The sequence below is a fragment of the Mesorhizobium sp. BHscii genome, from assembly GCF_053848065.1.
Genome location: NZ_JBSPKW010000010.1, coordinates 1 through 113367, shown reverse-complemented (window position 1 = coordinate 113367; position 113367 = coordinate 1). Strand labels below are relative to the sequence as shown.

The following is a 113367-nucleotide window of genomic DNA, read 5'->3' as shown; positions in this document are numbered from 1 at the left end:
CGTCGCAGGGCCGGCGATCTCGGCCTCAGGCTGGTGATTGGCGGCCAGGAGATCATTTCGCGCGGATAGCTACACCAGCGGCTTCAACGCCACCCACAGCGCGCCGCCGATCAGGCCAAGGAAGATCAGCCAGCCGACCTGGTTGTTCGATCTGAACAAGAGCATGCACTGGTCCGGATCGTCGATGTCCAGCACTGCGATTTGCCGCGCCATATGCGCTCCGGCGGCGATCAGTCCGGCCAGCGCCGGCACGGGCGCCTGCGCCGACGCGAAGGCGATGGCGAAGCAGACCAGCGCCCCGCCATAAAGCCCGACGAGCCAGGTCTTGGTGTTGTCGCCGAACAGGCGTGCGGTCGAGCGCACGCCGACGATGGCGTCGTCCTCCTTGTCCTGATGCGCATAGATCGTATCATAGCCGATCACCCACAGGATCGAGCCGATATAGAGCATGACGGGCGGGCCGTCGAGATCGCCGAACTCGACCGCCCATCCCATCAGCGCACCCCAGGAAAAAGCAAGGCCGAGAACCAGTTGCGGCCAGTTGGTGTACCGCTTCATGAATGGGTAGATGGCGACTACGGCGAGCGAGCAGATGCCGAGCAGGATGGCAAAGCCGTTGAACTGCAGAAGCACAGCGAGTCCAATCAGTGCCTGGATAACGAGAAACGCCCAGGCCTGCCGGCGCGTGACCTTTCCCGCCGGCAGCGGCCGTGAGCGCGTACGTTCCACCTGGTTGTCGATGTCCTGGTCGACCAGATCGTTATAGGTGCAGCCGGCGCCGCGCATGGCGATGGAGCCAATCAGGAACAGCAGCAGGTACAAAGGTGTCGGCAGCAGCGAGAGCAGCGTATCGGTAGGGCGTGAATAGGCACTCGCGGCAAGGGCTGCCGACCACCAGCACGGCCACAGCAGCAACTGCCAGCCGATCGGCCGGTCCCACCGGGCAAGCTGCGCATAGGGCCACAGCCAGCGCGGCAGAATGCGGTAGACCCAGTGGCCGCTCGGCGCATCGGCGACGCGGCCCTGGGCAGCTTTCGATTGGATGGGTTCCATAGTGTTGGAGTGGCAGCAGTGGCGAACGCCGTCAAGCATCAAGCAGGCCTCGTTCCCGTGTGGAATTGCTTCAAACTCTCCCAAATGTCTTGACCCATCGTCCGGGGCGCAATAGCGCAGGTCCTGAGTCGTGGAATGGCAAGGGATCTGGGCATGCGTGTTTTGTTGATCGGCTCCGGCGGCCGCGAACATGCGCTGGCCTGGAAGATCGCGGCCTCGCCGCTGCTGACGAAGCTTTACGCGGCGCCGGGCAACCCAGGCATCGGCCAAGAAGCCGAGCTGGTGACGTTGGACATTGCCGATCATGCGGTGGTGGCCCGGTTTTGCGCGGAGAAAAAGATCGACCTCGTCGTGGTCGGCCCGGAAGGGCCGCTGGTCGCCGGCATTGCAGACGACCTCCGCGCAGCAGGCATCCGCGTCTTCGGCCCATCCCGGGCGGCGGCGCGGCTGGAAGGTTCGAAAGGCTTCACCAAGGACCTCTGTGCGAAATACGATATCCCGACCGCCGCCTATGGCCGCTTCGGCGACTTGGCCTCGGCCAGGGCCTATGTCGAAAAGATGGGCGCGCCGATCGTCATCAAGGCCGACGGCCTCGCCGCCGGCAAGGGTGTCACCGTCGCCATGACGTTGGCCGAGGCGCTGGCCGCACTCGATGCCTGTTTCGACGGGTCCTTCGGACAGGCCGGCGCCGAGGTGGTGGTCGAGGAGTTTCTCACCGGCGAGGAGGCGAGTTTCTTTTGCCTGTGCGACGGCGCCACCGCGTTGCCGTTCGGCACCGCACAGGATCACAAGCGCCTCAGTGACGGCGACATCGGCCCGAACACCGGCGGTATGGGGGCTTATTCGCCGGCTCCGGTGATGACGCCGGAGATCATCGACCGGACCATGCGCGAGATCGTCGAGCCAACCATGCGCGGCATGGCCGAACTTGGCGCACCGTTTTCCGGCGTGCTGTTTGCCGGGCTGATGATATCAGGCGAGGGGCCGAAGCTGATCGAATACAACACCCGTTTCGGCGACCCGGAATGCCAGGTGCTGATGATGCGGCTGAAGGACGATCTCCTGGTCCTGCTCAACGCTTCTGCCGACGGCCAGCTTGCACATACCTCCGTGCGCTGGCGCGACGAGGCGGCGCTCACCGTGGTGATGGCGGCAAGGGGTTACCCCGGCACGCCGGAAAAGGGCTCGGTCATCCGCGGCCTCGAAGAGGCCGCTGGTGATGGCGTCGAGATCTTTCACGCCGGTACCGCCATCAACAGCGGCGCGCTGATCGCCAATGGCGGCCGTGTGCTCGACGTCACGGCTGTCGGCGGCACGGTCGGAGAGGCGCAGAGACGAGCCTATGCCACACTCGACCAGATCGATTGGCCGCAAGGTTTTTGCCGCCGCGACATCGGCTGGCAGGCCGTCGCGCGCGAGCAGGCGCGCTGACGCCGAACGGCTTTCAGCTTTTAGCGCTGGCCATGGTCGAACTCGGTTGATGCGGTGCTGACCGGATCGCCGGCGGCGGGCGTGGCTTCAACCGCTGATGCCGAGTGCTTTTCGTTCCGCGTCCAGGCCACATATTCGGCAATCCCGCGCGGAAGGCGCAGCAACGTCTTTACAGCAGGCATTTGAAAGCTGCTGCGGAACTTGGCCCAGCGGGCGCTGAACATGGCGGTGATTTCGGTGAAGGTCGATGGTGCCACCACCGTGGCGTAGGTGATGGCATTGCCCGCAAGGCCGGCCTCGCGCGAGAGAGGCACCGGTATCGAGGCAAGGTAGTCCGGCTGCACGTCGATCAGGCCGCCGAAGGGCCATTGCGCGCGCAATGTGGCGGCATCCATCGGTGCGACATTGACGTCGATATCGTTCGGCGTGCCGGCCACCCGGTAAGGACAGCGGAACCGGCCGCAGTTGGCTTTTGCCGAGAACTGCCAGAGTGCGTAGCCTTGCCAGTTGCCCATCGGAAAATGCACGCCGATGTCCGGCTTGTAGCGCGCATACCAGAGCGGCAGCCGCGACAGGAGCCGGTATTTGTACCTGTTGTCGGCGATGTGCCTGGCGGTCTTGCCGTTGGTGTAAAGCACCGGAAAGCGGCCCAGCCGCCGATGCACATGGCGGACGAATTCCTCTGCATCCTCGAGCGACATCCATTTCGTGGGGTCGTCATCCTCGATGTCGAGAGCGAGCAGGTCATCCGGACCAGGTTTCGCGAAGTTGATGAAATTATTGGCCTGTCCCACGGGATTGCCGGGGCGGGCGAGATGGTAAGCGCCCCATTTCAGGCCGAGCGCCTTGGCCACCACCTTGCGCGTCTGGAACAGTTCCTGTGCCACCGCATGGCGCTTCCACAGCGCCTTGCAGAGCCGCGTCTCGGTCTCGTCGCCGAAACAGAAATAGGCTGGCGGCATCCCGTCGGACGCCTTGTTGATGAAACCGACGATCCGCTTGTCGGTCGCAAGTTCAGCCCAATCGATGGAATTGTATTCGTAGGCGTCGATCACCAGCGCCCGGTCGGCCTTCCACGGCTCGGAGAAATCCGAGGCTTGTGCCGGCCCGAACGCCATTATCATCGCGGTCGCGACGAGGAGTCCTAGGCGGCGGAGAGGGTGCGCCGGCGGCTTCAAACAGCAGATCCTTGCTGGCCAAAGCCTGATCCTGAACCGCCATGGTTAAGGAAATGCTTTCGGCGGTCCGTGGCGAATGCCGCAATTCGGCCGGTTATGGTTTTGCTTGCCATCAACGAGGGGAGAACGGCTGGATCTGGAACAGGTCGGGCGCCGGCGCCTGCGGCAGCGTTCCCTCAGCCTCGCGTTTGCGATGATGGGCCAGCGAGCATTTCGGCGAACACAGAATGCCGCGATCCGACCAATAGGCGGAGCCGACCTCGATCTTGCCCCGATGGTGCCAAAAACCTGCCGCTCGATAGGGCAGGCCGCATTCGATACAGTGATAGGCGTCAGGTCTGGCGAGCACGTGCGGTCCGATCCAGTATTCTTGGTCTGTCGCCGGTCGGCTTGTCCGGCCCTTTGCCGATTTTAGCCTGAACAGCTCAAAATGCAAAATCCGCGTGACAAAATTTGACGTTTACGTAAAAAGAAGGCGGGAGCGGCGACCCAAAAGCGAATGGTTTTGTGTCCGCACGGATCATAAGTTTCCCTGCCGGACAGAGGAGGAGCGAGCGGCATGTATCGGGCACCGGTCGAGGAGATCGCCTTCACGCTGAAGTATGTGGCCGGCCTGAAGCCGGCGCTCGCCGCCGGCTCCTTTGGCGAGCTTGGCGAAGACCTCGTCGACGCCATTCTGGCGGAAGCCGGCCGCTTCGCCACAGAGGAGGTCGCGCCGCTCTACAAGATCGGCGACGAACTAGGCGCGGTGCTGAGCGGCGCTGCCGTCACCATGCCGCCCGGCTGGAAGGCGCTCTACCGCCGCTGGATCGACGGCGGCTGGAACGCGCTGTCGGCTCCGGAGGAATTCGGCGGCCAGGCGCTGCCGACCATGCTGGGCGTCGCTGCGCTCGAAATGTGGAACTCCGCCGCGATGGCCTTCGGCATCGGCCCGACGCTGACCATGGGCGCGGTCGAAGCGCTCGACAAGCACGCCTCACCGGCGCTGAAGGCCAAATACTTGAATAAGCTCGTCTCCGGCCAATGGATGGGCACGATGAATCTGACCGAGCCGCAGGCGGGCTCGGACCTGAATGCGTTGCGCGCCCGCGCCGAGCCGGCCGGCGACGGCACCTACCGCATCTTCGGGCAAAAAATCTTCATCACCTATGGCGAGCACGATTTCACCGACAACATCGTCCACCTAGTGCTGGCGCGGCTGCCGGATGCGCCGGCCGGCACACGCGGCCTTTCGTTGTTCCTGGTGCCGAAATTCCTTGTCGGCGAGGATGGCGCGCTGGGCGCACGCAACGATGTCTTCTGCTCCGGGCTGGAGCACAAATTGGGCATCCACGCCTCGCCGACCTGCACCATGATCTATGGCGACGGTTTCGAAGGGATGGCGCCTGGTGCGATCGGCTGGCTGATCGGCGAGGAAAACAAGGGCCTCGCCTGCATGTTCACCATGATGAACAATGCGCGGCTCGCCGTCGGCATGCAGGGCGTGGCGGTCGCCGAAACGGCCACGCAGAAGGCGCTCGCCTATGCCAATGACCGCCGGCAAGGCAAGGCCGCGAGCTATGATGGCAACGGCATGGCGCCGATCGTCCATCACCCGGACGTGCAGCGCAACCTCCTGACCATGAAGGCGCTGACCCAGATTGCACGCGCCATCAGCTATTCCTGCGCGCATGCCATTGACTACGCGCGCGTATCCGTCGGCGATGAAGCCATCCATTGGCAGGAACGTGCCAATCTGTTGACGCCATTGGCCAAGGCCTTTTCCACCGATGTCGGCGTCGAAGTCGCCTCGCTCGGGCTGCAGGTTCATGGCGGCATGGGATACATCGAGGAGACGGGTGCGGCAGCACTTTATCGCGACGCGCGCATCGCGCCGATCTACGAAGGCACCAACGGCATCCAGGCGATCGACCTAGTGGCGCGTAAGCTGCCGTTGGGCGGTGGCGAGCATGTGCATGGTTACATTGCCGAACTAAAAGCGGTCGCCGATGAAGTGCGGACCTCAATTCCCAGGGGTTTCGGCCGCACCGCCGATGCTCTCGACCAGGCGCTCGACGACCTCGGCCAGGCGACGCGTTTCCAGCAAGGGCTGCTTGCCGACGGGCGCTCGGACGAGGCGCTGGCCGGTGCTACGTCGTATCTGCGGCTGATCTCGCTTGCGGCGGGCGGCGCCTATCTGGCACGCGGCGCGCTTGCCGACCAAAGCCGCGTCGCCCTTTGCCGTTTCTTCGCCGAAAACCTGCTTGGCGAGGCGGGCGCGCTGAAGGAGCGCGTCATCGGCGGCGCCGAAAGCCTTGCCGCTGCGGGCAAGACACTGATTTCTGCCTGACATCCACAAGGTTGCCGTTTCACGAAAAGGCTGACGTTCACAAAGGATCACCCGTGACAGACCACATCCTCGTCGAGCGCCAGGGCGCCATCCAGATCATCCGCATGAACCGTCCGGACAAGAAGAACGCGCTGACGCGCGCCATGTATGCGAAAATGTCGGCGGCGCTTGCCGAGGGCGACGCCGATCCGGCGATCCGCGTCCATGTCTTCTTCGGTGTTTCAGGCGCCTTCTCGTCCGGCAACGACCTTGCCGATTTCATGGTCGTCGCCACCGGCGGCGAGGGCGGCACCGAGGTCTGGGATTTCCTGATGGCGCTGGCCAGGACGGAAAAGCCCATGGTTTCCGGCGTCGATGGCATCGCGGTCGGCATCGGCACCACGCTCAACCTGCATTGCGACCTGACCTTCGCCACGCCGCGCACACTATTCCGCACGCCCTTCGTCGATCTCGGCTTGGTCCCCGAGGCGGGGTCGAGCCTGCTTGCGCCGCAGATTCTCGGCCGGCAAGGCGCCTTCGCGCTGCTTGGCCTCGGTGAAGGTTTTTCTGCCGAGCGGGCGAAAGCTGCCGGACTGATCTACGCGGTGGTCGAGGATAACGAGCTCGAAGCCTCCGTCCTGGCAGCGGCCAGTCAAATCGCGGCCAAGCCGCCGCAAGCGCTGAAGATCGCGCGTGACCTGATGCGCGGCTCGCGTGAAGACCTTGTTGCCCGTATTGGCCAGGAAAGCGAGCATTTCCGCGAGCGGCTCAAGTCCGACGAGGCCCGCGCCGCCTTGATGGCCTTCATGACCAGGAAGAAATAACCTAGCGTTCTGCGATCAAAACTCTTCAATCCGATAATGGGCATTTTCATCCCGATCGTTTCCCGAAGAAGTTGATGCGCCTGAATGTTAGGGATAAAGCCTGGCCTTGTCCCAGCCGCCCTCCGCGTTGCGGGAAAAGACGAGGCGGTCGTGCAGCCGGAAAGGCCGGTCGTGCCAGAACTCGATCGTCTGCGGCACGATACGGAAGCCCGACCAGTGTTTCGGCCGTGGGATCTCGCCGATCGCATGGCGCGCCGTGTATTCGGCAACGGCTTTTTCCAGTGCGAAGCGGCTCTCTAGCGGTCGCGATTGTTTCGAGGCCCAAGCGCCGATGCGGCTGCCGCGCGGACGCGTCGCGTAATAGGCGTCCGCTTCCGCCTCGGTGACGATCTCCACCGGCCCGCGTGCGCGCACCTGCCGCCGCAGCGATTTCCAGTGAAAGCACATCGCCGCCTTCATGCTGCCAAGAATCTCGCGGCCTTTGGCGCTCTCGAAATTCGTATAGAAGACAAATCCGCTTTCATCGAACCCCTTGAGCAGCACCATCCGCACATTCGGCATGCCCTCGGCATCGACGGTCGCCAGCGCCACGCCGTTGGGATCGTTGATCTCACTTTTCGTCGCGTCGTCGAGCCATGCGGCAAACAGGCGGAATGGCTCGGCAGCCTCGGTAAAGTCACCGCTTGCTTCTAACATATTAAACGATTCCAATGGCTTGGGAACAGGTTTCCAAAAGATTTCCAGATAGTGCTCCAGCGGTCATTCCACGGCCACGATCCGGGCAGGCGCCGGGCTTCCTCCATCTTCGTTACCTTCTCCATAGCCCGCACTGCAAGCCCGTTTTGCGAGGCTTCCCGGCTGTAGAGCTCGGCACAGGCGATGTTGTTGTGGCCGAGCATTCTCATCGGCTGCTGTCGAGGCATTGGCTTCCGCCAGTTTGACGCCAAGAGCTCTGCCCAGGCCATCTGGCCAACGATGGTTTGGTCGGGCCGCTGGCTTTACCAGCACTGTGGAAGTTTAGACCGGAGTTCAGGCGCACTGCGTAGGCGCCTGACTAAAAGTTGTATTCAAATCGCTCTATGTCCGTCCTGTAGATATTCCAGATCATATCCCTGGTTTCGGGCGTGTAGTAGTCGTGGTAATCGGCCTTTCTAATTGCTTTCTTGCTGTGAGGCAAAGCTACGTTTGCCAATCCGATCCGCTCGGAAACAAGGGAGAATTCTTCACGGATTCGCTCAAAGCGCCCGACGTAATCGACGAGCAGGTTTCCATCCTGATCGTCAACGAACAGGTGTTGCGGTCTCCATTGAGGATGATCGACAAGCTGGATGGCTCTTAAATATGAGCGGAAAGACATGAAGCGGGTTAGGCCAAGGATTCTGCGTAAATCCTGGCGCCAAGTCTTGGTATAGAGAAACTGCGAGACGGCTTTGTCCCAGGGGTTTCTGACGAGGGAAAACTTGAACATGCGGTCAAACGTTTCCGCCCCTGTCTCTGACCGGATCTGGGCGGCTGTGAGATGATGCAGACCTTCTTTCTGGTGACGGTTTAGTTCCGCGTTCTTCCAATATTGGTCAGCCGATCTGGCCTTTCGATCTGGCCAGATAGCATCTTCGATGCTGGTCCCCCCATTCTTCGGTATGTGAATAAATAGGCAGCCCAATTCTCGGCTCAGCATTGCCCCCCCTTCACTCAATCTCCTCGCCACTTTTACCGCAATAAAGCTCAGAGGAACAGCCAAGGATCTCACGTTCAAGGGCGCTTGATGATCTCGACTGCCAAAGCTTGGCGCAATGATCGGTGTCGGCGGAGATGCGATCGATCCACGCTTTCATCGATGTGGAAACACGCGGCAGCGGCTTCGATATCCAAGGGCGTCCTGTCGCTCATCTGCTGCTCTCCTTTAGGTGAACGGCTCCAGCCGGGTTTCCATTTCGAACGAACATTGCGGAAACCGATCTTGGAAACCTGCCGGCCAAGAGCCTGAATTTGTTACCTATCGCAGGAACCGCTTGTTAACTCAGTTTCGCTCATAGTTTTTCCAAATTCTATTGCCGGCCGGGGAGATTGCCGATTGTCGCGCATCGCGCAACCTTTTGACAGCAGGCAATGGAGCCTTATTGCTTCGGCCAGCGCCCAGGCTGCGGTCAAGGTCGCGATCGTGCTGGTCGCCTTGCCGCTTGCGGCCTGCGGTGCCGGCGGCTTCAGTTTGGAGCAGGCGGAGATCGACCGTACGATCCTGACCAGCAGCACGCCTGCTGCTGCCTCGCCGATCGATCAGGATCGCGCCTCGGACCAGGCGACGATCCGCAACGCGGTGTCTTCCGCCGATATCCAGGAACTTGGCGGGCAGGCCGTTCCCTGGGCGAATTCCGATACCGGTTCGCGCGGCTCGATCACCGAACTGGCGGAGTCCAGAGACAACGGCCAGCTTTGCCGCCGCTTCACCGCGTCCCGCGAAAGCTTCGACGGCGTAGCCCTGTTCAAGGGCGAGGTGTGCCTGGCCGGCGCCGGCGCCTGGCGGATGCAGGACTTCAAAGCGCTCTGATTTTCCACCATCATATGACCGCGCGCCACTGGAATTTCTTCCTATGCGAGCGCATATAGAGGGCAATCGTGGACTCACTCCTTCTCCAGGGCAGGAAGCATGCGCGACCCCTATGAGGTGCTGGGCGTTGCCAAGAACGCATCGGCCAAGGACATAAAATCGGCATACCGCAAACTCGCCAAGGAGTATCATCCGGACCAGAATCCGGACCCCAAGGCGAAGGAGCGGTTTGCCGCAGCCAACCAGGCTTACGAAATCGTCGGCGACGAGAAGAACCGTGCGGCTTTCGATCGCGGCGAGATTGACGCCGAGGGCAAGCCGCGCTTTCAAGGTTTCGAGGGTGCCGCCGGCGGCGCCGATCCGTTCGCCGGTTTTCGCCGGCAGCAAGGGCCGGGCGGCTCACGTTTCGAGTTTCGCTCAAGCCGCCCGGGCGGCGATCCGTTCGACGGCAACAGCGACATCTTCAGCCAGATATTCGGCGAGACCTTCTCTCGCGGTGCCGGCATGGGCGCCGGCCGGCAGGCGCCGTCCGGCGCCGACCTGAACGTGACGCTCGACATCACCATCGAGGAAGCGGCGACTGCGGAGAAGGTAACGGCGATGTTCCCCGACGGACGCAAGGTCGCCGTCAAGCTGCCAGCCTATGTCGAGGACGGCCAGACCATCCGGCTCAAAGGCCAGGGCGAGCAAGGGCCGGGGCAGCCGGGCGACGCGCTGGTCAAGATCCGCTTCCGGCGGCACCCGCGCTATCGTGTCGAAGGCCGCGACCTCCACGCCGACCTGCCGGTTGCACTGGCGGATGCCGTCCTGGGAGCCAAGGTGGCGGTCGAAACGCCGACCGGCAAGGTTGCGGTCAATGTTCCCCCCTGGTCGAGCTCGGACAAGGTCCTGCGGCTGAAGGGCAGGGGCTTGCCGGAAAAAGTTGGCGGACACGGTGATCTCTACGCGCATGTGCGGCTGATGCTTCCCGAAGGGGGCGACAGCGATCTCGAAGCGCTGATGCGCAACCGGAAACGCTAGCGCATGACCCCCTAAAATCGATGCGCAAGGTTAGGTGCTACAGCGTCCTTTGTGCGTCCAAAGGGACGCGCGGCGCTGTGGGGGCGATGCTTTTGTCCCTGAACTGTCCGTGTTGAGCGCTTGAAGGGGCTCGGTGCCTGTGCGATAGCCACTCCACAAAGCAGAAGATATTGCGGAGAGCGCTCACATGGCGGGTGGACAAGGCATTATGGCCGGCAAGCGCGGGCTTGTCCTTGGCGTCGCGAACAATCGGTCGATCGCCTATGGCATAGCCAAGGCTTGCGTCGACCACGGCGCCGAGATTGCGCTGACCTATCAGGGTGAGGCGTTCAAGAAGCGCGTCGAGCCGCTGGCGGCGGAACTCAACGCCCATGTCGCCGGCCATTGCGATGTGACCGATCCGGCAACGCTGGATGCGGTGTTCGACGACATCGCCAAGCATTGGGGCAAGCTCGATTTCCTCGTCCACGCCATCGCCTTTTCCGACAAGGACGAACTGACAGGCCGCTATGTCGAGACGACGCGCGACAATTTCCTGCGCACCATGGACATTTCGGTGTATTCCTTCACCACCATCGCCAAGCGCGCCGAGGCGCTGATGAGCGAGGGCGGCTCGCTGCTGACGCTGACCTATTATGGCGCGGAAAAGGTGATGCCGCACTACAACGTAATGGGCGTCGCCAAGGCGGCGCTCGAAGCCAGCGTGCGCTATCTGGCCGTCGACCTTGGCGCCAGGAAGATCCGCGTCAACGCCATCTCGGCCGGGCCGATCAAGACGCTTGCGGCCTCCGGCATCGGCGATTTCCGCTACATCCTGAAGTGGAACGAATACAATTCGCCGCTGAAGCAGACTGTCACTCAGGAGGAAGTCGGCGATTCAGCCGTCTATTTCCTGTCCAACCTTTCACGCGGCGTCACCGGCGAGATCCACCATGTCGATTCCGGTTACCATGTCGTCGGCATGAAGGCCGTCGACGCACCCGACATTTCGACCGTCAAGGACTAGTTCCTTCCACGAACACCAATCCTGCCTGTCTGCTCCCGATCTCTTCCGGAAGACCTGATGTATCCGCTCGTCTACATCGCACGCCACGGCCAGACGAAGTGGAACGCCGAGTCGCGGTTGCAGGGGCAGGCCGACACCGATCTCAATGCGCTCGGCCGCGAGCAGGCTAGCCGCAACGGGCGCCGGCTGGCCGAATTTGTCCATAACCCCCAGGATTTCGACTTTGTCGCCAGCCCGATGCGGCGCACGCGCGAGACCATGGAGCGCCTGCGCGCGGCGATGAAGCTCGATCCGCATGCCTATCGTACCGATCCTCGCCTTGTCGAAATGAGTTTCGGCGACTGGCAGGGTTTCACCTTTCCCGAACTCGAGGCCCGGCATTTGGGCTCAGCCAGGGAGAGGCGCTTCGATAAATGGAATTTCCTGCCGCCCGGCGAGGGCGCCGAAAGCTATCAAATGCTGCTCGAACGGATAAAGCCGTGGTTCGACGCGCTGGACCGCCAGACGGTCTGCGTGACCCATGGCGGCGTCGTGCGCGCCCTGTTCCGCATGGTGCTGGGAATGCCCGAGAAAGAAGCCGCAACCCTGAATGTGCCGCAGGATCGCTTGCTCAGGCTAGAGGGACGACGCCTGGAGTGGCTCTAAGGGTCGAAACCCACTCACTCTGAACGACCGTGTTCAGCCCCTCTCGCCGTCGCTTCACACCGGCCGGCAAAGCCGTCCGACATGCTGACATTGAGGACACCTGCCGATCTTGAGGCCGTGGCGACGATCATCGCGGCCCCCGATCCGGTCGAGGGCTGCGAACAAGCTCTGGCTCGATGGAGCTCCGGCATGAGTCAGGCCGAGATCTTGCCGGAACTCTTCACCGGCCATTTCGACGATGGAGCCGCCCATTGCCAAGCAGGCGTGGTGCGCTGCCCGACAGAGTGTGTCGTGAACGAAGGCCTGAAGTCGGCTGAATGAGTTTTGACCAAGACCGTGATCCCGAACCGGGGGTTCGGACAAGATGGTAGTCACACGACCTTCATCCCGGCTTTCGGGACAGGTCAGCCGGAAAGACGCTATTCGGTTGAATCCGGCAATTGCATGTCGGTGATGACGTTCTCGCCGTTTGTCTCGTCGTAGGCGATCACGATATCCATGCCGGGTTTCAGCGCTTCGAGATCGGTTTCGGCGTTCAGCTTGTAGGATTTGCCGTCGTCGAGTGTCAGCGTCAACGTGTCCTTATCGATCTCTTTGATCAGGCCTTCGGTTTGGCCGGCGAAGGCGGCGGTGGAAATCAGCAACATGGCGGCAACGGCGCCGAGTAGGATACGCATCATCGTCCTCTTATCATTGCGCCGGCACGGTGGCGGCGGGTGTTCAACAGACGGATCGAAGGAAGCAGAAACCAACCGAATGTGTCAAAACTAAATCCGCCAGATCACAGTTTGACCGCTGCCGAAAACGCCAATAGAACGCAGGCTACAGCGCCGCGCGTCCCGTTGGACGCGCGCAGGACGCTGTAGCACTTTGATTTGCGCATGACCCCGAAAATCGCTCCGATTTTCGCGGTCATGCGCTAAGCCGGCTCCGATGCCGGCAGGGCTGGTTTTCATGTCTCACAATACGTTTGGCCACCTTTTCCGCGTCACCACCTGGGGCGAAAGCCACGGCGCAGCGCTCGGCTGCGTGGTCGACGGCTGTCCGCCCGGCATCCGCTTCACGCGCGCGGAGGTCCAGGCCGACCTCGACAAGCGCCGTCCGGGTCAATCGCGTTTTGTGACGCAGCGTCGCGAACCCGACGAGGTCAAGATCCTGTCCGGCTTCATCCTTGATGAGGACGGTGAGACCATGATCACCACCGGCACGCCGGTGTCGATGCTGATCGAGAATGTCGACCAGCGCTCCAAGGACTATGGCGAGATCGCCCGCCAGTACCGGCCTGGTCATGCCGATTACACCTACGATGCCAAATACGGCCTGCGAGATCATCGCGGTGGCGGCCGGTCTTCGGCCCGTGAGACGGCGGCGCGAGTGGCGGCCGGAGCCTTGGCCCGCAAGGTCGTGCCCGGTATGGTCGTGCGCGGTGCGCTGGTCTCGATGGGAGAGAAATCGATCGACCGCGCCAACTGGAACTGGAATTTCGTTGGCGACGCCGAAAATCCGTTCTTCACGCCCGACCCGGCATCGGTCGCCACCTTCACCGCGTATCTTGACGGCATCCGCAAGGCGGGTTCCTCGGTCGGCGCGGTGATCGAGATCGTCGCCGATGGCGTTCCGGCAGGCCTCGGCGCGCCGATCTACGCCAAGCTCGACCAGGACATTGCCTCGGGCCTGATGTCGATCAATGCCGTCAAGGGTGTCGAGATCGGCAACGGCTTCGAGGCCGCCCGCACTACCGGCGAAGAGAATGCCGACGAGATTCGCGTGGGCAATGACGGCAAGCCGGTCTTCCTCTCCAATAATGCGGGCGGCATCCTCGGCGGCATCTCGACCGGCCAGGCGATCGTCGCGCGCTTTGCCGTCAAGCCGACCTCGTCGATCCTGACCCCGCGAAAGTCAATCGACAAGGACGGCAACGACGTCGAGATCATGACCAAGGGCCGGCACGATCCGTGTGTCGGTATCCGCGCGGTACCGATCGGCGAGTCGATGGTTGCCTGCGCGATTGCCGATCACTATCTGCGTCATCGAGGACAAACGGGAAGGCAGTAGGGGAGTAAGGCAGTAGGGGAGTATGTTATGTAGCTCCCGCGAAAGAAATTTTCCTTTTCCCTACTCCCTTACTGCCCTATTCCCCTACTCCCCTGCGAGTGAAACGAGCACTTATGCCTTACGACCAGAAGAAGATCGTAGAAGCCCTGCGTGCGTTCGAACGCGGCGAAATCGTCGTCGTCATGGACGATGACGGGCGCGAGAACGAGGGTGACCTGATCGTCGCCGCCGTCCATTGCACGCCGGAGAAGATGGCGTTCATCGTCCGCAACACCTCCGGCATCGTCTGCACGCCGATGCCGCGCGAGGAAGCCAAGCGCCTGAATCTTTCGCCGATGGTCGCCGACAATGACTCGGCCCACACCACCGCCTTCACCGTCAGCGTCGATTTCAAGCACGGCACGACGACGGGCATTTCGGCCGACGACCGCACATTGACCGTGCGCAATCTTGCCAATGGCAATGTCGGCGCGTCTGATTTCGTCCGCCCCGGCCACATCTTTCCGCTGATTGCGCGCGAAGGCGGCGTGCTGATGCGTTCGGGCCATACCGAAGCCGCGGTCGATTTGTGCAAGCTTGCCGGCCTGCCGCCGGTCGGCGTGATTTCCGAGCTGGTCAATGATGACGGCACCGTGATGCGTGGCCCCCAGGTGCAGGCCTTCGCCGAAAAGAACGGTTTGAAGCAGATTTCGGTCGCCGACCTCATTGCCTACCGCCAGCGCAAGGAAACGCTGGTCGAGCGTGTTGCCTGTTCTGCCATCGACACGCCTGGCGGGAAGGCGCAGGTCTTTACCTACACGCTGCCGTGGGATTCTATGCACCATGTGGCGATCGTCTTCGGCGACATCCGCGACGGCGAGGAAGTGCCGGTGCGGCTGCATTCCGAGGACGTTGTGACGGACGTCTTCGGTACCAGCCACAGGCTGGACGGCATCATGAAATCGATGGGCGAGCGCCGGCGCGGCGTCATTGTCTATCTGCGCGAAGGCTCCGTCGGCGTCGCCCATCAGGAGCGCAACCGGCCAGCTGCCGGCGACCGTGAGGACCATGAAGAGGCGCGCCGGCGCGAAAGCGAATGGCGCGAGATCGGTCTTGGCGCGCAAATCCTCAAAGACCTAGGCATTTCGTCGATCAACCTGATCGCCTTGCGCGAACGCCACTATGTCGGCCTCGAAGGTTTTGGCATCCACATCGCCAACACCGAGATTCTTTAGCCTGGCCTAGCGGCGCTCGCATGCGTCCGGCCCTGCTCAGGACCGGACGCATAGGAGCCTATTCGGCAGGAACCGCGGCTGCGTCGCATGCGGAGGTGTCGCAATCCGCCGTGGCAAGGCTGCGCATGCCGAGCAGCACGATGACCAGTGCGATTGCGCCCGCCGCCACCGACACCAGGAACCCGCTCTGTGCGCCGAAGGCGTCCACCACCCATCCGGCGGCGAAGGAGCCGAGCGCCATGCCGATGCCTATGCCGGTCATGACCCAGGTGACGCCCTCGGTCAGCATCGCCTCCGGCACGCGCCGCTCGATCAGGCCGAATGCCGTGATGAAGGTCGGCGAGATCGCCACACCGCTAACGAAGACGGCCAGCGCCAGAAGAGGCACCGTGTCGGCGACGAGCAGCGGCAGCGTGGTGAGCGCGATGATGGCGATCGCGATGGCAAGCTGAATTTGCAGCGGTGTTTTCAGGTTCAGGGCGCCGATGATGATGCCGACGACGAACGATCCGAGGGCGTAGACGCCGATGACGAGGCTGGCGGCGCCCGGCTGGCCGAGCTCTTTGGTGATTGCCACGGTGCTCACCTCCGTGGTTGCGAAGGTCGCGCCAATGAAGATCAGGGCCAAAGTGATGATTTGGACCGGCCGCAGGCGGATTGCCGAGCCGCGCGAGCCCTGGTCGACCGGTCGCACTCGCGGCTCGGTCGAGCGCTGCAGGATGAATGCTGTCGAGCCGAAGGCGAGGAACAACGTGCTCGCCAACATCCCCGCTTCCGGGAAAAGGGCCACGCTCAGGCCCACCGATAGCGATGCCCCGGCGATGTAGACCAGCTCGTCGGCCGCCGACTCGAAGGCGAACGCGGTGTTCATCTCGGGGCGATCCCGGAAGAGCTCTGTCCAGCGCGCGCGGACCATTGCGGGGATGCTGGGCATTGCGGCGGCCAGCAGCGCTGACACGAACAGTGTCCATATCGGCCAGTCCTGATTGGCCGCCGCAACCAGCACCACGAAAGCGAGCACGGAAATCACAGTGGTGGGCACCACAATCCGCGCCTGGCCGAGGCGGTCCACCAGCCGCGATATCTGCGGCGCGACGAAAGCATTGGCCAGCGCATATGTCGCTGAGACGGCGCCGGCCAGCCAGTACTCGCCGTGCGTCTGCGACAGCATCGCGACGATGCCGATCGGAGCCATGGCCATCGGCATCCGGGCAACGAAGCCGGCTGCGGCGAAGCCCTTGGCCCCCCTTGCCTTGAAGATTTCGCGATAGGGATTGGGCATGAGAACACTCCTGGATTCTTGAGGTCGAGCCACTTATATACGTGGCGTATGCAAATCAGATAATGACATACGACGCGTATGTCAATTAATATACGAGACGTATGTGAAGGAATGAGCGAATGGGGCACAAATCACGCAAGGAGATGATCGCCGAGACCCGCGCCAAATTGGTCGCGGCGGCGCGCCATGCCTTTGGCACTGTCGGCTATGCCGAAGCGTCGATGGACGACTTCACCGCATCGGCCGGGCTGACGCGTGGCGCGCTTTATCATCACTTCGGCGACAAGAAGGGCCTTCTCCAAGCGGTCATCGCCGAGATCGACGCCGAAATGTTGGCCCGGCTGAAGATCGTTTCGGCCAGGGCGGACACTCTCTGGCAGGGCTTTGTCGACGAATGCACCGCGTATATCGAGATGGCGCTGGAGCCGGAGATCCAGCGTATTGTCCTTCGCGATGGACCGGCGGTGCTCGGCGATCCTTCGCAATGGCCGAGCCAGAATGAGTGCATCCGCTCGATGAGCGAGAACCTTCAAAAGCTGAGGGACGAGGGAACCATCGTTGCTGTTGATCCCGAAGCCGCAGCAAGGTTGATCAGCGGCGCCTCGCTACATGCCGCGCAGTGGATCGCAAATTCGGAGGATCCCGAAGCGACGTCGAAAAAGGCGGTGCAGGCATTCAACGTGCTTTTGGAGGGGCTGCTCAAGCAAGGCCGCAGGATTGGCCGTCCGCAAGCACCGGCTGAGATTGACAAATCGCTGGCCTGAGTCTGTTTCAAGACCTTCGAAGCCAAGGCGCGCGGCAATGGCTCGCGCTGGACCAACCAGCACCCCAACATCTAAACCCTGTTGAACGTCTTGCTTTGGTGGTGCCAGAACATGGTCAAAGCCGCCGGGCGCGCCTATATCGGGGGCATGGTCACAAGGCTTTATACCCACCCGGTCTTTCTCGAACACATAACGCCGCCCGGTCATCCGGAGCGGCCCGACCGCCTGCGCGCCATCGAACGCGCGCTCGACGACGAGGCCTTTGCGGCCCTTGATCGTGCCGAGGCGCCGGAAGGCGACGAGGCCACCATCCTCTACGCACATCCGCAGGAATTCGTCGAGCGGGTCCGCGCTACGATACCGGACACCGGTATCGCGCGCGTCGACGCCGACACCACCGCCAGCCCGAAAAGCTGGCAGGCGGCTGTGACGGCGATCGGTGCCGCCAACGCGGCCGTCGACGATGTTTTTCGGGGCAACGCCACCAATGTCTTCGTCGCCGCCCGGCCGCCCGGCCATCATGCCGAAAAGACGACGTCCATGGGCTTCTGCCTGTTCAACACCGCGGCGATCGCGGCGCGCCACGCGCAAAGGCAGCACCAGGCCGAGCGCGTCGCCATCGTCGACTGGGACGTCCACCACGGCAATGGCACACAGGATATTTTCTGGGACGATCCGTCGGTGCTCTACTGCTCGACGCACCAGATGCCGCTTTACCCAGGGACCGGGGCCGTGAGCGAAACCGGCGCCGGCAACATCGTCAACGCGCCGCTGGCGCCGCAAACCGGCAGCGAGGTTTTCCGCGACGCTTTCCTGTCGCGCATCTTGCCGGCGCTCGACAGTTTCGCGCCCGACCTCATCATAATTTCCGCCGGCTTCGATGCGCACCACCGCGATCCGCTGGCCGAGATCAACCTGACCGAGGGCGATTTCGACTGGGCAACCGGCCAGTTGATGCAGCGCGCCGGTCGCCACAGCGACAACCGGCTCGTCAGCCTGCTCGAGGGCGGCTACGATCTGCAGGGATTGGCATTTTCGGTCGCCGCCCATATCGGACGACTGATGAAAGGATAGACGATGGCTGGTGAGACCAACGAAGACGTTAAGGCAATGAGCTTCGAGCAGGCGCTCGACGCGCTGGAGAAAATCGTCGATGATCTGGAGCGCGGTGACGTGCCGCTCGACCAGTCGATCCGCATCTATGAGCGCGGCGAGGCACTGAAGGTCCATTGCGATCGGCTGCTCAAGGCGGCCGAGGACAAGGTCGAAAAGATCAGGCTTTCGCGCGACGGTAAGCCGGTGGGGACAGAGCCGCTGGACGCGGAGTAAGGCACGGTCTCGAACGACAATTTCGCCTCGCGGCTTTTGGATATGATCATGATTGAGGATAAAATTCATCCCGTTTGAAAACGGCTCCAGGACGAGAGGAGATCGCGAACGATGTGCAGAAACATCAAGACCCTGTTCAATTTCGATCCGCCGGCAACCAATGACGAGGTCCGCGATGCCGCGCTCCAGTTTGTCCGCAAGCTGAGCGGAACGACGCGGCCGTCGAAACAAAACCAGCATGCGTTCGACCACGCCGTCGAGGCCATAGCCGCGTCGGCGCGCGAATTGCTGGACAGCCTCGAGACGACACAGCATCCGCGCAATCGCGAAGAGGTGGCGGCCAAGGCGAAAGCCAAGTCTGCACTCCGCTTCGCCTGAGGAAGACCGCATGAGCTTCTTCCCCGGAAACGACCCTCTGCCCGGTGACGCCTTCGCCAGCGACCAGATCGAACTGATGGTCATTCCGAACGCCAAGGATATTGGCGGCTTTCAGGTTCACCGTGCCTTGCCAACCGCCAGGCGCCGGCTGGTAGGTCCCTTCATCTTCTTCGATCGCATGGGCCCGGCGATTTTGCGGGCCGGCCAGGCGCTCGATGTCCGTCCGCATCCGCATATCGGCCTGTCGACGGTCACTTACCTGTTCGACGGCAAGATCAGGCATCGCGATTCGCTCGGCACCGAAATGGTAATCCAGCCCGGTGACGTGAATTTGATGACCGCCGGCCGCGGTATCGTCCATTCCGAGCGTACGCCACAGGAGCTGCGCGGCGCACCGATGTCGGTGTCCGGCCTGCAGACATGGCTGGCGCTGCCCGACGACAAGGAGGAGGTCGATCCGATCTTCGAGAATACGGCGGCCATGCGTCTGCCCGAGATCGACGCCGAAGGCGTCAGCGGGCGCGTCGTCATCGGTGCGTTTTCCGGGCTGCGGTCTCCGGTCGCGACTGCTTCGGACACGCTCTATGCTGACCTCAGCCTGGCGCCCGGGGCCAGCGTGAAAATCCCTGCCGATGCCGAGGAGCGCGCCATCTATACGTTGGAAGGCGAGGTTTCGATCTCCGGCGACCGCTTTCCGGCAGAGCGGCTGCTGGTGTTCCGGCCCGGCGACGAGATCGTCGTGTCCTCGGAAGGTGGAGCGCATTTCATGCTGTTCGGCGGCGCCTCGCTCGGCTCCAAGCGCTACATCTGGTGGAATTTCGTGTCATCGTCGAAGGAACGCATCGAACAGGCGAAAGAAGAGTGGAAGACAGGCCGCTTCGATATCGTTCCTGGCGATGAAGAAGAGTTCATTCCGCTGCCGGACAATTAGAGCGCCGCGCGTCCTTTTGGACGCGTAAAGGAAACCCTAACACTTTGAATCTACGCCGCGTCACTCGCACGCATTTACATTCGCCGGCCAGCGGCCTATTTCGCACGTGGATAAAAGCAGGCCCTATCACCAGTGAACGCAAAGCTCCACACGCCACTTCTCGACAAGGTCCGCATCCCGGCCGACCTCAGGACGCTTGACGCAGGTGATCTGCCGCAGTTGGCGTCGGAGCTTCGCACCGAGTTGATCGACGCCGTCTCCCACACCGGCGGACATCTCGGTGCTGGCCTTGGCGTGGTCGAACTGACGGTGGCATTGCACTATGTCTTCAACACGCCAGACGACCGGCTGATCTGGGACGTCGGCCACCAGGCCTATCCGCACAAGATCCTGACCGGCCGCCGCGACCGCATCCGCACGCTGCGGCAAGAGGGCGGCCTGTCCGGTTTCACCCAGCGCGCCGAGAGCGAATACGATCCGTTCGGCGCCGCCCACTCCTCGACCTCTATTTCCGCCGGCCTCGGCATGGCAATGGCACGCGATCTCTCCGGTGGCCGCAACAATGTCATTGCCGTTATCGGCGACGGCGCCATGTCGGCCGGCATGGCCTATGAGGCGATGAACAATGCTGGCGCGCTCGATGCCCGTCTGATCGTCATCCTCAACGACAACGACATGTCGATCGCTCCGCCGACCGGCGCAATGAGCGCCTATCTGGCCCGCCTTGCGTCGGGCAAGGCCTATCTGGGCTTGCGCGATTTCGGCAAGAAGCTGACGTCCTATCTCGGCGAACGCGCAGATCGCGCCATCAAGCGGGCGGTCGAGCATGCGCGCGGCTACGTCACCGGCGGCACGCTGTTCGAGGAAATGGGTTTCTATCACATCGGCCCGATCGACGGTCATAATCTCGAGCACCTGATCCCGGTGCTGAAGAACGTCCGCGACAATGCCGACGGCCCGGTGCTGATCCATGTCGTAACCCAGAAGGGCAAGGGCTATGGACCGGCCGAGGCGGCCGCCGACAAATATCACGGCGTCAATAAATTTGACGTCATCACCGGCGCGCAGGCCAAGGCGCCGGCCAACGCGCCGAGCTACACGAAGGTCTTTGCCGAAAGCCTGATCCAGGAAGGCCGCGAAGATGATCGCATCGTCGCCATCACCGCCGCCATGCCGAACGGCACCGGCCTCGACCTCTTCGGCGAGGCGTTCCCGTCGAGAACCTTCGATGTGGGTATCGCCGAGCAACATGCGGTGACTTTTGCCGCCGGCCTTGCCACGGAAGGCTTCAAACCTTTCGCTGCGATCTATTCGACCTTCCTGCAGCGCGCCTACGACCAGGTCGTTCATGACGTCGCGATCCAAAAACTGCCGGTGCGCTTTCCGATCGATCGCGCCGGCTTCGTCGGTGCCGATGGGGCGACCCATTGCGGCGCCTTCGATACGACTTTTTTGGCGACGCTGCCCGGTTTCGTCGTCATGGCCGCGGCGGACGAGGCGGAACTGCGCCACATGGTGCGCACGGCGGCAAGCTACGATGAAGGCCCCATTGCCTTCCGCTACCCGCGCGGCAACGGTGTCGGGGTCGACCTGCCGGAGCGTGGCTCGGTTCTCGAAATCGGCAAGGGCCGTATCGTCAGGGAGGGCACCAAGGTTGCGCTGCTTTCCTTCGGCACGCGGTTGCAGGATTGCCTGGCTGCGGCCGAGGAGCTCGGCGCGGCAGGGCTTTCCACCACGGTTGCCGATGCTCGTTTCGCCAAGCCGCTCGACGAGGACCTGATCAGGAGGCTGGCGCGCTCGCACGAGGTGCTGGTGACGGTGGAAGAGGGCGCGGTCGGCGGCTTCGCCAGCCATGTGCTGCAATTCCTGGCCCATGAAGGGCTGCTGGAAAACGGCCTGAAGGTACGCCCGCTTGTGTTGCCGGACGCATTCACAGATCACGCCAAGCCCGAAAAGATGTACGCCGACGCCGGGCTGGACGCCGCAGGCATCGTGCGCACCGTCTTCGTGGCGCTGGGACGCAACGTCAGCGCGCAAAGCGCCTGAATCAAAGTCTCAACGGCTTGAATCAGCTTCCCGACGCGCGGTCGTAACTGACTATTTGTGTTGTTATTTGGCATTCGCCTACGGTGTCTCTGGTCTCGCGGCCAATCTTCTCAGAAGCAGAGTAAAATCCTGACGCTTGCTACCGTGTGTGAAGGGCAGAAATGGGTGGTTTCGTGCCGTTCGATTGTCGACTGGAAATGAGCAACCAGCGCCAGAAACGGACATTAGCGAAAGCGATTCCAGGGCAGCTTTCGAAGAGCGGACATTCGACATCCTCATATCAATTCATCGGCTTCGGCTCCGGGAATACCCACGTGCGATCTAAAATTTGCGTGCGCGGGTGATAGAAGCGGACCCAGTAACTCCAGCCTGGTGTAATCGAAATACAGTTGGCAATCTTTCCGTCGCAGCCAACGAACTGGATATCGACCGATCCGTCCGCCCCGGGCGAGGCCCAAGTCCGCGCGGGAGCAAGCGAGAGGACACGAGTCCGACCGTGCGCTGCCGCAGGTTCCTCGTTAGCTCGGGAATGCCTGTTGTGCTATCGTCCTAAAGTCTCTCGGGCCGCCGAGGGTCTCGCATGATCTTCCGTTCGAGGGAGAGAGCATCTGTGACGGAATTTGAAACGAAACTGCAGTCGGCCCCCAAGCTTGCCGCGAAAGGCAGGGTCTCGCGTCGTGACTTTGTTCAGCTGGGCCTCGCCGCCGGCCTTACCGCCACGGCCGCCAATGCGATGTTCGTCCAGACGGTGCGCGCCGAGCCCAAGAAGGGCGGCACCTTAAAGATCGGCATCGGCGATGCCGCCGCCACCGATTCACTGGACCCGGGTAGTACCAACGTCAACCCGTTCACCGGCACCGCGCTATTGGGAACCTTGTCGAATAGCCTGACCGAGATCGATTCCAAGGGCAACGTGGTCCCCGACCTCGCCGAGAGCTTTGAGCCGTCAGACGGCGCCAAGAAGTGGGTGTTCAAACTGAGGAAAGGAGCCACCTTTCACAATGGCAAGACGGTTACCGCCGACGATGTCGTGGCCTCTGTCAGGCATCATAGCGTCGAGGGCACGAAATCGGTGATGAAATCCCTGTTGGCTTCGGTCAAGAATGTCGTTGCAGACGGTGCCGCGACGGTGGTGTTCGAACTCGACGGCGGCAATGCCGACTTCCCCTACATCATGTCGGACATCCCGGTAATGCCGGCGAAAGAGGGCGGCGTCGACTGGGAGTCGGGCATCCGCACCGGCCCCTACATGCTCGAGAGATTCGAGCCCGGCGTCATCGCCACCTTCAACAAGAACCCGAGCTACTTCAAATCCGACAAGGGCTGGTTCGACCGTGTTGAATGCCTGGCGATCTATGATGTAACGGCGCGCACCAAAGCGCTCTACGCCGGCGAGGTCCACTACATGGATCGCTGCGATCTGAAGACGCTCGACATTCTGAAGCAGAACCCCGATCTCGTGATCTTGGAGACGACGGGCTACGGCCACTACGTCTATGTCATGAACGTCCAGAAATCGCCCTTCGACAATCCCGATGTGCGGAATGCGATCAAATACTCGCTCAATCGCGACGAGATCGTGCAGAAGGTGTTTCTCGGCCACGGCGCCGTCGGCAACGACAATCCGATCGCGCCAACCGTCAAGTTCGCGATCGATCCGCAGCCGAAGCACGTCTACGACCCCGACATGGTCAAGAGCCTCCTCAAGAAGGCCGGGGCCGAGAACACCAGTTCGACCTGTCGGTCGCGGATGCCGCGTTCACGGGTGCGACCGACTCGGCTCTCCTGTGGCAGGAGCATGCCCGGGCGGCCGGGCTCAACCTGAATGTGATCAGGGAGCCCAACGACGGCTATTGGGACAATGTCTGGCTCAAGAAGCCGTTCTTCGCCTCTTACTGGGCCGGCCGGCCGACGTGCGACTGGATGTTCACCACCGCCTATGCGGCGGAAGCGGTGTGGAACGAAACGTTCTGGAAAAATCCGCGCTTTAATGAGCTGCTCGTGGCCGCCCGCTCGGAGACCGATGATACCAAGCGTGCCGGCATTTATGCCGAAATGCAGCAATTGCTGCATGACGACGGCGGGCTGGTGAACCTGGTCTTCAACTCCTATGTCGATGCCCACACCAAGGCTCTCGGCCATGGCGAGGTGGCGTCGAACTGGCCGATGGACGGACTGAAGATCGCGGAACGCTGGTGGTTCGCCTAGACTAAGACTAGCCCGTGTACTCATAAATTGGGATGGCGGACTGGACGCGTTTGATGTCCCCTTGTCCCCCAACAGCGGCTCCGGAGCGGACATCGCAGCAGGTCCGAGTTGGGCCACAAGCGGAAATTGCTGGCGCGCGTCCAGTGTCCATCAATTGGCTCTGATCTTGGACAACGCGTCCTTTGCGTAAATGCCAACCAGAGCTTCATTCTGGAGTGCCACGAGCGCAGGTATTGCAGCTTGTGCCGGAGGCCCGATCTTTCCCAGCGCCTCGATGGCCTGCCGGCGGAGATACTCAACCCTAAGCGCTTCAACCAGAGCCGGAACGGCTTGTAATGCCGCTGGTCCAAACCAGCCGAGTCGCTTTGCTGCATATTGCTGGGAAAAGGGATTGCCGGTCTCAAGCTCTGCTTCCAGGCTCGTCACGGTAACGTCCAGCGGCAGCGCAGCGATACGGACACCGTCATTCAGGCGCTCCCGGACGCTTGCGTGTTCATAATCCCATTTGAACGAGAGGTGTAAGGTGTCGGGAAGGTTTTCGAGCCCTTTCTGGTCTAAACCCGGTCGGAACTTCAGTAGCATTTGTCTCGCTTCTTCCCGGCGACCGAGCTGCGCCAGCACGGAACTGAAAGGTAGAAAGAGCGCAGTTGCGTCTGGGTTTCGCCTGACGCCTTCTCCGAACACCTCAGCCGCTTGTTTCAGATCGCCCGTTGCAAAAAGCGCCAATCCACGCGCGAGAACGTAGTGGCTTGGATAGTTCGGGTTGAGCCGCATGGCGGTCGCGACGAAATTCAGCGCCTCTGCAGGTTCGCCTGAGATCGTCAGCGCCCAAGCCGTTGCGATGTGTGCCTCGGGGTCGTTGGGATCCAAAGCAATCGCTCGACCGGCATTCCTGCGTGCATCTTCGGCCAGACCTTGATAGACGTCCCGCAATGCCTCGACCGTATAAGACAGTGACGTTGGAAATTTGTTGGCCAGCTCTACATAATCGTGAGCTCCCCACCAGAAATATGGTTCGTCCCTTCCGAGTTCTTTACCCCAGAGTGACTCAACGACGCGGAAGTAGGCCAGCGCCAGGGCGGCATAAGCGCGCCCATATTCGGGATCAAATTCGGTTGCTTTTTTCAGGGAAGTAATGGCGGCAGCTGTGTCCTTTGCGTTGTAACGGAGATAAAGGCTCCAGCCCTCTTCGAAAGCTTCCTTGGCTGCAATGTTGTCCGGCTTGGCGCGGGCAATTTCCGTTTTTTCGGTGGTGGTGAGATTGACCTTCAACGCTTCGACGATCTTTGCGACAAAAACGTCCTGGACCGCAAAAATATCGGCGACGTTTCCATCGAACCTGTCCGCCCACACATGCCCGCCGGAGAGGGTATCGATGAGCTGGGCGTTGACTCGCACCTGCTCGCCGGCGCGCCGTACGCTCCCCTCGAGAACGTAGCGCACGCCAAGTTCCTCGGCGACCTGGCTGATTTTCACCGGCTTGCCGCGGTAAGCGAATGTCGAGTTTCGCGCGATTACGAAGAGGCCGGAAACCTTGGAAAGGTCGGTAATCAAGTCATCGGTCATGCCATCAGTAAAGGTCTCTTGCCCCGCCTCGTTGGACATATTGGTGAACGGCAACACGGCGATGGATGGCTTGTCAGGCAGCGGGAGCACCATTCTTGCCTTCGAGGCCACCTCGACCGGCGGACCTGAACCGTCGCCGAGCACGTTCCAAAGCGCTACACCTCCGGCGATCAGGATCAGCGCCGTCGCCGCGACTGTCAGCCGGCGCCATTCGATACGACGTTTGCGTTTTGCTGGAACTGCTCCGGACGCGGCGCGTGTCCGCGGGCTCACCCGATACAGGCGAACAGGTTTTTCGATGTTCTTGAGTTGTTGTTCACCCAAAAACTCGAACTCAAAATCCAGCTTTCTCTCGACCTGATCGAATGCCGTTCCAGAAATCAGGACGCCCCCGGGTTCGGCCAATCCTTCCAGTCTCCCCGCGACATTCACGCCGTCGCCATAGATGTCCTGCCCTTCGACAATCACATCGCCAAGGTTTACGCCAATACGGAATTCGAGCTGTCTTTCCTTCGGCAGTTCGGCGTTGCACTCCGCCATAGTCCGCTGGATTTCAACGGCGCAACCGACCGCGTCGACCACGCTGGAGAATTCTATCAGCGCGCCGTCGCCCATGAGCTTCACGATTCGCCCCTTATGAGCGGCGATCTTCGGATCGATCAGGTTCTCGCGGGTACTCTTCAGGCGCGCGAGGGTATCCGCCTCATCGGCTTCCATAAGGCGGCTGTAGCCAACGATATCGGCGGCAACTATCGCCGCAAGCCTGCGCTCCATGGAGGTTTCCGGCGCTGGGCAACTGTTTCCATGATAATAGAGTATCGCTTCGGAGCCTAGACCTGCTCTGGTCGGCTTTGGGTCAGGAACGCTGGTTGGGGTGAGCGTCGGCCATCGGGCAGCGAAATGGGCTGATGAAGGTCAGCTCAGGGTCATGGGCGTGAATGCGGCCGGTCGCGAACGAACCACCGCCAAGGGGTCATCTTCTGCCCTTCCGCACCGGTACTGAGTGTCAGATTTTTCCACTAGAACCACATATCGCGCACGCAGCGACCATCGCGCGGCAGGTCCTCGAACGTATGGAGACCATCGAAATGGTCGATTGGGAGGTCGGCGATGGCGTCAGGCGGCGCAAGCCTCACATTGACGGCGATCCGAGTGCGACTGTCGACACTGGATCGCAAACCACGCCATGCCAGAACGCAGGCGCATGTCGGACAGAACAGAATCTCAAGCGACGGGGTATCTTTTCCGGCGCGCGTATAAGACCTTGTCGATCCCGCAACGCGAATGCGTTCGTCCACATAATCGTAAGCCCACAGTGCGCCATAGCGGCGGCACATCGTGCAATTGCAGGCTGTGATCGAGCCGGGATCGCCCTCCAACGTCCAGTGGGCCGCGCCACAATGGCAGGTTCCGGTCAGCATCCGTCCTCCTTCACGTTCTGGCAGCAAAACGGCATATGGTTCCCAACATTGTGCCGGACCTGGTGCGATATTCAACAAGTTGTGGCGCGGCCTGCTTTCCCCCAAGATGTTCGTTGTTCTTGCCAATATCCTTGCCTTCGTGACGGGCTTTCGCCATGAAGGCCGATGCACTCCCCTTTGCCAGCCAGCCGACGCCAGCGGCTCGACGAACTTCTCGTCGCGCGCGGCCTGTTTCCCAGCCGCTCTCGCGCCCGCGACGCGATCGAGCGCGGTACGGTGACGGCCGATGGCGTCATCGCCCGCAAGCCCGGCCAGACCGTCCTGGCTGATTGCCTCATAGCCGTCGATGATCCGGCGCTGGGTTACGTGTCGCGTGCTGCGCTGAAGCTGATCGCCGGGCTCGATCATTTCGGTCTCGATCCCGCCGGCAGCGACGCGCTGGACGTCGGCGCCTCGACCGGAGGCTTCACTCAGGTCTTGCTTGAACGCGGCGCGGCACATGTCACGGCTATCGATGTCGGGCATGGCCAGATACATGCGGATATCGCTGGCGATCCGCGTGTGACGGTGATCGAGGGATTGAACGCCCGTGATCTTTCCGCCGCCGATCTTGCCGATCGCATTCCGGATTTTATCGTCTCCGATGTCAGCTTCATCTCGTTGAAACTGGCGCTGCCGCCGGCGCTCGCCATCGCCAGGAGCGGCGCCAGAGCAATATTTCTGGTCAAGCCGCAATTCGAGGCGGGCCGCGAGGCGATCGGCAAGGGTGGCTTGCTGAAAGACCCATATGATGCCGCGCGGGTTGCCGGCCTGCTGCGGGACTGGCTCGACGGCGTCCCCGGTTGGCGCTCGCTGGGATTGCATCTGTCGCCGATCGAAGGCAGCGACGGCAACCGCGAGTTCCTGCTCGCCGGGATCAAGGATGCCGGAGTCGAGAACAGGGGGATCGGAAGCCGATGAACGCGCGCTTCACGATCACACGACTGGGATCCCAGGGCGACGGCATCGCCGAGACGCAAACCGGCGAGCTTTTCATTCCGTTCACGTTGCCCGGTGAAACCGTCACCGCCGCGCGCGAAAAGGATCGCGCCACGCTTATGTCCGTGCTGGAGGCTTCGCCGCTTCGTATCGATCCCGCCTGCCGGCATTTCACCGAATGCGGCGGCTGCGCCATCCAGCATCTTGAGGCCGAAGCTTATCATCGGTGGAAGCGCGACAAGGTTGCGCATGCGCTGAACAGCAAGGGCATCACCTGCGACATTGACGCGCTGGTCCCGTGCGCGCCGCAGACGCGTCGGCGCGTTGGGTTCACCGCCCGACGGAGCGAGGCCGGCATGCGGCTCGGCTTTGTTCGCGCGCTGTCGTCCGAAATCATTTCCATCGAGGAATGCCCGATCTCGCTGCCGGAGATCGTCGCAAAGCTCGACCGTCTGAAAGCACTCGCCGAACTGGTTTGCGCAACGACGAAATCGTTCCGCATGACGGTCACGGTGACCGGTTCCGGCCTCGATGTCGCGGTTCACGAGTCCGGCAAGCTCGGCGAAAACCAGCGCCGCGTCGCCTCCAACTTCGTCATCGCTCAGGGGCTGGCAAGGCTTTCGATCGACGGCGAAGTCATCATCGAGCCCAAAAAGCCTGTTGTCATGTTCGGTGGCGTGGCTGTCGCGGTGCCGCCGGGTGCTTTCCTGCAGGCCACCGAGGCGGCCGAGCAGGCGATGGCGGACATCGTCGGCCGGCATTTGGTGCGCGCCAAAAAGGTCGCCGATCTCTTCGCCGGCTGCGGCAGCTTTGCGCTACGTCTCGCCGCAAAGTCGGAAGTCCATGCGGTGGAGGGCGATGCGGCAGCCCTTTCGGCGCTCGACCGCGCGTTCCGTTTCGCCAGCGGTCTGAAGCGGGTCACCAGCGAACGCCGCGATCTGTTCCGGCGGCCGCTTACATTCAAGGAGTTGAATACGTTCGACGGCGTTGTGTTCGATCCGCCTCGCGCCGGCGCCGAAGACCAGTCGAAGCAGATTGCCCGGTCCGACGTGCCGCTTGTCGCCGCGATTTCCTGCAATCCGGTGACGTTGGCACGCGACCTGCGCATCCTCATCGATGGCGGCTACGCCCTGAAAAGCGTGACGCCGATCGATCAGTTCCTGTGGTCGCCGCATGTCGAAGCCGTTGCGCTTTTGGAGAAGCCGAAACGACGGCGGTAACAGGTTTGCATTTGTTTGAACTTGAATTGCGCGTAAAATGAGCATATTTTTATCACATGCTGTTCAAAACGTGCTAGGATGTCACCATGAATGCCGCAGCTCTCGAAATTCGAGCATCGCGCTTTGGCGAGGAACGGACGCCATTTCTTTCGGCAAGACGGGTGGCTGAATTGCTGGGCGTCAATCTGACCGAACTGGCGGGCCTGATCGGCGTCGCGCGCAACACGCTTGCCGCCAAGACCGGCGCGCGCAAGGTCGATGCTGCATTGAGTCCGATTGTCCGTATCCTGGCGATGGCAGGCGAGATGGCCGGCGATGAACAGCGTGCGGCGATCTGGTTCAAGCATCAGCCGATCCCCGGCTGGGCGGGAAAGACCGCCTACGATCTCGTTCGAGAGGGCAAGACGGACAAGGTGCTTGCCTATCTGGAGGCAGTCCGCTCCGGCATCTATGCCTGACAGCAGGCTGAGCCTATGGCGTGCCTTCGTGCCGCGTTGGGCGCATCTCCCAGTTTCCGGCGAAGGAGCGGCCCGCTTTGGCGGGCGCTGGAATCCTGTGGGCACCCCGACCATCTATGCTGCGCGGGAATTATCCACCGCTTGGGCGGAGTACAACCAGGGCTTTGTCCAGCATCCGGCGGTGATTGCGCAGCTCGAACTTTCAGGCGCGCGGCTGGCCGACCTGACGGACGCTGATGTGCTGACCAAGCTCGGCGTGACGGCAGACATTCACCGATGCGAATGGCGCGACATCATGGATCAAGGCCTGGCGCCTGAGACGCACACGCTGAGAGATCGCCTGATTGCCGATGGGCAGCACGGCGTGATCTACCCGTCCTTCATGTCGCCGGGGGGCACATGCGTCGCCCTCTGGCGATGGAACGAGAACAACGCACCGCGTCTGAAGGTCATCGATCCCGACCATCGTTTGCCGAAAACCGCGGCTTCGTGGCTGTAGGGCAGTTCGAAACTGGCCGGCAGACGGCTATGCTTCTTGCACGCCGCTGTGGCGGTTCCCGCCACCGTTACAGTCACTTGCCAAGGACCGCGGGCGGCAGCGGCTGAGAGGGACCGGTTTTCGCGACCACAATAGCTGGCGCGGCCGGTCTATCAAACCCGTGTGCCGCCGACCGTCATCTGGTTCATCCTGAGATGCGGCTGGCCGACGCCGACCGGCACGCCCTGGCCGGCCTTGCCGCACATGCCGATGCCGGTGTCGAGCTTCATGTCGTTGCCGATCATCGAAACCCGATGCATGGCATCCGGCCCGTTGCCGATCAGCATGGCGCCCTTGATCGGCTGCGTTACCTTACCATTCTCGATCATGTAGGCCTCGGTGCAGCCGAACACGAACTTGCCCGAGGTGATGTCGACCTGGCCGCCGCCGAAGGAGACGGCATAGATGCCGTTCTTGACCGACGCGATGATTTCGTCCGGCTGCATATCGCCTGAGGTCATGTAGGTGTTGGTCATGCGCGGCATCGGCTGGTGCGCATAGCCTTCGCGCCGTCCGTTGCCGGTGGCCTCCATGCCCATCAGCCGGGCGTTCTGGCGGTCCTGCATATAGCCGACAAGCTTGCCGTCGTCGATCAGCACGTTGCGGGCCGACGGCGTGCCTTCGTCATCGACGGTCAGCGACCCACGCCGTTCGGCCATGGTGCCGTCGTCGACGACGGTGACACCCTTCGCGGCCACCTGCTGGCCCATCAGTCCGGCGAAGGCCGATGTCTTCTTGCGGTTGAAGTCGCCTTCCAGCCCGTGGCCGACGGCTTCGTGCAGCATGACGCCCGGCCAGCCGCTCGACAGCACGATGTCGAAGGTGCCGGCGGGCGCCGGGACCGCTTCGAGGTTGACCAGCGCCTGCCGCAGCGCCTCCTTGGCCGCGTGCTTCCAGCTCTCCTCGACCAGGAATTCGCCAAATGCCTTGCGTCCGCCCATGCCGTAGGAGCCGCTCTCCTGGCGGTCGCCGTTGCCGACCACCACCGACACGTTGATCCTGACCAGCGGGCGGATGTCGCGCACCATTTGGCCGTCGGCACGCACGATCTCGACATGCTGCCAGGAGGCGGCGAGCGAAGCCGTCACCTGTCGCACGCGCGGATCCTCGGCTCGCAGCCACGCATCGATTTCCTGAAGCAGCTTGGCCTTGGCCTCGAAGGAGGGCGAGGGGATCGGGTTCTCGTCGCCATAGAGATGGCGGTTGGTGCGGGCGGGTGCCGCGGCAAGCGTGCCGGAATAACCGCCCTTCACCGTCGAGACGGCGTCGGCCGCGCGCAGCAGCGATGCTTCGGAAAGATCGCTGGAATGTGCGTAGCCGCTCGCTTCCCCGGCGACAGCACGCAACCCAAAACCCTGGTCGGTATTGAAATTGGCGGTCTTCAGCCGCCCATTGTCGAACATCAGCGCTTCGCTTTCGCTGTATTCGAGGAACAGCTCGCCGTCGTCGGCGCCGTTGATGGTCTCGGCGACGATCTGTTTGATGCGATCGTCGGAAATGTCGAATTGGCCGATCAGGCTGTTCATGGCAGGTCCGTCCGTGGAAAGAGGTTGTCCTCACGATGTAGGCGCGAACGTGCGCCCAGACAATCGACGATGACCATTGTCTCGCCAAAGGCCAGTCACAATCGCTTTTTCGGATCTTGGGTTCTGACCGGTTCTCAAGGCAGGGCGGCGAACCCGTCGGCGAAACCCTTGAGCTCGACCGGGATGCCGATGCCTTCCTCCGGCGTTTGGAAGACGATGAAGGTGGCTGACGTTCCGGTCTTCAGCGTGTCGAGCAGCGGCTTTTCGAGAATGACCTCGGCGTAGCAGCCGTCCTGGAAGCAGCGCACGAAATAGGCCCGGCCGATGTCCTTGCCATCGACATTGAGGCCGAGCCCGTTGGGCAGCAGCACGCCGAGCGGCGCCAGCACACGCAGGATTTCAGCCTTGTTGTCGGCGGTGCGCAGCACGACGACGGAAAGCCCCATCTCTGGACGGTCCTCGGCGACGACGTTCTGCATCATCACGCATTGTTCCGATGTGGCGCCGGCCGGCGTGTCGCAGATGATCGACCACGCGCCATGCGTCGACCGCACCTTGCCGCTTGGCTGTGCAGCATTGGCCTGGCTGGACAGGCCGACGCCAGACAAGCCAACGCTAGACACCGCGGCGAGAAAGATGACGTTCGCCAAGGTTCTCGAAAGCCCAAGTGTCGAAAGCCCAAGTTCCCAAAGCCAAGAGTTCATGACGGCTCCAATGCGAATCACGGCACTTTAAGCCGCGCCAAGGGCAAGTAAAGGATGAGACCACTGCCGGCCTGCCTCGACCAAGGCAATTGTGCGCTTTTCCGTGCCAAATTCGCCCGAATTGCGACAGCCCGGCGCATTTTGCCAGGACAGTCCGCCGCTCGGGCTTCCGCGATCCGCCACCGCCGCGGCCGCCGCCAAAATGCGCAGCCGCGCTTGCGCGCAAAAATGCCGCACGGTTTCCTCCGCTCCTTTCTTGCGGAGGCAAATAGAGTATGGTTTGAACCAGCCTCGGGACTGTCCGGGATTCCCGTCCCGGCGTTGTTCGATATTCTTGCGGTCCGATCGCGAGGAACTGGGAGATAATGACGGCAATGAGAAAATTCCTAGCAGGCGCCAAACTCCTAGCGAGCGCTTGGGCTGCCGCCACATTGTTCACCGGCGCATCCGCCCATGCGGCCCAGCCTGCGCCGTGGGAAATGACCTTCCAGCCCGCCGCCACCGACATGATGCGGCAGATCGCCTGGTTCGAGCACTACACGCTATGGTTCATCGTGCCGATCACCCTCTTCGTGCTCGCTCTTATCGCCTATTGCATCTTGAAATTCCGTGCCAGCGTCAACTCGATCCCGTCGCGCACCAGCCATAACACGCTGATCGAGGTGATCTGGACGGTTGGGCCGGTCGTCGTGCTGCTCTGTCTCGCCATCCCTTCGTTTCAGCTCCTGACCGCGCAATACACACCGCCGGAAGAAGCTAAGCTGACCATTAAAGCGACCGGCAACCAGTGGAACTGGGACTACGAATACCAGACCGAAAACACGCTTTCCTTCAACTCCGCGATCCTGGCGGATTCTGACCGCGCGGCGGCTGGCAAGGAGGATCGCGGCGTTTATCCGCGCCTGCTCGCCGTCGACAACGAGATGGTGGTGCCGGTCAACACCATGACCCGGGTGCTGGTGACGGCGGCGGACGTGATCCATGCCTTTGCCATGCCATCCTTCGGCATCAAGACCGACGCGGTTCCGGGCCGCATCAACGAGGTCTGGTTCAAGGCGGAAAAGGAAGGCCTCTATTACGGCCAGTGTTCGGAGCTCTGCGGCAAGGACCACGCCTTCATGCCGATCGCGATCCGCGTCGTCTCCGACGCCCAGTACAAGACCTGGCTGGCGGCAGCCGGCACCGACCTTCCCGGCGCCAACAAGGCGCTGATGGCCGAGGTCGACAGCAAAGACAAGGTAGCGGCCGCCGGCAACTGATGCCGCGACCAGAAAAGATCAGGGAACGGAGCCGAACATGGCAGACGCTGCAGCTCACGACGATCACGACCATAAGCCGTATCATGGCTGGGTCCGGTGGGTGAATTCGACCAACCACAAGGATATCGGTACGCTCTATCTGATCTTCGCGATCATGGCGGGCTGCGTTGGCGGTGCCCTTTCGGTCGTCATGCGCATGGAACTGCAGGAGCCGGGAATCCAGATTTTCACCGGCCTGGCGCAGATGGTCTACGGCTTGAATGCCGACGCCGCGCTCGATGGCGGCAAGAGCATGTACAATGCCTTCACCACTGCGCATGCGCTGATCATGATCTTCTTCATGGTCATGCCGGCGCTGATCGGCGGTTTCGCCAACTGGATGGTGCCGATCATGATCGGTGCGCCCGACATGGCTTTCCCGCGCATGAACAACGTCTCGTTCTGGCTGCTGCCACCGGCTTTCATCCTGCTGATCATCTCGGCCTTCGTGCCGAGCGCGCCTGGCGCCTACGGCGTCGGCGGCGGCTGGACGATCTATCCGCCGCTATCGACGTCGGGCCAGCCGGGACCGGCGATGGACCTTGCGATCCTGTCGCTGCACATCGCCGGCGCGTCGTCGATCCTCGGCGCCATCAATTTCATCACCACCATTTTCAACATGCGCGCGCCTGGCATGACGCTGCACAAGATGCCGCTGTTCGCCTGGTCGGTGCTGATCACCGCTTTCCTGCTGTTGTTGTCGCTTCCGGTTCTGGCCGGCGGCATCACCATGCTTTTGACCGATCGCAACTTCGGCACCACCTTCTTCGCGCCGGATGGCGGCGGCGACCCGATCCTGTTCCAGCACCTGTTCTGGTTCTTCGGGCATCCGGAAGTCTACATCCTGATCCTGCCGGGCTTCGGCATCGTCAGCCACATCGTCTCGACTTTTTCGAAGAAGCCCATCTTCGGCTATCTCGGCATGGCCTATGCCATGGTCGCGATCGGTGCGGTCGGCTTCATCGTCTGGGCGCATCACATGTACACGACCGGCCTGTCGCTCGACACGCAGCGCTATTTCGTCTTCGCCACCATGGTTATCGCGGTGCCGACGGGGGTGAAGATATTCTCGTGGATCGCCACCATGTGGGGCGGGTCGATTTCGCTCAAAACCCCGATGCTATGGGCGATTGGCTTCATCTTCCTGTTCACTGTCGGCGGCGTTACCGGCGTCCAGCTTGCCAATGCCGGTCTCGACCGCCCGCTGCATGACACCTACTACGTGGTCGCGCATTTCCATTATGTGCTGTCGCTGGGCGCGGTCTTTGCCATCTTCGCCGGCTGGTACTACTGGTTCCCGAAGATGACCGGCTACATGTATTCGCCTGTCATCGCCAACACCCACTTCTGGATCACCTTCGTCGGCGTCAACCTCGTCTTCTTCCCGCAGCATTTCCTCGGCCTGTCCGGCATGCCGCGCCGCTATATCGACTATCCGGATGCGTTTGCCGGCTGGAACATGGTGTCGTCCTACGGCTCGTATATTTCCGCCGTCGGCGTGGTCATCTTCCTCTACGGCGTGTTCGAGGCGTTCCAGAAGAAGCGGGTAGCTGGCGCCAATCCATGGGGCGAGGGTGCAACGACGCTCGAATGGCAGCTGCCTTCGCCGCCGCCCTTCCACCAGTGGGAACAGCTGCCGAAGATCAAATAGGCGGCTGCCTCGGCGAATACGGAACCGCCGGTCCGCCCGGCGGTTTTGGCCAACGGAATGATGGACTTTAAGTACGCATGGCCCTTGTCGACGACACATTGACTGACGAACCGGGCTTTCGCATGTCGGAAGCAACGGCGGGCGATTTCTTCGCCCTGTTGAAGCCGCGTGTGATGTCGCTGGTGGTGTTCACCGCCTTTGTCGGTTTGGTCGCGGCCCCCGTGACCATCAACCCGCTTCTGGCGGTGATCGCCATCCTGGCTATTGCCATTGGTGCTGGCGCGTCCGGCGCGCTCAACATGTGGTATGACGCCGATATCGATGCGGTGATGACCAGGACCGCTGGCCGTCCTGTGCCGGCCGGCCGCATCCGGCCGGGCGAGGCGTTGAGTTTCGGTCTGGTGCTGTCGGTGCTGTCGGTGATGACGCTCGGCGTGCTTGTCAACTGGCTGTCGGCGACGCTGCTGGCCTTCACCATCTTCTTCTATGCGGTCGTCTACACGATGTGGTTGAAGCGCTGGACGCCGCAGAACATTGTCATCGGCGGTGCTGCCGGCGCCATTCCGCCGGTGATCGGCTGGGCCGCGGTGACCGGAACGGTCAGCCTGGAAAGCGCCGTCCTGTTCCTGATCATCTTCCTGTGGACGCCGCCGCATTTCTGGGCGCTCGCTCTCTTCAAGTCCGAGGACTATGCCAGGGCCGGCATCCCGATGATGCCGAATGTCGCCGGCCAGGCTTCGACCCGACGCCAGATCTTTGCCTACGCGCTGATCCTCGCGCCGGTTGGCGTGCTGCCATGGGCGCTCGGTTTCACCACGCCCGCCTATGGGGTCTTTGCGGTGCTGCTCGGTGCCGGCTTTGTCTGGTATGCGTGGAAGGTGCTGCAGATGGCGGACGACGACCATGTGATGAAGCCGGCCAAGGCATTGTTCGGCTACTCACTGCTCTACCTCTTCGCCATCTTCGCCATCTACCTTGCCGACTGCGTTGTCGCGCGCGTGCTGGCCATGGGCGGAGCATGACCATGGCCGATAAGAAACTTGAACTCGTCACGCTGACCGAGCGCCAGCAGAAGGCCCGGCGCAACCGTTCGGTAGCCATCGGCCTGGCGCTGGCGGTGCTTGTCGTCATCTTCTATATCGCGACCGTCGTGAAGTTCGGTCACAACCTCACCGGAACGATGTGAGGCTCAAGATGAACCGCAAAACAGTGACCCATCCTCAAAAGAGGAACACCAACCGCATCGTCGCCGGCGTCTGCATCGCCTTTTTCGGCGGCATGATCGGCATGGCCTATGCTGCGGTGCCGCTCTACGCGATGTTCTGCCAGGCGACCGGTTACGGCGGCACCGTGAAACGCGCAACGCAGCAATATGCCGACCGCGTGCTTGATCGCGATATCACCATCCGCTTCGACGCCAACACAGTCGGCGTGCCATGGCAGTTTGAGCCAGTCGACCGCTCGATCACCATCAAGATAGGCGAGACGGCGCAGGCGCATTATAGCGCGACCAACAAGTTCGTCCGGGCGACTACCGGCCGCGCGACATTCAACGTGCAGCCGGAACTGGCGGGATCTTACTTCAACAAGGTCGAGTGTTTCTGCTTTACCGACACGACGTTGAAGCCTGGCGAGACGCTGGACATGCCGGTCGTGTTCTATGTAGATCCCGACATCGTCAATGCGCCGGAACTGAAGGACCTGAAGACGATTACCCTGTCCTACACGATGTTCCCGGTCGAAAAGAACGAGAAGAACAAACCGGTCGCGTCGTCGGCGCCGGCCGAAGGCACAAGCAACAAAGTTTCACATACCGAACGAAGCCTCGGGGGTTGATATGGCAGACGCGCACGCAAAACCACAACATGACTACCATCTCGTCGACCCGAGCCCGTGGCCGTTCCTTGGCTCGGTCGGCGCGCTGGTCACCGCGATCGGCGGCGTCTGTTACATGCAGTATCTCAAGGGCGGCGATTTCCCGATCTTCGGCTTCAACATCGCCAATCCGTGGCTGTTCTTCATCGGCCTTTTGATCGTTATCTACACGATGTACGCCTGGTGGTCGGATACCATCAAGGAAGCGCATGAAGGCCACCACACGCGTGTCGTGTCGCTACATCTACGCTACGGCATGATCATGTTCATCGCTTCCGAGGTGATGTTCTTCGTCGCCTGGTTCTGGGCTTTCTTCGACGCCAGCCTGTTTCCCGGCGAGGCACAGCAATACGCCCGCGCCGCCTTCACCGGCGGTGTATGGCCGCCGAAGGGCCTCGAGGTTCTCGACCCCTTCCACCTGCCGCTCTACAACACCGTCATCCTGCTTTTGTCGGGCACTACGGTGACCTGGGCGCACCACGCGCTCATTCATGGCGACCGCAAGGGGCTGATCAACGGCCTGGTGCTGACCGTCGGTCTCGGCATGCTGTTCACCATGGTGCAGGCTTACGAGTACATTCACGCCCCGTTCGGCTTCAGGGATTCGATCTACGGCGCCACTTTCTTCATGGCGACCGGCTTCCACGGCTTCCATGTCATCATCGGCACGATCTTCCTGCTGGTCTGCCTGGTCCGTGCGATGAAGGGCGATTTCACGCCCAAGCAGCATTTCGGCTTCGAGGCGGCCGCCTGGTACTGGCACTTCGTCGACGTGGTCTGGTTGTTCCTGTTCGCGTCGATCTATGTCTGGGCCTCGAGCGGCGCGGTCATTGAAGGCCACTGAAATCTTCTTGAGCAAATCGACGAGGCGGCTGCGGCGACGTGGCCGCCTTATCTTTTGGGGCGAAGGGCACTAAGGTATCGCAATGAGCGACGACAAGGCGATCTGGCCACCAATCGATCCGATTTCGGCTGGCCTGCACGGCCGCTGCCCGCGCTGTGGCGAGGGACCGCTGTTTTCCGGCTTCCTCACGGTCGGCAAACGCTGCGCCAATTGCGGCCTCGACTATTCCTACGCCGATGCCGGCGACGGGCCGGCGGTGTTCGTCATCCTGATCATCGGCTTCATCGTCGTCGGGCTGGCGCTGTGGATGGAGGTGACGCTGAACCCGCCGCTCTGGCTGCATCTCGTATTATGGATACCGCTAACGCTGGCGCTTTGCCTGGGCGCGCTCAGGCTGATCAAGGGTGTGCTCTTGACGCTGCAATACCGTAACAAGGCGGCAGAGGGCAGGCTGGACCTCGGCGAATGAGCACGACATCCGGTTCAGTGGCAGGCCTTTCGCGACCAAAGACGGCATTGCTGCTTGGCCTAGGCCTCGTGCTGTTCTTCATTTTGCTTGGGCTAGGCACCTGGCAGGTGCAGCGCCTCTACTGGAAAGAGGGTCTTATTCAGACTATCGACCAGCGCACGCACTTTGCGCCTGTGCCTTTGGCCGAGGTCGAAAAGCGGTTCACCTCCACCGGCGACGTCGACTACACGCCGGTGACGGTATCAGGCACTTTCATGCATCAAGGCGAGCGACATTTCTTCGCGACCTGGGAAGGCCAGTCGGGTTTCGATGTCTTCACGCCCTTGCAGCTGGAGGACGGCCGCGTCGTTCTGATCAATCGCGGCTTCGTACCGTACGATCTCAAGGACGCGGCCAAGCGCCCGCAAAGCCAGGGTGCGGGCAAGGTGACGGTGACGGGGCTCGCCCGCAATCCGCTGCCGGCAAAGCCCTCGATGATGCTTCCCGACAATGATCCGCAGAAGAACATCTTCTACTGGAAGGATCGCGACGCCATGGCGGCCAGCGCCGGTCTGCCGGCCGGCGCGGGGCTGGTGCCGTTCTTCATCGACGCGGACGCCACGCCGAACCCGGGTGGGCTGCCGGTCGGCGGCGTTACCATCATCGACCTGCCGAACAGCCATTTGCAATATGCCGTAACCTGGTACGGCCTTGCCGCTGCCCTTGCCGGCGTCCTCATCTTCATGCTTCGCCGCCCGGCGAAAGACGCATCGGCCCGAAAATCGGAATCGATTTTCGGAAAGCACGATGCGTAGATAAAAGTGTTAGAGCGTACTTTGTGCGTCCAAATCGACGCACGTCGCTCTAATGATCGGCACCGGCGCCCTTGACAGGGCAGGGGTGCGCACCTCATTTCGCGCCTTGAGTTCAAGACTTGAGTTCATGCTACGACAACCGGCCGGTAATCATGCTTCACACGACCACAAAGCCACCGCTGACGATAAGGCTCTGCCAACCGCGGGGCTTCTGCGCCGGCGTCGACCGCGCCATCCAGATCGTCGTGCTGGCACTGAAGAAATACGGTGCGCCGGTCTACGTCCGCCACGAGATCGTCCACAATCGCTACGTCGTCGAGGGGCTGCAAAGCCTCGGTGCGGTGTTCATCGAGGAGCTCTCCGAGATACCGGCGGAGCATCGCCAGAGCCCGGTCGTCTTTTCGGCCCATGGCGTGCCGAAGTCGGTACCGGCGGACGCCCAGGCCCGCAACCTCTTCTATCTCGACGCCACCTGCCCGCTGGTGTCGAAGGTCCACAAGCAGGCGATGCGCCACCGGCGGCTCGGCCGCCATGTGCTTCTGATCGGCCATGCCGGCCACCCGGAAGTGATCGGCACGATGGGGCAATTGCCGGACGGCGCCGTCACCTTGATCGAGACCGAAGCCGACGCGGCGAATTTGGTGCCCGCAGACGCGCAGGCGCTCGGTTTCGTCACCCAGACGACGCTGTCGGTCGAGGACACCGCCGGCATCATTCGAGTGCTTAAGGATCGTTTTCCCGATTTGCATGCGGCGGCAGCGGAATCGATCTGCTACGCCACCACCAACCGCCAGGAAGCGGTCAAGGAGACCGCCGCGGGCTCCGATCTCTTCCTGATCGTCGGCGCCCCCAACTCCTCCAATTCGCGGCGTCTCGTCGAAGTGGCCGAGCGCGCCGGCGCCTCGATGTCGCTTCTCGTGCAGCGCGCCTCCGAAATTCCGTGGACTGACATTGCCGGCATCTCGACGCTCGGTCTGTCGGCAGGCGCGTCGGCGCCGGAAATCATCGTCGACGAGATCATCGATGCATTCCGGCAGCGCTTCAACGTGACGATCGAGCTGGCGGTGACGGCGACAGAGACCGAGGATTTTCCGGTGATGCGGGTCCTGCGCGATGTCGAACTGACGGCGGCCGACATGGCCTTCGTCAACGGAGCCGCGTGAAGAGCCCATGGCGGTCTACACCGACGTCAACGAAGGCGAGCTCGGCGCGTTCCTGAAGGCCTATCCGGTCGGCGATCTCCTGTCCTACAAGGGCATCGCCGAAGGGACCGAGAACTCGAATTTCCTGCTGCACGCGACCAGCGGCTCCTACATCCTGACGCTCTACGAAAAGCGTGTCGACAAGGCCGACCTGCCGTTCTTCCTCGGCCTGATGGGCCATCTCGCCAGGAAGGGCATTTCCTGCCCGCTTCCGGTGACGGCGCATGATGGCAACGTCATCGGAATGCTTGCCGGCCGGCCGGCGGTCATCATCACTTTCCTCGAAGGCCTTTCGCTGCGGCGGCCGACATCAGCGCATTGCGGCGAGGTCGGCAAGGCGCTGGCGGCACTGCATCTTGCCGGCGCCGACTTTCCGATGACCCGTCCGAATGCCCTTGCAATCGATGGCTGGCGCAAGCTGTGGAGCGCCGCTCGCCTTCGCGCCGACGAGGTCGAGCCGGGACTGGCGGCCGAGGTCGATGCCGACTTCGCCGATTTCGAGCGGAACTGGCCCAAAGACCTGCCGGAGGGCATCATCCATGCCGATCTTTTCCCGGACAATGTCTTCTTCCTCGGCGAGAAACTGTCCGGGCTGATCGACTTCTATTTCGCCTGCAACGATCTCTACGCCTATGATGTCGCTACCTGCCTCAACGCCTGGTGTTTCGAGAAGGATTTTTCCTTCAACCTGACCAAGGGCACGGCGCTACTTGCCGGCTACCAAAGCGTGCGGCCCTTGAGCGGCGAGGAGAAAGCTGCGCTGCCTATCCTGGCACGCGGCTCGGCGCTGCGTTTCATGCTGACCCGGCTTTACGACTGGCTGACCGTTGCCAATGGCGGGCTGGTCGTGAAACGCGACCCGACCGAATATATCAGGCGGATGCGCTTCCACCGGGCGATCAAATCTCCTTCCGAATACGGACTGACATGACCAAGCGCGTTGAAATCTTCACCGATGGTGCCTGTTCAGGCAATCCGGGGCCTGGCGGTTGGGGGGCGGTCCTACGCTTCAACGGTGTCACGAAAGAACTGTCGGGCGGCGAGGCTGCGACCACCAACAACCGCATGGAACTTTTGGCCGCCATCTCGGCGCTCAATGCGCTGAAAGAACCTTGTGCTGTCGATCTTTATACCGACAGCAACTATGTCAAGGACGGCATTTTCAGCTGGATCGACGGCTGGAAGCGCAACGGCTGGAAGACCGCTGCCAGGCAACCGGTGAAGAATGCCGAGCTGTGGCAGGCACTCGACGAGGCGCGCAACCGCCATCAGGTCGTCTGGCACTGGGTCAAGGGCCATGCCGGCCATCCGGAGAACGAACGTGCCGACGAGCTGGCGCGGCTCGGCATGGCGCCGTTCAAGAAAGGCCCCGTCAAGACCGCGACGCCGAAGCCAGGTCCGCAGTCGAAGCAGCCGGCGGTCGCAAAGCCACGGCGCTCGACCCAGAGTTATTGAATTCCGGCTGCGGGTCCGCTCTCTGGCAGGAAGACCTCTATCATGCCGATCGCATACTACATCACGCATCCCCAGGTTCGGATCGATGCCAATGTTCCAGTGCCAGAGTGGGGGCTATCCGACACCGGTCGAGCGAGAACGTCTGCAATGCTCGATCAGCCGTGGGTTCGGTCGATCCGGCGTATCGTGTCATCGGGTGAACGCAAGGCGGTAGAAACCGCCGAGATACTCGGAAGGCATCTCCGCCTTGAGGTCGAGGTGAGGGAACGGATGCATGAGAATGACCGATCGGCAACCGGTTTCCTACCGCCTGCGGAGTTCGAAGCGGTCGCGGACCAATTCTTCGCCAATCCATACAGCAGCATTCGCGGATGGGAGCGGGCTATCGATGCTCAGCATCGTATTCTGAGCGAGTTAGACACTGTGCTCGGCACAGATGACGCCGCCGACGTTGCTTTCGTGGGCCACGGAGGTGTCGGAACGCTTCTGCTGCTTTCTCTCGGCGGGCGGGAGATCAGCCGCCAGGCGGATCAGCCAGCGGGCGGCGGGAACTATTTCGCGTACGATATCCGCGCGCGTCGCGTTGTCCACGGATGGCGGCCGATCGACAGGCTGGCGCAACACCGCGACGATTAATTTGGCTAACGGATCAGCAGCGCCGTGCCGAAAAGCCCGAGCGCGAACACCGTATGTGAGACGAGATTGAGGGCGCGGATCTGCATCGGGTTGGGGCGCTTTGATGCGGCCCAGCCGGCGCCCATGCCGGGCGCCAACAGGAACCAGCCGGCACCCACGGTGACGATGCCGAGGATGAAGGCCGGCAGGAAGGTCGGCGCGGCCAGCCACGCCGCTCCCGCCAAAACGGTCAAAATGATGCCGTAGACGATGCCGACAAAGTAGTGGAAGGCCCAGCCCAGCGCCGATTCATGCGCGTAGGGTGCTGCCTCGCCGATATCGTCGTGGAATACCTTGCCGTCTCTGAGATGCCAGACCCAGCGGCCAACCAGTCCCCAGTTCGGCCGCGGCTGAGCAAATACCATGTTCAGGAAAATCGCCCAGAGGTCCATGAGCGCCGTGGCGCCGATGCCGATCGCCACAGCGCGCCAGAAGTGGTCAAACATCATTGAGGTCCCCCAAAAGCAAGCAACTCCGAAGAGCTAGCGCACGAGCCCGAAAACCGGTACCGGTTTTGTTGGATCATGCGGCTCAGAAGTCCTGGAGCGTCCTTTGCACGCCCAGTTGGACACTCGGCGCTCGACTAAGCGTGATCGTCAGGCCAAAAGGACCGTGGCAAACCTTGGCCTATGTTGTCGCCAAAACGGAAAGCTGTCCGAGAATGTGAGCCGCACCGGATTCATCGACGCCAGGCTTTGTCTCGACATTGAGCGCGGTGACCTTGCCGTCGTCGACGATCATCGAAAACCGCTTCGAGCGCAGCCCCATGCCGCCGCCGGAAAGATCGGCGTCAAGGCCGATCGACCTGACGAAATCGCCATTGCCATCGGCAAGATAGAGGATCTTGCCTTCACCGCCGCTGAAGCGGGCCCAGGCGCCCATCACGTGAACGTCGTTGACCGCGACGACGGCGATGGTGTCGACGCCGCGCGCCAGGATGGCGTCGTAATTGTCCAGATAGCCGGGCAGATGATTGTTGGAGCAGGTCGGCGTGAAAGCGCCGGGAACGGCGAACAGCACCACCTTCTTTCCCGAGAAGATCTCGGCCGTCGTGATCGCTTTTGCGCCGTCGGCAGTCATCGTCTTGAAGGTCGCTTGGGGCAGCTTGTCGCCAACGGCAATCATCATCGAGGTCCTCACTTGAGAGATGGAAGGGAAGTGTCCTTGCGATAGCGAATTCAGCCGTTCCCCGCAACCGTCGGGGAGGCTGGGCAAAGGATGTTCGCCCTGAACATCCTTTGCTCGGGATCAAGGAAACGGCAGCAGGCCTTCGACGGCGCCGGCCGCGGTTGTCAGCGTGTAGTAAAGTCCGCCATCCGTCGGCGTCGTCGTCGGCCTGTCGAGGATCGGCACGGCAAACACCAGCTTGCCATCCTTTTCGCTGCGGGCCGGCACGCCGAACATGTAATCCCGCTCACCGGCGACGAAGAAATCCGCCGCTTCGGGACTGCCCGGAAAGCTCGCCTCGACAATCAGTGTCTCGCGGTCGCCCGGCAGGATATTGACGCCGAAATCGGGTCTTGCGGGCGCAGGCAGCGTTGCAAGGGCCGCCTTCACCAAAGCGGCGTCTTCGGCATTGTCCGGATCGGAGCCCGGATCGATGGTCAGCTTCGTCTGCAGCGGGATGCAGATCGTCTCGCAAATGCCGAGAAAGATATCGGCATCGATGACGGCCGGCTCGTTCGGCGCCGACAGCGTGAATGTCACCGGCAGCGAAACCGGATGGTCGTAGCCGGCCCATTTGCCGTAGCCGTCGTCGTGGCGCTGGGGCGGCGGAAACGAAAACGTCGCGTTGGCAATGTTGGTGCTGGCCGAGATATCGATTTGCGGCGGCACGCCCGCGTCGCCCGGATCGCGCCAGTAGGTTTTCCAGCCAGGCTTGAGCGCAATATCGAGGACGCCATGGATGCGCCCGGCTTCGTCGGGCTTGCCGCTGGTCACAAGCCGCACTCTGCCGCCTTCGCTATTGTACCAGGTCGACGAAGAGGCTGCGGCAGGGAGGCCGGTTCCACATCCGACAGCGGCGCTGAGCAGCAGGACTTTCAAACTTTGCATGGCGCTGATTTGACCGTCCGTTCATGGCTGCGCAATGACTTCATGGCGTCGCTGTTATCATATTTGCGTGACCTCGGGCACAGCTTTTGCGTGACCTCGGGCACAGCTTTTACGTGACCTCGGGCACAGCCTTTACGTGACCTCGGGCACAGCTTTGCCTGACCTTAGCTGCACATCCGCGACCAAATCGCGCGCGGCGCATCTTTTCGGCGCTCCAGAAACGCGTTACGCTCCTCTCATGGACTTGTTGCGCCACAAGAAGATGGCTGCGGGACGCGGCTTTCTCGACGACCAGTTCCTGATTGCCATGCCCGGCATGAAGGACGACCGCTTTACGCGCTCCGTCATCTACATTTGCGCGCACAGCGACGAAGGCGCGATGGGCCTGGTCATCAACCAGACGCAGCAGATGCTGTTTCCGGATCTGCTCGTGCAGCTCGGCATCATGAACGAACAGGAGGCGATCCGCTTGCCCGCGCAGGCCCGCGACTTCGTCGTGCGCAACGGCGGACCGGTGGACCGCAGCCGCGGCTTCGTCCTGCATTCGGGCGACTACCGAGTGGAATCGTCGCTCGCCGTCTCCGACGACATTTGCCTGACCGCGACCGTCGACATATTGCGCGCCATTTCGTCGGGCCGTGGGCCCCGGCACGCGCTGATGGCACTCGGCTATTCGGGCTGGGGCGCAGGTCAGCTGGAGAGCGAAATCGCCGAGAACGGTTGGCTGACCTGCCCGGCAAATGCGGAGCTTCTGTTCGATACCGACATCGAGCGCAAATACGACCGGATTCTCGCCTCGATCGGTATCGACCTCGCGCATCTCAGCCTGGCGGCCGGCCACGCCTAGTGGTGAAAACCCGATACCTGGCTGGCTACCGCTGCATTGCCGACGCCAGCCGTTTGCCCAAATCGTAGACGAGATTCTCGATACCGGCTGTCCAGGACAGGTCAGCCTCTTTCACGCGGCTTTCGACATCGCTGTATTTGCCGATGCGCGCTTCTAAGAAGGAGCGCAGGCGCTGGTGGAACTGGCCAACGGTGAGCTGTTTTCCCTCGGCCCTGAACATCGCGGTATTGAAGCGCGCCGCCTTGGGGAAGATTTTGCTGGCCGTGGCATTGGGCGTCTCGTCGGCGTTCGACAGGAGCTGTGCTGCGCCGTTGGTGCCAAGGAAATGGGGGAGGTAAAGATCCCTTTCGTCCATGGCCTTCTCGAGACGGGCTTCGATGCGTTCCTTGGCCGCGAGAAGGTTCTTGGCCGCAAGTGCTGCCGACAGATAGGGATCGCGCCTGAATTCAAGAATGCGCTGTTCATCGGCCTTGTCGTCGACGAAATGGTGTTCGCGCTTGCCCTCTAAGCGGATCCGGATCAGTTCCGCTTCGTCGCCCAGGCCGAACTCTGCACCGTACTTCTTCACCGCCTCGAGCCATGTCTGGTCGAGGAACTGCATAAGACCAAGTGCCGACCCTTTTGGCGGGCGATTGTTGAGGTCGAAGGAGGACTCCTTCTCGGCGATCGCGAAAAGGGTGTCGGCAGGAAATTGGGTGTCCTTGGCGGCACGCAGAATCTCGCTGGCAATGTACTGCGACACCTTGTATTCGCCGAACTCGTGCACCGACATGCCGATGACGATCTGTTCCGCGCCTTCGGAAAGGATGGCCACGGTACCCTTCAATGCGTCGGCCAGTATGCCTTCTCCCTTGCGTCGGGAGGTCGACGTGGTGCCCGGATCGATGATGTCGAACTCGGGCGCGGCCGAGGGGAAACTCAGAGCGGAGGACGGAACAGCAGTGGCAACTGCGGCTTCGGTCACTCCGTTGACCAAGACTCCCGAATAGACCGGCCATGGCACGGCCGCCACTGTCGCCGCCAAGCCAAGCCCCGCGATCCTTTTCGACAAAGGCCGTCCGCCCGAAAGGATGACGTCTGCGCAAGCAAAGAATTCGCGTGTTCTTTGGAGTGACGCCAGGTCCCCCTCCGTTCCTTGTCTAGCCGCCCAGATACTTTTGGGCAGATCTATTTCCAACGTTGAGCCGTCAACGTCGAAAAAAGACAAGAAGAACGGTCAGTGCTTGCTCTAGCTAGTCATGGATCGTGGCGGTACAATGGCCGCAATGCGGCGAGGACAGTTCGTAATGTACAATAAGAAGATTTTATCGAGCGTTGCGTAGGCGATGCGTTGCTTGTGAAGAGAGATCTTTTAGCCTTTGGCCGTCGCTAGATTGGCGCTGAGCTCGAAGGCTAATCCCGATCCATTGCCATACGGTTGCAGCACGGGCGCACTCTCGCTCACGATCTCCTCCACGACGCGCTTGCGTTCCTGATCGCCCATTTCCTTGGCTAAAGAACTCATTCCGACCAGTGCCATCGTATTCAAATGCAGGAAAGGTGCGCCTTCCCCGAAGTGGATGGTGCGCGAAATAATCCTTGATCGGACCTCGTGGAAGCCGGCGTCTCGCAGCAGCGCCTCAAGTGGAGCCGCTTCCCCGAAGCTGTACCGTTGATCGGCGATGGCGCCCAGATGGCGCTCCGCGACGCGGCGCAGTTCGCGAAAGAACGGGATTTCGTCGTCCGGGCGCCACATGGCGATCGCCAGCCTGCCACCCTTCGCCAGCGCGCGACGCATCTGCGTCACCGCCGCGGGTCTGTCAGGAAAGAACTGCAGCCCTTGCTGGCAGACGACCACGTCGAACGTCTCACCGTTACGCAGAGGCAGCTCGCCGGCATTGCCCTGGCGCCAGTCAATGGCTGGTTCTACAGCCCGCGCCACGGCAAGCATGTCCGGGCTGATGTCGACGCCGACGATATATCCGGCTTCACCGAGCCGCTCTCTTGCAACGCGCGCCACTATTCCTGTTCCACAGGCGATATCGAGTAGGCGATCGCCCGAAGACAATTCCAGCTCGTCAAGAGCCATCTCGGCCCATGGACGGAAGAGAGGGCCGACCAGCCACCGCTCGTACATCTGCGGGAAACTTGCCTGGTTCACTGCGCAACTGGGCAAGGTCATGATTGTACTCCCTCAAATTTCCATCCGGTCATTGTGAGCCTTCTCCCGCGCTCCTTCGGCGAGCGCGATTCCAACGAAGCAAGAAAGTTGCAGTCGTTTCGGAGAAAAAGGAAATGCCAATATTTCATCGCGCCGATGCAAGGCTGTCATCGGGAAAGGGCGATCCATGGAGATACACGAAATCCGCTACTTCCGGGTAGCGTCGCTGCTGCGTGACCCAGCCGGCGCTGACCCGCGCTATCCAGAAGCTCGAGGCCGAGCTTGGAGGGCATCTCTTCCACCGCGAGCATAGCCATATCTCACCGACTTTGCGCGTCTCATGCAGCCACATCGCCCAAATGCGCAGCGATTGAGTGTCGGTAGTCCTGGGTCGGGTCGGTACCGGTCCGAGGACCACCAGGGCGGCAGAACGCATCTAAAATCAGCTTCAGCAACAAACGCCTAGCCTGGCCAATCGAAGCTCTGGGCAGCTCGGACCATTGCCGCCGTCGCCGGGCTATAGGGCCGGCCCGGAACGCTAGCCAGGGACACGGTGCGTGCCACCGCGGGTTCGATCAGCGGACGCTGCAGAAGTTCAGGCGATGTCACCGAATATTCAGGCATGAAGGCGAAGCCGATCCGCGCCAGCACCATTGATTGGATCCAATCCTCGCGCTCGGAACGAAAGCGGGCATAAAGGCTGACGTTTCTTTCCCGGCACACACCCATCACCAGGTCCCGCATTTCGCAGGACAGACGATCGACATAGGGTTCTTGAGAGAGATCGACCAACTTGATTGCATTGAGGCTCGCAAGCCGGTGATCCGGCGCGAATACGACGACGTAGCGCTCACTGTAGAGATCATGGACGCGGAAAGCCGCTCCCAGTCCCTCCAGCGGATTGAGGACGGCCAGATCGAGATCGCCTTGCTCAAGCCTGTTTTTCAGTTCCTGCACGCTCGCCTCGCTGACTTCAAGCTCGACGCCATGATAGTCGCGCTGGAACTTTGCCAGGAACCGGGCGAGCTTCACATGGCCGATGGTCGACATGACGCCGAGGCGGATCGGCACCTGGTTGAGCAGCCTGAAATTGTCGGCAAGCGTCCTGGTGGCGTGGGCCTCCTGCATGATCTGCTGAAGATGCGGCAGAATGGAGCGCCCGAACTCACTCAGGAGGACGCGCTTTCCCTCGCGGTGGAACAAGGGCGCGCCAAGCTCATCCTCGAGCGTCTTGACCGCTTTGGTGAGCGCCGGCTGAGACACATTGCAATCGGTGGCTGCCTTGGTGAAATTCAGCATCTTCGCGGCAGCAAGCACGTAGCGGACCTGAAACATCTCCATGGCGAGCCCTCCCGAGGCGGTTCCACGAAACGACATTGTAGCCCTTTCATCGATAACTGTCGGCTATCGATCGATAGAAAAAATGTCGTTCTCTTTCGCCCGCCGCTGCATTCAACTCCTGTGGTCACTGTTCATAGGAGGAGATCTGGAAATGACTGTCTACATGGTGGAACGCGACCTCAAGGGCATCAGCATGGAAGCTCTGGGAGATGCGCAGAAGGCGGCGATCAGCCAGGCCGCCGAGATGACATCCAAGGGCACCGACATCAGCTATCTGCGCTCGACCTTCGCACCGGAGGACGGGCGCTGCATGTGCCTGTTTGACGCTAATTCCGAGGTCGACGTGAAGCGTCTAAACGACGATGCGGGGCTGCCCTATCACAGAATCGTGCCGGCGCTCGATCTTACCCCATAGGGCTGGCGTGACCGGGCTCGCGATGGCTATCCGGGCCCGGTGTTCTTGCGGAGTAATACAGCGCGCCAGTTTGAATCTTTGGAACGACGGAAGGGCCAAGACGTTCGTGCTGCATCCGCCAGCCACACGCTTGTCGTTGCCAGGAGAGTCGGAGCATGTTTGGCAACTCGGGCACCCTTCCTCTGCCTCGCCCGCTTGAGCGTCGTGTGGATACTCTTGCGCAGTCGTTCATGCGCCAGCGGCTCGGATCGCGGATGGACTTCTCGACCCCGCAGGGCGAGCCGGCGCTGTTGCCGCCGGACTCGTTGTCGTGGCGTATTTTCAAGAACCCGGTTGCGCTGTTCATCGGCGGGGTTACGGCGGTGCTGCTCGAATTGGCAGAGCCGCGGGTTCGCGACGCCATTTGGCAGCACAGCACATTCCGCTCCGACGCGCTCCGACGATTGCAGCGCACTGGCCTCGCCGCCTTGGTCACGGTCTACGGTCCCCGGACCAAGGCCAAGGCCATGATTGAAGGTGTGGTCAGGATGCATGGCCGCGTTTCAGGCCAAACCAGCGAAGGTGAGCCATACCACGCCACCGACCCGGAGTTGCTGGACTGGGTGCAAGCTACGGCCGGTTTTGGTTTCATGGAGGCGTATCACGTCTATGTGCATCGTCTGCATTTTTTCGAACGGGACGCGATGTTTGCTGAGGCTCGCCCCGTCGCACTTCTCTATGGTGCGGCCGGCGCGCCCACGTCTCAGGCCGAGCTTTACGCGCTGTTCGACGTGATGCGGCAAAGACTCGTCGCATCGCCGATCGTCCTGGAATTCCTGCAGATCATGGAAGACGTTCCCGCCTTGCCGGAAGTGGCTCGGCCGCTTCAGCGGCCATTTCTGAAGGCGGCTGTCGAGATCCTGCCCCGCTGGGTCCGCAAGCGGTTGGCACTCGGCGACCACTGGACGTTGAAGCCGTGGGAGCGCGCTTTTGTGAAGACGACGGCTGCAATCTGCGAGAGCATGGTGCTCCCTTCATCTCCGGCCGTCCAGTCGTGCCGTCGCCTCGGCCTTCCCGAGAACTATCTCTATCGCCGACAGAAGGCACCCAGAACACGGGCGTACGGTCGCGATCATGCGGGTCATCAGTTTGATGCCCGCATAACGGAAAGCGACGGGTCGAAAGTGCGGCAATGGCCGCCCTAAGCCCGAAAGCGACGATCAGTGGAGTCGAAACTTCTTATCATTTCGACCTGACAGGCTGTCGGACATGCTCCGCTGGAAGCCGCCCGGGAAGTTCCCTCGCGATCCTGTTCAGGGCGTCGCGAGGCCGGTCCCGCGACGGGCCGCATCGACGCTCCACGCGCCGCCTCCCGCGAAAAAGAAGTACAGGAAAATGAAGCAGTAGAGGATCGACGAGTCGCCCTGGTTGACTACCGGAAAGAAGCTTTGCGGTGCATGCGCCATGAAATAGGCGGCCGCCATGTTGCCGGACAGAATGAACGCAACCGGCCGGGTGAAGAGGCCGAGGGCAAGCAGCGCGCCTCCGATCAGCTCGATCAATGCCTGAATTACAAGAAATCCCGACAGTTGCATCGGCTCGGGAGCGGGCGGAAAATTGAATAACTTTTGAGTTCCGTGCTCCAAAAACAGCAGCGCCGACATGATCCTCACGACGCTTAACCACACCGGAGCCCAGGCAGAAATCTTGTCGAAATTCATCAGTTGGCCTCCATCATGACCCGGTGATTCCGGCCAGCAGGCTGAATTGTCAGCGGGTCTGCTCTTCGCACCGATTTCGCCAAGAGGGTATGATGCACAGCGCGAACCGTAAACCAATACTCCCGTTCACAGTCGCGTGACCTCCGGTCGTACTATTGATGGAGTGCCGAGCCGGGGGAGCAGAGACGTTGCCGATGCGCTCCAGCGGGTGCCAATCGCCAGGCTCATGCCGCCCAAAATGGGCAGCGGTCTTGGGACAACCGACATGCACAAAATCAAGCCCGAGCCAGCGGATACTGTTCCTTCAGCGTCTTCAGCACCTGATCGCCGGGCATCGGCGCGCCGAACATGAAGCTCTGCACATATTCGCAGCCCATCTGGCGCAGTTCGAGCGCATCGCTTTCATCCGAAATGCCCTCGGCCACGACCGAAAGGCCGAGTTCATGCGCCATGTTGACCATGGATTTGAGCAGCACCGCGCGCTTCGGTGTCGCGTCGTCGACAAAGCTCTTGTCGATTTTGATCGTGTCGAAGGGAAAGCGCGTCAGATAGGCCAGCGAGGAATAGCCAGTGCCGAAATCGTCCAGCGACAGGCCGATGCCAAGCTTCTTCAGCTTGTTCAGCACATGGGCTGTCTGCTCGGGATTGTCCATCACCAGCGATTCGGTGAGTTCGAGCCGGAAGCAGCGCGGCTTCAGGTTGGCCCGCGCGATCACCGATCGGACGTCGCTGACCAGATCGCGGCGGATGAGCTGACGGCTGGACAGATTGACCGAAACCGACAGCGGCGCGTCGCCGATCTGCTTTTGCCATCCCGCCAGATCTTCGGCGGCCTGTTGCATAGCGAACAGGCCAAGCTGCACGATCAGGCCGCAGCTCTCGGCGACCGGGATGAAATCGCCCGGCGGGATCATGCCGCGCCGCGGATGGTCCCAGCGCAAAAGCGCCTCGAATCCGGCAACACTGCCGTCTTCTAGCCGCACGATGGGCTGGTAGGCGAGTGTGAATTCGCGCCGTTCAATGGCGCGGCGCAGGTCGGACTCGAACTGCAGTCGGTCGGTGCCGACGGTCCGGAAGGCGGGGCGGAACGGCTCGATCCTGTCACCGCCAAAACGTTTGGCCTGGTGCATGGCAAGCTCGGCGTCCTTGACCATGTCCTCGGCCGAACTCTGCGCCGAGGTCCAGGTGACCAGCCCAATCGAGGCGGTCAGCACGATCTCGCGCTTGGCAAAGGTGATCGGATTGTTGATCGCATGCTTGATGGCGTCGGCAACGGCTGCGATGCGGGCCGGGTCCTGTTCGGAAAGCAGCATCAGCGCGAACTGGTCGCCGGCAAAACGCGACAGCGAATCCTTCGGCTTGAGCAACCGGTGCAGCCGGCGCGCAACGGTCAGCAGGATGGTATCGCCGGCCGAGATGCCGAGCCCGTCATTGACCTGCTTGAACCGGTCGATGTCGATCACGAAGACGGTCGGACGCACTTTCTCTTCCGTGCGCGCGATCGAAATGATCGCCTCCAGCCGATTCATCAGCAATTCCCGGTTCGGCAGGCCAGTCAGATTGTCATGCACGGCATCGTGCAGCAGCCTCTCCTCGGACTTTTTCTGCTCCGTCACGTCGACCATGGTGCCGACGCAGCGGATGACCTCGCCGTCCGATCCGATCACCGGCCGTGCGCGCAGCGAAAACCAGTGATAGTGCCCGTCGGCGCCGCGCAGGCGGAAATTCTGCGACACCCTGCCGCGCCGGTGTTCGAGCACCACGTCGAGCGTGGTACGGAACGTGTCGCGGTCGTCGGCATGAAGTACCGGCAGCCAGTTGCGAGCAGCTCCGCCCAGGCTGTCGGGCGCAAGGCCAAGCTGGATGCTGACATCCGGCCTGGTGACGACGCGGTCGCGCATCACGTCCCAGTCCCACACCGTGTCGCCCGATCCGGCGACGGCCAGCGCCTGCCGTTCGAGATCGGAGAACAGGCCCTGATGCAGTGCGCCGCCGGCAAAGGCGTGCTGCATGACGGTGAAGCCGATCAGCAGGATGATGAGGATCAGCCCGCCGCCCAGTGCCGGCTGGGCGATGTCGTTGTCGAGCATGCCGGTGATCGCCATCCACGACCCGCATAGCCACAACAGGACCATGACCCAACTGGGCACCAGCATGATGGCACGGTCGTAGCCGCGTATGCCGAGGAAGATGATCAGGCCGAGGCCGGTCAGCGCGGTGGCGGCGAAGGACAGCCTGGCGATGCCGGCGGCGACCGCCGGATCGACGATCGCAACGCCAGCGATCAGCAGCAGCCCCAGAATCCAGACCAGCGCGCCGTAACTGAAATGGCCGTGCCATCGGTTGAGGTTGAGATAGGCGAATAGGAACACCACGAAGGTCGCCGCAAGCGCCACCTCCGTTCCGGCTCGCCACATCTGCTCGTTGCCGGGCGATATTTCCAGGACCTTGTTGAGAAAGCCGAAATCGATGCAGATATAGGCGAGCACCGCCCAGGCGAGTGCTGCGGTTGCCGGGAACATCGAGGTCCCCTTGACCACGAAAAGGATGGTCAGGAACAGCGCCAGAAGGCCGGCGATGCCGATGACGATGCCGCGAAACAGCGTGTAGGAATTGACCGAATCCTTGTAGGATTCCGGATCCCATAGATATACCTGCGGCAGTTTGGGCGAGGCAAGTTCGGCAATAAAGGTGATCACCGTTCCGGGGTTCAGCGTCACCCGGAACACATCGGCGTCGGGGCTGCTCTGGCGGTCAAGCGCGAAGCCCTCGCTGGGCGTGATCGCGGCAATGCGGGTCGAGCCGAGATCCGGCCAGAAGATGCCGGAATTCACCAGCCGGAAATGCGGTGCGACAATCAGCCTGTCGAGCTGCTGGTCGGTGGTGTTGGCAAGCGCGAACACCGCCCAGTCGCCGGTCGAGCGCGCATCATTGGCCTCGACCTCGATGCGCCGCACGATGCCGTCCGGGCCTGGAGCGGTCGACACCTGAAAGTTCTCGCCCTGGTTGCGGTAGATTTCGACGGCGCCCGAAAGGTCGAGCGCCACGTCGTCGCGGGCGATCTTGATCGGCTCGACGGCGAAGGCCGAGGACGCCGCGCAGAGCACGGCGATTGCCGTCAGCACAAAGGCGAACAACGACCCGATTCGCAGGAAATTCGTCAAAATCAGTCCTTCGTTCCCGCGCCCGGCGGATCGTCTTCGATCCGGGCGTAGAGGTAGTGGTCCTGCCAGATGCCATTGATCCTGAGATAGGATCGCAGAAGTCCTTCGCGCCGGAATCCGGCTTTTTCAAGCACGCGGATCGACCGGGCATTGTCGGGAATACAGGCAGCTTCGATCCGGTGCAACCTCAGCGTATCGAAGGCAAAGCGCGTCACGACCTTGACCGCGTCGGTCATCAGACCACGGCCGCTGTAGCGCTCGCCGATCCAGTAGCCGATATGGCCGCTTTGCGCGACGCCGTGGCGGATGTTGCCGAGGGTGATTCCTCCGACAAGCTTGCCGCTGCCTTTCTCGAAGATGAAGAAGGCTATGGCCGTTCCCTGCGCATAGTCTTCGCGATAGCGGCTGAGGCGATGCCGCCAGGCCGTGCGGTCGAGCTCGTCGGGGTTCCACCGCGGCTCCCACGGCTCCAGGAAGGCGCGGCTTTCCCCGCGCAGCACCGACCATTCGCGGTAGTCGTTGGTCAGCGGCACGCGCAGCGTGACCCGGTCACCCTTCAGTGCCGGCAGGTCACGGCGAAAGAAAGGGAGCGCGAACATGACGCTTTGATGGACTTTAGCCGGCGAGCTTTCGGGCCGTGGTCTGCGTGCCCGAAAGCGATTCGAGGACCGCCTCATAGGGAGCGAGCGTACCCACCGGTCCGACGGCAGTCAGCGTCGGCTTTGTCGAAAACAGCCGTGACGACAGGTCCGTCAGCCGCTCGACCGTCAGCGCCGACAGCCGTTCCATCAGCTCTTCCTTGGCGATCGGCCGGCCGAACAGCAGCATTTGCCGGGCGATCTGCGAGGCGCGGCTGGCCGGGCTTTCGGCGGACATGATCAGGCCTGCACGGTACTGGGCGCGTGCCCGGTCGAGTTCCTCCTGCAGGATGTTCTCGCCGACCTTCTGCAACTCGTCGATGACCACCGGCACCAGCTCGGCGATGTCGCTCTGCCCGGTCGCGGCATGGACGCCGAATATGCCGGTATCGGAAAAACCCCAGTGGAAGGCATAGACCGAATAGCACAGCCCGCGCTTTTCGCGGACCTCCTGGAAAAGACGCGACGACATGCCGCCGCCAAGGATCATCGACAGGACCTGCGAGGCGTAAAAGTCGCGTACATGATAGGCGCGGCCCTCGAATCCCAGCACGATCTGCGCGTCCATCAGGTCGCGGTCCTCGCGGAAATCGCCGCCGACATATTGCGCAAATTGCGGCATCGTGTTGTCGGACTTGCTGCGGAAACCGCCAAGGTGCTTCTCGACCTCGCGCACGAAATTGTCGTGCTTGATGTCGCCGGCGGCGACGACCACCATGCGCTCGGCGCCATATTGCCGTTCGATGAATTTGTGCAATTGCTTCGAGGTGAAGGATTTGACGGTTTCCGGCGTGCCGAGGATTGAGCGGCCGATCGTCTGGTGGCGAAAAGCCGTCTCGGTGAAGCGGTCGAAGACGATGTCGTCGGGCGTATCGTGAGCGGCGCCGATCTCCTGCAGGATCACATGCTGTTCGCGCTCCAGCTCCTGCGGGTCGAACTCGGATTCCTGCAAGATGTCGGAGAGGATATCGACGGCCAGGGGCACGTCGTCGCTCAGCACCCTGGCATAATAGGAGGTGGTCTCGACACTGGTAGCGGCATTGATCTCGCCGCCGACGTCCTCGATTTCCGAGGCGATCTCGAAGGCGCTTCGCCTTCTGGTTCCCTTGAACGCCATATGTTCAAGCAAGTGGGCCATTCCGTGCTCTTCGCTACGCTCGTTGCGGGCGCCTGATTTGAGCCAGGCACCAAGAGCGACGGATTCGAGGCTTGGAAGGGTTTCGGTGGCGACTGTCAGGCCGTTCGACAGACGGCTTACCTCAACACCCATATAGCTGATACTCCCTAACTTGCCGCCCGCGTGTGGCGGCTAACATAATCTTCCACCATTTTCAGGTCGGATGGAAGTACCGTGTATTTTTCCTCTGATGTCATCAACCCGCCTAGCCATGCGGGCAGGGTCGGCGACACGCCGCTGGCGGCTTCGACGGCGGCCGGGAACTTTGCCGGATGGGCGGTGCCCAGCACCACCATCGGCACGGCATTGGTGGCCTTCGCAGCCGCAACATGTATGGCTGCGGCCGTATGCGGGTCGAGCAGATAGTCGCTGGCTGCGAGCGTCGAGCGGATCGTAGCGGCGACTTCGTCCATGGTCGAACGGCCGGCATCGAATTCGGAGCGGATCCTGGCGATCTCGCCCGCTTCGATGGTGAAGGCGCCGGACTGCTTGAGGCCGCTCATGTAGCGCCGCACGGTCGAGGCGTCGCGGCCGGCCGCCTCGAAGAGCAAGCGCTCGAAATTCGAAGAAACCTGGATGTCCATAGACGGCGACGTGGTCGAAAAGACGCCTTTCGTGCGATATTCGCCGCTCGACAGCGTGCGCGCCAGAATGTCGTTATCGTTGGTCGCGATGATCAGCCGCTCGATCGGCAGCCCCATCTTCTTGGCGGCGTAGCCGGCGAAGATGTCGCCGAAATTGCCGGTTGGTACGGTGTAGGAAACCGGCCGGTCGGGCGCGCCGAGCGACAGCGCCGATGAGAAATAATAGACGATCTGGGCCATGATGCGGGCCCAGTTGATGGAATTGACGCCGGACAGCGATACCCGGTCGCGAAAAGCGTGATCGTTGAACATGTCCTTCACCAGCCCCTGGCAATCGTCGAAATTGCCTTCGACCGCGATTGCATGGACATTTGCGGCAGAGGACGTCGTCATCTGCCGCTGCTGCACCGGCGAGACCCGGCCGTGCGGGAAAAGAACGAAGATGTCGGTGCTGTTGCGCCCGGCGAAGGCATCGATGGCGGCGCCGCCGGTGTCGCCGGACGTGGCGCCGACAATGGTGGCGCGCTGGTTGCGTTCGGCAAGCACATGGTCCATCAGCCGGGCGAGAAGCTGCATGGCCACGTCCTTGAAGGCAAGCGTCGGGCCATGGAAGAGTTCCAGAACGAACATGTTCGAGCCGGTCTGCATCAGCGGGCAGACCGCCTCATGACGGAAGGTCGCATAGGCTTCGCGCACCAGGCGTTCGAACACCGGCATCGCGATCTCGCCGCCGAGAAACGGCGACAGCACGCGGATGGCGAGGTCGGGATAGGCAAGGCCGCGCATGGCGCGGATATCTGCCGCCGAAAACTGCGGCCAGGTATCAGGCACATAAAGACCGCCATCGCGCGCCAAGCCCGCCAGCACCGCGTCGGAAAATCCAAGCACGGGCGCTTCCCCGCGGGTACTCACATATTGCATCGTCATGTTCCATTGCTGCCGGGCGGTTTCGTCTGCGGCAAAGTGGTTAATTTCCGGACTTGTTCAGTCGCATTTTTGCCGCGCGGTTGATATACGTCACCCGCTTTGCGAGAGGGAAGTGCAGTTCATGGCGTTTCATACATTCAACGGTCGTTTTGTCGCGGGTCTGGCGCTCACTGGCTTTATGCTTACCGCCGCCGGCTGCCAATCAGGCGGCAATGGCATCCTGGGCTTCGGAAAGACGGACACAACACCGCCACCACCGCCGGACCCCAAGGTTCTCGCCAGCCAATTGCAGGCCTATTGTCCGAAAGTGACGCTGCGCGACGGCACCGCCTTCTTCAACACCTATGCCAAGGGCAGCCAAAAGCCCAAGAAAAAAGCCGCCGCTCAGGACGCCGAAGCTGCCGCGCTTGACGCGAGCAGCGACCAGCAGGACGATTCCGCGAAGATCATCTATCAGGCCTCGATCACCGATGTGACCCGCGACTGCAACCGTGCCAACGGCTCGCTGACGATGAAGATAGCCGTCGCCGGCAAGGTCGTTCCGGGACCGATGTTCAGCCCGGGTACCATCACCATGCCGATCCGTATCGCTGTGATGCATGGCACCGAGGTCCTTTACTCGCAGCTTCACCAACATCAGGTCCAGGTTACCAATCCCTCGAGTGCCACCCAGTTCGTCTTCACCGATTCGAACGTTGTCGTTCCCGAGCCCACCGCGCGGGACTATCAGGCGTTCGCCGGCTATGACGAAGGCCCGCCGAAGAAGACCGACAAAAGGATTGCCGCGGCCGAATAGCGGCGGCGTTGGAGCCGCCTACGGTCGGAGGCGCATGCATCACGCATCCGCCGACCATTCCGACAGGGCGGCGATCACGCTTTTCAGCTCCGCCCAGCGGCGGATGACCGTTTCGGCGCCGGCCTCGGTCAGCGCGTCGGCATGTCCGGGATAGCTGTGCGCCGCTCCGGTGAAGCCGATCACACGCATGCCGGCTGTCCTGGCGCCGGTCACACCGTGCACGGAATCCTCGATGACGAAGGTGTTCGCCGGGTCGGCCTTGAGTTTTTCCGCGGCAAAGAGAAACACGTCGGGCGCCGGCTTGGATTTTCCGCTCGGCGTCTCCAGCGAGGAAAAAATGTGCCCAGTGAAAAACGGCAGCAGACGCACCTTCTCCAACATGAATTCGATCCGCTCGGTGCGCGAATTCGAGCAGATGCAGCGCGGTGCTGTCACCGCGGCGACTGCCTCGTGCACCCCGTCGACGGCGCGCACGTCGGCGCGCAGCCGGCGGTCGACCAGCTCTTCGGCACGATCGATCAGCGAGGCCTGGAACGGGATGCGAGACTTCTCTTCGACACGCATCATGATGTCCTTGAAGGTCAGCCCGGCATAGGTTTCAGAAAGCTCCTCGGCCGATATCTCGTAACCGGCCGACGTCAAAAGCTCGGCTTCGACGCGCGCGGCAATGATTTCGGAATCGACGAGCACGCCGTCGCAATCGAAGATGACAAGGTCTGGCTGAGGCATAGCGATCCGGAAAGCGGGAGGGAGGGGCTGAGACGGTTCAGGCGGCGCGGCATACACCAACAGACCGGTCTTCGCAAATTACCTGGGCTCCGGACCCTCGGCCTTCATCGAATATTTACGCTGATCGGTAACCATAACAGGGAGTAAACAGTAACGCGTGCTTTGGGTGTCACAATGTCTGCCGTGCGTCTTCTCGATGAGCTTTCCCATGCTCCCCAGCAATCCGAATGGCTGGATACGATCCTGAAGGGCGATTGCGTCGCCGCGCTCGACCGGCTGCCCGAAAAATCCATCGACGTGATCTTTGCCGATCCGCCCTACAATCTGCAGCTCGACGGCGATCTGCATCGTCCCGACCAGTCCAGGGTCGATGCCGTCGACGACGACTGGGACCAGTTCGCGAGTTTTGAGGTCTACGACGCCTTCACTCGCGCCTGGCTGCTGGCGGCGCGCCGCGTGCTGAAACCCAACGGCACCATCTGGGTCATCGGCTCCTACCACAACATTTTTAGGGTCGGCGCCAAGATGCAGGATCTGGGGTTCTGGATCCTCAACGATGTCGTGTGGCGTAAGACCAATCCGATGCCGAATTTCCGTGGCCGCCGCTTTCAGAACGCCCATGAGACGATGATCTGGGCCTCGCGTGACCAGAAGGGCAAGGGCTACACCTTCAACTACGAAGCGCTGAAGGCGTCGAATGACGACATCCAGATGCGTTCCGACTGGCTGTTTCCGATCTGCACCGGCGGCGAGCGCCTGAAGAATGAAAATGGCGACAAGCTGCATCCGACGCAGAAGCCCGAGGCGCTGCTCGCCCGCATCATGATGGCCTCGACGAAGCCCGGCGATATCGTGCTCGATCCTTTCTTCGGCTCCGGCACCACCGGCGCCGTGGCCAAGCGCCTCGGCCGCCATTTCGTCGGCATCGAGCGTGAGCAGGCCTATATCGACGCCGCCAACGAGCGCATCGATGCGGTCCGGCCGCTGGACCGCGCTGATCTCACCGTGCTCACCGGCAAGCGCGCCGAGCCGCGCGTTGCTTTCGTCAGCCTTATCGACACCGGGCTGATGCTGCCAGGTGCCACACTCTATGACGCCAAGAAGCGCTGGGCGGCCAGGGTGCGCGCCGACGGCACGGTGGCGGTCGGCGACAGCGCCGGATCGATCCACAAGATCGGCGCGGAAGTTCAGGGGCTGGATGCCTGCAACGGCTGGACCTTCTGGCATTATGAGCGCAGCGGCGGCCTGACCCCGATCGACGAGCTTCGCCGTATCGCCCGCCTCGGCATGGAGCGGGCAGGGGCCTGACGAACGGATCGTATGTGTCTGCCATGTTAAAGCGGATTATCAATCGGCCTGTCGAAGTGATTCAAATCACACTCTGACCCCCAGCCCTCTGAGGTCCGCCTCGAGCGTCTTTGCGTCAGTGAACAGCACCGACTGCCAGCCGGCCGCCTTGGCACCGTCGACATTTTTCGGGCTGTCGTCGATGAACAGCGTGGCCGCGGGCTCGAGGCCGAACGCGGTCACATGATGGTCGTAAATGCCGCGATCCGGCTTGATCATGCCGATCTCGCCCGAAATGGTCACACCGCGCGGACGGTTGAGAAAGTCGAAACGCTGCCGGGCTTCAGCCAGCGTGTCGGCGGCGAAATTGGTCAGCATGGTGACGTCGTGGCCGCTCTCTATCAGCTTCTCCATGATCTGGACGCTGTCGTCATAAGCGTGCGGCACCATCTCGTGCCAGAGGCGGCGGAAGTTGCGGATGTTTTCGGCGTGGTCCGGGTGTTCGGCGATCAGCAGCGCCTCGGCCTCTTCCCAGGTCCGGCCCCGGTCCTGCTCGATGTTCCAGTCATGCGTGCAGACATTGTCGAAGAACCATTTCCGCTCGTCGGCGTCGGGGATCAATCGGCTGAAGGGCAAGTTCGGATCGTAGTGGATCAGCACTTTGCCGATGTCGAAAACGATGTGGCGGATTTCGGTCATTCTAGTCCTCGTTCAATGCATTTCATGTGGGGTGATGTAGGCGATTCAATGTGCGCGCTGCTTCTTCGTCGCGCCCGGTATCGCCGCTTCGATTACCTTTTTCATGACGGTGGGCAGCGCTTCGCCGGAAATTTCGTGGGCCAGCGACCAGAAATGACCCGCCGGGGCGGCGCCATCGGTCATCGCTTTGAAGACGTCGAGTTCGAGCGCAAAATGGGTGAAGACATGGCCAATCCGCCCGGTTGGCCGCCAGTTGCCGGGGAAGGGCGCTGCCGCGTCCGTGGTGGCGCCGTCGACCCGCGCGGTCCAGCCGGTCGTCGGTACTTCGGTCATGCCGCCGAGCAGGCCTTTATCCGCACGTTTGCGCAAAAGAATGGCGCCATCGTCACGTACGGCAACGAAGGCAGCCCCGCGCCGCAACGGTTTCTCGCCCTTCGGCAGGCGGACAGGAAAGCGCTCGGGATCGCTTGAAACAGTGGCGCTGCAATCCTCTCGCAGCGGGCACAGCATGCAACGCGGCCGGCGCGGCGTGCAGATCGTCGCGCCCAAATCCATCATCGCCTGGGCGAAATCGCCCGGTCTGGTCGCTGGAACCATGCGCTCGACATAGGCGCGTATGTCTCCCTTGGCTTCGCTCAGCGGCGTGGCAATCGAGAACAGCCGGGAAACGACCCGCTCGACATTGCCGTCGACGACCGCGGCCGGCTGGTCGAAGGCGATCGCCGCGATCGCCGCCGCCGTGTAGGCGCCGATGCCGGGCAGCTCTCTCAAGGCAGTCTGCGTGTCCGGAAACCTGCCGCCTTGCCGTGCGACGAGATCGGCGCAGGCCTTGAGATTGCGCGCGCGGGAATAATAGCCGAGCCCGGCCCAGGCTTTCATGACATCTTCGGCCTGTGCCGCAGCCAACGCCTCAACATCAGGCCATTTCTGGACAAAGGCCCGGAAATAGGATTTTACCGCTTCGACCGTGGTCTGCTGCAGCATGACTTCGGAAAGCCAGACGCGGTATGGATCGGGCCGTATGCCGCTTGCCAACTCGCGCGGCGCAACGCGCCACGGCAAGTCGCGGTGATACGCGTCGTACCAGGCGAGCAGGCGGGACGCGATCTGGCCGCTTTCTCCAGACGCGGCTCTGCCGCTGTCTCCGGATGCGGTCTTGCGGGTCTGGTCGTGCAGTGCCATTGATCGAGGACTGGCCTAACCGATGCGTGGTGAAGGTCGTGACTGGAGAACGCACATGGCAGGGAAAAGGCCCTTCGGCAATCCCGTTCCGGTGAGTGATCTCGCAACCCAGATTCTCGATCCGGTGTTGCGGAAGCGGGCCGGCATGTCGATCGGGCTCGTCCAGTCCTGGGAGGAGATTGCCGGGCCGCGGCTCGCCAGCCGTTCGCGCCCTGAAAAGATCCAGTGGCCGCGCCGCATGCATGAAGATGATCCGTTCGAGCCGGCGGTTCTGGTCATCGCCTGCGAAGGCATGGCCGCGCTCCATCTGCAGCACGAGACCGGCGAGATCATTAACAGGGTCAACGCCTTCCTCGGCTTCAACGCTATCGGCCGTATCAGAATCGTACAAAAGCCGGTGACGGCGGACAAAGGGCGGCCTAAACCAAGCTTTCGGCCGCTGACCGCGGCCGAGAAGGTAAAGTTGTCAGGCACTGTCGGAATGATCGAGGATGACGGACTGCGCGCTTCGCTGGAGCGGCTCGGCGCCACCATTCTCGGTCAAAAGAAGACTTGAATTTTATGCATGTCGCCCACCCAAAACCGCTGCGCCCTTTTGGGCGACAAGCATTGATCTCGCGCTTTCGTGATCGCGTAGACAAGGTTTGGCGATTGGAATGGGGACGGGGATGCCTTAATTCGCGCCAACTCTCGCCTTTTCTAGCCTTTGCATTGCAAAATCCAACCATTGTCAGGTGATTCGTATGACCCGTCTTTTGTCCCGCAGGAACCTCCTGTCGTCGCTAGCCGCAATTCCGGCGGTGGCACTGCTCGCCGCCTGCAGCGACTCGGGCGAGAAAGCCTCGGCGCAGGATGCAAAGCCTGCGGCTCCCGCCGATGCGATGAAGCCGGCCGATCCGGCGAAGCCGGCCACTCCGGCCGCGGTCAAGGCGCCTGAGGCCCAGGGCACGGTGGACATGGCGGCCCTGCTGAAACCCGGCGCACTGCCCGACGAGCAACTGGGCAAGGACGACGCGAAGGTCACCATTGTCGAATATGCCTCCATGACCTGCCCGCACTGCGCGCATTTCCACGAAACCACCCTGCCTGAGCTGAAGACGAAATATATCGACACCGGCAAGGCCCGCCTTATCCTGCGCGAATTTCCGTTCGACCCCAGCGCCGAGGCCGGTTTCATGCTGGCGCGCTGCTCCAAGGACAATTATTTCCCGATGGTGGACGTTCTGTTCAGGCAGCAGGCGAACTGGGCAGGTGTCGCCAATACCAAGGACGCCCTGCTGCAAATCTCCAAGATGGCCGGTTTTACACAGGAGTCCTTCGAGGCCTGCTTGACGGACCAGAAACTTCTGGACGATGTGAGGTCGGTCCAAAAACGCGGCGCCGATGAATTCAAGGTCGACTCGACGCCGACCTTCTTTATCAACGGGAAGACCTACAAGGGGGCGCTGTCGATTGAGGAAATCTCGGCCATTATCGACCCTCTGCTCTGACGTTTCAGCGGCGCCGAAGCGGCTGCGCTTAGGCGTGCGTGGCTTTTTGTCGTGCCGCGCGCCTGGCGCCCTGTCGCAAAACCGCCGAACAGTTTTGCGGAACCCGCTTATTGGGCGGCGCGAATGAAGTTTTCGCGCCTTCGCCTGCTCGGTTTCAAGTCCTTCGTCGAACCCGGCGAGTTCGTCATCGAACGCGGCCTGACCGGCATCGTCGGGCCGAACGGCTGCGGCAAGTCGAACCTTGTCGAGGCGCTGCGCTGGGTGATGGGCGAAAGCTCGTACAAGAACATGCGCGCGTCCGGCATGGACGACGTCATCTTTTCCGGCTCGGGAACGCGTCCTGCCCGCAACACCGCCGAAGTCACGCTTTTCCTCGACAACAGCGACCGTAGCGCGCCCTCCGCCTTCAACGACGCAGACGAACTGCAGGTTTCACGCCGCATCGAGCGCGAGGCGGGTTCGCTCTACCGTATCAACGGCAAGGAAGCCCGCGCCAAGGACGTGCAACTGCTTTTCGCCGACCAGTCGACCGGCGCGCGCTCGCCCTCGATGGTCGGGCAAGGCCGCATCGGCGAGCTGATTCAGGCAAAGCCGCAGGCGCGCCGCGCGCTGCTGGAAGAGGCGGCCGGAATTTCGGGTCTGCATACACGCCGCCACGAGGCGGAACTGCGTCTGAAGGCGGCCGAACAGAATCTGGAACGGCTGGACGACGTCGTCGGCGAGCTGGAAAGCCAGATTGAAAGCCTGAAGCGCCAGGCCCGCCAGGCCTCGCGCTTCAAGAACCTGTCGGCCGACATCCGCAAGGCCGAGGCGACGCTGCTGCATCTACGCTGGACGTTGGCCAAAACACAAGAAGGCGAGGCGCGCTCGGCGCTGGCGATTGCCACGGCACTGGTCGGCGACCGCGCCGCCGCCCAGATGGCTGCCGCCAGGGAGCAAGGGATCGGCGCGCATCGGTTGCCGGAACTGCGCGATGCGGAAGCCGCCGCCGCTGCCGCCTTCCAGCGCCTGTCGATCGCCAAGACGCAGATCGAAGAGGAAGCGGGCCGCATCCGCGCCCGCCAAGCAGAACTCGACCGCCGGCTCCAGCAGCTCGACGGCGACATCGTCCGCGAGGAGCGGATGGTCCGCGACAATGCGGATATTCTTGAGCGCCTCGCCGCCGAAGAAGCCGTGCTCAACACTGAGAACGCCGGCGCCGCCGACCGTGAGGCCAGCACCCGCGCGGCGGTCGAACAGGCGGCGTCGACGCTTGCCGCCAGTGAAGCCAAACTCGCCGGGCTGACGGCCGAACGGGCGGAGGCCGCCGCCTCCCGCAACCAGATCGAACGAACGCTGCGCGACACCGCTGAGCGCCGCGACCGTTTCGCCCGCCAGCTCGCCGATGTCGACCGGGAATTGTCCGACATCGCTTCGAGGGTCGCCGGCCTGCCCGATCCCGCCGAGAAGCGGCTGCTGGTCGAACAGGCCGTGGCGCTGCTCGAGGAGACCGAAGCCGCAGCGATTGCCGCCGAACAGGCTGTCGCCGAGGAGCGCGCGGCGGAAAGTGCCGCCCGCCCGCCCGTTCAGGATGCAAAGGCCGAGCTGGCGCGGATCGAAACCGAGGCCCGCACGCTGGCCAAGATCCTGAATGCCGCGAGCGGCGACCTCTTCCCCTCCCTCCTGGAGCAGATCAGCGTCGAACGCGGCTACGAGACGGCGCTGGGCGCCGCCCTTGGCGAGGATCTCGATGTGCCGCTCGACCGCAGCGCGCCGGTGCATTGGGGGCAAAGCGAGATCCAGCCCGGCGACGCCGCTCTACCCGAAGGCATCAAGAGCCTTGCCAGTGTGGTGCGCGCGCCGGCGCAACTGGCCCGCCGATTGGCGCAGATCGGCATCGTCGAGGCCGGCGACGGAAAGCGGCTGCAAGCGCTGCTTGCTCCCGGGCAACGGCTGGTCAGCCGCGAAGGGGCGCTTTGGCGTTGGGATGGGTTCACCGCCAGCGCCGACGCGCCGACCGCGGCCGCGCAGCGGCTGGCGCAGAAAAACCGGCTGGCCGAGCTCGACGCCGAGGCGGTCCACGCGACCCGCATCCTGCGCCAGGCCGAAGAGGCTCTTGCCCATGCCGAGCAGGCGCTTGCCCGGGCGAGCGAGGCCGAGCGCTACGCCCGTCAAGCCGGGCGTGATGCCCAGCATGGGCTGGACGCCGCCCGCAACGCGCTGGCCGAGGCCGAGAAGGCCGGCGGCGAGCTGTCGAGCCGACGCGCCGCACTTGACGAGGCCCGCGCGCGTATCGTCGACAGCCATGAAGAGACGGCGGCGGCATTCGTCGAGGCGGAGATGCTGCTGCAAAGCGCTCCCGACCTCGGTGATCTGCAGTTGCAGCTCGAACAGTCGGCCGCCAACGTCGCTCGCGACCGCGCCACCCTTGCCGATGCCCGCGCCGTCCATGAAGGCTTGAGGCGGGAAGCCGAAGCGCGAACGCGCCGCCTCGACGCCATCGGCCAGGAACGCCGCAACTGGCTGGAGCGCGCCGAAAACGCCTCGACGCAGATCGCGGCACTCGGCGAACGCAAGGCCGAGGCCGAGGCCGAGCGCGAAAGACTGGCCGACGCACCCGACGAGATCGACGCCAAGCGGCGCGCCTTGCTGTCGCAGCTTGCCGAAGCCGAAAGCCTGCGCCAGGCAGCCGGCGACCGGTTGCAGGAGGCGGAGAACAAGCAGTCCGAACTGGACAAGGCCGCGACATCAGCAATCCAGTCGTTGGCCGAGGCGCGCGAAACGCGCGTCCGCGCCGAAGAGCGGCTGACCGCTGCCGACGAAAGACGGCTGGAGGTCGAGGCGCGCATTCAGGAAACGCTCAACACGCCGCCGCATCTGGTCATCCGCCACACCGGCCTGGAGGCCGACAGCCCGATGCCGGAGATGACTGAGATCGAGCGTCAACTCGACCGGCTGAAGATCGAGCGCGAGCGCCTGGGCGCCGTCAATCTGCGCGCCGAGGAAGAGCAGAAGGAACTATCCGATCGGCTGGAGACCATCGTTTCCGAACGCGAGGACATCATCGAGGCCATCCGCAAGCTGCGGCAGGCGATCCAGAGCCTGAACCGCGAAGGCCGCGAACGGCTGCTGGCTGCCTTCGACGTGGTCAACGGTCATTTCCAGCGGCTGTTTTCGCATCTGTTCGGCGGCGGGACGGCGGAACTGCAACTGATCGAGTCCGACGATCCGCTCGAGGCCGGTCTCGAAATCCTTGCGCGGCCGCCCGGCAAGAAGCCGCAGACGATGACGCTGCTTTCCGGCGGCGAACAGGCGTTGACGGCGATGTCTCTGATCTTCGCCGTGTTCCTGACCAATCCCGCGCCGATCTGCGTGCTCGACGAAGTCGACGCACCGCTCGACGATCACAATGTCGAGCGTTTCTGCAATCTGATGGACGAAATGGCCGCCACCACCGAGACGCGCTTCGTCATCATCACGCACAACCCGATCACCATGGCCCGCATGAACCGGCTGTTCGGGGTGACCATGGCCGAGCAGGGCGTGAGCCAGCTCGTGTCGGTCGATCTGCAGGCGGCCGAGGCTCTGCGCGAGGCGAGCTGACGCGTGGACAGCACAGCTTGTCGGTAGCGCCTATCGGCTATAGCACGAGCTGAGACGGTCCTTCATTCGGATGTAGCATTTTGATGTTGCACATGGTCGTTTCGGAAATCGATCTCGATTTCGATCATGTGCATGGAGAACCTTGTTGCCTATACTTGTCACTGGAGCCGCGGGATTCATTGGCAGCTACGTTTGCCACCACCTCTTGAGCAGGGGGGAAGCAGTCGTCGGCGTCGACAATATGAACGACTATTACGACCTGGCGCTCAAAAAGGGGCGGCTCGCCCGCCTTCAGCCCCACAAGAATTTTTCCTTTCATCAGATCGAGATCGCCGAACAGGGCGCGCTCGCTACCGCTTTGGCCGGACAAGGCATAGTCAGGATTGTCCATCTCGCCGCGCAGGCGGGTGTGCGCCATTCACTCGACAATCCGAGGCTCTATGTCCGTTCCAATGTCGTCGGCCATCTCGAAGTGCTCGAATTCTGTCGCGCGCAGCCAGCATTCGAGCATCTGGTCTATGCCTCGTCGAGTTCGGTCTATGGCGGCAACCGCAAGGTGCCGTTCAGCGAGACCGATCAGGTCGACAGGCCCGTCTCGCTCTACGCTGCTACCAAGAAGTCAGATGAATTGATGAGCCACACCTATGCCCATCTCTTCGGGGTGCCGCAAACCGGCTTGCGGTTTTTCACCGTCTACGGCCCTTGGGGCCGGCCCGACATGGCCTATTGGATATTCACCAAGGCGATGCTCGAGGGCAAGCCGATCCGGGTATTCAACAATGGCGAGATGTGGCGGGATTTCACGTATGTCGACGATGTGGTGCGGGCGGTCGTTGCCGTGCTCGACAAGCCGCCCATGGCCGAGGCCCCACCCAGCAGGATTTACAATGTCGGCAACAACCGGCCGGTGCGGCTGGGCGATTTCATCGACACTCTGGAAAGACTGCTCGGTGTAAAGGCGATCCGCCACAGCGAGCCGATGCAGAGCAGCGACGTCGAGCGGACCTATGCCGACATGACGGCACTGGAGCGCGATTTCGGCTTCAAGCCGAGCGTTTCGATCGAAGATGGTCTGAAGAAATTCGTCGACTGGTACCGGTCCGAATGGGTTGCAGGATCAACGACAAGGTGACTGCGGCCTGAGTGTCGTCGTTGCCTGTTGGCATCCGCGTTTGCGGCCCCGCGACTTCGCTCCGGCCACAAACAGAATGGCATCATTGCCGCTCGATCATCGCCTTAGCCCGGCCATGAAGGTCTTTACTCTGGCAGGGTCGACCTGGTTCCACCAGACGCCGTCATGCTTCAGTGCGCTGGCGATGATGACGCCATCGACGATGCCAAGGATATCGTTAGCATTGTCGGGCGTCACGCCGCTGCCGACCAGCGTCGGTAGGCCGGCGGCCTCCTTGATCATGCGGATGTAGCTCAGATCCGCAGCGTGCCCGGTGCGCTGACCGGTCGCAATGATGGCGTCGGCGTCGAAGAAGACCAGATCCTTGACCAGTTCCTCCACTGGCCGGTCGGCAACGATGGCGTGTGCGCCATGCTTGACATGAGCATCGGCGAAAACGCGGATGCCGTTGGCGCGAAGCTTGGCGCGGTAGCGCGCCGCGCGACCCGACTCGCCCTCGACAAAACCCTCGTTGGCGACATAGGCATTCGCCCATTGATTGACGCGGATGAAACCCGCGCCGGCGGCACTGGCGATCGCAAGGGCAGGGATCGCGGCGTTAGCGAGCACATTGATGCCGACCGGCTTGCCGAGTTCGCGGCGGATACGGTCGGAAACGACCGCCATATAGGCCGCTGTCTCCGGTCCGATATCGTCAGGTTTTGCAAAGGGGATGTCGCCATGATTCTCGACGATCACGCCGTCACATCCGCCGTCGAGATAGGACCTCGCATCATCGAGACCCCGCTGATAGATCGCCTCGACCGCCTCGCCGTCAAAGCGCGGCGAGCCAGGAAGCGGCGCAAGATGAACGACACCGATCACCACCTTGGTGCAGCCGAAAAGTTCTACGAGCGCGTCGGCGCCTGATTGGCCGAGTTGGGTCATGAGAGCTCCGTTTCATCGATGAGCGCCGCCATTTCAGGCGCGGAAGGACAGGATATCAATGTGCCCGGGCGAGTCACCGCAATTGCCGCGGCCGCGAGCGCGAACTTCAGCGCTGAGGTAACCGACATTCCTTTGGAAAGCCCGCCGGCCAGACAGCCGCAAAACACATCGCCGGCGCCGCTGGTGTCGAGCGCTTCGACGCGGGGCGCCGGCAAACGAAGCGGTGCTTCCTGGTCCGGGCCAAGCACGAGACAACCTTCCGCGCCAAGTGTGATCACGACTGTTCCGGCGCCTTTGGCCGCGAGCGCGTCGGCCGCAGCTGCCATATCACCCTCGCCGGTCAGTGCTTTCGCCTCGGATTGGTTCACGACCAACAGCTGCGCCAGACCGAAGTCAGGCAAAGCCGCCGCATTGATAGGACTGGCGTTCAGGACGGTGCGCGCGCCATTTTCCTGTGCTGCCCGCAGGCAGGCATTTATCGCGGCGCCTCGCAGGTTTCCCTGACAGACGACGATGTCGCCGAACGCGATCCGTCGCGCAAGTGCCGTTTGCGCGATCGGATCGAACGCTTCGCTGCAGGCGACACCGCTGACGATGAAGTTCTCGCCGCCGGCCTCAATGACGATGGTCGAGCGGTCGCTCGGCAGGTCGAATTCGCTCACCTCGAGGTCGGACAACTCCCTGTCGAGAGAGGCTCGGATCCATGCGCCTGCGCGGTCCTTGCCGAGCGCCGTCCAAAACGTCACCGCAGCACCCGTGCGCGCGGCCGCAACGGCCTGGTTTGCGCCTTTGCCGCCGAGGCCGTCGGCGTAGCTGCTGGCGTTCAAAGTCTCGCCGGCGGCGGGGAAGCGGCCGACGCGAAACATCGTGTCTACGCAGGCATTGCCCACGACATGGACATGCATCGCTCAGCTCTCACCGGTCGCCCAGCTCAGCATCTGTTCGAACAGGGTTTTGTAGCCTTTCCAGGCGATGAACTCCGGTGGCAGCCAATGCGGCCCGACATCGGATGTCCAGGCCACAGTGCGGCCCTTGCCATACTGGCCGGCGACGAGCAGCGGCAGCGATCCGTAATCCGATGACACGGTTGCCAGAACTTCCGCCCCGTCTTTCAGCGTCACCTCGTTGAAGCCGAGCAGGATTGGCCAAGCCGAACCGAGACCCTTCAAGATCGGGTGGTCCGAGGAGCCGTTCAGAACAGGCGAAAACCCTTCCGGCACCTCGACGCGGTCGTCGAAGGCGAGGCAGTTCACCGGCAGCACCTCCTCGACCGGCGTCTTGCGATAGCGCGCGCCGCCATTAATGCCCTGGAAGCTATAATAGCCGCCAAACATCAAAAGCCCGCCGCCGTCGCGCACATAATCGCGCAGCAGGCGCAAACGGTTCGGCGTCGGCTTCGAGTGAACCCAAGTGTCGGGATGCAGAAGCAGCGTGTTGGCGCCGATGTCGGAGAGCACCACCGCATCATAGGCCGAAAGCGCCTCCATTGTTTGCGGAAAGCTGCGCTGCGCCTCATGCGCCGGCATGAAGGTCACATCGAAGTCGGTCGCCTTCAGCGCCGTCAGCAATTCGTCGGCGCCGGTGTGGTAGGTGACCGTCGGAAACTGATCGAAGCCTTTGATATGGGTCGCGGTCGACACCCAGGATTCACCGGCTAGCAGAATCTTTTTCTTGGACATTTGAACTCCGTCGTAAGTCAGTTCCGCCGCGAGAACACAGCCCTCGGATTGGCGACCAGCATGCGGTCGATGGCCGGTTGCTCGACGCCATGCCGTTTCAGGCGCGGTACGAAATGCTTGAGGATATAGCCGTAGCCGAAACCGCCGAAGCGGGTCAGCATGATCTTGAGGAACACATCCTGCGACAGCAGCAGGCGGTCGCCGAAGCCGGCGTCGATAAGTGCCGCAATTGCCCGTGCATTCTCTTCATCGGAGGGCGATTGCGCGTCCTGATCGGCATAATAATAGTCCATGCCGATCATGTCGTATTCCAGGAAAGCGCCGCGCCGGGCGAGGCTTGTCTGATAGTCGAGATCGTTGTGGCTGGGGTTCATATGGCAGAGCACGGTGTGGCGAAGATCGGCGCCCTCTGCCTCGACGACATCGAGCACCTCGTGCGCCAGCCGCTCCCAGCCGGGCAAATGGATCGACAGCGGCACGCCCGTGATGCGCGAGGCCCGCGCCGAAGCTCGCAGTGACTTTCGTTCCTCGGAGGTGAAGTCCTTGCTGACGCCGACCTCGCCGATCAGACCGGCCAGGATCGTCGGCTGCATCTCGCCGCCGCCGACATCGTTGACGATGAATTCGGTCACCGCGTCGACATCCATGGTCTTCAGCCATTCGGGATGGGTGTGCTCCAGATAGAAGCCGGTGCCCATGACGATCTTCAGGCCGGACATGCGGCTGATGCGGGCGAGCTTTTCCGCTTCACGGCCGATGCCGATGTTGGTCGCGTCGACGACCGTGTGGCCGCCGAGCGCGCGATAGCGTTGCAGCTCAGACAGCGCCAGGTCGCTGTCGTCGAGCGAAACATTGTCGCGGTTGACGTAAGGGTTCATGCGCAGTTCGCCGATGATCTCGATGTTCACGGGCTGCTCGGCGAGCGCCATGTCGTCGGGATGACAGGGGCACTTCCAGGTGCGCGCGCCGTCGAGCAGGATGTGCTCGTGCATCAGCGTAACGCCCATTTCTTCGACCGGAACGGGGCCGAGCACGGTCATCACCTGGCCGGTTTCGACCCCGATCGCCAGCCGCTGCCTGGGAGCTGCGTCATCGAAGAGATCACTCATAGGCTCAACGGCTCCGTACGGCGCCGCGGAACAGGCGGAAGTTCAGCCAGATGGCGACCAGGATGATCGTTCCGGTCACGATCGGCGTCAGGAAGGGCGACAGATGCGCCAGGATCAGGCCGTTGCCGATGACGGCCACGGTAAGCGCGCCGAGCACCGTGCCGATAATCGTTCCGCGGCCGCCGAACAGGCTGGTGCCGCCAAGCACGACGGCAGCGATCACTTCGAGCTCAAAGCCTTGCCCGGCATTCGACGATCCGGATCCGAGCCGGGCCGCAATGATGATCCCCGCAAGCGCTGCCGCGGCGGCGGAAATCACGTAAACGAAAAGCGTCGTCAGCCGCGTGTTGACGCCGGCGCGTCTAACCGCTTCGGCATTGGCTCCGATGCCGGTCACGTAGCGGCCGAACGGCGTCTCGTTGAAGGCGACATAGGCGATCGCAAGGATCGCCAGCGCGATCAGCGCAGGCGCCGGCACGCCAAGAAACCAGGCGCGGCCCAGCACCGTGAAAGGGCTTCCCGGCTCGATCGGGATCGAGTAGCCGCCGGTGATCAGCAGCGCCACGCCACGGATCACCGACAGCCCGGCAAGCGTGACGATGAAGGCCGGGACGCCCTCATAAGCAACGAAATAGCCTTGCACCGCGCCAAGCAAGGCACCCAGCGCAAGCATGGCCAGGATGACCGCCGGCCATGGCAGGCCCAGCTGCAGCAGTGTCGCCGACAACGTTGCCACCAGCGCCAGCACGGAGCCGACAGAAAGGTCGATGCCGCCCGTGGTGATGACGAAGGTCATCGCTGCGGCGACGATCAGCAGCGGGGCCGACTGCCGTAGGATGTTCAGCAGATTGGGCGACGTCAGAAAGGCGTCCGTCGTCACCGAGAAGATGACGCAAACCACAAGAAAGAACAACGCGATCGACACGACACTGCCATTGGCGAGCACCGCATCTCGCCATGTGCCTTCGCGAACCCTTCGAGACTGAGCGGAGTGGGTCGAACTCACGTCGCTCATGCTGGCGCTCCATCGCGATAGGCGCTGGTGGCCGAACGAGCGCTGAATTTGCGGCCCACGATAAGGTTGACGACATCTTCGATATTGGTTTCGCCGATCAGCCGCTCGGCGACGTTGCGTCCTTCGTACATGACCTGAATGCGGTCGCATACGAGGAACAGATCCTGAAGGCGGTGGGTGATCAGAATAACGCTGACGCCGCGGGCGCTCACTGCGCGGATCAGGTCGAGCACAGCCTCGACCTCGGCGACGGCAAGCGCTGCCGTCGGCTCATCCATAATCAGCACGGACGGCTCGAACGAGGCGGCGCGGCCGATCGCGATCGACTGCCGCTGTCCGCCGGACAGGTTCTCGACCTTGAGCCGCGTGTCGGCGATAACGATGCCGAGTCGATCGAGCATCTGGCGCGTCTGTTCGTGCATGCGCTTCTTGTCGAGAAAGGAAATGCCGGCGATGCGGCGGCGCGGCTCGCGGCCGAGAAAGAGATTGCCGGCGACATCGACCGTGTCGCAGAGCGACAGATCCTGATAGACCATCTCGACGCGCGCTGCACGCGAATCCGCCGGCGAGTTGAAGGTCACCGGCATGCCATCGATCTCGATCGTGCCGGCATCGGGAACCACCGCCCCCGACAGCACCTTGCTCAATGTCGACTTTCCCGCGCCATTGTCGCCGACCAGTCCCAGGACCTCGCCCGGCTTCAGCACCAGCGACACATCATCGAGCGTCTGGATGGCGTTGTAGCGCTTTGAGATGCCGCTCATCCGCACCCGATAGGTCTCGCTACTGCTCATCTTGGATCCCACGGGATTTGCAAAGCGTCCGCGGCGTAGCCTCAAGCGGCGCCGCGGACCGGTCATCGACGCAGTTTACTGGAACATCGCGCGGTATTGCTCGACATTCTCCTTGGTCACGATCGTCACCGGAATATTGATGATCGGCTCGACCGTTTCGCCCTTCTTGAGCTTGGTCAATGCTTCGACAGCGGCCTTGCCTTCGCCGGCAGGGTCCTGCTGGACGACCGCCACCACCCAACCATCGTCAATGCCCTGAATAACCTGCTTGGTCAGGTCCCAGCCGAACACCTTGACGTCGCCGGTGCGGCCTTGGCTGGTTACGGCCGAAACAGCGCCGAGCAACGCCGGCTCGCCGGTCGCATATAGCGTCGTCATGTCCGGATTGGCGGTCATCAAATTCTCCGAAGCGCTCATTGCGGTCTCCTGAACATTCTGGCCGTCGACCGTGTCGAGGAAGGTGATCGCCAAGCCGCTGTCAGTGACCGCCTTCTTGAAACCGTCGAGCCGCTGGTTCTGGATGAACGAATTAAGCGCGCCGACAATGCCGATCTTGGCAGTGCCGCCCATCTCCGACTTGACATAGTCCGCGTAGAATTTGCCGATATCCTCGCCAGCCTTGGCGTTGTCGACACCGATGAACGCAACATTGTCGCCGTCGGGAATCTGCGCGTCGATGGCGATCACGGGGATGCCGGCCGCCTTCGCGGCGGTGATTGCAGGCTTGACGCCGTTCACGTCGATGGCGACTAAAATGATGCCGTCGACTTTCTGTGTGATGTAGTTCTCGATCGCGTCATTTTGCGCGCTCGGCACGTTGTTGGCATTGAAGATGACCAGCTTGGCGCCTGCGGCGTCGGCGGCCTTCTGCGCGCCCTCATTGATCTGGTTGAAGAACAGGGCCTGCTGGTTGATGTTGACGAGAGCGAACGTATCGGCGAACGCCGATCCCATCGCGGTCGAGCAAATGGCGATGACGGCGGCGCAACGGAAGAGAAGTTTGAACGGACGCATTTACGGTTCCCCTTGCTTGCGGGCCAAACCTGTTCGGCTGGTCCCATTGGTGCTACAGGCACGAGGCAAACATTCAAGAGACTTGAATACTTGTCAACGAATTTGATCTCTGGGCGCCGTTAGAACGTCGCCGGCGTATTGACCCAGAAAATGCTGGCTCTCTCCTTGCCGATGTTGCGGTAATGGTGCGGCAGCTCCGACCTGAACACGAACGCATCGCCAGTGGCGAGATCATGGCTCTTGCCATCGACGATCAGCTTGATCCGGCCAGCGAGCACATAGCCGACTTCCTCGCCGACATGCTGGATGGGACCTTCGCTCTCGCCGTCCGCCTCGATATGATGGATATTGCACTGCAGCAGGTGACCGGGCGAATACGGAATGATGCGCTCAAGCGAAATGCCCTCGCCGCGCCTCAGCGCGTCGAGCGAGATCAATGGCCGCGCGCCTGCGCGGAACACGATCGCCTCGTCGTCGTCGACCTGTTCGAACATCCAGCCGATATTGGTCCCCAGAACTTCGACCAGGCGGTGAAGCATGGGCAGGGATGGCGAAGCCTTGCCGTTCTCGATCTTGGACAATAGGCTTTCAGAGCAGTTCGCAGCTGTCGCCAGCGTCTTCAGCGTCATGCCCCGTGTCTGCCGGGCGAGGCGCAACCGCGTTCCAAGCCGCGCGGCATTTACGGTGGCGTCCGCTTCAGACTCTGGCCGTCGCCGATCGATTTTGTTCATCCGTTCGCCAACCATTCAACAGTCATGGGACAACTGTCGCGCGAGCAAAAGACAGCGGCGACCGATTTGCAAGCGATGATTTGTCAATTTCGACGCTGCAGTGCCTCGACCAGTCTTGATAGCACGGATAAAGCAACTCAGCGTCAAACACTCGCCTTCTATGGCGACATCGGCCGTCCCCCGATCAACCCAGCGCTGACTGGAACAAAAAGCGTTCCTGCGTTGTTCTCCAAGCGTCCTGATGTTCGACGGCTGGTTCATACGCCGGCCAGGGGCAATCCTCGCGGCAGGCGCTTGGCCGGCACGCGAAGAAGGGATGGCGATGGATCCTGACGATCTCAACACGGAACGGATCGCCACTGTGTTCGGCGGAACAGGCTTTCTCGGGCGCAGGATTGTGAAACGGCTCCTTGAAAGAGGCTTCACGGTCCGCGCCGCATCCCGCCACCCGGCCCGTGTGGGCCCGGTCTTTTCTTCGACTGCAAGGATGCCCGAAGCCGTCGAGGCGGATATATTGGATGCGTCCTCGATCGGCTCGGCCATTGCCGGATCACAGGCGATCGTGAATGCTGTCAGTCTTTATGTCGAGCAGGGTGCGCAGACGTTTGAACGCGTGCATGTGAAAGCTGCCGCTGATCTCGCCGCTGCGTCGCGCGATGGCGGGGTAGACCGGTTCGTCCAGATTTCGGGGATCGGCTCCGATCCTCAATCGGATTCGAAATATATTGGGGCTCGTGGTCGCGGAGAAGAGGCGGTGGCGAGCGCATTTCCCGGCGCCTTCATTGTTCGTCCCGCCGTCATGACAGGACCTGACGACGTTTTCCTCACGACGATTGTGAGGTTGATACGTCTCCTGCCGGTCTATCCGCTGTTCGGCGATGGTGGCACACGGCTTCAGCCGGTCTATGTGGCAGACGTCGCAGAAGCAGTGGGCCGGCTTATCGACGGGCGAAACCACAAGGGCTCATTTACACTCGAATTCGGTGGCCCGCGCATCTACACCTATAAGGAACTGCTGCGGGAGATCGCCCGACAGCTCGGTACCCACATCAGGCTGATGCCGGTGCCGTTTGCGGCGTGGGGCGCCTTGGCCGGCGTCGCGGAACTCCTTCCGGCCGCGCCCATAACGCGCAACCAGGTCGATCTTATGCGGCACGACAATGTGGCAGCAATCGGCGCGCCTGGCCTGAAGGAACTCGACATCGAGCCGCGGGGCATCGAGGAGGTGATCCGCTTGATCGATCGGCGCGCGTGACGCCGGCTCGCGCTCGTCTCCTGCTTAATGACTCTACGATGCTGACGGGAACCTGTCGCCATGCGGCGGGTTGGTCGAGCTTGAGCCAATGAAGAAGAAGGAAAGAACTATGGCCAGATGCGATCAATGCGGGAATGACTACGACAAGGCTTTCGAAGTGAAGCTAGCTGAGGAAACCTATACGTTCGACAGCTTCGAATGCGCGATCCACAAACTTGCGCCGCTCTGCCCGCATTGCGGGTGCCGGATCATCGGACATGGCGTCGAACAAGGTGACATTATCTACTGCTGCGCACATTGCGCCGCGGAGGAAGGTGCAAGCGCACTGACCGATCGCGCACCTTGATGCAACGCTACCACGATGGCCCCAAGAGGCAGGACCATCGCCGACACGGGCTTGTTCGCAAGGATGGAAGCTCAGCATTTAGAACCGTGTTAGCAAAACCGTGATCAGCGAAGGCAACAAAAGGGCGGTTTGGCCGTTCTGATCAGCCGCATTAGCGGCGGAGCATCCGAAGACATGACTACGCCGCAAATTCTGTCGTTCGCCGTCATCTTCGTGATGATGGCGGCGCTCGTTTGGGGTCGGTATCGATATGATCTGGTCGCAGCCGCGGCACTGTTGCTTGCACTCGCGGTTGGCATCGTGCCTTTTGACGAGGCCTTCAGCGGGTTCAGCGACGATATCGTGGTCATTGTCGGCAGTGCCCTGCTGGTGAGCGCAGGCATAGCCCGCTCGGGCATCATGGAAATCGCCATCAAGCGCTTTGTTCCCAACCTATCGGGCGTTCGGTCGCAATTGGCGCTGCTGGTGATCGTGGTCACGATCCTGTCTGCCTTTGTAAAGAATATCGGTGCGCTCGCTATCATGATTCCGATCGCCTTCCAGTTCGCGCGCCGGTCGAGCGTTTCACCCTCGATATTCCTGATGCCTATGGCGTTCGGATCACTGCTCGGCGGGCTCATGACGCAGGTGGGAACATCTCCCAATATCGTTGTGTCCCGTGTGCGGGAGGAGCTGACCGGCACCGCCTTCACAATGTTCGACTTTACACCTGTTGGAGCCGCCCTAGCCGCCGCCGGAACGATCTTCCTGCTGCTTTTCTATTGGCTGTTACCGGTGCGCGAAAAGCTCGGCGGGTCGGTGAATGAAGCCATCGATATCAAGAATTACCTGACAGAGGCCCGAATTGTCAGCGATTCCACGGTGCTTGGGAAAACCGTCGCAGACCTCATTAAGCTGTCCGGCGGCGATGCTATCGTGACGTCGATCCTGCGCAACCGGACTATGCGTATGACGCCACTGCCCGATGTTGTCCTCAAAGCGAACGACATCCTGCTGCTCGAGGGCGACCCAGAGGCGCTGGATCGCCTTGTCTCGCAGGGCAAGCTCAGCGTCACGGGCGATAGGGTCGGCAGTGACGACACGGCCAGCGAGATGATCGCTATCGAAGCCGTGATCGGTGAAAGCTCCCCTTTGATCGGCTGGTCAGCCCAGCGCCTTGCCCTTTACGACCGCTTCAATGTCAACCTCCTGGCTGTCAGCCGTCACGGCGAGCGCCTCGACCGTAGGCTGGCAGAAATCCAGCTAAGGCTCGGTGATGTCATCGTGTTGCAGGGCAATGCAGCGACGATACCCGAGATACTGCGTGAACTCGGCTGCCTGCCGCTGGCAGAACGGGCTATCCTGCTTGGTAGCGTGCGCAAGGGTATCGTGCCGGTAACGATCCTTGCTCTCGCTATGTTGGCGACTGCGTTTGGGCTGCTCCCGGTCTCCGTCGCGTTCTTTGCGGCCGCGGTCGGAATGGTGCTTTTCAGGGTCATTCCGGTCCGGGACGTCTACCAATCGTTGGATGGTCCGATCCTCATCATGCTCGCCCTTCTCATTCCAGTGAGCGATTCGCTACGCAGTACAGGGGCCACAGGAGTAATAGGCGGCGAGCTTGCCAGACTGGGCACCGTTCTTCCGGCGCCCGGCGCATTGATGCTCATCCTTGTCGCTGCCATGGCCGTTACACCATTCCTCAACAATGCCGCCACCGTTCTGGTCATGGCGCCTATCGCCGCCGAGTTCGCCCGCGATCTCGGCTACAGGCCGGAAGCATTTCTGATGGCGGTCGCCATTGGCGCCGGCTGCGATTTTCTCACCCCGATCGGCCACCAGTGCAACACGCTCGTCATGGGGCCGGGCGGCTACCGCTTCAGCGATTATCCACGTCTGGGACTGCCGCTATCGTTCCTCGTCGTCATCGTTGCTGTGCCGATGCTAATGATCGTATGGCCAATGAACTGATGTGCGGCGGACGGATCAATCCTGCTCGAGCTTTAGCTACCGATTTCGAGAAGGATAAGCCGCGATAGCGCCTCCGCATATAGGCCGCCGGGTCGCCGCCGACGGTGATCTGCCTTAGGGCGCGGACAGCGGCTCCATGTCCGTGCTACGATTGCGTCGGTCGAACGACGCGTTGGGGAAGCATATGGCGAGCGAATATTGGGTAAGGAGGGGTGCCTGTTTGTGCTCGGGTTGGAAGCATGTTGGCGCTTCGAACATGCCGTCAACGGCTTAAGCCACATGCAATCCAATGCCCTCCTCTTGGCGGTTTTTGGAGCAATCGTGCTCCTCACGGCCTGGCTACCCCTGTTTCTTAGGAAGCTTCCGGTTTCGCTGCCAATGGTTTGCATCGGGATCGGGGTTCTTTTGGTTTGGTCGCCATTCTCTCCGCTCGTAGGGGTGAACCCACTCGAGAACCGGATACTAACCGAGCGCCTCACAGAGTTGGTTATCATCGTCGCCCTGATGGGGGCAGGCCTGAAGCTGGACCGGCCGGTGAGTTGGCGGGGTTGGGAGCCGTCATGGCGCCTTCTCGGCATCGCCATGCCTCTGACGGTCGCAGGAATTGCAGTTCTCGGCTGGTCAATTCTCGGGCTTGGCCTTGCTGCCGCACTTCTGCTTGGGGCTGCTCTCGCGCCTACTGATCCTGTTCTGGCAAGCGACATACAGGTTGGTCCACCGCAATCCGGCAAGGAGGATGATGTGCGTTTTGCTCTCACCTCCGAGGCCGGACTCAATGATGGAGCGGCGTTTCCGTTCGTCTATCTCGCCATCGCAATTGCGCTGTCCAGTGCGTCCGGCGAGCCTTTCTTCTCACGCTGGCTCGCCGTTGACGTTCTCTGGAAGATCGCCGCAGGCGTTGGCATCGGATGGCTGGGCGGAAAAGTTATGGGCTACCTTACGTTTCATCTGCCAAAACGGTCGGGTTTGTCAGAGACGAGAGACGGCTTCGTTGCGCTCGGTATCACTTGCCTTGCGTACGGCTCGACCGAAATGCTTCACGGCTACGGCTTCCTTGCGGTGTTCGTCGCGGCCGTTGCGCTACGGTCTGTCGAACGCCAGCACGAGTATCATGAGAGCTTGCACGACTTCGCGGAGCAGATTGAGCGATTGCTGATGATGGTCCTGCTGGTCTGCTTTGGGGCAGCCATCGCAGAAGGGTCGATTTTTGGCGCCTTGAGTTGGCAGGTGATCGTCACGACCGCCTTGGTGCTTTTCGTTGTGCGCCCGCTCGCGGCGTGGGTTGGGCTAATCGGATTTCAGACGTCATCACGCGAAAAGGCCGTGATCGCTTTTTTTGGAATACGCGGCCTTGGATCGTTCTACTACCTCGCATTTGCACTTGGACAGGCTGAATTCGAGGGTGCGACAATTCTTTGGGTAACCGTCTGCTTCGCCGTTCTGAGTTCAATTGTTATGCATGGGGTTATGGTGACCCCGGTCATGCAGCAGTTGGACCGCGGCCGACCACGCTCTTGGCTTAGGATGCCCCGAACTCGGCCCAGGTAGGCCAGACGCGAGCGGCAGATGGATCAGTGGCACCAAGTCAGTTGTGACGATCCAAGCATCTAAAGTAGTCGACCTGAGTTGAATGGCCGTTGCCGATGCGCTGGCGGAGAGAGCGCTGGAATCACCGCAGGGAACGGCGCAATGAGATTTATATTTTTGGCAGCTACAGACGCTGTCGAAATAATGGGACTATTGTTGATCTCGACAACTGCACCGCGCGGTTGTCTTAAAGGTGAACTAAGCTGTTGGTTTCATTATCAGATGACTGGCTGGGGCGCCAGGATTCGAACCTGGGATTGTCGGTACCAAAAACCGATGCCTTACCACTTGGCTACGCCCCAACAGCGGGAACATGCCCGCTGTGCGCGCGGCCTTATAGGACGAGCCGACGGAAAGCTCAATGCCGAGAATAGCAAGTGCGCGGGACTGATCCACCGGTTCCCGCAGATTGGCGTTCGCATATCATCGTCTGCTGTCGGGCGATGGCGTCTATTCACCCCAGACGGCCATTTCATTGCCGGCCGGATCGACGAAATGAAACCGCCTGCCACCAGGGAATGAGAAAATCGGCTTGACGATCGTGCCGCCGGCATTTTCGACGGCGCCCAGGGTTTCTTCCAAATCCTCGGAATAAAGCACAGGAAGCGGCTTGGCGGGCGCTTCGCCGGCATCAGCCTGGAAGCCACCGTCAAGACCTTCCGAAAAGGCCGAATAGGTCGGCCCGTAGTCGGTGAACGACCAGCAAAAGGCGGCGCTGTAGAAAGCCTTGAGCCTATCCAGCGTTCCACCAGTTGCCGGCATTTCCAGATAATCGAGTTTTCCGGTCAGTTTCACGGTGTTACCCAGGGTTCCCGTTATGTTCTACTCAAATGGCCGCCGAGCCGCAAGTCTTTTCGCCATCGCTTTTTCTTAATCGATTGTAGAAGCCGGCCGGCTTTGGCGACGCCTTGCCTTTCGCACTGCAGCATCATATCGCTCGGATGGGACACGGCGAAATTTCGGCTTCGCCAATCTTTTCAATCTCCTGCAACCGGAGAGCAAGCATGACCAAATGGGTCTACACCTTTGGCGACGGCGCTGCGGAAGGCCGTGCCGGCGATAGGAACCTCCTGGGCGGCAAGGGCGCCAATCTGGCCGAAATGTGCAGCCTGGGTCTGCCCGTGCCGCCGGGGTTCACCATCACCACCGAGGTCTGCAACGCCTACTACGCCAACGGCCGCACGTACCCGGCCTCGCTGGAGGCGGACGTCGCGGTTGCGCTCGACCACATCGGCCGGCTGACCGGGCGCCGTTTCGGCGATCCCTCGAAACTGCTTTTGGTGTCGGTGCGTTCCGGTGCCCGCGCTTCGATGCCCGGCATGATGGATACCGTGCTCAACCTCGGTCTGAACGACGAGACGGTCGAGGCGCTGGCCGCCGATTCGGGCGATGCGCGCTTTGCCTATGACAGCTACCGGCGTTTCATTCAGATGTATTCCGATGTCGTCATGGGCCTCGACCATGAGGTGTTCGAAGAAATCCTCGAAGACCAGAAGGGCGGGCTCGGCCACGAACTCGATACCGAACTGACGGCCATCGAATGGCAGGGCGTGATCGCACTCTACAAGGCCAAGGTTGAGGAGGAACTCGGCAAACCGTTTCCGCAAGATCCGCACGAGCAGCTCTGGGGGGCGATCGGCGCCGTGTTTTCGAGTTGGATGAACAACCGCGCCATCACGTATCGGCGCCTGCACGACATTCCCGAAAGCTGGGGCACTGCGGTCAACGTCCAGGCCATGGTCTTCGGCAATATGGGCGAGACCTCGGCCACCGGCGTCGCCTTCACCCGCAATCCCTCCACCGGCGAAAAGATGCTCTATGGCGAGTTCCTGGTGAATGCGCAGGGCGAGGATGTCGTCGCCGGCATCCGCACGCCGCAAAACATCACCGAGGCGGCGCGCATTGCCGCCGGCTCCGACAAGCCGTCGCTGCAGAAGCTGATGCCGGAAGCCTTCCAGTCTTTCGTCACCATCTCCGACCGTCTTGAAAAGCACTACCGCGACATGCAGGATCTCGAATTCACCATTGAGCGCGGCAAATTGTGGATGCTGCAGACGAGGTCCGGCAAGCGTACCGCCAAGGCGGCGCTCAAAATCGCGGTCGACATGGCGCGCGACAAGCTCATCTCAAAGGAGGAGGCCGTCGCCCGCATCGATCCGGCCTCGCTCGACCAGTTGCTGCATCCGACCATCGATCCGAAGGCGGCGCGCGATGTGATCGGCATCGGTCTGCCCGCGTCTCCGGGTGCAGCCACCGGCGAGATCGTCTTTTCCTCCAACGACGCCGAGGAGCTTAAGACGCAAGGCCGCAAGGCGATCCTCGTGCGCATCGAGACCAGTCCCGAGGACATCCACGGTATGCATGCGGCCGAAGGCATCCTGACCACGCGTGGCGGCATGACCAGCCACGCCGCTGTGGTGGCGCGCGGCATGGGGAAGCCTTGTGTGTCGGGCGCGGGCTCGCTGCGCGTCGACTACAGAGCCGGCACGCTGATGGCGATGGGGTCGACGTTCCGCAAGGGCGACATCATTACCATCGATGGCGGTAACGGCCAGGTGCTGAAGGGCGCCGTACCGATGCTGCAGCCGGAACTCTCGGGCGATTTCGCCGCCATCATGGAATGGGCCGATGCCGTGCGTCGCATGAAGGTGCGCACCAACGCCGAGACGCCGCTCGACGCGCGCATGGCGCGTTCCTTCGGCGCCGAAGGCATCGGACTTTGCCGCACCGAGCACATGTTCTTCGAGGGCGACCGTATCGTTGCCATGCGCGAGATGATCCTGGCGGACACGGAAAAGGGCCGGCGAACGGCGCTCGCAAAACTCTTGCCCATGCAGCGCTCGGATTTCCTCGAATTGTTCGAGATCATGGCCGGCCTGCCGGTGACGATCCGCTTGCTTGATCCGCCGCTGCACGAATTCCTGCCCAAGACCGAGGAAGAGGTGGCCGAAGTCGCTGCTGCCATGAAGGTGTCGCCCGACAAGCTCAGGCAGCGCACCGAAGCCCTGCACGAATTCAACCCGATGCTTGGCCATCGCGGCTGCCGGCTTGCGGTTTCCTATCCCGAAATCGCAGAGATGCAGGCGCGCGCCATTTTCGAGGCCGCCGTCGAGGCCGGCAGGAAGGCCGGCGCGCTGGTGGTTCCGGAAATCATGGTGCCGCTGGTCGGTCTGGTGAAGGAGCTCGACTATGTCAAGGCGCGGATCGACGCCGTCGCCAAGAGCGTAATGGAGGAGACCGGCGTCAAGATCGATTATCTTACCGGCACGATGATCGAACTGCCGCGCGCCGCGCTCCGCGCCCATGTCATTGCCGAGGCGGCCGAATTCTTCTCTTTCGGCACTAACGATCTGACCCAGACCACCTTCGGCATCTCACGCGACGATGCGGCCTCTTTCCTGGAGACCTATCGCCAGAAGGGCGTCATCGAGCAGGATCCGTTCGTGTCGCTCGACATTGAGGGCGTCGGCGAACTGGTGCGGATGGCAGCCGAAAAAGGCAGGGCGACGCGGCCGGAGATCAAGCTCGGCATTTGCGGCGAACATGGCGGCGATCCGGCATCGATCCATTTCTGCGAGGAGGTCGGCCTCGATTACGTGTCGTGCTCGCCCTACCGCGTGCCTATCGCCAGGCTGGCTGCCGCGCAGGCGGCGGTACAGGCTGCAAAGAACGGTCGCGCGTAAAGGGCACGACGCTGGCCGTGACCGTTCCACCGGATGATCGGTAAGGACAGGTCTCGAGCCGTCCCCGCTCAGGCTGGTTTGGCTTCGATCATCACCTTGTTGGGATAGAACGCGCCGTGATCGCGGATTTCGATCATCTCGTCGAAAGGCTGCTCATAGGCCCACATCGCATCCTTGCCTGCTGCCGCGGCAGGCAGCACGCTCCAATAGCTCGCATCGCCCTTGTATGGGCAATGAGTCGACAATTCCGTCTTGCGAAGCTGGTCGAAATCGATGTCTTCGAATGGAATGTAGAGGACCCGGGGGTAGGAGGATTCGGTCAACACCTTGGCCCTCTTAGACGAGGCGATGACCGCGTCGCCGGCGCGTACGGTCACAGTTCCGATGTAGGGCTCGACAGTGATCACTTTACCCGGGTTGCTTTGAAAGCCGGGTGACGGATTGGCGATCTGGTCCATGAGGGGTTCTCCTTGCACGACCTAATGCATGTCGCCCAAAAGTGCGCAGCGGTTTTGGGATAACGACAGGAATAAAAATAAGAACTTAAAGCGCGTAGCGTGAAGTCCTTTGACGCGACGCGCTTTAAGGTGTGTCCGGCGTGCGCGCCGCGCAAGGCCCCCGTCGAATACGGGACTCAAAAACCATCGCCTTCGGCGTTGGCAGATCTCTCGTCAAACGACCTTGCCGTTGACCGATCAGGCGGCAGCCTGAAACGCATCCAACAGCCCGGCATAGGCGGCGGCGATACCGGCAACCGGATTGGTGCTTCTCGACGCGGTTTCGACCTTGAGTGCACCACCGCCGGTCGGCAAGGTAAGGAGCAGGAACTGGCGGTTGCCGCCATCGCCGACGCAAGCCGCGGCGACGTGCTGGCCTTCGCCTTCGTTCTGAACGCACATCTTGAACAGCAGCGTGCCGCCGACCGCCTCAAGCGCGCCGCCGACAACTTCGACGAATTCGTCTTCGGAAACGGTTTTGGCGTCCGGCACCAGATCGGTCAGGCTTTCGGCGAGCGTATCTTCGAGAGTTTTGTCTTCGAGCTGCGCGTCCATGCGAACCTCTTTCATTCGCCAATCGCACCCCTGCCCAATTAATCAAAGTTAACGCCGACGATGGCCGGATTGTGGCGGTTTTTCCCTGTCTTTTCGACCAATGCGCTGCTTCTGCCCGGTCATGGCTGGACAATATGCTTGTTCGTCCCACAATGGAACGAAAAACCAATGGGAGGAAAGAATGCTCGGACTGATGCAGGAATGGCCGCTGCTTTGCCACAAGCTCATCGACAACGCAGCCAGGCAGCACGGCGAACGCGAGATCGTGTCGCGCTCGATCGAGGGCCCTATCGTCCGGACCACTTACGCCGAAATTCATCGCCGCGCCCTGCGGGTCGCTGAGCGGCTCGAGCGTGATGGCTTTGGACTCGGCGACCGCATCGCCACTTTGGCCTGGAATACGGCGCGCCACATCGAAGCCTGGTACGGCATCATGGGTGTCGGCGCGATCTATCACACGCTCAATCCGCGCCTGTTTCCCGAGCAGATCGTCTGGATCATGAACAATGCCGAAGACAAGGCGATCTTCGTCGATCTGACATTCATGCCGCTGCTTGAAAAGATCGCCGGCGCGGTGAAATCGCTGAAGCAGGTGATCGTGCTGACCGACAAGGCGCACATGCCGCAAACGGTGCTGCCGAACGTCGTTGCCTATGAGGAATGGCTTGGCGAAGCCGACGGCGCCTTCACCTGGAAGACGTTCGATGAAAACACCGCCGCCGGCATGTGCTACACCTCGGGCACGACAGGCGATCCGAAAGGCGTCCTCTACAGCCATCGCTCAAACGTGCTGCACGCCATGATCGCCGCGATGCCCGACGCGATGGGGCTCTCGTCGCGCGACACAATACTGCCGGTCGTGCCGATGTTCCACGCCAACGCCTGGGGTCTTGGCCAGAGCGCGCCGATGATCGGCGCCAAGCTGGTCATGCCTGGCTGCAAGATGGACGGCGCCTCGATCTATGAGTTGCTCGACACCGAAAGGGTGACGTTCAGCGCTGCGGTGCCGACAGTGTGGCTGATGCTGCTTCAGCATCTGGAGGAGACCGGCAAACAACTTCCCTATCTGAAGAAGGTCGTCATCGGCGGCTCGTCCTGCCCGCGTGCGATCACAACGAAGTTCCAGGACAATTACGATGTTGAGGTCATCCATGCATGGGGCATGACCGAAATGTCGCCGCTCGGCACGCTGTGTACAATGAAGCCGGGCTATGCCGGGCTTGAAGGCGAAGCCCGGCTCGACGTCCAGAGCAAGCAGGGCTATCCGCCCTTCGGCGTCGAAATGAAGGTAACCGACGACGAGAACAACACGCTGCCATGGGACGGCAAGACATTCGGACGCTTGAAGGTCCGCGGACCGGCTGTCGCGCGCGCCTACTATGGCGGCATCGGATCCGAACAGTTCGATGAAGAAGGCTGGTTCGATACCGGTGATGTCGCCCATATCGACCCGAGCGGCTACATGCAGATCACCGATCGCGCCAAGGACGTCATCAAGTCGGGCGGCGAATGGATATCGACCATCGAGCTCGAGAATCTCGCGGTCGGCCATCCGGATGTGGCGGAGGCGGCCGCCATCGGCATCCAGCATTCGAAATGGGGCGAACGGCCGTTGCTTGTCGTCGTCCGCAAGCCCGGCCGGGAGCCGACCAAGATGGATATCCTCGCTTTCATGGATGGCAAGGTGGCGAAGTGGTGGATGCCGGATGACGTCGCCTTCGTCGGCGAAATTCCCCACACCGCTACCGGCAAGATCCAGAAGACCACCTTGCGCCAGCAATTCAGGGACTATCGTCTGCCAACGGATTGACTGAGATGCTGTCTTTCTCCTTCCAGCCGCCGATAAACGGCGCTAAACGCTCGTTCGGGTGGAGCAGTGCAGAAAACAATGGACATTCCCGAGCGACAGACGTCGAAGGCGGCCGGCTGGTCGCGGCGGACAGGCGCTTTTTCGGCGGTCCTGCTCCTGACCGTCCTCGTCGGCCACCGATATGAGCTTGTTGAAACGCCGGCCTTCCTTTGGGTGCTCGGTATTGTCGCGCTGCTTGCCGCCTTTGCGCTGTTGTTCGCCGGATTTGCCTTTTCGAGACTGTGGAATTTCGGCGACCGTGGCGGTCGCGATCTCACCGTCGGCACGGTGCTGGCACTGTTGGTGCTTGCTCCCTTTGGTATCGCTGCCTACTGGGCAGCGACTTCTCCGCCACTCAGGGACATCTCGACGGATTTCGACGATCCGCCGGTGCTCGACACCAGCACCCGGACCGGGGACATGAACGCGCTTTCGCCACCGACCCCGGGCGAGCAGCGCCTGCAGACCGAGACCTATCCGCTTGTCACCGGACGCAGCTACAATCTGCCTTTCGATCGGGTTCTGGAGGCAGTCGAAACCGTGCTCGATCGTCGGGATTGGCAGCTAACGGCGCCGTTTCCCCGTGCGATCGGGCAAAGCGAGGTGACGATCAGCGCCCTGGCCAAGAGCTTCATCCTCAGCCTTCCCGCCGACGTCGCCATCCGTGTGACCGACGATGGCGATACGGTCATCGTCGACATGCGCTCGGCCTCGCGTTACGGCCGCTACGACCTTGGCGACAATGCGGCCCGCATCGTCGATTTCCTCGCCGAGCTGGATCAGGAAGTCGCCGGCCAGGTCGGCACGGCCCCGGTCGAGTGATGTCCAGAGCATATTGCAGCCAAGCGGTATCGCTCGGCGCCACAGAAACGCGGCTAATACAATCACGGGTTGCCGGAGACTATTCGACTTGTCTCGCCAGTCGCCTTGAATACATGGGCCGGCCCCCTGCAGTCGAAACGTACGTGCTCCGCTCGACGGGACGGTTGCGGGATTGCGGCGATCGGTTGCGCCGTGAAGCAGACTACTCGCCAGGGTCGAAGTCACCCTTTAGCAAGATTGTCTCCACTGGCCCCAGCGGATTAATGATCCGGCTCTCCAGGACTTCGATGAGTTTGCGTCCGACCCCCGCCATGTCCACGGAATGAACTCCAATCTTCGCCGGCAGGAAGCGTGCCAGCTGCGTGCTGTCACGCGTGACAATGTGGACGTCGCTCCCCGGCGCAAGGCCTCTTCTGCCAAGAGCGTGTAGCGCCCCTAGAAGGCCCAGTTCGTTGGCGCATGCCAAGCCTGTCGGTGGATCTGAACAAGCCAGCAAGCGATCGAACCAGGCTGCGCTCGATTCCATGGTGAACATGCCATGACCGATCAGCGATTGGTCGATCGGAATACCGGCCTCGGCCATTGCCCTTCCATACCCGGCAAGACGCATGGCACTCGCCTGATCCTCCGGAACCAGCAGTTGCAGTGCAATGCGTCGACAGCCCTTATCCATGAGCCGTCGGGTTGCCTCGTAGGCAATCTGTTCATTGTCGACATCGACATAGGGATACGGGGCATCCAGGTCGGTTCTTCCAAACGCGACGAATGGCATGCGTTTGTCCAACAGCAGCTTGACGCGCGGATCACCCGACACCAAGCGCGTGATGATCAAGCCGTCCGTGCTTCGCGCCTGAAGCTGCCGCTGCACACTCTCGACGGGATCGTCGTCGGGAGTGGTGGAATAGATGGACAGACTATACCCGGCTTGCCGCGCCGCCAGCGTCATGCCTTCGATCAAAGGAAGCTTCAACAGATCGGACAGATGGTCTCGTGTCTCCATCGGGAGTATTGCCGTCAGCGTCAGCGTTCGACCGGTTTTGAGCGCACGACCATGATGATTTGGTAGATAGCCGACCCGCTTAGCCGCCTCCTTGACGCGGGCTATGGTCGAGGGCTGCACTTCCGGCCCATCCTTCAGAGCGCGGGACACCGTGGTCACCGACAGGGAAAGTTCCGCCGCGATCTGCTTTAGATTGGCCATTGTTCGCCCGACTTCATTTGCGAAAGCGCCGGCTGATTTGCTGACCGCCATAACGTTACCGGATTCGACATCCCGGTCAATCCAAACTGCCATAGGAAGCAGCTTGACTCCAGCGCATTCAGATGCAATCGTAACGTTACGATTAAAAATAAAAGGCCATTTCGAGCAACATTTGATAAAAGTTGGGGAGGAGAACCTATGTCTTGGCTACGCATTTCCCTTGCAGCATTCGCAATCTCGGCTGCCTTGCCCGTCCATGCGCAAACAGTCACCATCACGACCGCAGGTGGCGATTATGGCAACGCCATGAAAGAGGCCATGTGGGGCCCGGCTGCAAAAGAGCTCGGCTATGATGTCCGCGAGGAGACCCAGAGCGACGGCCTGGCCGCGTTGAAGATGCAGGTCACTTCGGGTGCGGTAGCGACCGACGTCATTCACCTGGGCTCACCGGAAGGCGCCCAGGCGGCCGCTCAGTCGCTGCTGGAGCCACTCGACTACATGATCATCGATCCCAAATCCGTGCCGGACGGCGCAAAGTCCGACTACTGCTATCCGTTCGATTCCTATGGCACCGTCATGTCCTGGAACACCAAGACCTATGGCGAGAACCCGCCCAAGACCTGGGCGGAATTCTGGGACGTTGCCAAATTCTCGGGCCGCCGCGCGTTGCGCGCCAATGCGCAGGACTCGATCGAGATCGCGCTTCTCTCCGATGGCGTGGCGCCGGCGGATGTCTATTCCGTGCTCAGCACGCCGGAAGGTCTGGAGCGCGCCATCAAGCGGCTTGAAGCAATCAAACCACATGTCGCCGTGTGGTGGACCTCGGGAGCTCAGTCCGCCCAGTTGCTGAAAGACGGTGAGGCGGATCTGGTCGTCACCTGGAACGGACGGGCAGAGACTGTGAAAGCAGATGGCGGCGCGGCTGACTACACGTTCAAGGGGTCGGTCATCGGCACGGACTGCCTTGGAGTGCCGAAGGGAGCGCCGAACAAGGAAGCCGCCATGAAGCTCATCGCAGCGATGACGCAGCCCGCGCGAGTTGCGAAGCTGACCGATTTCATTGCCTATGGCCCGGTCAATCCTGCGGCGTATGAGGGTGGCCTCATTCCCGAGGATCGCCTGAAGACGCTTGCGACCGCGCCCGAAAATGCCGGCACTTCGGTGTTTTCGAATTCAGAATGGTGGGTCAAGAACGGCGAGGCTGCCCAAAAAGCCTTCGATGAGATGATGAGCCGCTGAGTCTCAGTTGCAAGGCTGGAGCAGATGATGAAGTCGCTCCCGATCACCATCGACAGCGTCAGCAGGGCTTACGGGTCCTACATCGCACTGGATGATGTTTCGCTCGACATTCAAGCGGGCGAATTCCTCACGCTGCTCGGGCCATCGGGATCGGGCAAGACCACGTTACTGATGGCTCTGGCCGGTTTTGTCCGGCCGGATTCCGGTAAACTCTTGTTGGGCGATCGGGACATCACTCGCCTGGCGCCCAACAAACGGGACATCGGCATAGTGTTCCAGAATTACGCTTTGTTTCCCCACATGAATGTCCTGGCGAATGTCGCGTATCCGCTGGCGCTGCGCAAGACGCCCAGAGCGGAGGCGCGTCAGCGGGCGCTTGCCGCCTTGGCCCGCGTGAAGCTGGATGGTCTGGCGGAGCGCAATGTTGCCGCACTGTCCGGCGGCCAGCGCCAACGGGTGGCATTGGCGCGGGCAATCGTCTTCGAACCGCGCGTGATGCTGATGGACGAGCCGCTGTCGGCGCTTGACAAGAATCTGCGCGAAACCATGCAGTATGAGATCCGGCGCCTGCACGATGATCTGGCGATCACCACAATCTACGTGACCCACGATCAGCGCGAAGCGCTGATTATGTCTGACCGGATTGCGGTGATGAACTCCGGCCGCATCCAGCAGATCGATACGCCGCAGCGGATCTATAATCGTCCATCGACCCGCTTCGTCGCGGAGTTCATGGGCGAGGCTAACATTGTGGCGCCAGGCTCGGTGCGCAGGATCGACGGCGCCGAAGCGTCACGCGAAACTCTGATGATTCGCGCCGAAAGCTTCCATCTTGATGCGAAGCTCGTCGGGGAAGACGGAGTGGCTCTCGAAGGAATACTGCGCGCCAAAGCGTTCCGCGGCGAGAACTGGCTTTTGACGCTGGCGCTCGACGGTGGGCAAGAGGTTCTTGTCTGCATTCCGGCAGCGCTGGCCAGCGGCTGCGCCGAGCTTGCCGCCGGTCAGCGGATGACCGCATATGCACCAGCGGCGAAGGTTCACGCGATACCGGGAGCGATGGCGTGACCGTCACTCCGGATCCAGCGCTCGTGGCGGATGCGCGCCGCGAGCGGCGGTTTTTTCTTTCGCTTTCGCTCCCGGCGCTGTTCATCGTTGGACTGGCGGCGATACTGCCCATCCTTTGGATCATCCGGCAATCTTTCCTGACCACAGGGGGTGAGTACACTGTCGGCAACTACGCGAAGGTACTTTCGAGCGGACTGACATGGTCGGCGCTCGTCACAACCCTTGAACTGTCCCTCGGTACGCTGGCGATCTGCATTCTTCTAGGCACCCCGCTGGCACTCGCTTTGGCTAGCGCCAGACCAAGGGTGGCCAACGTACTGATGGCCTTCGTCATGCTGCCATTGTGGACCGCTATCCTGGTGCGCACCTATGGCTGGCTCGTGCTCTTGCGGCGTGATGGCCTGATCAACGCGGCTTTGACTGGTTCGGGCCTGACAGCGGAGCCTTTGCCGCTGGTCTATAACTTCACCGGAACGCTCATCGGCATGGTTCACTACATGCTGCCGCTTTTTCTGCTGCCGGTTTATGCCGCGATGCGCGATATCGACCCAAACCTCATTCGCGCGGCAGCGAGCATGGGAGCCACACTCGGGCAGGTCATCCGCACCGTCATAATGCCACTTTCGGCCGGCGGCATCTTCTCGGGTTCGATCATCGTCCTGATCTATTCCATAGGTTTTTTCATCACGCCGGCAGTGCTTGGCGGCGGCAAGGTAAATCCTCTCTCTACCCGGATCGAGCGTACGCTATCGACCTTTCAGGATTGGGGGTCGGCGAGCGTCCTTGGCATTCTGCTCCTCGTTCTCATGGCGCTGATCGGTGTGATGCTGCTGGCGGCACGCCGCCTGCTGGCCCAGAACACGGTGGAAGCCTCCGCCCATGCTTGAAGCCTATCCGCAAAACAGGCTCGCCCGCATTGTCCTCTGGAGCTTTGCCGCTCTTGTCATGGCATTTCTGTTGTTGCCGACGCTCGTGGTGGTGCCGCTTTCGTTTTCGGCGTCGAATCTCCTCGAGTTTCCGCCGCACGCCTACTCGTTGCGCTGGTACGAGAACTTCTTCGGCTCGACAACGTGGATGGCTGCACTGAGGACGAGCCTGACCCTTGGGACATTGACGGCGCTGATCGCGGTGCCTTTTGCGCTGCTCTCCTGCATTTCAATGAATCGGCTGGGCGGGAAGACCGCTGCGATCATCCAGAGCGTCCTGCTCACCCCCTCGATCACCCCAGGAATCCTGCTTGCGATCGGCCTCTTTTTCGTGCTGGCGGCACAACGTTTGGTCGGAACGTTGTTCGGTGTGCTGGTCGGACATGTGGTGCTGGCCGTTCCGGTAGCGTGCATTGTGCTGTTGCCCGCCCTGGCTCGCTTTGACTGGAACCAGGTTCAGGCGGCGCGTAGCCTCGGTGCGAATTGGGCCAGAGCTATTGGCGGAATAATCGTTCCGCAACTTCGGATCAGTTTGTTGTCGGCGACATTGATGGCCTTCCTGACGTCGCTCGACGAGTCTGTGATTTCGATCTTCGTTGCAAGTGGTCGCAACAGCACGATGCCGAAGCTCATGTTCGTGTCGCTGCGCGATCAGATCGATCCGACCATTGCGGCGATCTCGACATTGTGGACCGTCATCGTCGTGGCCCTCGTCCTGATTGTGACCCTTCGACAAAAATCCTGACCGAGACTGGAAGCATGCCCACAAATCATCGCGCAGCCGGTGCTCCGGCGGATCAATCAACTGATATACCTCAGGTAGGGTTGGCCATCATCACCGGATCGGCAAACTGGGGACTTGCCTTCCCGGAAGATGTCGAATTCGATGGCGTGCGCACGTTGCGGCGCGACATGAGTTTTGAAACGCCTTTCGGTCGTACCGACAACTGGAAGCTGCTCGAGTTCGATGCCTCGATTACAGCCGAAGGGAGAGCGAAGCGGGCGCTGTGCATGTATTCGCACGGCAATCCCCGCGACCATATCGACCATTCCTGCCATCGCCGCGCGTTCTGGGTATTGATGAAAGCGGGTGTACGGCAAGTTCTCGCCTGCTCGACCGTTGGCGCCGTCAACAAGGCGATCCAGCCCGGCGACATGGTGGTGAACGCCGATATCATCGAACTGACGCAGACCCCGTTTTCACTGCTTCCTGACCGCCAGAGCTTCGACTGTTCGGGCAAGCAGATCGTCTGTCCCAGATGTGCGGCGGTTCTGGTCGAAACGGCCCGCCGCCATTGGCCAGCCGAATGCCGCGTTCATGGCATCGAACAGCAGTTGGTGGCTGCCCATTGTTATGGGCCACGACTGACAACGCCAGCCGAAGCCTTGGCGTATCGGGGAATGGGGGCGGATGTGCTCAACCATTCCATCGCCCCTGAGGCAACCTTGTCGCGCGAGATTGGCGCGTGTTTCGTGCCCTGCGCGTTCGTGACGGCGGGCTTCAACGACTATATGGACCGCAATCGCCAGAAATTGCTGCAGGAGGACGTGCTGCCCAATCTCTCCATGACAGCCTCGCGGGTTGCGCTGGAGACCGCCGCGCGACTTCCGGCCAGTCCGGAATGCTCTTGCCAGGGTCTGAAGTCGCCTCAACCAGAAGAGCGTTCCAGCCGGTTCTGAGCTTTCAGGAGCCTAATGCATGTCGCGCAAAAGTGTGCAGCGGTTTTGCGATAACGACATGCATAAAACAACCACCTAAAGCGCGTCGCCTGAGCCGGTCAAATGCGACGCGCTTTAGTGCGAGTTCGTGGCGGCCTCTTAGCCAGGCAGCCTGAATATGCCGTCGATCGCCGGGTCGCCGTCGGTGGTGATGAGGCCGCGGGCCACCAGGTCCTCGAGATGGGCAAGCACCGACAGGCCGGCAGCGCCGTGCAGGCGCGGGTCGGTATCTCTGTAGATCGCCGCGACCATCTCCTTGATCGTCCGGTCGCCGCTTCTGATCCGCTCCAGGATCGCGCGTTCGCGCATTCGGCGATGCGTCTTCAACTCGCGCATGAAACTGCGCGGCGCTGTCACCGGCCCGCCATGGCCGGGCAGCAGCAGGCGGTCGTCGCGCTCGATCAGCCGATCCAGCGAGGCCATATAGTCGGCCATGGCGCCGTCCGGGGGCGCAACGATGGAGGTCGACCAACCCATGACGTGATCGGCCGAGAACAGGATACCGGTTCCTTCCAGCGCAAAAGCCGCGTGATTGGCAGCGTGACCCGGCGTCAGTACCGTTCTGATCGCCCAACCGTCGCCCTTGACCATCGTATCATCGGGAAGCGCGATATCCGGATAAAAGGCGGTGTCGGCGCTGGCGTCGAGCGGATTGACCTCGCCTATGCGCAGCGGCCTGGCCGGCCGATGCCGACCTTCGGCCAATACAATTGCCCCGGTGTGCTGCTTCAGCCGCGCTGCCAGCGGAGAATGGTCGCGATGCGTGTGGCTGACGAATATGTGGCTGACCGACCTGTCTCCGATCACCTCGAGCAGTGTCTTGAGATGCGCATCGTCATCTGGCCCCGGATCGATCACCGCCAGCGTCTTGCGTCCGACGATGTAGCTGTTGGTGCCGTGAAAGGTGAACGGGCTGGGATTTTTCGCGGTAATCCGAAGCACGTCGGGCGCAACGGTCACGCCCTGGCCGTAGGACGGGTCGAAGTCTGTGTCGAATTTCAGCGCCATGGCGAATGTCGTTCAGCCCTGTTCTAGAGACGGCAAAACCGATTGCCGCATAACACGGAAGCCAATATAGGAAAACGCAAGGCCGCGATCTGCGGCAGTCCGATATGAGGAAGACCATGGCAATTGCAACGACGATGCGTCCGCTTGTTTCTCTCGCTCTGCCTGAAAAGGGCGCGGCCCGCCTGGCGATGCAGCTTTTGCTGGCGATCGTTGGAACGCTGGTGCTGACCTTGTCGGCCAAGACCAGAGTTTTGCTCGGGCCGGTCGACATCTCGATGCAGACCTTAGCCGTCTTTCTGATCGCCGCAGCATTCGGCATGCGCCTCGGCGTCGCCACGCTGCTTCTCTACATGGCGGAGGGCGCCATGGGTCTTCCGGTCTTCCAGGGCACGCCGGAAAAGGGCATCGGCGTCGCTTACATGCTCGGCTCGACCGGCGGCTATCTTGCTGGCTTCGTTGTCATGGCGGCGATCGTCGGTTGGGCCGCTGATCGCGGTTGGGATCGCCATCCGATCAAGCTCTTCAACGCGATTCTGGTTGCCGAAATCGTCATGATGGCGATGGGTTTTGCCTGGCTGGCGCTACTCATCGGCCCGGAAAAGTCATGGCAGTTCGGCGTCGTGCCCTTCATCGTCGGCGACCTGATCAAGGTCGGCCTGGCGGCGAGCCTTGTGCCAGCCGTCTGGTCGCTGCTGAAGCGCTCCTGAATTCCAGTCGATGGATCGGACGCGGCACTGATCGGCAACCACAGGGATGTGATTGCGTGAATGGTCCCTGTTTCAGCGAGGGCCTGTCGAAACTTCTCGCCAACGCAAGCCGGCGCCAATTGGTCGGCATCTGCTTCGCAACACTTTGCTAACGATACCGTCACACAATGGTCAAATCGACCGATTAAGGACCAGTACAGCCAGCGATTCGTCGCGAGCCAGCGTAACCAAGCAGCTACACATCGACGTAACTGCCCGAAATCGATTCTCGCATAGCAAAAAAGAAAGCGGCTCGATCATCTATTAGGCACGGCTAAGGTTAATGGATCATTCGCGGAATTTTATAGACGAATCGCCTTGATTTTCGCGAGATAGCTGCTTGCTGGTACCTCCACGCTGTCGTAACCCTTGACATTGACCATGCCGAAAACCGCCGAAAGAGACGCGTGATTAGCCTGGAAGAAACAACGAGTAAGGCTGTTAAATCGTTGCGACGGCCCGCAACCGGCACCGCAGCACGCTGGTATGCCGCCAGCGTATTTCCGGGAAAAGAAGACGTCGCCGAACGGCATCTTCGGATACAGGGGTTTCACCCGTTTACACCTCGCCGCGAGAAGACCACACGTCATGCCCGACGCATCGAGACGCGACCGGCGGCCTATTTTCCAGGTTACATGTTCATCGCCCTCGATGTCGCGCTGCAGCGGTGGCGTTCGGTCAATGGAACGTTCGGCGTGCGCTCACTCATCATGCAGGGCGAACGGCCATTGCCGGTCCCGTCGGGGTTGGTGGAGCGGTTCATAGCTCTGACCGGCAGGGACGGCCTGCTTGATTTCAGCGGAGGCCTCGCTGCGGGCGCATCGGTTCGGATTCTTTCAGGTCCTTTCGCGGAGATGATCGGTCGCCTTGACCGGCTCGATCCAGCCGGAAGGGCGCGAGTGCTGGTTGCCATCATGAATGGCGAGATCCCTGTTGACATGGATTCAAGGGAACTCGTCGCGATCGCATAGCCGTAATCGACGCTCGGTTATGCGATGCAAGCTGTTGCAAGGTCGGCTCTCGGGTTTCACCCGGGAGTGCGGTAGCCATTGTTGGAGCCGAAGCATACCGGTAGAACGAAAGCGATTCTTGCCGCAGCAGCTACAGTGTTCGCTATGCTTCGTAAGGTTGCCTTGCGCGCGAATGGACACGGAGCCAGAGAATTTCTGAATTTTACATGGAATTCCCAATGTTTCCTGACTGGTTTTCGGTGACCCATTAGAGAGCACTCTGAATTGAATATTGCCATCATAAAGCCGCAAAACCAACGGCACCTGCTGCACCGGATTAGATTTCAGCTTCTTGGTGGATTGGCTTTTGCAATTCTAACGCCCGCGCTGATTAGGATGCTGACCGATCCAAATATATTGTACTATTCCAACATTCAGATTACGATCTTCGCGGGAATTATCGCACATACTGCAGGCTTTTTTTTCTTTAGGCGAATAATAAATCTGCCGGGCGTCGCGGCCGCCGGTTACATTATGCCCACCTTCGCTCTGTCTTACGGACTTGTATATCTCGTAATTTTCCTGTTCCGAATTGACTATAGCGCTTTCCAGGCAGCCGGCAGTTTGACGCTGTCCATCTTCTGGTATTTCGGTTTGAGCATCCTGAGCCGGCGCCTGGATCCTTACAGCCTCGCCGTGGTTCCAGGGGGGGCTGTCGGTCGTCTTGAAGAGATTAGCGGCGTGAACTGGCATTGGCTCGGCTCCCCCGACATTGTCGTTGACCGAGTAAGCGGCGTCGTTGCCGACCTTCGTGCCGAGCTATCCGACGATTGGGAGCGCTACATAGCCGATCAGGCTCTCGCAGGCGTTCCTGTTTATCACGTCAAGCAGATCAGGGAATCGCTGACGGGTCGCGTCGAAATCGAGCATTTGTCCGAAAATACTTTGGGTTCGCTTAATCCCAACCAGGCATACATCAAAATCAAGCAGGCGATCGATTGGGTTTGCGCCCTGTTGGCACTGATTATGCTAGCGCCGTTCTTGTTGTTGATTGCGCTGATGATCAGGTTGGAATCCCCTGGCCCCGCCATATTTCGTCAGGAGCGCCTAGGCTACGGCGGAAAATCATTTACGGTCTACAAGTTCCGGACGATGGCGGTCGGCGCACCTGAGGCGGCAAACGTTCGCAGTCTCGCCGTCACCAGGCCGGGCGATACCAGGATTACCCGGCTCGGCCGCTTCCTTCGCAGGAGCCGAATTGACGAACTGCCGCAATTGATAAATATCGTTCGCTCGGAAATGAGCTGGATTGGGCCCCGCCCCGAAGCGACGGTGTTGTCTTCTCATTATTCGATGGCGCTGCCGTTCTATCGGTACCGCAATATCGTTCGTCCAGGAATTTCCGGGTGGGCTCAGGTGAATCAGGGATATGTGTCGGACGACGACGACGAGATCGAGAAGCTGCACTATGACTTCTATTACATCAAGAATTTCTCGCCGTGGCTCGATATCGTTATTGTGCTAAGGACCCTGAAAACGATGCTAAGCGGGTTTGGGTCCCGATAATAGCCAAGTTGAATTCAGTCTGGTTCCATTGGTCGAACGCTGCATCGTTTGACTGGAGAACGCTATGGTTGTGTTTCTAAAGCCGCCGAAGGGAACGAAATGAGCCGAAAAACCGCATTGATTACAGGCATCACTGGCCAGGATGGCGCCTATCTGGCGGAACTCCTGCTGGCAAAGGGCTATGACGTCCACGGCATCAAGCGGCGTTCGTCGTCGTTCAATACCGGTCGCATTGACAATCTCTATCAAGATCCGCACGAGAAGAACGTAAGGCTGTCTCTCCACTACGGCGACATGACCGACGCGACGAACCTCATCCGCATAGTCCAGGAGGTGCAGCCAGACGAAATCTACAATCTCGCGGCGCAATCGCATGTTCAGGTGAGCTTCGAGACTGCGGAATATACCGCGAATGCGGACGCGATAGGCACGCTACGCCTTCTGGAAGCTATCCGGCTGCTTGGCCTGACAAAAAAGACGCGCTTCTATCAGGCATCGACTTCCGAGCTCTATGGGAAGGTGCAGGAGATCCCACAAAAGGAAACGACGCCCTTCTATCCGCGATCGCCATATGCGGCGGCAAAGATCTATGCCTACTGGATCACCGTGAATTACCGCGAAGCTTACGACATTCACGCTTCCAACGGCATCCTGTTCAATCACGAAAGCCCGATGCGCGGCGAGACGTTCGTCACTCGCAAGATTACGCGCGCGGCTGCCGCGATCAGCCTAGGCCTTCAGGACAAACTCTACCTCGGCAATCTTTCTGCCGAACGTGATTGGGGCCATGCCCGTGATTACGTCGAAGGCATGTGGAGAATCCTTCAGCATGAAATGCCAGACGATTACGTCCTTGCAACCGGCGTAAAGAATTCGGTCCGCCGCTTTGTCGAGCTTGCATTCAATGAGGTCGGGACCGAGATCGAGTGGGTTGGTTCCGGGATTGATGAAAAAGGCGTCGATGCAAAATCAGGCGCTGTCCTGATCGAGGTGGACCCGCGCTATTTCAGGCCAACTGAAGTAGAGCTTCTGATCGGCGACCCCTCGAAGGCGGAGCGCGTTCTCGGGTGGAAGGCAACAACCTCGCTCGACGCGATGGTTCAGGAAATGGTTCAATCCGACCTTGAAATGGTAAAGCGGGAATCGGAGCACCGGCGCCTGGACGAGGATCGCATTCGTGTTGCGGCGCAGTAAACGACTTTGGGCCTGGTCGACATGAAAATCTCGGTCCTGACGGTCTGCCGGAATTCCGCGGCAACGATCAGGCACACGCTCGACAGTTTTTTTGCCCAAGATCATGACGACAAAGAACTGGTAGTTGTCGATGGAGCCTCGACCGACGAAACGCTCTCGATTGTTCGCTCCTATGTCGATAGACGACTGCAGATCGTCAGCGAACCGGACCGAGGCATGTATGACGCTCTGAACAAGGGCCTTGCACTTTGCAGCGGCGAGGCAATCGGGGCTCTCAATGCGGACGACGCATTTCACGACCGGTCCGTGCTTGGCAAAATCAGCGTGGCGCTCGCCGACGCCGATATTGTCCACGGCCATCTCGACTTTGTCGACAACCACGACAGCAAGCGGGTTGTTCGTCGCTGGCGGGCGGAACCCAGACCTCGAAATGGGTTCCGTTCGGGCTGGATGCCCGCTCACCCGACCTTCTATGTTCGGCGCGGCGTTGCCGAGAGGGTCGGCCCCTTCGATCTGACGCTCAAAGTCTCCTCGGACTACGACTGGATGCTGCGGGCCGTCGAGCTTCATGGCTTTAGGGTCGCGACGGTCGATCAGGTCCTTGTTGACATGATGGTGGGAGGAGCTAGTACAAGAAGCTTGCGTTCCCACATCGGGCATAATCTGGAAGCGCTGCGGTCTCGACGCCGTTGGCTCGGAGCAGGTGCTGTCGACTACGCGCTGGTTGCGAAGCCGGCGCGGAAATTGGGGCAATTTTTATCGAAACAAGCCGTAAATCAATCATGAAGAAACCCATCTGATGAACGATCCAAAGAGCATTTTGGAGCCGATCGGAGGCTATTTCCTCGACCTGATTGCAAAGCTGCGCAACCGACAGTTTGTACCGCATTCGCTAACGAAGTTGCACAATATGAAAACCTGCAGGGACATGACTGGCGCCACGACTGCAGTGGAAATCGGTTCCTATAAAGGTGTCACCACAAAGCGAATGTCTCACCTGTTCGAGAGGGTGATCTCAGTCGAAATTGACGAAGCGCTGTATCATCAAGCCAGCAAGCGCTGTGCTGGACGGAAAAATGTGGAATTATTGCTCGGCGACGGCGCCAAGCTACTGCCCGAAATTGCTACACGGGTGGACAAGGCCCTTATCTTTCTCGACGGGCACTTCAGCGGTGGCGAAACGGGACAGGGCGACGAGCCGGAGCCGGTGCTGAAGGAACTCGATCTCATCGCTCCTTTCATTTCAAATTTTGTTGCGGTTGTGGTCGATGATTTCCGACTCTTTGGCGTCGAGCCGGGATGGCCAAGGAAGTCGGAAGTGATCCAACGACTGGAAACCCTGCTGCCGGAGACACAATGGAGACTTTCCGTGCTCAATGATCAGTTTTTGGCCGTCCGAAAGCTTGGCTAGATTGGCGTGCAACAATGAACAGGCCAGAGAAGGGCCCTGGCACCTGCCGGTTCTTAGCCGATGGGACGTGGGTGTCATTCGTACTCCTGGGCCGGGCCTAGGCAATCTTCTCTTCCCAATTGCTCGCGCGTTGATCGGGCAGAAGGTTCACGGCGGCACCTTCGTTCATCCGACACTGAGGCAGCTCAAATTTGGAACATTCCTCCGCCGCGAACGGGACACGCGAACCTACGGCAACGTGATACGCAGCCGCACGGGTGCCGAGTGGCGCGATTGGGCGCAAGCTCAGTGGCATCCGAAGGTCGACGAAGATGCCTATCGCAGCGAGATCGGCGTTACGGTGCGCTATTCGGGCCTAAAGGGTTATTTCCATGACCTCACCGGTCATGGCGAAATCGTGTCGGCGTGGCTCAAGGACACGGTCCGCGGCGTCGGAGTAATGGATGATGCTTATGACATCGGGCTCCACATCCGGCTTGGTGATTTCGCGCAGTCTGGTAGTGATCAGGGGGGCAATAATGTCCGGTTGCCCTTCGATTGGTATCGCGCCGCACTCGCAGAAGCACGGCGGCTCGTTGGCACCGCAAATCCGCGAATTGCGCTTTTTACGGATGGCGATGTGAACTTCGTCAAGCGCGAATTGGGGATACCGGATCTTACGATGGATCCGAGCGGTAATGCGCTCACCGCGATGCACAATCTGTCACGGGCGCGCGTGGTGATCGCTTCCCGTTCGACCTTTTCGATGTGGGCAGTCTATCTCGGTGGCATGCCGGCGATCTGGGACGGGAAATTTGACCTACAACGCAGCTTTCCGGGACGGCCTGGTCTCGACCATCGACTTTAAGGCGGCCGTTAGGGATATTCGCTGACTTCTGGCACTTGACTCCGGCAATTTTCTCGACCTTTTCGGTTCCATGGGGACCGCCACACGCCGACCATCGCCGTTTGGGCCGTAATCTTCTTCAAGGAACTCGGACAAGTCATGTTCTCCGGTGCCATTTGGGGCCGCTCCGGCCTTTGGATATCGTTCTGCACGATCATAGGATTTTATGCCGCACAGCAGAGCAAGCGCGGCAGATTGCGGCAGATGGCATTTGGCTGGATGCCAGGTCCCCGTACGGTTCCACCCATCAAGATTGGCGGCAGATGGTCAAAACCAAAGTGAGAGCAAGTCTCCCAACATCCATGGACGAAATCGTTAGCCGTGGCTTCGTAACCGTGGGCTCGCCCGGTGGGCACCGCGAATCCTATGTTGAGACGTTATCTGGTATAACGGGGCTCACGCGACTCATCGAACCCCGCGGCATTTCGACATTGAGGACGCTTCTGACCGCGGACGCAGTGCTGTTTGCCACGCTTGAGGACGACATTGCGTTCTTTTTTGCCGTAGCCATTTTGCGCGCCGTCCTCGGTCGCAACACGGTCGCGATCTTCATGAGTCCGAGGCTTTGCTTCATCGGGGGCTTCATTAAAACCACGGTGCGGCGCCACGCGTTTCGCTTCCTCAAGCGGCTGCGCAGCGTGACCTTGCTCTCGATCCTGCCCTTCTATCTCGATCGACGGTTCGCTAGCGTGGCGGACGACTGGATTTACGATCCGCAGTTTTGGGATTTGGACAGTAAGATCGAGAACGCCGATTGGCCCGACAGCGCACTTGCGCAGGACGTGAAACGGAAGGCCCGGGGTCGCCCCATCCTCTTGTTTCTTGGCGGACCGTCCGTCATGAAAGGGTTTCCGTTCCTTGCCAAAATCTTGCAAGCCAAGCCTGCCATCACACACCGGCTGATGATTGTCGTCGCCGGCAAAGTCCCGGCAGATCAGAAGCGGTTCGCAGAGCTGGTGAGCGAGGCTGGCGGCCTGGTGATCGACCGCTATCTGACTGATGACGAGGTTTTGTCTGCGAAGCTGTGCGCTACGTGTCTATGGGCCTGCTACGACCCGTCCTATGATTCTTCTTCTGGACTGTTCGGCCGCGCCATGCAGCTTGGCAAACAAGTCATTGTGCGGCGGGGGTCGAATGTTGATACAATTGCGTCGCATCTCAAATATCCGGTCCATCGTTGCGCATTCGATGATATTGAAGAGGGCGCGGCGATTCTCATGAAAATCAGCCAAGCGGACGCGCAACCGCAGTCCGACAATATAACAATGACATGCAGGGACCAATCGGTGGCACGCTTGCGCGCCGCACTTGGAAATCGTGACAATGACTTTGCCGAAGCAATTGGCGGCAAGGCTGAACCACACCGATAATGGCAGAAACAAGAAATCTCCGGCATCAAATGGAACACCATGAGATCGCAAACTAAACAGGCTCTACGCGACGTCGGCCGACGGTTTGGCTTGGAAATCCGGCTGAACGGGCTGAATTCGCGCGATGACCTTCGTTTCCTTCATTTCTTGCGCAGGCACGGGATCGATACGGTTCTCGATGTAGGCGCCAATCGGGGGCAATTCGCCCAGGAGCTTTTCAAGAACGGGTTTGAGGGGCGTATCATCTCGTTCGAACCGCTGCCCGACGAGCACGCGCTCTTGATTGAAGCGGCCGCAGCGTTCGGGGACCGATGGTCTGTCGCACCGCGTTTGGCATTAGGCGACAAAACGGGCAGGGCGACGTTTTATGTAACGCAGGGCTCTGCCAGCAGCTCCCTGCTCGAGCCGCTCGGAGGCTTCGTCAAGGCGGCCCCTCGGGTCAAGGTCGACAAGCAGATCGAGGTCGAAACGCAGAGGCTCGACGCGCTTTGGTCCGAGCTCGATCTGACCGGTCGCAATGTCTTCTTGAAGATCGATGTTCAGGGCAGCGAGGCCTTGGTTCTCGAGGGCGCGCGCGCAATCCTGCCGCACGTCCAAGGCATTCTCGTCGAGCTTTCGCTGGTCGATCTTTATGCCGGGCAATCTTCGGGGATCGCGGTACAGCAGTGGATGGCCGAGCAGGGTTTCGGCCTGTGGGACATCTGGATCGGATTCCGCAACCCGCAAACCTGTCGGCTTAACCAGATCGATGCGCTTTTCTTCCGGGATGGCTACGGCAATACAGGCGAGGCTGCTCAGTGAAAGTCGTTCAAATCGTCGGTTGTCTTGGCAGTGGCGTAAACACGCACACTGCCGGATCTCTGTCGGAATGCGGCATGGGATTCAAAAACAATCCATCCGGAATACTCAGGAAGACAGACGGATGAGCAAGTTTTCGGTCAGCGTCATTATTCCAACTTTTAGGCGGATTCCAATGCTTCGAAGAGCGTTGAGAAGCGTTTCGGAGCAATCCTCTAGACCTGATGAGGTGCTAGTGATTGTCTCCGATCCGGATGAGTACGATGAGATTTTTCGGCTTGATGAGGTCGTACGAGACGATACCATTCGCGTGATTTCCTGCTCCAAACGACTGAAAGGTGGTGAAGCAAGGAACGTTGGCATCAAGAACGCTTCCGGAGAAATTGTCTTTTTTCTTGATGATGACGATCACTGGTTACCAAATAAGGTCGAACGACATTTAGCTGCACACGCTGCAAATCAAGATATCGGCGTAGTCTATTCGGGCGCGATCGTACGTCACGATAGCGGTAAAAGGAAAGATACTTTCGCCTTTGGCCGACCGGTACCGGAAAACGTCGTAACGGCAATGTCCGAAGGCTCTTTTGCCCTGCATACCGCAAGCGCTGTCTCTGTGAGAAAGGCGTGCCTGGATGCAGTGGATGGGTTCGACTCCGAACTATCCAGTTTCCAAGACTGGGATCTTTGGTTTCGGATGGCTATGAACGAAGTTAAATTTCATAACATTCATGAACCGTTTACTATCTATACGCTCCATGGAGGATATAGCGTTTCAAAGGACGAGAGCACGCGCTTGCATGGGTTAGGACAAGTATATAGTAAGTATAGAGGAAAAATTAATATAGATAATTTTTATAGTAAGCACATCTCATTGATGGCATACCTTGAACTTTCAGATATTTTGGGAAGAGGGGATATATTGCGCTTTGCAAAAGCCTATTTTGATAGCGTTAAGAGCGGTAGAATTGACCTTCTGGGGGGGCTTTCGATGAAGATATTTGCGAAGCTTGTAATTTCTGCGTTCCGCCCCCAACGCGATGGCATGCGCCGCAGATCGATGTAGACCGGACCGAAGTTGCGCAATTTGTCGACGAACGTTGGATCGCTGAAGAGCTTGAGCTGTTGCAAGCGGTCTGGCTGGAGTTCTTTGTGCGTTCGAAATGCGCCCGACCGCACTGACGCTGATGCCGACCGTCTTGGCCATCACGTCGGCGGTTCAGTACGTGACATCCTCTGGCGAATGGGCGTGTTGCGCCGGTGGAACCCCGCCAGGGGCAAAGAGTACGAACGTTGACACCAATCCCTCCAGCCTCCCAACAGGCACTGTCCAGTGAACACCTGACGCGCGATCTCGGGAGACGCACGGCATCTGGCGGCATCATGGCCATTGGTGCTCAGGTTTTGATTCTTCTCACACAGGTCGGCTATATGGCGCTGATGGCGCGTTTACTCCAGCCCGACGACTTCGGGTTAGTGGCCATGGCGGCGTCCGCCACGGCGGTTGTCGGAGTCTTTGCTGACTTGGGTCTGTCCATGGTGACCATCCAACGCAAGGAGGTTGATCATGACACCGTCAGCGCGTTGTTTTTCGTTAATCTTGGCGTCGGCTTCGCTCTCATGCTGTTGGCGTGGCTGACCGCGCCGGTCGCAACCTGGCTTTTCAATGATCCTCGCGTCTTTCACCTTATCCTGGTTCTGGCGATCGCCATTCCGATCACTGCGGCCGGTGCCCAGCACAAGGCGCTACTGATTCGCAACATGCGTTGGATGTCGTTGCACGGTGTGAATCTTGGCAGCCTCTTTTGTGGGTTTGCTGTCGGTATTGCGATGGCATGGGGCGGGGACTTCAAATATTGGTCGCTTGCCGCGGCGACGCTCACAACGGCTCTTGTTGGCACGATTGGCCAGTGGATACTTTCACCATGGCGTCCGACCAAGGTCGCCAATTGGAACAATGCACGATCGGCCATTAGTTTTGGGATCAGTTACAGTGGGTCCCAGTTCACAAACTACATCAACCGCCAATCCGACAACGTGCTGGTCGGCTGGAAATCCGGTCCTCACGAACTCGGATACTATACCCGCGCCTACTCACTGTTCATGTTACCGGTGACGCTCGTCAGCGGACCAATCGGCTCGGTTATCATTCCGATGCTGAGCCGCCTTCAAGCTCAGCCCGACAAATGGGCTAGAACCTATCTCAGTGCCATGCGGCTTGCACTCATGATAAACACGATGTTGTGCATTCTGATTACGATCAATGCACAAGAAATCGTAAAGATTGTCTATGGAGAAAACTGGTCAAAGTCTGGTACGATTTTGATGATACTTTCTTTGTCTCTCATTACGAGTATTTCCGGTCAGTTTGGTGGTTGGGCGTTGATCTCTTTGGGGCGAGCCAGCGAGCTGTTTGTATTTTCCATCTTCTCGTCATCCATCCGATTTGCGTCATTCTTGTTTGCCATCCAATGGGGAGCTCCCGGAGTTGCTGTCGCGTGGTGCATAACGTCTTGGGTGTTCACCCCAGTGCTTTGGATTTATTCAACAAGAGATACAAAGTTGAGATTCAAGGATCTTGTGAAGGCGGCGGCTCCATTCTTCTTTGCTTACATTGTGCTCGTCGCCTTCTTCCATGTTGGGGATTCGATCGGATCCTCATCTATGGTCCTGTCTCTGCTGGCTGAGCGCGGCATCGTGTTAAAGTCTATCATCGCCACGATAGTCTACGCGGTTTTTGTTGTTGCTCCGTATCGTTTCGCCGGTTCCATGTTGGGGGACATGCGGCTCTTTCTGGACAAAGACGTACATGCAGAGGGCCTAAGGCATTGAAAATCATCGTCGAAACCACTGTTTTCCTGAACGGCGGAGACGCTGCGATTCAGGTCGCGACAAAACGGATTCTTAAGGCAGCGTTCGGAGACGATACTGAGATCGTTTTTGCGGACATGGACGCGCAAATCGCTGAACGGTATTACCCGGACAGCACCTTTATTTGCTTTCCTTCGGCACAGATTCGTAAGAGCAGAACTGTACGATTGGTGAATAGATTGACCAAAGGGCGACTGGAGTTCGATTTGAATTATTCGATTCTAATCGCCATGATTTTTGTAGAGCGGTATTTGAGATGGTTGAAATACCTCAGGTTTGGAGGCGCGGTTGCCCGGGCTTTGCGAGAGTACATCGCGGCAGATCTTATTGTTTCGACAGGCGGCACCTACCTTTCAAGGAAACATCGGGGGTCGGTCGCCCTTCGTCTGCCAGAGTATGAGAGAGACATTTATCTTGGAAAGCCGCCGATTTTTTTCACGCAATCGATGGGTCCATTCGGCGATGATCGCATCTTCCACCGACTTGCGGACGTTCTGAGAAAAAGCCCTCTCATACTGGTGAGAGACCGGAAATCCATGGCTTTCGCGAAAGAGCTTGTCGGACACACGGATAATATTGAGGAAGTAGCAGATAGCGTATTCATTCTGGCCGATCAGGACGAGATCGAGAGGCGGCGCGCAGCATCGCGGGTTGCGAGGCCGGGACGTCGGCCGAGGATCGCCGTTTCGGTGCGACCGTGGGCGGATTTTGGCGAGCGAGACCCGGAGGTCGGCCGAGCGAAATACCACCAATCGGTAGCCCGAGCGGCAGCGTGGTTCGTGGAGGAGGTCGGGGCCGAAGTGACGTTTGTTTCGACCTGCCAGGGGGTTCCCGAGTATCGTTTCAATGACTCAAGCACGGCGCGCGATATCTTGAAGTATCTGCCGGATCGCGTTCGAAGCAGCGTGGTCGTCGATTCGCAGTTCAGGGACACCGAAGCATTGCTTCGCAAGATTGACGAATTCGATGGCGCCATCTGCACGCGCATGCACATGTGCATTCTGTGCCTTTGCCGAGGCGTTCCGGTCTTGCCGATCTGCTACGAGAGGAAAACGGCGGATCTTTTCCGATCACTTGATTTGGAGGAATACGTTACTTTCATCGATAAGATTGAGCCGGATAGTTTTTGCAATCTCGCTGAGCACTGGTGGCAAAACCAGGAACTGGTAGCAGAAAGATCGTGGGACGGGACACTTGCGTTGCGCGACAGTGCTCTATCCACGGTCGGTATTCTCAAAAAAAGATTTGCACCGGCGGAGTTGCAGCTGGAGGCGGTGTCCTCATGATTGCGGTCATCTCGCAATTCTTCGACACCCCTTCTGAAACATTTATTCGAGATCATGCTCGCCACCTCGCGCCCGGTAAGACCGTGCTCATCTGCCAGGGGCCGGATGGTGCCGATCAATTCGGTTATCCGGTTCTTTCCGGGATTCCGGGGTCGTCGCCGCTTAGCCTACTGCCTGGCCGCATTGTTAATCCGGCGCGCTCGTTCTGGTTTGCGTATGTTCGTGAGGGAATGTCGAGGAGCGACGAGGACAGGGTTGTTGAATTTTTCAAGGCCCACAACGTGGAGGCCGCCCTTGTTGAGTATCTTACAAAAGGCGCGCTGTTTGCTAGCGCTTGTCGCCGCGCCGGTGTGCGATTGTACGCCCACGCCCATGGGGCGGATTCTACCGTAATGCTCAGGAGCCGGTTATGGCGGCGTCGCTACCGGCGTCTTTTCGCAATCGCAGACGGCATCATCACGCCATCACGTTTCATCGCCGACCGTCTGATTGAAATCGGCTGTCCGAATGAGAAACTGCACGTCAGTCCATGCGGAGTTTTGCCCGAGCGTTTCACACCATCGAAGCGTGAACGCGGTCGGCTCCTTGTCGTTGGGCGGTTCGTTGAAAAGAAATCACCACATCTCACCATCGAGGCGTTCGCCCGGATCGCTTCAAGGTTTCCCGAGGCACGACTTGATCTGGTTGGGGATGGGCCCTTGATGGCGCAATCCAAGGCATTGGTGGAGCAGGAGAACCTGTCGGATCGGGTCATTTTTCACGGCTATCGAAGCACGGAATTTGTGCAGGGCATGATGCAGAACGCTGCAATCTTCGTGCAGCACTCAGTGACGGCCCGTGATGGAGATATGGAAGGCCTGCCGGTATCGATCCTGGAGGCAATGGCAAGCGCACTTCCCGTTGTGGCGACGCGTCACAGCGGCATTCCAGAGGCCGTTGTCGATGGCGAGACCGGCATACTTGTAGAAGAGCACGATATCGAAAGCACGGCAGAGGCGCTTGCCAGTCTCCTGGCAGAGCCTCTCCGTGCTGCTAGGATGGGGGATGCCGGGCGGCAGCGTGTATTGGATCGTTTCACTCAACGGCACACGCGCGATCGCCTTCGACATGCCATGGTGCTGCCGGCCATAGCGGAACCTCTCGACTTCGCTGAAGGCCAGGTTCAATGAAGAATGTCGACCAGTGGAAGCCCACTAAGTTCGAACGGACCAGTAAGGGTGTTTGGCGCTCGAACCGCAAGGAGGTGCCGGCGCGGTCGCGGTTGATCGCCGATCGGTTGGCGTCCGTCTATGCTGCTGCGATCGCTACTCACGCGAAGGGCCGTCTCGCCGATCTGGGCTGTGGGGCTGTTCCGCTTTACGGGATCTACCGCGACTATGTCAGTGATGTCTTCTGCGTCGATTGGCCGGGCAGTGCACATGGCGCCGCCTACGTCGACCTGTTCGCTGACCTCAACGAGCAGTTGGTCCTGGAGCAAGGGACTTTCGATACGGTCATCGCCAGCGATGTTATCGAACATCTGCATACGCCACAGGCCTTGTTCGACAGTGCTGCCCGGGCTTTGAAGCCTGGCGGTAAATTGATAATCGGCGTGCCGTTTCTTTACTGGCTGCACGAGATCCCCCACGACTATCATCGCTACACCCGCTTTGGATTGGAGCGGATGACGACGAAGGCGGGCCTAAGCACAATCGAGTTGTCGTCCTACGGCGGCGTCACAGATGTTCTTTCCGATCTCGCCACGAAGGCGGTGTCGTCTCGGCCCCGGATTGCCAATTCGATCTATTGGCTGACTACGCTGATGCGTGCATTGCCGCCTGTCAGGAAATTGGGGCTTGCGACTCGCGAGAGCATGCCGATGGGTTATCTTCTCGTAGCTGAAAAAGTATCAGGCCCACCTCTTCGGGGAGAGGCTAACGCAGGACTGCCGGATACTGCGTTAGCCGCCAACTGATCGGTCGACGGATCATTATCAGCGCACAAGAACCCCGAGACTGAATTCCAACAGGAACCAGCCATGCGACTTTTTCAAAACTCCGGGATTTCACCAAGCTATCGCACTAGACTCGCTGGTCTTGTGGCGGGCGTTCATGGGTTTGACCGGCAGAAAGAAGTGTTTTTGAACGACCGCTACGGGGCGGCGCATATTCTGTCGCCGGTGCACGCCGGCAGCCCTGAAGCTTTCTTTACGAACGGGGACGACGAATCGCTGCAGCGGGCATGGGCGCTCGAACACGGGCTTGGCGAACATGCGTCGTTGGCCGATATCCTTCTTGCCCAGATCGAGCATCACAAGACGGACATCTTCTACAATCTTGATCCATTTCGTTACGACGCCTCTTTCGTGCGCCGGCTGCCGGGGCATGTGAAGCGAAAGATTGCTTGGCGCGCAGCACCTGGCAGGATTGATTTTTCCGGTTATGACCTAGTCGTTTGCAATTTCCAGTCGATGCGAAAGCTTTGGGAAGAGCAGGGCGCCAGGACGGCTCACTTCTTTCCCGCTCACGATCCGGAGCTCGACGCCGTGGCCGTGAATCGGAACCGGGACATCGATGTCCTTTTCTTCGGCGGCTACAGCCGCCATCATCAGCGCCGAAGGCAGATATTAGAAGCTGTCGCAGGTCTTTCCAACCGCTGCAACGTTGTTTTCCATCTGGATCTGTCACGCTACACGCCGCTCGCCGAGACGCCGCTTGGCTGGTTCGGTCCCCTGAGAGCAGTGCGCCGCCCGCGTGCCATCCGCGATGTCAGTGCGCCTCCCGTATTCGGTCGCGCTATGTATGCCGAACTCGCAAGAGCCAAGGTCGTGGTCAACGCCTCGATCGACATGGCGGGTCCGGACCGTGGCAACATGCGCTGTTTCGAGACGATGGGCGCTGGCGCTCTGCTTATATCCGATTCCGGCAATTATCCCGCGCCGATGCGCGACGGGGAAACCATGGTCGTCTACGAGCAACCGCAGGAGGCATTGGATAAGATCGAACAGCAATTGGATAGCGGGAGCTGGGACAAGATCGGATGGGCGGGAAACCGCGCGATCCGTGAAGAATACAGCAAGAAACGCCAATATGAGCGGTTTCTCGAACTGGCCTAGCGGGTCACCTGGGAGCACTATCCCACCTGTCAGCCCGAGAACTGGAACGAAAATCCGAAGGACTGACTTTGGACGACGCGCATTAGCTGGCCGGCGCCAGCCCATTGTCTCGACTGGAAGAGACATGGTATCCATCTTGCTGTTTCAAAGGTGCAGTCATCGTCATGCATGTCAGTAGACCCATTCCGATCTATAAGGATTTGTGGGCCTGGAGCTTTGCCCTCGCGATTGCCGGCTATCCGTTGGTCGGAGTCCTTTCATCGGTGACCGCACGGGCAGATGACAAATTTTCGATCGCTTTTCGCATTCTGGTGGTTTGCCTCTGTGGGCTGTCGTTTTTGTTTTCAGACCGGCAAAAGGCATGGCGGTTCGGAGACATATGGCTATTGTCCTTTGCCGGACTTTATATGCTAAAGCTCGGCATTGACTACGACATCAGTGGGGAATCGAACGCCCTTGTTTTTGCCATAGTCACTTCGATCGTGCCTACGGTTTTTCTAGCCCTGTCAACAAACAGATGGTCGGAGACCAACGTGGCATGGGCCCTTTTTGCTGTTGGGGCACTGAGCATGGCGGGTATCGTTTGGCTCCAGTATAGTGGTTCCAGTGCTGTGAGGTTCGATAACTCGGACCGACTTAATTTCGAACGGTTGAATCCCATTTCCATAGGCCACGCCGGTCTGACTGCACTGATCGCCTCATACACTCTGATAAGAATTTCCCAAGGAAAAATCCTGAAATTCGCAATTTTTGCAGTAGCGGCCGTCTCGGCATTCGCTATGTATCTGGCTGGTGCTCGCGGTCCATATGTCGCCCTGGCATGTTGCATCATGTTGTTTCCCATGCTCCGTCCCAGATTAACGACAATCATCATGGGTTGGTTGTTGCTGGCCGGCGTAGTATTGGCGTTGGCGACTGTGGATATGGCGCCGTTGCTCGATAAGTTCCATTTGACGTCGACTGGAACAGCAGAAACCAATTCAGGGTTGGCGCGTCTGCGATCGATTGCGTTTTCGTGGGAACTATTTCTGCAAAACCCGTTGTTTGGCTACGGAACGACCCTTCCTCTGTACGGATATCCCCACAATATTTTCGTGGAGATCCTTCAAGCCATGGGGCTTCTCGGAATGGCGATATTTGCCGCGGTTTTTGTGAAGATAGCAATGGCGGTAAAGTTCTTGGCCGACAGGCGTTTGGTGCTGCTGCCGCTTTTGACCACGCAAGCCGTCGTCGGGGCGCAATTTTCAGGGTCGCTCTGGGCAGCGGCGTTCCTTTGGATTATCGTTACGGTCTTGATCTTCCGAGTCAATGCCATGAAGTCATTTGACTTGTGGGCACGTCGACGCGGGATGTGGCGTTCATATGCCCAGTCTGGGGCTCTGAGCGGCGCTAGAGCGGGATGAGATTAGTTTCGGTCATAGCCGGAGTTTTTGAAGTAGTGTGAGCACTCG

The 113367-nt window shown here is 60.8% G+C and carries 111 protein-coding genes, 1 tRNA gene and 1 pseudogene (1 of these 113 only partly in view); 73 read left to right on the top strand and 40 right to left on the bottom strand.

Annotated elements, in window-relative coordinates:
* Positions 1-69: the 3' portion of a DUF6101 family protein gene (locus ACWTU7_RS15975; protein WP_455839092.1), read on the top strand. Its footprint begins 498 nt before the window's first position; 69 of the gene's 567 nt are visible here — the last part of the coding sequence; the start codon falls outside the window, past its left edge; it ends in the stop codon at positions 67-69.
* Here ACWTU7_RS15975 and ubiA read toward each other — a convergent pair whose 3' ends face one another.
* Entirely contained in the window at positions 70-1053 is a 984-nt protein-coding gene (ubiA, locus tag ACWTU7_RS15970; protein ID WP_455839169.1) for a 4-hydroxybenzoate octaprenyltransferase, read from the bottom strand.
* Between the two features lie 153 nt (positions 1054-1206).
* Here ubiA and purD point away from each other — a divergent pair, with 153 nt between their 5' ends.
* Entirely contained in the window at positions 1207-2484 is a 1278-nt protein-coding gene (gene purD, locus ACWTU7_RS15965) for a phosphoribosylamine--glycine ligase (RefSeq protein WP_455839093.1), read from the top strand.
* Positions 2485-2504: 20 nt separating this feature from the next.
* On the opposite strand, the gene ACWTU7_RS15960 is transcribed toward purD, so the two are convergent.
* Positions 2505-3602, bottom strand: coding sequence for a glycoside hydrolase family 25 protein (locus ACWTU7_RS15960; protein ID WP_455839170.1), 1098 nt, complete (start codon positions 3600-3602; stop codon positions 2505-2507).
* Between the two features lie 172 nt (positions 3603-3774).
* Positions 3775-4011 carry a hypothetical protein gene (locus ACWTU7_RS15955; protein WP_455839094.1) on the bottom strand — a complete coding sequence of 79 codons (237 nt, stop codon included), beginning with the start codon at positions 4009-4011 and terminating at the stop codon, positions 3775-3777.
* A gap of 210 nt (positions 4012-4221) precedes the next feature.
* Here ACWTU7_RS15955 and ACWTU7_RS15950 point away from each other — a divergent pair, with 210 nt between their 5' ends.
* Together ACWTU7_RS15950 and ACWTU7_RS15945 are read left to right on the top strand one after the other, a co-directional pair.
* The gene (locus ACWTU7_RS15950) at positions 4222-5991 is read left to right on the top strand and encodes an acyl-CoA dehydrogenase (RefSeq protein WP_455839095.1); all 1770 of its coding nucleotides are present in this window, start codon (positions 4222-4224) and stop codon (positions 5989-5991) included.
* Between the two features lie 53 nt (positions 5992-6044).
* Complete coding sequence (locus ACWTU7_RS15945) at positions 6045-6794, top strand: crotonase/enoyl-CoA hydratase family protein (protein ID WP_029355565.1); 750 nt, start codon at positions 6045-6047, stop codon at positions 6792-6794.
* 87 nt (positions 6795-6881) lie between these two features.
* On the opposite strand, the gene pdxH is transcribed toward ACWTU7_RS15945, so the two are convergent.
* The 3 genes from pdxH to ACWTU7_RS15930 form a co-directional block, all read right to left on the bottom strand.
* Positions 6882-7490, bottom strand: a complete 609-nt coding sequence (pdxH, locus tag ACWTU7_RS15940; protein WP_455839096.1) for a pyridoxamine 5'-phosphate oxidase — start codon at positions 7488-7490, stop codon at positions 6882-6884.
* 358 nt (positions 7491-7848) lie between these two features.
* Positions 7849-8535, bottom strand: a complete 687-nt coding sequence (locus ACWTU7_RS15935) for a sulfotransferase family 2 domain-containing protein (protein ID WP_455839097.1) — start codon at positions 8533-8535, stop codon at positions 7849-7851.
* 11 nt (positions 8536-8546) lie between these two features.
* Complete coding sequence (locus ACWTU7_RS15930) at positions 8547-8684, bottom strand: hypothetical protein (protein ID WP_455839098.1); 138 nt, start codon at positions 8682-8684, stop codon at positions 8547-8549.
* A gap of 184 nt (positions 8685-8868) precedes the next feature.
* On the opposite strand from ACWTU7_RS15930, the gene ACWTU7_RS15925 reads away from it, so the two are divergent.
* From ACWTU7_RS15925 to ACWTU7_RS15905, 5 genes are all read left to right on the top strand, one after another.
* Positions 8869-9342: an RT0821/Lpp0805 family surface protein gene (locus ACWTU7_RS15925; RefSeq protein WP_029355570.1), complete on the top strand. Its 474-nt coding sequence runs from the start codon at positions 8869-8871 to the stop codon at positions 9340-9342.
* Between the two features lie 99 nt (positions 9343-9441).
* Positions 9442-10362: a DnaJ C-terminal domain-containing protein gene (locus ACWTU7_RS15920; protein ID WP_095518284.1), complete on the top strand. Its 921-nt coding sequence runs from the start codon at positions 9442-9444 to the stop codon at positions 10360-10362.
* Positions 10363-10549: 187 nt separating this feature from the next.
* Positions 10550-11368, top strand: a complete 819-nt coding sequence (gene fabI, locus ACWTU7_RS15915) for an enoyl-ACP reductase FabI (protein WP_065006207.1) — start codon at positions 10550-10552, stop codon at positions 11366-11368.
* A 57-nt stretch (positions 11369-11425) separates the two neighbouring features.
* Positions 11426-12013 (top strand): histidine phosphatase family protein, encoded by a 588-nt coding sequence (locus tag ACWTU7_RS15910; RefSeq protein ID WP_029355576.1) that lies wholly within the window; start codon positions 11426-11428, stop codon positions 12011-12013.
* A 117-nt stretch (positions 12014-12130) separates the two neighbouring features.
* Positions 12131-12334, top strand: coding sequence for a hypothetical protein (locus ACWTU7_RS15905; protein WP_455839099.1), 204 nt, complete (start codon positions 12131-12133; stop codon positions 12332-12334).
* A gap of 98 nt (positions 12335-12432) precedes the next feature.
* Here ACWTU7_RS15905 and ACWTU7_RS15900 read toward each other — a convergent pair whose 3' ends face one another.
* Complete coding sequence (locus ACWTU7_RS15900) at positions 12433-12690, bottom strand: DUF1344 domain-containing protein (RefSeq protein ID WP_029355578.1); 258 nt, start codon at positions 12688-12690, stop codon at positions 12433-12435.
* Positions 12691-12967: 277 nt separating this feature from the next.
* Between ACWTU7_RS15900 and aroC the strand changes: the two genes are divergently transcribed.
* Together aroC and ribB are read left to right on the top strand one after the other, a co-directional pair.
* Entirely contained in the window at positions 12968-14068 is a 1101-nt protein-coding gene (gene aroC, locus ACWTU7_RS15895; protein ID WP_455839100.1) for a chorismate synthase, read from the top strand.
* A gap of 113 nt (positions 14069-14181) precedes the next feature.
* On the top strand, positions 14182-15282 hold the full coding sequence (ribB, locus tag ACWTU7_RS15890; protein WP_455839101.1) for a 3,4-dihydroxy-2-butanone-4-phosphate synthase: 1101 nt from the start codon (positions 14182-14184) through the stop codon (positions 15280-15282).
* A gap of 58 nt (positions 15283-15340) precedes the next feature.
* On the opposite strand, the gene ACWTU7_RS15885 is transcribed toward ribB, so the two are convergent.
* Complete coding sequence (locus tag ACWTU7_RS15885; protein WP_095518287.1) at positions 15341-16564, bottom strand: MFS transporter; 1224 nt, start codon at positions 16562-16564, stop codon at positions 15341-15343.
* Positions 16565-16683: 119 nt separating this feature from the next.
* Between ACWTU7_RS15885 and ACWTU7_RS15880 the strand changes: the two genes are divergently transcribed.
* The 8 genes from ACWTU7_RS15880 (at position 16684) to ACWTU7_RS15845 (ending at position 24220) form a co-directional block, all read left to right on the top strand.
* Positions 16684-17328 carry a TetR/AcrR family transcriptional regulator gene (locus ACWTU7_RS15880; protein ID WP_455839102.1) on the top strand — a complete coding sequence of 215 codons (645 nt, stop codon included), beginning with the start codon at positions 16684-16686 and terminating at the stop codon, positions 17326-17328.
* Between the two features lie 147 nt (positions 17329-17475).
* Positions 17476-18402, top strand: a complete 927-nt coding sequence (locus ACWTU7_RS15875) for a histone deacetylase family protein (protein WP_455839171.1) — start codon at positions 17476-17478, stop codon at positions 18400-18402.
* Positions 18403-18405: 3 nt separating this feature from the next.
* The gene (locus tag ACWTU7_RS15870; protein ID WP_029355594.1) at positions 18406-18657 is read left to right on the top strand and encodes an exodeoxyribonuclease VII small subunit; all 252 of its coding nucleotides are present in this window, start codon (positions 18406-18408) and stop codon (positions 18655-18657) included.
* A 111-nt stretch (positions 18658-18768) separates the two neighbouring features.
* On the top strand, positions 18769-19035 hold the full coding sequence (locus ACWTU7_RS15865; RefSeq protein WP_023716908.1) for a DUF2277 domain-containing protein: 267 nt from the start codon (positions 18769-18771) through the stop codon (positions 19033-19035).
* A gap of 10 nt (positions 19036-19045) precedes the next feature.
* The gene (locus tag ACWTU7_RS15860; RefSeq protein WP_455839103.1) at positions 19046-19966 is read left to right on the top strand and encodes a pirin family protein; all 921 of its coding nucleotides are present in this window, start codon (positions 19046-19048) and stop codon (positions 19964-19966) included.
* Between the two features lie 132 nt (positions 19967-20098).
* Positions 20099-22012: a 1-deoxy-D-xylulose-5-phosphate synthase gene (gene dxs, locus ACWTU7_RS15855; protein ID WP_455839104.1), complete on the top strand. Its 1914-nt coding sequence runs from the start codon at positions 20099-20101 to the stop codon at positions 22010-22012.
* 610 nt (positions 22013-22622) lie between these two features.
* Complete coding sequence (locus tag ACWTU7_RS15850) at positions 22623-23837, top strand: ABC transporter substrate-binding protein (protein WP_455839105.1); 1215 nt, start codon at positions 22623-22625, stop codon at positions 23835-23837.
* Positions 23838-23839: 2 nt separating this feature from the next.
* Positions 23840-24220, top strand: a complete 381-nt coding sequence (locus tag ACWTU7_RS15845) for a hypothetical protein (RefSeq protein WP_455839106.1) — start codon at positions 23840-23842, stop codon at positions 24218-24220.
* A gap of 150 nt (positions 24221-24370) precedes the next feature.
* Here ACWTU7_RS15845 and ACWTU7_RS15840 read toward each other — a convergent pair whose 3' ends face one another.
* Together ACWTU7_RS15840 and ACWTU7_RS15835 are read right to left on the bottom strand one after the other, a co-directional pair.
* Positions 24371-26560, bottom strand: a complete 2190-nt coding sequence (locus ACWTU7_RS15840; protein ID WP_455839107.1) for an adenylate/guanylate cyclase domain-containing protein — start codon at positions 26558-26560, stop codon at positions 24371-24373.
* A gap of 245 nt (positions 26561-26805) precedes the next feature.
* Positions 26806-27207 carry a GFA family protein gene (locus tag ACWTU7_RS15835; protein ID WP_455839108.1) on the bottom strand — a complete coding sequence of 134 codons (402 nt, stop codon included), beginning with the start codon at positions 27205-27207 and terminating at the stop codon, positions 26806-26808.
* A gap of 165 nt (positions 27208-27372) precedes the next feature.
* Between ACWTU7_RS15835 and ACWTU7_RS15830 the strand changes: the two genes are divergently transcribed.
* The 4 genes from ACWTU7_RS15830 (at position 27373) to ACWTU7_RS15815 (ending at position 30362) form a co-directional block, all read left to right on the top strand.
* Complete coding sequence (locus ACWTU7_RS15830) at positions 27373-28167, top strand: TlyA family RNA methyltransferase (RefSeq protein ID WP_455839109.1); 795 nt, start codon at positions 27373-27375, stop codon at positions 28165-28167.
* On the top strand, positions 28164-29405 hold the full coding sequence (locus ACWTU7_RS15825) for a class I SAM-dependent RNA methyltransferase (protein WP_455839110.1): 1242 nt from the start codon (positions 28164-28166) through the stop codon (positions 29403-29405). Before ACWTU7_RS15830 ends, ACWTU7_RS15825 begins: the two co-directional genes overlap by 4 nt.
* An 86-nt stretch (positions 29406-29491) precedes the next feature.
* The gene (locus tag ACWTU7_RS15820; protein ID WP_029355607.1) at positions 29492-29863 is read left to right on the top strand and encodes an antitoxin Xre/MbcA/ParS toxin-binding domain-containing protein; all 372 of its coding nucleotides are present in this window, start codon (positions 29492-29494) and stop codon (positions 29861-29863) included.
* Positions 29856-30362 (top strand): RES family NAD+ phosphorylase, encoded by a 507-nt coding sequence (locus ACWTU7_RS15815; protein ID WP_455839111.1) that lies wholly within the window; start codon positions 29856-29858, stop codon positions 30360-30362. The genes ACWTU7_RS15820 and ACWTU7_RS15815 overlap by 8 nt, the downstream gene beginning before the upstream one ends.
* 152 nt (positions 30363-30514) lie before the next feature.
* Here the strand turns inward: ACWTU7_RS15815 and tldD are convergent, their stop codons facing one another.
* Entirely contained in the window at positions 30515-31927 is a 1413-nt protein-coding gene (gene tldD, locus ACWTU7_RS15810; RefSeq protein WP_287368807.1) for a metalloprotease TldD, read from the bottom strand.
* 134 nt (positions 31928-32061) lie between these two features.
* On the bottom strand, positions 32062-32631 hold the full coding sequence (locus ACWTU7_RS15805) for an invasion associated locus B family protein (RefSeq protein WP_455839112.1): 570 nt from the start codon (positions 32629-32631) through the stop codon (positions 32062-32064).
* A 374-nt stretch (positions 32632-33005) separates the two neighbouring features.
* On the opposite strand from ACWTU7_RS15805, the gene coxB reads away from it, so the two are divergent.
* From coxB to ACWTU7_RS15745, 12 genes are all read left to right on the top strand, one after another.
* On the top strand, positions 33006-33890 hold the full coding sequence (coxB, locus tag ACWTU7_RS15800) for a cytochrome c oxidase subunit II (protein ID WP_029355617.1): 885 nt from the start codon (positions 33006-33008) through the stop codon (positions 33888-33890).
* A 37-nt stretch (positions 33891-33927) separates the two neighbouring features.
* Positions 33928-35580 (top strand): cytochrome c oxidase subunit I, encoded by a 1653-nt coding sequence (ctaD, locus tag ACWTU7_RS15795; RefSeq protein WP_029355618.1) that lies wholly within the window; start codon positions 33928-33930, stop codon positions 35578-35580.
* A gap of 77 nt (positions 35581-35657) precedes the next feature.
* Positions 35658-36602 (top strand): heme o synthase, encoded by a 945-nt coding sequence (locus ACWTU7_RS15790; protein WP_095518298.1) that lies wholly within the window; start codon positions 35658-35660, stop codon positions 36600-36602.
* Positions 36603-36604: 2 nt separating this feature from the next.
* Positions 36605-36766, top strand: coding sequence for a hypothetical protein (locus ACWTU7_RS15785; RefSeq protein WP_077381685.1), 162 nt, complete (start codon positions 36605-36607; stop codon positions 36764-36766).
* A gap of 8 nt (positions 36767-36774) precedes the next feature.
* Entirely contained in the window at positions 36775-37416 is a 642-nt protein-coding gene (locus ACWTU7_RS15780; protein ID WP_065006307.1) for a cytochrome c oxidase assembly protein, read from the top strand.
* A gap of 1 nt (position 37417) precedes the next feature.
* Complete coding sequence (locus ACWTU7_RS15775) at positions 37418-38299, top strand: cytochrome c oxidase subunit 3 (RefSeq protein WP_029355624.1); 882 nt, start codon at positions 37418-37420, stop codon at positions 38297-38299.
* Positions 38300-38381: 82 nt separating this feature from the next.
* The gene (locus tag ACWTU7_RS15770) at positions 38382-38768 is read left to right on the top strand and encodes a DUF983 domain-containing protein (RefSeq protein WP_455839113.1); all 387 of its coding nucleotides are present in this window, start codon (positions 38382-38384) and stop codon (positions 38766-38768) included.
* Complete coding sequence (locus tag ACWTU7_RS15765) at positions 38765-39562, top strand: SURF1 family protein (protein ID WP_455839114.1); 798 nt, start codon at positions 38765-38767, stop codon at positions 39560-39562. The genes ACWTU7_RS15770 and ACWTU7_RS15765 overlap by 4 nt, the downstream gene beginning before the upstream one ends.
* 152 nt (positions 39563-39714) lie before the next feature.
* Positions 39715-40725, top strand: coding sequence for a 4-hydroxy-3-methylbut-2-enyl diphosphate reductase (gene ispH, locus ACWTU7_RS15760; RefSeq protein ID WP_455839115.1), 1011 nt, complete (start codon positions 39715-39717; stop codon positions 40723-40725).
* Between the two features lie 7 nt (positions 40726-40732).
* Positions 40733-41695, top strand: a complete 963-nt coding sequence (locus ACWTU7_RS15755) for a homoserine kinase (protein ID WP_029355632.1) — start codon at positions 40733-40735, stop codon at positions 41693-41695.
* Positions 41692-42219, top strand: coding sequence for a ribonuclease HI (gene rnhA, locus ACWTU7_RS15750; RefSeq protein WP_455839116.1), 528 nt, complete (start codon positions 41692-41694; stop codon positions 42217-42219). Before ACWTU7_RS15755 ends, rnhA begins: the two co-directional genes overlap by 4 nt.
* Positions 42220-42261: 42 nt before the next feature.
* Entirely contained in the window at positions 42262-42855 is a 594-nt protein-coding gene (locus tag ACWTU7_RS15745) for a histidine phosphatase family protein (RefSeq protein WP_455839117.1), read from the top strand.
* 5 nt (positions 42856-42860) lie between these two features.
* Here the strand turns inward: ACWTU7_RS15745 and ACWTU7_RS15740 are convergent, their stop codons facing one another.
* From ACWTU7_RS15740 to ACWTU7_RS15730, 3 genes are all read right to left on the bottom strand, one after another.
* A complete protein-coding gene (locus tag ACWTU7_RS15740; protein WP_455839172.1) occupies positions 42861-43340 on the bottom strand; it encodes a DUF2938 domain-containing protein in 480 nt (159 codons plus the stop codon).
* A 181-nt stretch (positions 43341-43521) separates the two neighbouring features.
* Positions 43522-44022 (bottom strand): peroxiredoxin, encoded by a 501-nt coding sequence (locus tag ACWTU7_RS15735; RefSeq protein WP_065006230.1) that lies wholly within the window; start codon positions 44020-44022, stop codon positions 43522-43524.
* Between the two features lie 120 nt (positions 44023-44142).
* Positions 44143-44949 carry a protein-disulfide reductase DsbD domain-containing protein gene (locus ACWTU7_RS15730; RefSeq protein WP_287350495.1) on the bottom strand — a complete coding sequence of 269 codons (807 nt, stop codon included), beginning with the start codon at positions 44947-44949 and terminating at the stop codon, positions 44143-44145.
* 238 nt (positions 44950-45187) lie between these two features.
* Here ACWTU7_RS15730 and ACWTU7_RS15725 point away from each other — a divergent pair, with 238 nt between their 5' ends.
* Positions 45188-45796 carry a YqgE/AlgH family protein gene (locus ACWTU7_RS15725; protein WP_023799312.1) on the top strand — a complete coding sequence of 203 codons (609 nt, stop codon included), beginning with the start codon at positions 45188-45190 and terminating at the stop codon, positions 45794-45796.
* A 25-nt stretch (positions 45797-45821) separates the two neighbouring features.
* On the opposite strand, the gene ACWTU7_RS15720 is transcribed toward ACWTU7_RS15725, so the two are convergent.
* Both ACWTU7_RS15720 and ACWTU7_RS15715 read right to left on the bottom strand, forming a co-directional pair.
* Positions 45822-46847 (bottom strand): transglycosylase SLT domain-containing protein, encoded by a 1026-nt coding sequence (locus ACWTU7_RS15720; RefSeq protein ID WP_455839118.1) that lies wholly within the window; start codon positions 46845-46847, stop codon positions 45822-45824.
* A 300-nt stretch (positions 46848-47147) separates the two neighbouring features.
* Positions 47148-47912 carry a class I SAM-dependent methyltransferase gene (locus ACWTU7_RS15715; RefSeq protein WP_455846527.1) on the bottom strand — a complete coding sequence of 255 codons (765 nt, stop codon included), beginning with the start codon at positions 47910-47912 and terminating at the stop codon, positions 47148-47150.
* A gap of 211 nt (positions 47913-48123) precedes the next feature.
* Between ACWTU7_RS15715 and ACWTU7_RS15710 the strand changes: the two are divergent.
* Positions 48124-48244, top strand: a pseudogene (locus ACWTU7_RS15710) (LysR family transcriptional regulator); the annotation flags it as partial.
* A 154-nt stretch (positions 48245-48398) separates the two neighbouring features.
* Here the strand turns inward: ACWTU7_RS15710 and ACWTU7_RS15705 are convergent.
* Entirely contained in the window at positions 48399-49277 is an 879-nt protein-coding gene (locus ACWTU7_RS15705) for a LysR family transcriptional regulator (RefSeq protein ID WP_036267457.1), read from the bottom strand.
* Positions 49278-49428: 151 nt separating this feature from the next.
* On the opposite strand from ACWTU7_RS15705, the gene ACWTU7_RS15700 reads away from it, so the two are divergent.
* Together ACWTU7_RS15700 and ACWTU7_RS15695 are read left to right on the top strand one after the other, a co-directional pair.
* Positions 49429-49692 carry a DUF4242 domain-containing protein gene (locus tag ACWTU7_RS15700; RefSeq protein ID WP_455839120.1) on the top strand — a complete coding sequence of 88 codons (264 nt, stop codon included), beginning with the start codon at positions 49429-49431 and terminating at the stop codon, positions 49690-49692.
* Positions 49693-49847: 155 nt separating this feature from the next.
* A complete protein-coding gene (locus ACWTU7_RS15695; RefSeq protein WP_455839121.1) occupies positions 49848-50876 on the top strand; it encodes an oxygenase MpaB family protein in 1029 nt (342 codons plus the stop codon).
* Positions 50877-50984: 108 nt separating this feature from the next.
* Here ACWTU7_RS15695 and ACWTU7_RS15690 read toward each other — a convergent pair whose 3' ends face one another.
* The 5 genes from ACWTU7_RS15690 to thrC all read right to left on the bottom strand — a co-directional run bounded on the left by ACWTU7_RS15690 (position 50985) and on the right by thrC (position 57876).
* Positions 50985-51392 (bottom strand): DoxX family protein, encoded by a 408-nt coding sequence (locus ACWTU7_RS15690; RefSeq protein WP_455839122.1) that lies wholly within the window; start codon positions 51390-51392, stop codon positions 50985-50987.
* A gap of 275 nt (positions 51393-51667) precedes the next feature.
* Entirely contained in the window at positions 51668-54556 is a 2889-nt protein-coding gene (locus tag ACWTU7_RS15685) for an EAL domain-containing protein (RefSeq protein WP_455839123.1), read from the bottom strand.
* A 2-nt stretch (positions 54557-54558) separates the two neighbouring features.
* Complete coding sequence (locus ACWTU7_RS15680; RefSeq protein WP_029355659.1) at positions 54559-55155, bottom strand: GNAT family N-acetyltransferase; 597 nt, start codon at positions 55153-55155, stop codon at positions 54559-54561.
* Between the two features lie 16 nt (positions 55156-55171).
* Positions 55172-56464, bottom strand: a complete 1293-nt coding sequence (locus tag ACWTU7_RS15675) for a M16 family metallopeptidase (RefSeq protein ID WP_029355661.1) — start codon at positions 56462-56464, stop codon at positions 55172-55174.
* 14 nt (positions 56465-56478) lie between these two features.
* On the bottom strand, positions 56479-57876 hold the full coding sequence (thrC, locus tag ACWTU7_RS15670) for a threonine synthase (RefSeq protein ID WP_455839124.1): 1398 nt from the start codon (positions 57874-57876) through the stop codon (positions 56479-56481).
* 127 nt (positions 57877-58003) lie between these two features.
* On the opposite strand from thrC, the gene ACWTU7_RS15665 reads away from it, so the two are divergent.
* Complete coding sequence (locus ACWTU7_RS15665; RefSeq protein WP_455839125.1) at positions 58004-58678, top strand: hypothetical protein; 675 nt, start codon at positions 58004-58006, stop codon at positions 58676-58678.
* Positions 58679-58717: 39 nt separating this feature from the next.
* On the opposite strand, the gene ACWTU7_RS15660 is transcribed toward ACWTU7_RS15665, so the two are convergent.
* Positions 58718-59407, bottom strand: coding sequence for an HAD family hydrolase (locus tag ACWTU7_RS15660; RefSeq protein ID WP_455839126.1), 690 nt, complete (start codon positions 59405-59407; stop codon positions 58718-58720).
* Positions 59408-59581: 174 nt separating this feature from the next.
* Here ACWTU7_RS15660 and ACWTU7_RS15655 point away from each other — a divergent pair, with 174 nt between their 5' ends.
* Entirely contained in the window at positions 59582-60715 is a 1134-nt protein-coding gene (locus tag ACWTU7_RS15655) for a DNA methyltransferase (protein WP_455839127.1), read from the top strand.
* 66 nt (positions 60716-60781) lie between these two features.
* Here the strand turns inward: ACWTU7_RS15655 and ACWTU7_RS15650 are convergent, their stop codons facing one another.
* Together ACWTU7_RS15650 and mutY are read right to left on the bottom strand one after the other, a co-directional pair.
* A complete protein-coding gene (locus ACWTU7_RS15650) occupies positions 60782-61393 on the bottom strand; it encodes an HAD family hydrolase (protein ID WP_029355668.1) in 612 nt (203 codons plus the stop codon).
* 45 nt (positions 61394-61438) lie between these two features.
* Positions 61439-62575, bottom strand: a complete 1137-nt coding sequence (gene mutY / locus ACWTU7_RS15645) for an A/G-specific adenine glycosylase (protein ID WP_455839128.1) — start codon at positions 62573-62575, stop codon at positions 61439-61441.
* A 55-nt stretch (positions 62576-62630) separates the two neighbouring features.
* Between mutY and ACWTU7_RS15640 the strand changes: the two genes are divergently transcribed.
* From ACWTU7_RS15640 to ACWTU7_RS15625, 4 genes are all read left to right on the top strand, one after another.
* Positions 62631-63131 carry a DUF721 domain-containing protein gene (locus ACWTU7_RS15640; RefSeq protein WP_029355672.1) on the top strand — a complete coding sequence of 167 codons (501 nt, stop codon included), beginning with the start codon at positions 62631-62633 and terminating at the stop codon, positions 63129-63131.
* A 187-nt stretch (positions 63132-63318) separates the two neighbouring features.
* Complete coding sequence (locus ACWTU7_RS15635; protein ID WP_455839129.1) at positions 63319-64065, top strand: DsbA family protein; 747 nt, start codon at positions 63319-63321, stop codon at positions 64063-64065.
* Positions 64066-64188: 123 nt separating this feature from the next.
* Entirely contained in the window at positions 64189-67647 is a 3459-nt protein-coding gene (gene smc / locus ACWTU7_RS15630; RefSeq protein WP_455839130.1) for a chromosome segregation protein SMC, read from the top strand.
* A 145-nt stretch (positions 67648-67792) separates the two neighbouring features.
* Positions 67793-68779 (top strand): NAD-dependent epimerase/dehydratase family protein, encoded by a 987-nt coding sequence (locus ACWTU7_RS15625; RefSeq protein ID WP_455839131.1) that lies wholly within the window; start codon positions 67793-67795, stop codon positions 68777-68779.
* Positions 68780-68875: 96 nt separating this feature from the next.
* Here ACWTU7_RS15625 and ACWTU7_RS15620 read toward each other — a convergent pair whose 3' ends face one another.
* The 8 genes from ACWTU7_RS15620 to ACWTU7_RS15585 all read right to left on the bottom strand — a co-directional run bounded on the left by ACWTU7_RS15620 (position 68876) and on the right by ACWTU7_RS15585 (position 76048).
* Positions 68876-69706 (bottom strand): BtpA/SgcQ family protein, encoded by an 831-nt coding sequence (locus ACWTU7_RS15620; RefSeq protein ID WP_455839132.1) that lies wholly within the window; start codon positions 69704-69706, stop codon positions 68876-68878.
* Positions 69703-70611, bottom strand: a complete 909-nt coding sequence (locus ACWTU7_RS15615; RefSeq protein ID WP_455839133.1) for a PfkB family carbohydrate kinase — start codon at positions 70609-70611, stop codon at positions 69703-69705. The genes ACWTU7_RS15620 and ACWTU7_RS15615 overlap by 4 nt, the downstream gene beginning before the upstream one ends.
* Positions 70612-70614: 3 nt before the next feature.
* Positions 70615-71385 carry a glutamine amidotransferase gene (locus ACWTU7_RS15610; protein ID WP_455839134.1) on the bottom strand — a complete coding sequence of 257 codons (771 nt, stop codon included), beginning with the start codon at positions 71383-71385 and terminating at the stop codon, positions 70615-70617.
* Between the two features lie 17 nt (positions 71386-71402).
* Positions 71403-72494 carry a phosphotriesterase family protein gene (locus ACWTU7_RS15605; RefSeq protein ID WP_455839135.1) on the bottom strand — a complete coding sequence of 364 codons (1092 nt, stop codon included), beginning with the start codon at positions 72492-72494 and terminating at the stop codon, positions 71403-71405.
* A 4-nt stretch (positions 72495-72498) separates the two neighbouring features.
* Complete coding sequence (locus ACWTU7_RS15600) at positions 72499-73509, bottom strand: ABC transporter permease (protein ID WP_455839136.1); 1011 nt, start codon at positions 73507-73509, stop codon at positions 72499-72501.
* A complete protein-coding gene (locus ACWTU7_RS15595; protein WP_455839137.1) occupies positions 73506-74303 on the bottom strand; it encodes an ATP-binding cassette domain-containing protein in 798 nt (265 codons plus the stop codon). The genes ACWTU7_RS15600 and ACWTU7_RS15595 overlap by 4 nt, the downstream gene beginning before the upstream one ends.
* 75 nt (positions 74304-74378) lie before the next feature.
* A complete protein-coding gene (locus ACWTU7_RS15590) occupies positions 74379-75317 on the bottom strand; it encodes an ABC transporter substrate-binding protein (protein WP_029355684.1) in 939 nt (312 codons plus the stop codon).
* A gap of 119 nt (positions 75318-75436) precedes the next feature.
* On the bottom strand, positions 75437-76048 hold the full coding sequence (locus tag ACWTU7_RS15585) for a cupin domain-containing protein (RefSeq protein WP_095518422.1): 612 nt from the start codon (positions 76046-76048) through the stop codon (positions 75437-75439).
* Between the two features lie 322 nt (positions 76049-76370).
* On the opposite strand from ACWTU7_RS15585, the gene ACWTU7_RS15580 reads away from it, so the two are divergent.
* From ACWTU7_RS15580 to ACWTU7_RS15565, 4 genes are all read left to right on the top strand, one after another.
* Complete coding sequence (locus ACWTU7_RS15580) at positions 76371-77303, top strand: complex I NDUFA9 subunit family protein (RefSeq protein WP_455839138.1); 933 nt, start codon at positions 76371-76373, stop codon at positions 77301-77303.
* Between the two features lie 88 nt (positions 77304-77391).
* Complete coding sequence (locus ACWTU7_RS15575) at positions 77392-77649, top strand: hypothetical protein (RefSeq protein ID WP_240992546.1); 258 nt, start codon at positions 77392-77394, stop codon at positions 77647-77649.
* Between the two features lie 174 nt (positions 77650-77823).
* A complete protein-coding gene (locus ACWTU7_RS15570) occupies positions 77824-79596 on the top strand; it encodes an SLC13 family permease (RefSeq protein WP_455839173.1) in 1773 nt (590 codons plus the stop codon).
* 279 nt (positions 79597-79875) lie between these two features.
* The gene (locus ACWTU7_RS15565; RefSeq protein ID WP_455839174.1) at positions 79876-81144 is read left to right on the top strand and encodes a cation:proton antiporter; all 1269 of its coding nucleotides are present in this window, start codon (positions 79876-79878) and stop codon (positions 81142-81144) included.
* Positions 81145-81410: 266 nt separating this feature from the next.
* Here ACWTU7_RS15565 and ACWTU7_RS15560 read toward each other — a convergent pair.
* Positions 81411-81485, bottom strand: a tRNA-Gln gene (locus ACWTU7_RS15560).
* A gap of 148 nt (positions 81486-81633) precedes the next feature.
* Entirely contained in the window at positions 81634-81978 is a 345-nt protein-coding gene (locus ACWTU7_RS15555; RefSeq protein ID WP_455839139.1) for a VOC family protein, read from the bottom strand.
* Positions 81979-82187: 209 nt separating this feature from the next.
* On the opposite strand from ACWTU7_RS15555, the gene ppdK reads away from it, so the two are divergent.
* Complete coding sequence (gene ppdK, locus ACWTU7_RS15550) at positions 82188-84866, top strand: pyruvate, phosphate dikinase (protein ID WP_455839140.1); 2679 nt, start codon at positions 82188-82190, stop codon at positions 84864-84866.
* Positions 84867-84934: 68 nt separating this feature from the next.
* Here ppdK and ACWTU7_RS15545 read toward each other — a convergent pair whose 3' ends face one another.
* Positions 84935-85324, bottom strand: coding sequence for a DUF427 domain-containing protein (locus ACWTU7_RS15545; protein ID WP_455839141.1), 390 nt, complete (start codon positions 85322-85324; stop codon positions 84935-84937).
* Positions 85325-85561: 237 nt separating this feature from the next.
* Complete coding sequence (locus tag ACWTU7_RS15540; RefSeq protein ID WP_455839142.1) at positions 85562-85918, bottom strand: hypothetical protein; 357 nt, start codon at positions 85916-85918, stop codon at positions 85562-85564.
* A gap of 181 nt (positions 85919-86099) precedes the next feature.
* On the opposite strand from ACWTU7_RS15540, the gene ACWTU7_RS15535 reads away from it, so the two are divergent.
* Both ACWTU7_RS15535 and ACWTU7_RS15530 read left to right on the top strand, forming a co-directional pair.
* Positions 86100-87728: a fatty-acid--CoA ligase gene (locus tag ACWTU7_RS15535; RefSeq protein WP_455839143.1), complete on the top strand. Its 1629-nt coding sequence runs from the start codon at positions 86100-86102 to the stop codon at positions 87726-87728.
* 78 nt (positions 87729-87806) lie between these two features.
* Positions 87807-88589, top strand: a complete 783-nt coding sequence (locus ACWTU7_RS15530) for a DUF1499 domain-containing protein (RefSeq protein ID WP_455839144.1) — start codon at positions 87807-87809, stop codon at positions 88587-88589.
* Positions 88590-88791: 202 nt separating this feature from the next.
* Here the strand turns inward: ACWTU7_RS15530 and ACWTU7_RS15525 are convergent, their stop codons facing one another.
* Positions 88792-89883, bottom strand: coding sequence for a LacI family DNA-binding transcriptional regulator (locus tag ACWTU7_RS15525; protein ID WP_455839145.1), 1092 nt, complete (start codon positions 89881-89883; stop codon positions 88792-88794).
* Positions 89884-89988: 105 nt separating this feature from the next.
* Here ACWTU7_RS15525 and ACWTU7_RS15520 point away from each other — a divergent pair, with 105 nt between their 5' ends.
* The 5 genes from ACWTU7_RS15520 to ACWTU7_RS15500 are packed head-to-tail and all read left to right on the top strand — an operon-like array spanning position 89989 to position 94700.
* Entirely contained in the window at positions 89989-91029 is a 1041-nt protein-coding gene (locus ACWTU7_RS15520; RefSeq protein WP_455839146.1) for an ABC transporter substrate-binding protein, read from the top strand.
* Between the two features lie 27 nt (positions 91030-91056).
* The gene (locus ACWTU7_RS15515; RefSeq protein WP_455839175.1) at positions 91057-92094 is read left to right on the top strand and encodes an ABC transporter ATP-binding protein; all 1038 of its coding nucleotides are present in this window, start codon (positions 91057-91059) and stop codon (positions 92092-92094) included.
* Positions 92091-92981 carry an ABC transporter permease gene (locus ACWTU7_RS15510; protein WP_095518329.1) on the top strand — a complete coding sequence of 297 codons (891 nt, stop codon included), beginning with the start codon at positions 92091-92093 and terminating at the stop codon, positions 92979-92981. The genes ACWTU7_RS15515 and ACWTU7_RS15510 overlap by 4 nt, the downstream gene beginning before the upstream one ends.
* Positions 92974-93765, top strand: coding sequence for an ABC transporter permease (locus tag ACWTU7_RS15505; RefSeq protein WP_455839147.1), 792 nt, complete (start codon positions 92974-92976; stop codon positions 93763-93765). The genes ACWTU7_RS15510 and ACWTU7_RS15505 overlap by 8 nt, the downstream gene beginning before the upstream one ends.
* Positions 93766-93779: 14 nt before the next feature.
* Complete coding sequence (locus ACWTU7_RS15500) at positions 93780-94700, top strand: phosphorylase family protein (RefSeq protein WP_455839176.1); 921 nt, start codon at positions 93780-93782, stop codon at positions 94698-94700.
* A 138-nt stretch (positions 94701-94838) separates the two neighbouring features.
* Here ACWTU7_RS15500 and ACWTU7_RS15495 read toward each other — a convergent pair whose 3' ends face one another.
* A complete protein-coding gene (locus ACWTU7_RS15495; RefSeq protein WP_455839148.1) occupies positions 94839-95747 on the bottom strand; it encodes an MBL fold metallo-hydrolase in 909 nt (302 codons plus the stop codon).
* A 116-nt stretch (positions 95748-95863) separates the two neighbouring features.
* Between ACWTU7_RS15495 and ACWTU7_RS15490 the strand changes: the two genes are divergently transcribed.
* From ACWTU7_RS15490 to ACWTU7_RS15415, 16 genes are all read left to right on the top strand, one after another.
* Positions 95864-96454: a biotin transporter BioY gene (locus tag ACWTU7_RS15490; protein ID WP_287383922.1), complete on the top strand. Its 591-nt coding sequence runs from the start codon at positions 95864-95866 to the stop codon at positions 96452-96454.
* 446 nt (positions 96455-96900) lie between these two features.
* Positions 96901-97464: a transcription termination/antitermination protein NusG gene (nusG, locus tag ACWTU7_RS15485; RefSeq protein WP_455846525.1), complete on the top strand. Its 564-nt coding sequence runs from the start codon at positions 96901-96903 to the stop codon at positions 97462-97464.
* A gap of 264 nt (positions 97465-97728) precedes the next feature.
* Positions 97729-99009: a sugar transferase gene (locus ACWTU7_RS15480; protein WP_455839150.1), complete on the top strand. Its 1281-nt coding sequence runs from the start codon at positions 97729-97731 to the stop codon at positions 99007-99009.
* Positions 99010-99108: 99 nt separating this feature from the next.
* Positions 99109-100203 (top strand): GDP-mannose 4,6-dehydratase, encoded by a 1095-nt coding sequence (gene gmd, locus ACWTU7_RS15475; RefSeq protein ID WP_455839177.1) that lies wholly within the window; start codon positions 99109-99111, stop codon positions 100201-100203.
* 21 nt (positions 100204-100224) lie between these two features.
* Positions 100225-100989 carry a glycosyltransferase family 2 protein gene (locus ACWTU7_RS15470; protein ID WP_455839151.1) on the top strand — a complete coding sequence of 255 codons (765 nt, stop codon included), beginning with the start codon at positions 100225-100227 and terminating at the stop codon, positions 100987-100989.
* 13 nt (positions 100990-101002) lie between these two features.
* A complete protein-coding gene (locus ACWTU7_RS15465) occupies positions 101003-101614 on the top strand; it encodes an rRNA adenine N-6-methyltransferase family protein (RefSeq protein ID WP_455839152.1) in 612 nt (203 codons plus the stop codon).
* Positions 101580-102461: an alpha-1,2-fucosyltransferase gene (locus ACWTU7_RS15460; RefSeq protein ID WP_455839153.1), complete on the top strand. Its 882-nt coding sequence runs from the start codon at positions 101580-101582 to the stop codon at positions 102459-102461. The genes ACWTU7_RS15465 and ACWTU7_RS15460 overlap by 35 nt, the downstream gene beginning before the upstream one ends.
* Before the next feature lie 341 nt (positions 102462-102802).
* Positions 102803-103870 (top strand): hypothetical protein, encoded by a 1068-nt coding sequence (locus ACWTU7_RS15455; RefSeq protein ID WP_455839154.1) that lies wholly within the window; start codon positions 102803-102805, stop codon positions 103868-103870.
* A 90-nt stretch (positions 103871-103960) separates the two neighbouring features.
* Complete coding sequence (locus ACWTU7_RS15450) at positions 103961-104671, top strand: FkbM family methyltransferase (protein ID WP_455839155.1); 711 nt, start codon at positions 103961-103963, stop codon at positions 104669-104671.
* 121 nt (positions 104672-104792) lie between these two features.
* On the top strand, positions 104793-105731 hold the full coding sequence (locus tag ACWTU7_RS15445; RefSeq protein WP_455839156.1) for a glycosyltransferase family 2 protein: 939 nt from the start codon (positions 104793-104795) through the stop codon (positions 105729-105731).
* A 317-nt stretch (positions 105732-106048) separates the two neighbouring features.
* On the top strand, positions 106049-107497 hold the full coding sequence (locus tag ACWTU7_RS15440) for a lipopolysaccharide biosynthesis protein (protein WP_455839157.1): 1449 nt from the start codon (positions 106049-106051) through the stop codon (positions 107495-107497).
* Complete coding sequence (locus ACWTU7_RS15435) at positions 107494-108822, top strand: polysaccharide pyruvyl transferase family protein (protein ID WP_455839158.1); 1329 nt, start codon at positions 107494-107496, stop codon at positions 108820-108822. Before ACWTU7_RS15440 ends, ACWTU7_RS15435 begins: the two co-directional genes overlap by 4 nt.
* Entirely contained in the window at positions 108819-109991 is a 1173-nt protein-coding gene (locus tag ACWTU7_RS15430; RefSeq protein WP_455839159.1) for a glycosyltransferase, read from the top strand. Before ACWTU7_RS15435 ends, ACWTU7_RS15430 begins: the two co-directional genes overlap by 4 nt.
* Positions 109988-110776: a class I SAM-dependent methyltransferase gene (locus ACWTU7_RS15425; protein ID WP_455839160.1), complete on the top strand. Its 789-nt coding sequence runs from the start codon at positions 109988-109990 to the stop codon at positions 110774-110776. The genes ACWTU7_RS15430 and ACWTU7_RS15425 overlap by 4 nt, the downstream gene beginning before the upstream one ends.
* A gap of 63 nt (positions 110777-110839) precedes the next feature.
* Positions 110840-111916 (top strand): glycosyltransferase family protein, encoded by a 1077-nt coding sequence (locus ACWTU7_RS15420; protein ID WP_455839161.1) that lies wholly within the window; start codon positions 110840-110842, stop codon positions 111914-111916.
* 164 nt (positions 111917-112080) lie between these two features.
* Positions 112081-113319 (top strand): O-antigen ligase family protein, encoded by a 1239-nt coding sequence (locus ACWTU7_RS15415; protein WP_455839162.1) that lies wholly within the window; start codon positions 112081-112083, stop codon positions 113317-113319.
* The last annotated feature ends 48 nt before the right edge of the window (positions 113320-113367 follow it).

Bases quoted from the DNA above. Each gene is read 5' to 3' on its own strand.
- mutY (WP_455839128.1), bottom strand. From the start codon at position 62,575: ATGGCACTGCACGACCAGACCCGCAAGACCGCATCCGGAGACAGCGGC.
- ACWTU7_RS15575 (WP_240992546.1), top strand. From the start codon at position 77,392: ATGAAGAAGAAGGAAAGAACTATGGCCAGATGCGATCAATGCGGGAAT.
- ACWTU7_RS15515 (WP_455839175.1), top strand. From the start codon at position 91,057: ATGAAGTCGCTCCCGATCACCATCGACAGCGTCAGCAGGGCTTACGGG.
- ACWTU7_RS15660 (WP_455839126.1), bottom strand. From the start codon at position 59,407: ATGCCTCAGCCAGACCTTGTCATCTTCGATTGCGACGGCGTGCTCGTC.
- ACWTU7_RS15860 (WP_455839103.1), top strand. From the start codon at position 19,046: ATGAGCTTCTTCCCCGGAAACGACCCTCTGCCCGGTGACGCCTTCGCC.
- ACWTU7_RS15785 (WP_077381685.1), top strand. From the start codon at position 36,605: ATGGCCGATAAGAAACTTGAACTCGTCACGCTGACCGAGCGCCAGCAG.
- ACWTU7_RS15415 (WP_455839162.1), top strand. From the start codon at position 112,081: ATGCATGTCAGTAGACCCATTCCGATCTATAAGGATTTGTGGGCCTGG.
- ACWTU7_RS15775 (WP_029355624.1), top strand. From the start codon at position 37,418: ATGGCAGACGCGCACGCAAAACCACAACATGACTACCATCTCGTCGAC.
- ACWTU7_RS15445 (WP_455839156.1), top strand. From the start codon at position 104,793: ATGAGCAAGTTTTCGGTCAGCGTCATTATTCCAACTTTTAGGCGGATT.
- ACWTU7_RS15900 (WP_029355578.1), bottom strand. From the start codon at position 12,690: ATGCGTATCCTACTCGGCGCCGTTGCCGCCATGTTGCTGATTTCCACC.
- ACWTU7_RS15875 (WP_455839171.1), top strand. From the start codon at position 17,476: ATGGTCACAAGGCTTTATACCCACCCGGTCTTTCTCGAACACATAACG.
- ACWTU7_RS15590 (WP_029355684.1), bottom strand. From the start codon at position 75,317: ATGCGTCCGTTCAAACTTCTCTTCCGTTGCGCCGCCGTCATCGCCATT.
- ACWTU7_RS15600 (WP_455839136.1), bottom strand. From the start codon at position 73,509: ATGAGCGACGTGAGTTCGACCCACTCCGCTCAGTCTCGAAGGGTTCGC.
- ACWTU7_RS15420 (WP_455839161.1), top strand. From the start codon at position 110,840: ATGCGACTTTTTCAAAACTCCGGGATTTCACCAAGCTATCGCACTAGA.
- ACWTU7_RS15735 (WP_065006230.1), bottom strand. From the start codon at position 44,022: ATGATGATTGCCGTTGGCGACAAGCTGCCCCAAGCGACCTTCAAGACG.
- ACWTU7_RS15885 (WP_095518287.1), bottom strand. From the start codon at position 16,564: ATGCCCAATCCCTATCGCGAAATCTTCAAGGCAAGGGGGGCCAAGGGC.
- ACWTU7_RS15790 (WP_095518298.1), top strand. From the start codon at position 35,658: ATGGCCCTTGTCGACGACACATTGACTGACGAACCGGGCTTTCGCATG.
- ACWTU7_RS15765 (WP_455839114.1), top strand. From the start codon at position 38,765: ATGAGCACGACATCCGGTTCAGTGGCAGGCCTTTCGCGACCAAAGACG.
- ACWTU7_RS15495 (WP_455839148.1), bottom strand. From the start codon at position 95,747: ATGGCGCTGAAATTCGACACAGACTTCGACCCGTCCTACGGCCAGGGC.
- ACWTU7_RS15520 (WP_455839146.1), top strand. From the start codon at position 89,989: ATGTCTTGGCTACGCATTTCCCTTGCAGCATTCGCAATCTCGGCTGCC.
- ppdK (WP_455839140.1), top strand. From the start codon at position 82,188: ATGACCAAATGGGTCTACACCTTTGGCGACGGCGCTGCGGAAGGCCGT.
- ispH (WP_455839115.1), top strand. From the start codon at position 39,715: ATGCTTCACACGACCACAAAGCCACCGCTGACGATAAGGCTCTGCCAA.
- ACWTU7_RS15425 (WP_455839160.1), top strand. From the start codon at position 109,988: ATGAAGAATGTCGACCAGTGGAAGCCCACTAAGTTCGAACGGACCAGT.
- ACWTU7_RS15655 (WP_455839127.1), top strand. From the start codon at position 59,582: ATGTCTGCCGTGCGTCTTCTCGATGAGCTTTCCCATGCTCCCCAGCAA.
- ACWTU7_RS15610 (WP_455839134.1), bottom strand. From the start codon at position 71,385: ATGTCCAAGAAAAAGATTCTGCTAGCCGGTGAATCCTGGGTGTCGACC.
- ACWTU7_RS15880 (WP_455839102.1), top strand. From the start codon at position 16,684: ATGGGGCACAAATCACGCAAGGAGATGATCGCCGAGACCCGCGCCAAA.
- ACWTU7_RS15910 (WP_029355576.1), top strand. From the start codon at position 11,426: ATGTATCCGCTCGTCTACATCGCACGCCACGGCCAGACGAAGTGGAAC.
- ACWTU7_RS15805 (WP_455839112.1), bottom strand. From the start codon at position 32,631: ATGAACTCTTGGCTTTGGGAACTTGGGCTTTCGACACTTGGGCTTTCG.
- smc (WP_455839130.1), top strand. From the start codon at position 64,189: ATGAAGTTTTCGCGCCTTCGCCTGCTCGGTTTCAAGTCCTTCGTCGAA.
- fabI (WP_065006207.1), top strand. From the start codon at position 10,550: ATGGCGGGTGGACAAGGCATTATGGCCGGCAAGCGCGGGCTTGTCCTT.
- ACWTU7_RS15665 (WP_455839125.1), top strand. From the start codon at position 58,004: ATGGCGTTTCATACATTCAACGGTCGTTTTGTCGCGGGTCTGGCGCTC.
- ACWTU7_RS15540 (WP_455839142.1), bottom strand. From the start codon at position 85,918: ATGGACGCGCAGCTCGAAGACAAAACTCTCGAAGATACGCTCGCCGAA.
- ACWTU7_RS15770 (WP_455839113.1), top strand. From the start codon at position 38,382: ATGAGCGACGACAAGGCGATCTGGCCACCAATCGATCCGATTTCGGCT.
- ACWTU7_RS15920 (WP_095518284.1), top strand. From the start codon at position 9,442: ATGCGCGACCCCTATGAGGTGCTGGGCGTTGCCAAGAACGCATCGGCC.
- gmd (WP_455839177.1), top strand. From the start codon at position 99,109: ATGAGCCGAAAAACCGCATTGATTACAGGCATCACTGGCCAGGATGGC.
- ACWTU7_RS15820 (WP_029355607.1), top strand. From the start codon at position 29,492: ATGAATGCCGCAGCTCTCGAAATTCGAGCATCGCGCTTTGGCGAGGAA.
- purD (WP_455839093.1), top strand. From the start codon at position 1,207: ATGCGTGTTTTGTTGATCGGCTCCGGCGGCCGCGAACATGCGCTGGCC.
- ACWTU7_RS15460 (WP_455839153.1), top strand. From the start codon at position 101,580: ATGATCAGTTTTTGGCCGTCCGAAAGCTTGGCTAGATTGGCGTGCAAC.
- coxB (WP_029355617.1), top strand. From the start codon at position 33,006: ATGAGAAAATTCCTAGCAGGCGCCAAACTCCTAGCGAGCGCTTGGGCT.
- ACWTU7_RS15605 (WP_455839135.1), bottom strand. From the start codon at position 72,494: ATGAGTGATCTCTTCGATGACGCAGCTCCCAGGCAGCGGCTGGCGATC.
- ACWTU7_RS15490 (WP_287383922.1), top strand. From the start codon at position 95,864: ATGGCAATTGCAACGACGATGCGTCCGCTTGTTTCTCTCGCTCTGCCT.
- ACWTU7_RS15530 (WP_455839144.1), top strand. From the start codon at position 87,807: ATGGACATTCCCGAGCGACAGACGTCGAAGGCGGCCGGCTGGTCGCGG.
- ACWTU7_RS15725 (WP_023799312.1), top strand. From the start codon at position 45,188: ATGGACTTGTTGCGCCACAAGAAGATGGCTGCGGGACGCGGCTTTCTC.
- ubiA (WP_455839169.1), bottom strand. From the start codon at position 1,053: ATGGAACCCATCCAATCGAAAGCTGCCCAGGGCCGCGTCGCCGATGCG.
- ACWTU7_RS15740 (WP_455839172.1), bottom strand. From the start codon at position 43,340: ATGTTTGACCACTTCTGGCGCGCTGTGGCGATCGGCATCGGCGCCACG.
- ACWTU7_RS15570 (WP_455839173.1), top strand. From the start codon at position 77,824: ATGACTACGCCGCAAATTCTGTCGTTCGCCGTCATCTTCGTGATGATG.
- ACWTU7_RS15465 (WP_455839152.1), top strand. From the start codon at position 101,003: ATGAACGATCCAAAGAGCATTTTGGAGCCGATCGGAGGCTATTTCCTC.
- ACWTU7_RS15865 (WP_023716908.1), top strand. From the start codon at position 18,769: ATGTGCAGAAACATCAAGACCCTGTTCAATTTCGATCCGCCGGCAACC.
- ACWTU7_RS15580 (WP_455839138.1), top strand. From the start codon at position 76,371: ATGGATCCTGACGATCTCAACACGGAACGGATCGCCACTGTGTTCGGC.
- ACWTU7_RS15525 (WP_455839145.1), bottom strand. From the start codon at position 89,883: ATGGCAGTTTGGATTGACCGGGATGTCGAATCCGGTAACGTTATGGCG.
- ACWTU7_RS15440 (WP_455839157.1), top strand. From the start codon at position 106,049: ATGGCCATTGGTGCTCAGGTTTTGATTCTTCTCACACAGGTCGGCTAT.
- ACWTU7_RS15950 (WP_455839095.1), top strand. From the start codon at position 4,222: ATGTATCGGGCACCGGTCGAGGAGATCGCCTTCACGCTGAAGTATGTG.
- ACWTU7_RS15930 (WP_455839098.1), bottom strand. From the start codon at position 8,684: ATGAGCGACAGGACGCCCTTGGATATCGAAGCCGCTGCCGCGTGTTTC.
- ACWTU7_RS15840 (WP_455839107.1), bottom strand. From the start codon at position 26,560: ATGGAGCGCAGGCTTGCGGCGATAGTTGCCGCCGATATCGTTGGCTAC.
- ACWTU7_RS15825 (WP_455839110.1), top strand. From the start codon at position 28,164: ATGAACGCGCGCTTCACGATCACACGACTGGGATCCCAGGGCGACGGC.
- rnhA (WP_455839116.1), top strand. From the start codon at position 41,692: ATGACCAAGCGCGTTGAAATCTTCACCGATGGTGCCTGTTCAGGCAAT.
- ACWTU7_RS15675 (WP_029355661.1), bottom strand. From the start codon at position 56,464: ATGGGTGTTGAGGTAAGCCGTCTGTCGAACGGCCTGACAGTCGCCACC.
- ACWTU7_RS15595 (WP_455839137.1), bottom strand. From the start codon at position 74,303: ATGAGCAGTAGCGAGACCTATCGGGTGCGGATGAGCGGCATCTCAAAG.
- ACWTU7_RS15455 (WP_455839154.1), top strand. From the start codon at position 102,803: ATGGACGAAATCGTTAGCCGTGGCTTCGTAACCGTGGGCTCGCCCGGT.
- ACWTU7_RS15745 (WP_455839117.1), top strand. From the start codon at position 42,262: ATGCCGATCGCATACTACATCACGCATCCCCAGGTTCGGATCGATGCC.
- pdxH (WP_455839096.1), bottom strand. From the start codon at position 7,490: ATGTTAGAAGCAAGCGGTGACTTTACCGAGGCTGCCGAGCCATTCCGC.
- ACWTU7_RS15615 (WP_455839133.1), bottom strand. From the start codon at position 70,611: ATGCATGTCCATGTCGTGGGCAATGCCTGCGTAGACACGATGTTTCGC.
- ACWTU7_RS15780 (WP_065006307.1), top strand. From the start codon at position 36,775: ATGAACCGCAAAACAGTGACCCATCCTCAAAAGAGGAACACCAACCGC.
- ribB (WP_455839101.1), top strand. From the start codon at position 14,182: ATGCCTTACGACCAGAAGAAGATCGTAGAAGCCCTGCGTGCGTTCGAA.
- ACWTU7_RS15620 (WP_455839132.1), bottom strand. From the start codon at position 69,706: ATGACCCAACTCGGCCAATCAGGCGCCGACGCGCTCGTAGAACTTTTC.
- ACWTU7_RS15500 (WP_455839176.1), top strand. From the start codon at position 93,780: ATGCCCACAAATCATCGCGCAGCCGGTGCTCCGGCGGATCAATCAACT.
- ACWTU7_RS15470 (WP_455839151.1), top strand. From the start codon at position 100,225: ATGAAAATCTCGGTCCTGACGGTCTGCCGGAATTCCGCGGCAACGATC.
- ACWTU7_RS15835 (WP_455839108.1), bottom strand. From the start codon at position 27,207: ATGCTGACCGGAACCTGCCATTGTGGCGCGGCCCACTGGACGTTGGAG.
- ACWTU7_RS15830 (WP_455839109.1), top strand. From the start codon at position 27,373: ATGCACTCCCCTTTGCCAGCCAGCCGACGCCAGCGGCTCGACGAACTT.
- ACWTU7_RS15960 (WP_455839170.1), bottom strand. From the start codon at position 3,602: ATGGCGTTCGGGCCGGCACAAGCCTCGGATTTCTCCGAGCCGTGGAAG.
- ACWTU7_RS15430 (WP_455839159.1), top strand. From the start codon at position 108,819: ATGATTGCGGTCATCTCGCAATTCTTCGACACCCCTTCTGAAACATTT.
- ACWTU7_RS15680 (WP_029355659.1), bottom strand. From the start codon at position 55,155: ATGTTCGCGCTCCCTTTCTTTCGCCGTGACCTGCCGGCACTGAAGGGT.
- tldD (WP_287368807.1), bottom strand. From the start codon at position 31,927: ATGAACAGCCTGATCGGCCAATTCGACATTTCCGACGATCGCATCAAA.
- ACWTU7_RS15715 (WP_455846527.1), bottom strand. From the start codon at position 47,912: ATGTACGAGCGGTGGCTGGTCGGCCCTCTCTTCCGTCCATGGGCCGAG.
- ACWTU7_RS15755 (WP_029355632.1), top strand. From the start codon at position 40,733: ATGGCGGTCTACACCGACGTCAACGAAGGCGAGCTCGGCGCGTTCCTG.
- ACWTU7_RS15535 (WP_455839143.1), top strand. From the start codon at position 86,100: ATGCTCGGACTGATGCAGGAATGGCCGCTGCTTTGCCACAAGCTCATC.
- ACWTU7_RS15700 (WP_455839120.1), top strand. From the start codon at position 49,429: ATGACTGTCTACATGGTGGAACGCGACCTCAAGGGCATCAGCATGGAA.
- ACWTU7_RS15730 (WP_287350495.1), bottom strand. From the start codon at position 44,949: ATGCAAAGTTTGAAAGTCCTGCTGCTCAGCGCCGCTGTCGGATGTGGA.
- ACWTU7_RS15565 (WP_455839174.1), top strand. From the start codon at position 79,876: ATGCAATCCAATGCCCTCCTCTTGGCGGTTTTTGGAGCAATCGTGCTC.
- thrC (WP_455839124.1), bottom strand. From the start codon at position 57,876: ATGCAATATGTGAGTACCCGCGGGGAAGCGCCCGTGCTTGGATTTTCC.
- ACWTU7_RS15585 (WP_095518422.1), bottom strand. From the start codon at position 76,048: ATGAACAAAATCGATCGGCGACGGCCAGAGTCTGAAGCGGACGCCACC.
- ACWTU7_RS15545 (WP_455839141.1), bottom strand. From the start codon at position 85,324: ATGGACCAGATCGCCAATCCGTCACCCGGCTTTCAAAGCAACCCGGGT.
- ACWTU7_RS15635 (WP_455839129.1), top strand. From the start codon at position 63,319: ATGACCCGTCTTTTGTCCCGCAGGAACCTCCTGTCGTCGCTAGCCGCA.
- aroC (WP_455839100.1), top strand. From the start codon at position 12,968: ATGTCTCACAATACGTTTGGCCACCTTTTCCGCGTCACCACCTGGGGC.
- ACWTU7_RS15690 (WP_455839122.1), bottom strand. From the start codon at position 51,392: ATGAATTTCGACAAGATTTCTGCCTGGGCTCCGGTGTGGTTAAGCGTC.
- ACWTU7_RS15815 (WP_455839111.1), top strand. From the start codon at position 29,856: ATGCCTGACAGCAGGCTGAGCCTATGGCGTGCCTTCGTGCCGCGTTGG.
- ACWTU7_RS15640 (WP_029355672.1), top strand. From the start codon at position 62,631: ATGGCAGGGAAAAGGCCCTTCGGCAATCCCGTTCCGGTGAGTGATCTC.
- ACWTU7_RS15870 (WP_029355594.1), top strand. From the start codon at position 18,406: ATGGCTGGTGAGACCAACGAAGACGTTAAGGCAATGAGCTTCGAGCAG.
- ACWTU7_RS15695 (WP_455839121.1), top strand. From the start codon at position 49,848: ATGTTTGGCAACTCGGGCACCCTTCCTCTGCCTCGCCCGCTTGAGCGT.
- ACWTU7_RS15705 (WP_036267457.1), bottom strand. From the start codon at position 49,277: ATGGAGATGTTTCAGGTCCGCTACGTGCTTGCTGCCGCGAAGATGCTG.
- ctaD (WP_029355618.1), top strand. From the start codon at position 33,928: ATGGCAGACGCTGCAGCTCACGACGATCACGACCATAAGCCGTATCAT.
- ACWTU7_RS15650 (WP_029355668.1), bottom strand. From the start codon at position 61,393: ATGACCGAAATCCGCCACATCGTTTTCGACATCGGCAAAGTGCTGATC.
- ACWTU7_RS15505 (WP_455839147.1), top strand. From the start codon at position 92,974: ATGCTTGAAGCCTATCCGCAAAACAGGCTCGCCCGCATTGTCCTCTGG.